Genomic DNA, 113,847 nt, shown 5'->3' on the forward strand with positions numbered 1-113,847 from the left:
GGAGGCCCGTTGCTGCCGGCCATGAGCACGCTGGTCATCGGCGCGGGCCGTAAGGACAAGGTCCGTCCGGGTGACATTCTCGGCGCACTGACCGGCGATGCCGGCATTCCCGGCGCTCAGGTCGGCAAGATCGCGATCTTCGATTTCCAGGCGTATGTGGCCGTGGAACGCGCAGTGGCCAAGCAGGCCGTGCAGCGCCTGAACGAAGGCAAAATCAAAGGCCGTTCGTTGCGCGTGCGTATCCTGTAAGGATCTTTGCCCCAGAGCAGATCCCCTGTGGGAGCGAGCTTGCTCGCGATGAGGCCGATACATTCAACATTGATGTTGTTTGACAGTCTGCCATCGCGAGCAAGCTCGCTCCCACATTGGTTTCCTGGTGGATTTAATATTTGTGTGAGGACACCGTTTTGCGCTCTACCGAAGTCGTGATCATTGGCGCTGGCGCCGCAGGGTTGATGTGTGCACTGACCGCCGCCGGGCGCGGGCGCAAGGTGATGCTGCTCGACCACGCGAACAAGGCCGGCAAGAAAATCCTGATGTCGGGCGGTGGCCGCTGTAATTTCACCAACATGTATGCCGAACCGGGCAATTTTCTCTCGCAGAACGAACACTTCTGCAAATCCGCACTGGCGCGCTACACCCAGTGGGATTTCATCGGCATGGTCGCCAAACATGGCGTGCCGTACCACGAGAAAAAACTCGGCCAGCTGTTCTGCGATAACAAATCCAGCGACATCCTCGAGATGCTGCTCAACGAGTGCGATCAGGTCGGCGTCAGCCTGCACCTGGACACCTCGATCCAGACCATCGAGAAACTCGAAAGCGGCTACCTGCTGGACACAACGCTGGACCAGATCACCTGTGAGTCCTTGGTGATCGCTACCGGCGGACTGTCGATTCCGACCCTGGGCGCCACTGGTTTCGGTTATCAGGTCGCCAGACAATTTGGTCACGAATTGCTGCCCACCCGCGCCGGACTGGTGCCGTTCACCATCACCGATCAGCTCAAAGAGCTTTGCACTGAGCTGTCCGGTACTTCGGTGGATTGCCAGGTCAGCTGCAACGATCAGAGTTTTCGCGAGAACATCCTGTTTACGCATCGCGGTCTCAGTGGCCCGGCGATTTTGCAGATTTCTTCGTTCTGGGAATCCGGCGACACGGTAGAAATCAACCTGATGCCGGACCACGACGTGCCGACCTGGCTGCAACAGCAACAGGCCGAACGCCCGAACAGCGAGTTGAAAACCCTGCTTGGCGAGATCTTCACCAAGAAAATGGCCAACCTGCTGGCGGACAACTGGTTCGTCTCCAAACCAATGAAGCAGTACACCCACGCGGAAGTTGCCGACATCGCCGAGAAGCTTGCGTGCTGGAAAGTTGTGCCGGCCGGCACCGAAGGTTATCGCACGGCTGAAGTGACGCTGGGTGGCGTCGATACCAATGAGGTGTCGTCAAAGACCATGGAGTCGCTGAAAAGCCCTGGCTTGTATTTCATCGGTGAAGTGCTCGACGTGACCGGTCACCTGGGTGGTTTCAATTTTCAATGGGCGTGGGCCTCCGGATACGCCGCAGCGCAGTACGTCTGATCCGCAGATATGGATGGGGCTTTTGTGGCGAGGGGATTTATCCCCGTTCGGCTGCGAAGCAGTCGTAAATCCGCGACAGAGGTCTACCTGACGTAATGCGTGTGCCAATCTGGGGCCGCTTCGCTGCCCGACGGGGATAAATCCCCTCGCCACAAGTCAATACAGACCTGACATGTTAATCAGCAAGGAACAGAATTTGCTGTCAGATGTGATCGGCGCCATTGCGTCGGCGTCATTACTGGCTCAATTTAGCGGCATCGCCTCGGAAGGCCCTCGCACTTCATGTCATCGACCTCGTTCAATCAGTCACTGCGGCGCCTCTGGGCGCTGGATAAATTCAGTTATAGCGTGCGGGTGTTCATCGCCCTGACCGGCACCATGGCGCTGTGTTGGTATCAGGATGAAATGGGGCTGCTGATCCCGTTGTTCCTCGGGATCATCGCCAGCGCCCTGGCCGAAACCGACGACAGTTGGCAGGGCCGCCTCAATTCGCTGGCCGTGACGCTGGTCTGCTTCCTGGTCGCCGCACTGTCGGTCGAACTGTTGTTCCCCTACCCCATCTTTTTCATCATCGCCTTCGCCCTCGCTGCCTTCTGCCTGACCATGCTCGGCGCCCTAGGCGAACGTTATGGCGCGATTGCCTCGGCGACGTTGATTCTGTCGGTCTACACCATGATCGGCGTGGACCAGCGCGGCGGCGCGGTGACCGATTTCTGGCACGAGCCGGTGCTGCTGGTGGCCGGCGCGGCGTGGTACGGCTTGCTCTCGGTGTTGTGGCAGGCGATGTTTTCCAATCAGCCGGTGCAGCAGAGCCTCGCACGGCTGTTCCGCGAACTGGGCTTTTACCTGAAGCTGAAATCGTCGCTGTTCGAGCCGATCCGGCAGATGGACGTGGAAGCGCGCCGACTGGAACTGGCCCAGCAGAACGGTCGGGTCGTAGCGGCACTGAACGCCGCCAAGGAAATCATTCTGCACCGGGTCGGCAATGGTCGACCAGGCTCGAAAGTCAGCCGCTACCTGAAACTCTACTTTCTCGCCCAGGACATTCACGAACGCGCCAGTTCCTCGCACTATCCGTATAACGCGCTGGCAGACACCTTCTTCCACAGCGACGTGCTGTTCCGCTGTCAGCGCCTGCTGCGCCAGCAAGGCAAAGCCTGCCGGGCGCTGGCGGAATCAATCCAGATGCGTCAGCCGTTCATTTACGACGCCAGCTTCACCGAAACCCTGAGCGACCTGCACGCTTCCCTCGAACACCTGCGCATCCAAAGCAACCCGGCCTGGCGCGGATTGCTGCGATCCTTGCGCGCGCTGGCAGCTAACCTCGGCACCCTCGACCGCTTGCTCAGTGATGCGAGCAACCCTGATGCCCTCGCAGACGCCACCGACAGCAGCCTGCTCGACCGCTCGCCGCGCAGCCTCAAGGATGTGTGGATTCGCTTGCGCACGCAGCTGACGCCGACCTCGCTGCTGTTCCGCCACGCCCTGCGTTTGCCCCTCGCGTTGAGCATCGGCTACGGCATGGTGCATCTGATTCACCCGTCGCAGGGTTACTGGATCATTCTTACCACGCTCTTCGTCTGCCAACCGAACTACGGCGCCACACGCCGCAAGCTTGGTCAGCGGATCATCGGCACCGCCATCGGCCTGACCGTGGCCTGGGCGTTGTTCGATCTGTTCCCGAATCCGCTGGTGCAGTCGTGCTTCGCGATCGCCGCTGGCGTGGTGTTCTTTATCAACCGCACCACCCGCTACACCCTGGCCACGGCCGCGATCACCCTGATGGTGCTGTTCTGCTTCAACCAGGTCGGCGACGGCTACGGCCTGTTCCTGCCGCGACTGTTCGATACCTTGCTCGGCAGCCTGATCGCCGGGCTCGCGGTGTTCCTGTTCCTGCCCGACTGGCAGGGCCGACGCCTGAACAAAGTGCTGGCCAACACCCTGACCTGCAACAGCATTTACCTGCGCCAGATCATGCAGCAATATGCCGCCGGCAAGAGCGATGACCTGGCTTACCGCCTGGCCCGGCGCAACGCGCACAACGCCGATGCGGCGCTGTCGACAACGCTGGCCAATATGCTGATGGAGCCGGGGCATTTCCGGAAGGAAGCGGATGTCGGGTTCCGCTTCCTGGTGCTGTCGCACACCCTGCTCAGCTATTTGTCAGGACTGGGCGCACACCGCGACGCCCAGCTACCGGCCGATGTACGCGAACAATTGATCGAAGGGGCCGGTGTGAAACTGGCGGCCAGCATTGATGAAATCGCCCAAGGGCTGGCAAGCAAACTGCCGATTGCGATTCAGAGTGATGAGGAAGAGGCGCTGGCCAATGAGCTGGAACAGATGCCGGATGAGATTGATGAAGGACAGCGATTGGTGCAGACGCAGTTGGCGTTGATCTGTCGGCAGTTGGGGCCGTTGCGGACGTTGGCGGCGCATTTGATCAAGGATTCAGGCGAGGATTGAGAGGTGGGGAGCTTTTGCCGGCCTCATCGCGAGCAAGCTCGCTCCCACAGTGGATCTTCGTCGCATCACATATCCTTGTGGGAGCGAGCTTGCTCGCGATGAGGCCATCAGCCACACCACAAAAAACTACATCCCGTGCAGCTTCATCAAACGCTCATAACTCCCATCCGCCTTCATCTCGGCAATCTCCCGATCAAAACCCGCCACGATCTGTTCATGCTGCGGATTTTTCAGGCTGACCAGAATGTGCAGGCTGTTCTCGCTCAATGGCTTGGGCAGGAACTCCACGGCATTGCGCACCTTGGCTGATTCCCGGGCCAGGTAGTAACGCGCAACGTATTCGTCCTCCAGCGTCAGTTTGACCCGGTCGGCCGCGACCATGCGGACGGCCATGGAAAAGCTGTGCACCGGGATTTTCTGCAGCGAGGCGTCTTCGTCGAACTCCGGTGAATAGGCGTAACCGCGCACCACGGCAATCGGGTACGTGTGCAATTGCTGCAAGTTGTTGAATTCGATCGGCGCGTCCTTGCGCTTGAGAAAGCGCACGCGGTTGAGCAGGTACTCGCCGGAAAACCGGCCGAGCTTGGTGCGCTCTTCGGTGTACCAAGCATTCACCAGGACGTCGTAACGTCCTTCCCCAACACCCAGAAGTGCGCGCGCCCAGGGCACCTGTTCAAAATCGCTGGCGTAGCCGGCGCGGGCCAGCGCGGTGCTGACGATGTCGGTGGCCAACCCGCCGTTGACCAGCGAGGAGTCGGTAAAGGGTGGCCATAAATCGGCGACAAGTCGCAGCTTTTCCGCTGGCGCGCTCTGAGTCAGCAACAGCAATCCGATCAAGGCCAAAGATCGATGCAATCGCGGCATGCTCGAAAATCCTTAGCGGGCGGGTTGCCCGACGTGTTTTCAGCCAAAACTCCAAGGCCCCGTACCGGCGAAACCCAGGTACTAACATTAGCTCATCGAAGCCACTGCACAGCGCTTGATCTCAGATTACACAAAGAAGACAACGCCGCGCGAAATGAATGATGGCATTTTGGCCTTTGTCACAGATTTCTCTGCCATACAGACAACTTTCGTCCGGGCGCCTAGTATCGGAGCGACTGGGTCGAGGAATGTGAAGATGACAATCGATTGGATCTGCAAACACCACAGCGATCTGGGCAAGGAGCAGCTGTACGCTGTTCTGCAGCTGCGCGCAGAGGTGTTCGTTGTAGAGCAGAAATGCGTTTATCAGGACGTGGATGGCCAGGATCTGGAGGGTGACACCTGCCATTTGATGGCCTGGGACGGGGATCGACTGGTCGCGTACTTGCGCTTGCTCGATCCTGAACTACAGGGCGGTGATGTGGTGATCGGGCGGGTGATTACCGCGCCAGAGGCCCGCGGCAAGGGCCTGGGTCATGAGCTGATCGCCCAGGCGTTGAAGCAGGCTGAAAAGCGCTGGCCTGATGTGCCGGTTTATCTGTCGGCGCAGGCGCATTTGCGGGGGTATTACGGGCGGTACGGGTTTGTCGTGGCGGGTGAGGAGTATGTTGAGGATGGTATTCCACACATTGGGATGCGTCGTTCCTGAGGGCCCCTTCGCGGGCAAGCCCGCTCCCACACTGGATCTTCTGTGAACTCACTATTTGTGAACAGCAGAGATCAACTGTGGGAGCTGGCTTGCTCGCGAAGACGTCAGCCGCAACACCCCCAATCACGGATATTCCAACACCGCTTTAATCTGCCGCAGATTACGCTCTATCCACCCCCGATCAATCGCCCCCCACTCGCGAATCCGATAACGCCCGGCGTGATTGCGCGCGCCCTCTTCCTGCTCGAACTCGCAAACGATGTCCAGATCCGCCAACGCCGCAATGGTGTCCTGGGCCGTGCGCCGGGGCATGCCGGTCACATCGGTCAGTGCCGGGACGCTGCTGGCCAGCCCGCTGTCGATCAGGTACGCCACGTACAAGCGGCGATAGAAGCTGCTCTTGGTCTTGCTTACGTCCATCCAGGCATTCCGTATTAATTAGAAGATCAAAAGATCGCAGCCTTCGGCAGCTCCTACGCGCCTGTGGGCGCTCGCATTTCCCGCCACGTCAGGTACACCCGCACGTCGAATTCGACCTGGTGATACCCCGGCAACATGTGTTCGCACAGCTTGTAGAACGCCTTGTTGTGATCCGACTCCTTGAAGTGCGCCAGCTCATGCACCACGATCATTTTCAGAAATTCGGCAGGGGCTTCCTTGAACAACGAAGCCACCCGGATTTCCTTCTTGGCCTTGAGTTTTCCGCCCTGCACCCGGGAGATTGTGGTGTGCAGGCCGAGGGCGCGGTGAGTGAGGTCCAGACGGTTGTCGAACAGCACCTTGTCGATGGCAGGGGCATTACGCAGGTATTCCTGTTTCAGGTCCAGCGCATAGGTGTACAACGCCTTGTCGCTCTGCACCTCATGCTTTTGCGGGTATCGCTGGCTCAGGTAATCGCCCAGCCGACCTTCGGAGATCAGTCGGCGCACCTGGTCCTGCAACGCGGCGGGATAGGCCTGGAGGAATTTCAAGGCAATCATCGGGGCGGCAACATCAATGATGAAAAGGTCGCCAGTGTAGCGAATTCAGCCGGTCAGCGCGCTCCAGTCGAAGGGCTGCACAAAGGCCAGGACTTCTTCGGCCTCCACCGGGTGCGCAACCAGGAAACCTTGCACATATTCGCAGCCATTGGCTTGCAGCCACTCATATTGCGCGACGGTTTCCACCCCTTCGGCGATCACCAGCGTTCCGTATTGCTTGCACAGATCGATGACGCTGCGCACCAGGGCCGCGTCCCGAGAGGAAGCTGGCAGCCGGGCGATCAAATGGCGGTCGAGCTTGAGCGTGTCCAGCTCCAGGTCGCGCAGATGGGACAGCGAGCACGGCCCCGAACCGAAGTCATCCAGCGCCACCCGCACGCCCAGGTTGCGCAGCAGGCGCAGCTGTTTGCGGGTCTCCTCAGGGTTGTGCATCAAGGCCTCTTCAGTGACCTCGACCTCCAGATGACGCGCCTGCAAGCCATGACGCTCCAGCGCCTGGCGCAACTCGGTGACCAGGTTGGTCATACCGAACTGCGTGCTGCTCAAACTGACGCCCAGCACCAGTTCCTCGGCAAACAAGGTTTCCCAGGCTTTGCGTTGCCCGGCACCGCGGTGGTAGATCCAGCTGCCCAGACGACTGATCAACCGCGCTTCTTCCAGCAACGGTAAAAACAGCCCGGGCGGCACGTCGCCGACACTCGGGTGTTGCCAGCGCAACAGCGCTTCGAACCCGCGAATCTGTCCACCATTGGTGGCCACCTGCGGCTGGTAGACCAGATTGAAGTCACGGTTTTCAATAGCGGTGCGCACACTTTCTTCGAGCATCAACCGTGAGCGCGCCCGGCCATTCATGTCATGGTCGTAGAAGCGGTACTGCTGACGACCCGCGCGCTTGGCCTCGTACATGGCGATGTCGGACGCTCGCAGCAAACCATCGAGATTGGCACCGCAGTCCGGGTAAGTGGCGATGCCGATGCTGGCGCCCAGCGCGATATCCAGACCATCGATCTGCTGACATATCGCCACGCGCTCGATAAGTTTCTCGGCAATCTTCGCCGCTTGCTCGGGGAACTCCAGGTCCAGCAGCGCCGTGAACTCATCGCCGCCCATGCGCGCCAGAATGTCGAACGGCCGCAAGCAAGCCTTCAACTGCTCGGAGACCCAGCGCAACACCCGGTCGCCGGCATCGTGGCCAAGGGAGTCGTTGACCCGCTTGAAACCGTCGAGGTCGAGGTACAGCAATACCCACGCGCTGTCGGAGCGTTCGCCGCGCAGCAGCAGGTTTTCCACCGTCTGATAAAACCCCCGGCGGTTGAGCAGCCCGGTCAACGGGTCGGTCACCGCCTGGAATTCCAGTTGCTGATGCAGGTGGCGCACCACCGACATGTCCAGCACCGTCACCACCATTGCATGTTGTTCGGTGGGCAGCGGCGCACAAGACAATGCCACTGGAACCTGCTGGCCCGGGGCCGTACGCAGCAACGCATCATGCAGGCGCAAAGTTTCACCGCGTTTGTAGCCGCAAAGCAGTTCGGAATCGGCCCAGATCGGGATATGCGGTTTTTGCAGGTAATCCAGAAATTCCTTGCCCTGCAAGTCTTGCACCGTGGCATTGAGCAGCCGCGACATCGCCGGGTTGGCAAAGCGAATCACACCGTCCTCGCCGACCACCAGGATGCCTTCGGCGGCGTTGTCCAGCACCGAGGCATTAAAGGCGCGCGCGACCTCCAGATCGTGGCTCAGGCGCTGCAACGCCCGGCGATTGCGCTGATGCTCGAGCAACGCCTGGACTTTAGGCTTGAGAATTTGCGGGTCGAACGGCTTGAACAAATAATCCACCGCACCGCTGGCATAGCCCTTGATCACGGCGTCCTGGGACTGTTCATTGGCGGTGAGGAAAATGATTGGCGTCAGGCGAGTTCGCTGGCTGCCCCGCATCAGACGCGCCACTTCAAAACCATCCATACCCGGCATCTGCACATCCAGCAGCACCAGGTCGATATCATGTTCGAGTAAAAGACCGAGGGCTTCGAAACCCGACGCGGCGGTCATGACCTGCCAATCCTGGCGCTGCAGTAATGCACGCATGCTGATCAGGTTTTCAGGGTAATCATCGACGATTAAAAGGGTTGAGCTGCCTTCGCTTGGCGGGGGTGGCGCGCATTCCATGCTGCTTCTCTTTTCGGGGCGTCAGGCCGGTTTCTCGTGAAAACCGGACACATACTAAGCCCTCACTCTAGACCGGGATCCGCTAAAGCAGTAGGTGTCAGTAAGCCATCATTTAACCAATGAGTTCATTTACCGACTAACGGTCGCCTCTACAGCCCTCTAAAACCGGGAAAGATGGCCTTTTAACAGGATTTTGACGTCATCCGTTTGTCAATTGCGCATTAACAAATTGAACTTCTACGACTATAAAGAACGCCCCCGATGCGCGTGCCAGAGCTTCTGGTACGTCCGTGCTGTAAAATCTGTGGACGTTTTTTATCTATGATTGATCTCGCAACCTGGAACCTCAGCGTTCCTGTCGGCAACCCGCCGTACACCGTTGAAACAAGCAAACTGGTGAAAGGCTTTAAGGATCAATACTTCCACTCCAACTCCGGGACGCTGTTTTTCTGGTCGCCGGTAACCGGCACCCGCACAGAAAACGCCAAGTATCCACGCACCGAACTGCGCGAAACCTACAGCAACGGCACACTCAAAAACTGGTACTACCCGGACGCCGACAATTCCCTGCATGCCACCCTGGCCGTGAACAAGGTGCCGAGCTCGGGCAAGATCGTCATCGGCCAGATCCACGCTTTTCAAAGCCAGAAGCCCATGGTGAAGGTCGAGTATCAGTACTCGACCACGAGCAAAACAGGCAACATCGTCGCGAAAGTGCGCATGCACCCCGATGACGGTGAAGGCCGGGTGATCACCATTGCCACTGGCGTGAAGCTGCAAAAGGAATTCTCCTACCTAATCCACCTAAGCCCTGGTGGTGCGCTGGGTATCAGTGCGGCGGGTTACCAGTGGGACACCAACATCAGCGCCAAGTGGCGCGTCAAACCGCTGTATTTCAAGGCTGGGGTTTATGTGCAGGACAACAGCGGGTACACGAGCGAAGGTGGGCAGGTGACGTTCAGCAAGCTGGATATTGATCACGATAAGTGACGGTAGAGCGTGATCTCCCTGTGGGAGCGGGCTTGCTCGCGAATGCGGTGTGTCATTCAACATTGATGTCGTGACACTACACGTTCGCGAGCAAGCCCGCTCCCACAGGGGAATGCGTCGACCAGGAATCATCGCCCATAAAAAACCCGCATCTCTGCGGGTTTTTTATGCGAATCAAACGCTGAGGCTTAGTTAACCTTGGCGTTCAACTCACCTTTCAGATAACGCTGGTACATCGCTTCCAGCGAGATCGGCTTGATCTTCGAAGCGTTGCCCGCAGTACCAAACGCTTCATAACGAGCAATGCACACATCACGCATCGCAGTAACGGTCGCACCAAAGAATTTACGCGGATCAAACTCGCTAGGATTAGTAGCCATCAAGCGACGCATCGCACCGGTAGACGCCAAACGCAGGTCGGTGTCGATGTTGACCTTGCGCACGCCGTGCTTGATGCCTTCGACGATTTCTTCAACCGGTACGCCGTAGGTTTCTTTGATGTCGCCGCCGTACTGGTTGATGATCGCCAGCCACTCTTGCGGAACCGAAGATGAGCCGTGCATCACCAGGTGGGTGTTCGGGATGCGTTTGTGGATTTCTTTGATGCGGTCGATGGCCAGTACGTCGCCGGTAGGCGGCTTGGTGAACTTGTACGCGCCGTGGCTGGTGCCGATGGCGATGGCCAGGGCGTCGACCTGAGTGCGCTTGACGAAGTCAGCGGCTTCTTCCGGGTCGGTCAGCATCTGGCTGTGATCCAGAACGCCTTCGGCGCCGATGCCGTCTTCTTCACCGGCCATGCCGGTTTCCAGCGACCCCAGGCAGCCGAGCTCGCCTTCTACCGAAACGCCGCAGGCGTGAGCCAGGGCCACGGTTTGTTGGGTGACGCGCACGTTGTAGTCGTAGTCGGTCGGGGTCTTGCCGTCTTCGCCCAGGGAACCGTCCATCATCACCGAGCTGAAGCCCAACTGGATGGAACGCTGGCAGACGTCAGGGCTGGTGCCGTGGTCCTGGTGCATGCACACCGGGATGTGCGGGAATTCTTCGATTGCCGCCAGGATCAGGTGACGCAGGAACGGTGCGCCGGCGTATTTGCGAGCACCGGCCGAAGCCTGGACGATCACCGGGGAGTCAGTCTTGTCAGCGGCTTCCATGATGGCGCGCATCTGCTCAAGGTTGTTGACGTTGAAGGCTGGAACGCCGTAGCCGAACTCGGCTGCGTGGTCCAGCATCTGGCGCATGCTGATAAGTGCCATTGTGTGTGTCTCTCCCGGTTTGGGTCGTTAATCGTGCCAGCCTGCCGGAGCGGCGGCGGCTATTCAAGTTTTTGCAGATCGGGGGTTGGCCCGGGCTGCGGATTCGGTGGTGCCAAAATCTCAAGTACTACACAGAACCACTGTGGGAGCGAGCTTGCTCGCGATGACGATCGTTCAGCCAAAATCGATGTTGAAAGTGATGGCCTCATCGCGAGCAAGCTCGCTCCCACATTTGAATCTCTGTGAATCAAATCCATCGTCTTATCCGGCTTTACAACCGCGACCGATCAAATCGTTGGTGGCGACCCAGTACACCAGGCCTTCCTCACCTTTTACGTGAAACGCCAACATGTCGTTGCTGTACAGCGAACCTTCCCCGCCCGGCTCAAGCTTCAGGCGGTAGACCTGATCGGCCCCGCCGAGGCGCACGTCGACGGCCTTGCGGCTGTCGTCAGTGTAGCGCCAGAGCACTTTGGCCTGGCTGTCGCACGTCCAGGTGGTCCAGCTGTCCGTCGATTCGGCAGGCTTGAACAGGTTGAAATTCGAGCAACCTGCCAGCAGTGCCAGCGCCGTAACGGCGATAAAACCTTTCATCCGTGTTCCTCGACTGACAGCGCACGCCGCCAGCCCTGAGTAAGGAGTCAGACCCATCAAGGGCAACCATGTTCCTTGGCGGGTGTCTGCGTTTCGTATTTGTCCAGGCCGTCCGGCCCGGAACGCTTGTTGATGACCGGGTTGGTTTCCGCTTGCCAGTCAGCCTGGTAGCAGCCTTTGTCCGCCGATTGCGGTGCAGGTTCCGGCTTGGCTTTCGGGTTACTCCCGCACGCCGCCAACGAACCCGCAACGATCAACAGCGCGAGCATCTTGACCATTTGAACACTCCCTTGCCTGGTCAAATCAACGACCTCAGGCCTTGGCCCGACTTTCCAGGACTTCCACCGCTGGCAGCACCTTGCCTTCGACGAATTCGAGGAACGCGCCGCCGCCGGTAGAAATGTAGGAGATCTGCTCGGCAACGCCATACTTGTCGATGGCCGCCAGCGTGTCGCCGCCGCCCGCGATGGAGAACGCCGAGCTGTCCGCGATGGCCTGGGCCAGTACTTTGGTGCCGTTACCGAACTGGTCGAATTCGAATACGCCGACCGGACCGTTCCACAGGATGGTCTTGGACGACTTCAGCAACCCGGCGAAATTCGCCGCGGTCTGTGGGCCGATGTCCAGAATCATGTCGTCGGCAGCCACATCGGCAATCAGCTTGACGGTGGCGGTAGCGCTTTCAGCGAATTCCTTGGCGACAACAACGTCGACCGGCAGCGGCACGCTGACTTTCGCGGCGATTTCCCGAGCAGTGTCAAGCAGGTCCGGTTCGTACAGCGATTTGCCGACCGGGTGACCGGCCGCAGCCAGGAAGGTGTTGGCAATACCGCCACCAACGATCAACTGGTTGCAGATCTGGCTCAGGCTGTTCAGCACGTCGAGTTTGGTCGAGACCTTGGAGCCGGCAACGATGGCCGCCATTGGCTGAGCCGGAGCACCCAGAGCTTTGCCCAGTGCGTCCAGTTCAGCGGCCAGCAACGGGCCAGCAGCGGCGACTTTGGCGAACTTGGCCACGCCATGGGTCGAACCCTCGGCGCGGTGAGCGGTGCCGAAGGCGTCCATCACGAAGACGTCGCACAGGGCGGCGTACTGTTGAGCCAGTTCGTCAGCGTTCTTTTTCTCGCCCTTGTTGAAGCGCACGTTTTCGAACAGGACGATGTCACCTGCCTTGACATCAACGCCGCCCAGGTAATCGGCGACCAGTGGCACTTCACGGCCCAGGGCCTTGCTCAGGTAGTCAGCGACTGGCTTGAGGCTGTTCTCGGCCGAGAACTCGCCTTCTGTCGGACGGCCAAGGTGCGAGCAGACCATCACGGCCGCGCCTTTTTCCAGGGCCAGCTTGATGGTCGGCAGCGAAGCCAGGATTCGCGCATCGCTGGTGACAACACCGTCCTTGACTGGGACGTTAAGGTCTTCGCGGATCAGTACGCGCTTACCTTGCAGATCGAGGTCGGTCATCTTCAACACGGTCATGGGTCGCATTTCCTACTGTTTTGGAGAGGCAGCTGTTTGCAGATAGTGTTCCGCAACATCCAGCATTCGGTTGGCAAAACCCCATTCGTTGTCGAACCAGGCCAGGATGTTTACCAGCCGAGGGCCGGAAACTCGAGTCTGACTGGCATCGACGATCGCCGAATGTGGGTCATGGTTGAAATCACAGCTTGCGTGAGGCAACTCGGTATAGGCCAGAAGGCCTTTGAGCGGGCCGCTGGTGGCAGCCTCGCGCAGAATCCGGTTGACCTCGGTGGCGTTGGTGTCGCTCACGGTCTGCATCGTAATGTCGAGGCAAGACACGTTCACCGTCGGCACCCGCACGGCTTTGGCCTGAATTCGCCCGGCAAGTTCCGGCAACAGGCGTTCGATGCCGCGCGCCAGACCAGTGGACACCGGAATCACCGACTGAAATGCCGAGCGGGTACGGCGCAGGTCTTCGTGATGATAGGCATCAATGACGGGCTGATCGTTCATCGCCGAGTGGATGGTGGTGATCGACACGTATTCCAGACCAATGGCCTGATCGAGCAGGCGCAACAGCGGCACGCCGCAGTTGGTGGTGCAGGACGCGTTGGACACCAGCAGTTCTTCGCCGGTCAGGCAATCCTGATTCACACCATAGACAATGGTGGCGTCGATATCCGCCTCGCTGGCCATCGGCTGGGAAAACAGCACGCGCGGAGCGCCGGCGTCGAGGAAACGCTGGCCATCTTCACGGGTGTGGTAAGCGCCGGAGCACTCCAGCACCAGATCGACGCCGAGCGACGCCCAATCGATGCCTTCGGGGGTAGCACTGCGCAGGACCTTCACGCAGTCGCCATTAATATGCAGACAGTCGCCGTCGACCTTCACCTCGCCGGGAAAACGCCCGTGCGTGGAGTCGAAGCGTGTCAGGTATTCGATGCTGGCCATGTCCGCCAGATCGTTGATCGCGACAATTTCAAACCCGGCAGTCGAACCTCGCTCGAACAACGCACGCAAGACGCAACGACCAATCCGGCCGTAGCCGTTGAGTGCAACTTTGTAGGGACGCGGTTGAGGCATGGGGTTCTCGATTACCGTGGTGAATCCGTCAATCCAGCATTGCCTGAGCCACCGCTATCGCGAGCAAGCTCGCTCCCACATGGACGGTGTACATCCTGTGGGAGCGAGCTTGCTCGCGATGGCGTCAGCCCGGACAACACAACTGTCGGACTTAGTCTTCCAGCAGCTCTTCAGCCTGACCCAGGATGTTTTCCAGGGTGAAGCCGAACTCTTCGAACAAGGCAGGCGCAGGCGCGGACTCGCCGAAGGTGGTCATGCCGATGACGCGGCCTTCCAGGCCGACGTATTTGTACCAGTAGTCCGCGTGAGCGGCTTCGATGGCGATACGGGCGCTGACCTGCAACGGCAGAACCGATTGCTTGTAGCCGGCGTCCTGGGCATCGAACACGCTGGTGCAAGGCATCGAAACAACGCGCACTTTGCGACCCTGCTCGGTCAGCTTGTCGTAAGCCTGAACCGCCAGGCCCACTTCGGAACCGGTGGCGATCAGGATCAGCTCAGGCTCGCCTGCGCAGTCCTTCAGTACGTAACCACCACGCGCGATCTCTTCGATCTGAATCGCGTTGCGGGTTTGGTGCTGCAGGTTCTGACGCGAGAAGATCAAGGCCGAAGGACCGTCGTTACGCTCCAGGGCGAACTTCCAGGCCACTGCCGACTCAACGGCGTCGGCTGGACGCCAGGTGTCGAGGTTCGGCGTGCCGCGCAGGCTGGCCAGTTGCTCGATCGGCTGGTGAGTCGGGCCGTCTTCGCCCAGACCGATGGAGTCGTGGGTGTAGACGAACAGCACGCGCTGCTTCATCAGCGAAGCCATGCGCACAGCGTTGCGGGCGTATTCCATGAACATCAGGAAGGTCGCGCCGTAAGGCACCAGGCCACCGTGCAGCGCTACGCCGTTCATGATCGCGCTCATGCCGAATTCGCGAACGCCGTAATACATGTAGTTGCCGCTGGCGTCTTCGGCGGTGACGCCTTTGCAGCCTTTCCACAGGGTCAGGTTGGAACCGGCCAGGTCGGCGGAACCGCCCAGCAATTCCGGCAGCATCGGCCCATAGGCGTTCAGGGCGTTCTGGCTGGCTTTACGGCTGGCGATGGTTTCGCCCTTGGCCGCGACATCAGCAATATAAGCCGAGGCTTTTTCAGCGAAGTCAGCCGGCAGCTCGCCGCTCAGACGACGGATCAGTTCATTGGCCAACTCAGGGAAAGCGGCGGAGTAGGCCGCGAAACGCTGATCCCACTCGGCTTCGACCGCGAGACCGGTTTCCTTGGCGTCCCACTCGGCATAGATATCAGCCGGAATTTCGAACGGGCCGTGGTTCCATTTCAGCGCTGCACGGGTCAGAGCAATTTCCGCGTCACCCAATGGGGCACCGTGGCAGTCTTCTTTACCTTGCTTGTTCGGCGAACCGAAGCCGATGGTGGTCTTGCAGCAGATCAGGGTCGGCTGCGCGCTTTTGCGTGCAGTCTCGATCGCAATCTTGATTTCTTCCGGGTCATGGCCATCGACGTTGCGGATCACTTGCCAGTTGTAGGCTTCGAAACGCTTCGGGGTGTCGTCGGTGAACCAGCCTTCGACTTCGCCGTCGATGGAGATGCCGTTGTCATCGTAGAAGGCGATCAGTTTGCCCAGGCCCAGCGTACCGGCCAGGGAGCCAACTTCGTGGGAAATGCCTTCCATCATGCAGCCATCACCCAGGAACACGTAGGTGTGGTGGTCGACGACGTTGTGGCCCGGACGGTTGAACTGCGCCGCCAGGACTTTTTCTGCCAGGGCGAAACCCACGGCATTGGCCAGGCCTTGGCCCAGTGGACCGGTGGTGGTTTCAACGCCCGGGGTATAGCCGAATTCCGGGTGACCCGGGGTGCGGCTGTGCAGCTGGCGGAAGTTTTTCAGGTCATCGATCGACAGGTCGTAGCCGGTCAGGTGCAGCAGCGAGTAGATCAGCATCGAACCGTGACCGTTGGACAGCACGAAGCGGTCACGGTCGGCGAACGATGGATTGCTCGGGTTGTGCTTCAGGTAGTCACGCCAAAGTACTTCGGCGATATCCGCCATACCCATCGGGGCACCGGGATGGCCGCTGTTGGCTTTTTGCACGGCATCCATGCTGAGGGCACGAATGGCGTTGGCACGCTCACGACGGCTGGGCATCGCTGTTCTCCTGAGGGTTCTGAATAAAGAATGAATAAAACGAATCGGAAAAAAGGCGAGCATTTTCCCTCACCCCCCGCCTCGGGGCAATGACAGATAGTCATCTGGAGGCGTTTTTCCAGTGGATAGATTCGCATTCGCCTGATGAAACCTTTCCGCTGACGATTTGTAGAGTGGCCCTTTCCCCGAGAAGTGCCATCTATCGAGCAATATCAAAACTTTTTGATATTGCTATTGCGGAGCTTTCTGAGCGTCACTAGACTGCTGGCCCTATGAATTTACGTGTGCCTTCCATTCAACATGACGAATGCGATGAGCTGGCGGCCCTGTGCAAGGCCGGCGGCGATCCTCTGCGACTGAATGTATTGCGCGCGCTGGCCAACGATTCGTTTGGCGTACTGGAACTGGCGCAGATCTTCGGCATAGGCCAGTCAGGCATGAGTCATCACCTCAAGGTGCTGGCCCAGGCCGATTTGGTGGCGACGCGTCGTGAGGGCAATGCGATTTTTTATCGTCGCGCCCTGCCTCACACCGATCTGTTGGGCGGCAAGCTGCACGCCTCACTGCTCGAAGAAGTGGACAACCTGACCCTGCCGGCGGATGTGCAGTCGCGGATCGGTCAGGTCCACGGGCAACGGGCGGCGGCCAGCCAGGACTTTTTCTCACGGGTCGCGGAGAAGTTTCGCGCCCAGCAGGACTTGATCGCCGGCCTGCCGCAGTACCGCGATAGCGTGGTGGCCTTGCTCGACAAGCTGAGCTTCGGCGAAGGCGCCACGGCCATTGAAGTCGGCCCTGGCGACGGCGCTTTTCTGCCGGAACTGGCGCGCCGCTTCACTCACGTAACAGCGCTGGACAACAGCCCGGCGATGCTCGAACTGGCGCGTCAAGTCTGCGAACGTGAAACGCTGGCTAACGTCAGCCTGCAACTGGCCGATGCATTGAATGGCGTGAGCCTCAAGGCCGATTGCGTTGTACTGAACATGGTGCTGCACCACTTTGCCGCGCCGGCCGAAGCGCTCAAGCACATGGCCGATTTGCTGCAACCGGGCGGTAGCCTGCTCGTGACAGAGTTATGTAGCCACAACCAGAGTTGGGCCAGGGAGGCCTGCGGTGATCTGTGGTTGGGGTTTGAACAGGACGATTTGGCCCGTTGGGCCACCGCTGCGGGACTCGTTCCCGGGGAAAGCCTCTATGTAGGCTTACGTAATGGTTTCCAGATTCAGGTCCGCCACTTTCAGCGGCCAACTGGCGACACTCACCATCGGTAAATTCAGGAAAAAATCGAGATGAGCGAATACTCCCTCTTCACCTCCGAGTCCGTGTCCGAAGGACATCCGGACAAAATCGCCGACCAGATTTCCGATGCGGTGCTGGACGCCATCATTGCTGAAGACAAGTTCGCCCGCGTAGCGTGCGAGACCTTGGTGAAAACCGGCGTGGCAATCATTGCGGGTGAAGTCACCACCTCGGCTTGGGTCGATCTGGAACAGATCGTTCGTGACGTCATCCTGGGCATTGGCTACAACAGCTCGGACGTCGGCTTCGACGGCGCTACTTGCGGCGTGATGAACATCATCGGCAAGCAGTCCCCTGACATCAACCAGGGTGTCGACCGTGCCAAGCCTGAAGATCAGGGCGCCGGCGACCAAGGCCTGATGTTCGGCTACGCCAGCAACGAAACCGACGTGCTGATGCCAGCGCCGATCACCTTCTCGCACCAACTGGTGCAGCGCCAGGCCGAAGCCCGTAAATCCGGTCTGCTGCCTTGGCTGCGCCCGGACGCCAAGTCGCAAGTGACTTGCCGTTACGAAGGCGGCAAGGTTGTCGGTATCGACGCCGTTGTACTGTCGACCCAACACAACCCTGACGTGTCGTACAAAGACCTGCGCGAAGGCGTGATGGAGCTGATCGTCAAGCACGTGCTGCCTGCCGAACTGCTGACCAAGGACACTCAGTTCCACATCAACCCGACCGGCCAGTTCATCATCGGCGGCCCGGTGGGTGACTGCGGTCTGACCGGTCGCAAGATCATCGTCGACAGTTACGGCGGCATGGCCCGTCACGGCGGCGGCGCGTTCTCCGGTAAAGATCCATCGAAGGTTGACCGTTCGGCTGCTTACGCTGGTCGTTACGTGGCCAAGAACATCGTGGCGGCCGGCCTGGCCGAACGTTGCGAGATTCAGGTTTCCTACGCGATTGGTGTTGCCCAGCCGACTTCGATCTCGTTGAACACCTTCGGCACCGGCAAAATCAGCGACGACAAAATCGTCAAACTGGTTCGCGAAGTGTTCGACCTGCGTCCATACGCAATCACCACCATGCTCGACCTGCTGCACCCGATGTACCAGGAAACTGCGGCGTACGGCCACTTCGGTCGCACCCCGGCCACCAAGACCGTGGGCGAAGACACCTTCACCACGTTCACCTGGGAAAAAACCGACCGCGCCGACGACCTCCGTTCGGCTGCCGGCCTGTAAGACCTCCCCGGCGGTACCAAAAGCCCCGCACGGTTCGCCGTGCGGGGCTTTTTGTTGCCTTGCGCTTGGGACCGAGCGGCCCCCTTCGCGAGCAAGCCTGCTCCCACAGTGGATCGCTGCCCACACAAAATTTGTGCTCACTGAAGTTCCAGTTTGGAAGCGGGCTTGCTCGCGAAGACGCCAGTACAGTCACTACCAGAAACACCAGGCAAAACACCCACCCTCCCCGCCAGAAAATACTGACTAGCCTTCAAGCATCCCCCCGAGCAAGGACGCTCCCGATGCGCCTGTTTTTTGTTTTTTTCCTGACCTTGGTCTGCTCGATCTCAAACGCTGCCGATTGTCCCGACTGGCCACCCGCCAGGGCTCTGGACGAAATCACAGCCCTGCAAAAACAAATCGACATTTGGGACGACAGTTATCACCGCCGTGGCCGTTCGTTGGTCGCCGACGAACTCTACGATCAGTCCCGTGCACGGCTGACCGAATGGCGTGAGTGTTTCGACTTGGGTCTGGCGCCTGAACCATTGCGCACGGCTGGCGGCAAGATTGCCCACCCCATCGCCCACACGGGCCTGGAAAAACTGCGTGATGGTCGCGCGGTCGAAACCTGGTTGCGCGATCGCGAAGACGTCTGGATACAACCGAAAGTCGACGGCGTGGCCGTGACGCTGATCTATCGCAACGGCGTGCTGCACCAGGCAATCAGTCGCGGTGACGGCATGAACGGACAGGACTGGACCGCCTCGGCGCGACTGATCCCCGTCATCCCCCGACAACTGGCGCAACCTGTGGATTTACTCGTGCAAGGCGAACTCTACTGGCGCCTGATCGACCATGTACAAGCCGAGGCCGGCAGCCTCAATGCCCGTTCTACGGTAGCTGGGCTGATGGCCCGCAAGGAACTCGCCCCTGAGCAGGCCGCCGGTATTGGACTGTTTATCTGGGACTGGCCGCAAGGCCCGTCCAGCCTGCCCGCCCGTGTCGCGGCGCTGGATAAACTGGGTTTTCCGGGAACGGCGCCTTACAGTCAGCCGATCCAGACGTTTGCCGATGCCGAACGCTGGCGCGATCACTGGTATCGCTCGCCATCGCCTTTTGCCAGTGACGGCGTCGTCCTGCGGCAGAGCCAGCGCCCCTCGGCCGAGCGCTGGCAGGCGAAAACACCTTACTGGACCGTCGCCTGGAAGTACCCTTTCGCCCAAGCGCTGGCCGAGGTGCGAAAAGTCGAGTTCAAGGTCGGTCGGACCGGACGGATCACACCGGTGCTGGAGCTGAAACCGGTGACGCTCGATGACCGGCAGATAAAACGCGTGAGCGTCAGCTCCCTGCGACGCTGGGAGGCACTGGATATCCGCCCCGGTGATCAGGTATCTATCAGCCTGGCGGGGCTGACCATTCCCAGACTTGACGGCGTCGTTCTTCGAGCCGCTGAACGCTCCGAATTAAACGTACCGTTGGCAGCCGACTTTCATCCTTTGAGTTGCTGGCAGCCGACTCCGGGTTGCGAAAGCCAATTCGTCGCGCGACTGACCTGGCTCAGTGGCAAGCAAGGGCTGGCCTTGCCTCATGTTGGTCCCGGCACCTGGGAGAAACTTCTCGAAACAGGCCGTCTGACCGGCCTGCTGGATTGGTTGACCCTCGATGCTCAAGAGCTTGCTAACATTGAAGGCTTCGGCGAGCGCAGTAGCACGCGTCTTTTAAACAGTTTCAACAGCGCGCGCCAACGCCCTTTTGTTCGCTGGCTCAAAGCACTGGGATTGCCGCCGACCGGCCAGGCGCAACTTGGCCACTCATGGCAGGAATTGGCACAACGAAACACCGAACAATGGCAGGCCGAAGCCGGCATCGGCCCGGGGCGCGCGGTGCAATTGAGCGCATTCTTCCGCGACCCGCAGGTCCTGGCCTTGAGTGACACATTACGTGCGGCGGGGATCGACGGTTTTTAGCAACCGCGATTGCTCGCCCACCTGGAAACCCAAAAGTGCCGACGGGCTCAAACGCCCATCGCCACAATTGCATTTGCACATGGAGCTTTTATGAAATTACTTTCACCACTCGCCCTGCTGGCCCTTTGCGGTGTGATGGCCGCTCCGCTGATGGCCGCCGAAGAAGCCCCGGGGCTGACCGGTTGCGCCGCCAAGAAGCAGGGCATCATCAACCAGATCGAACTGGCCAAGTCACGCGGCAACGCCGATCAGCAGGCGGGCCTGGAAACGGCCCTAAGTGAAGTTACCGCTCATTGCACCGATGCTTCGTTGAAGAAGGAGCGGGAAAACAAGGTCCTCGACGCCAAGCATGAAGTCAGCGAGCGTCAGGCCGACCTCGACAAAGCCATGAAGAAAGGCGATCCCGAGAGGATCAACAAGCGCAAAGACAAACTCGCCGACTCCCGCAAGGAATTGCAGGACGCGCTTGACGAGTTGGATAAGTAAGAAGAGGAAGAGTCAGAGATCTGTGGCGATCTTCAGGCAGCCTTCGTCGGCAAGCGCACCGCCAATCAATGATCCCGAAACTCTTTATGGCACGCACTGCAGGCATCTTCGACTTTCTGCACCGCCGGCCCAAGGTTACTGACCTTCAAAGGCTGAACCTTGCTGGCGACCACCAGTTCACCGGTGGCGGCCTCAAGGGTGCGGGCCATTTCCTGAAAGCGTGCCTGCTTCTGCCAGACATCGTCCTTGGCGCTGGTGTGATCTTCTTCGCGCACCTGCGGGAAATGTTTCCACGGTTCATGGGACAGCGCATCGAGCTTCACCGCGCCGTCAGCGAACTTCGCACCGTCGAACGGTATGCGCCCGCGCAACATGCCGCCCAGGTCTTCGCCGGTCTTGAGCATTTGCTTGAAAATCGCCTTGCGCTGACCCAGCGGCGAATTCGGATCGACACCGCCGCACGCGGACAACGTCAGGCAGGCCAGCAATACAACGGAAAGTCTTTTAAATGTCATGGTGGCTTCAGGTCACGGGAAACGGCGGCCAGTATCCTCGCGTCACCGACAAAGACCAATAGCCCTATTATCAATACGGGTTGTTCGAGTGCAGGGAGCACTCGGGCAACCGGCAAAGGAATTACTCCATGAACAGCCGTTTCAAGGCATGGCGTCATCGCCTCGCCTGGACCCTTCCGATAGTGGCCGTGCTCGCAGGCTGCACCGGTGGTGACAACAACAAACCGAAAACCCACGCGCTAGCGACTTATTCCAGCGCCACCTGGGAAGCACTGCCGGCAGTGTCCGATAACGATCTGGTCGCCGGGTTCGGTTCGTGGCGCAGCGCGTGCACCCGCCTCAAGGCTGATCCGGTCTGGGGCTCGACCTGCGCCGCTGCCGCCAATGTGCCGCAAACCGCCAACGACATTCGCGGCTTCCTCAAGCAGAACCTCGATGTCTACGGCCTGCGCGCCGCCAACGACAACCCCAACGGGTTGATCACCGGTTACTACGAACCGGTCTACCCCGGCAGCCTGACCCAAACCGCCGTGGCAAGTGTCCCGGTGTATGGCGTGCCCGAGGACATGATCATTGTCTCCCTGGACAGTATTTATCCTGAACTCAAAGGCAAGCGCCTTCGCGGACGGCTCGAAGGTCGCGTGCTCAAGCCTTACGACGATGCGGCAACCATAGAAACCAAAGGGGTCAAGGCGCCGGTCGTGGCATGGCTGACCGACCCGATGAACCTGCAATTCCTGCAAATTCAGGGCTCCGGTCGCATCCAGCTCAATGACGGCCGCCAGCTGCGCATCGCCTATGCCGACCAGAATGGTCATCCCTATCGGCCGATCGGCCGCTGGCTGGTGGAACAAGGCGAGCTGAAGAAAGAAGATGTGACGATGGGCGCGATCAGCAACTGGGCCAAGGCCAATCCGGCGCGCATTCCGGAGCTGCTCGGCAGCAACCCCAGCTATGTGTTCTTCACCCGCAACCCGGACAGCAACGAAGGCCCTCGTGGCTCGCTAAATGTTCCGTTGACCGCAGGTTATAGCGCCGCAGTGGACCGCAAAGTGATTCCGCTGGGCAGTCTGTTGTGGTTATCCACCACGCGGCCCGACGGCACGGCACTGGTTCGCCCGGTGGCAGCCCAGGACACCGGCGGCGCGATTGCCGGCGAAGTGCGGGCGGATCTGTTCTGGGGCACCGGCGAGGCCGCCGGGCAATTGGCCGGAGATATGAAACAGCAGGGTCAGATCTGGATGTTATGGCCCAAAGGCGCGGCGTTGCCGCAAGTGCCCCAGGTGGCCGACAAGCTCTAAAGTCAAAAAATCGCAGGCTGCGCCAGCTCCTACAACGATCGGTGTTCATCCGCAATATTGCGGCGAACGTAGGAGCTGGCGCAGCCTGCGATCTTTTTGATCTTGCTCTTAAACAGAAACCACAAAAAAACTGACAATCAACCCCAGCCCCACAAACCACACCAACGACCGCAAAATATGCCAGTCCGCCAGGTAGCAAATGATGTACAGCAACCGGCTGGTGATGAACAACACCGACAGCACATTGATGGTCACCAGCTCGGAATTGCCAGCCAGATGCGCCACGATCACCGCCGCAGCGAACGCCGGGGTTATTTCAAAACTGTTAAGTTGCGCCGCATGCGCGCGCCTGCCCAAACCTTCCAGCGAATCGAGAAAGTCGCGGGGATCATGGTTGTCTTTCAGCCCGTACCCGCCACTGATCTTGGCCACGACCGTGCCCAGATAAGGCAGGAAAATCGCAATCAAAATGCACCACAGAGCAACCGTCATAAAGCAATCCCTTCTTCAATTTTCAAGAGTCAAGTTACAGTCAAAACGTCATCACCAACATACCAATCAACACCAGACCACAGGCCAGGAGCCGTGGCCGGCCGAAAGGTTCTTTCAGGTAGCGCATGCCAAACAGCACCACCAGAATCACGCTGATCTCGCGCAAGGCCGCCGCTTCGGCAATCGAGCCCAACTGCATCGCCCACAGCACCAGAGCGTAGCTGAACAACACGTAAAACCCGACCGCTTACCCCAGCCGCTGATGGGTCAGCACTTCTCTGGCAAAGATCAGCGTCAGCGCCAGCACCACCAATGGCGACAAGCTCCGCATAAGCGGATAAACCAAGCCAAGATCGCCAACCCGATAGGCTTGAATCAGCAGATAGCGATAGAGCAACTCGAACACCGCCGACGCCAGGATCCACGGCCAGATTTCAATCGGCGGCAACGCCACGAAAGGCAGCATCAGTGCGACAAACAACATCGCCACACTGTCCAAGCAGGCCACGACCAACAACCGTTCAGCACTGAATTTAACAAGCGTATTCCACGCCGCGTGCAACAGCGCCGCCACCAACACCAATGCCGTCGGAAGCACGGCACGCTCCTTTTGTTCATCATCCTCACCCTGCAGGAGCATGGGTTGCCGGCGAAAGCGTTCTTGAAATCGCATCGCCGGCAAGCCGTGCTCTTACAGGGACGGGGCGGAGAATTGGGTTCCGCTGCGGCTTGGCCGGCTAATGCCTGCCGCTCCCCTGTCAGAAAACCATCCATAAGCGCAGGTCATTGGGGACGGACTTCGTGTGAAAAGACCCCAGAACGATTGATCAGTCACCCATCAGCAGCCGTAGAGGCTTATGCCAGAGCCCTTCGAGCCAAAAAAAGGCAGCGGCGTGCGGGTTCTTCGCTGTGTTCCAAATTGCGACACATCGGTTCTGCGCGCTCTCGATTCTTCTTATAGTGCGATTCCGACAATCCTCAAAGGAAGAGGTAAATATGATCACTTCAGCCGGAAGTCAAACACTCACCCTGCGCCCGTCCATCCCTGACAACGCCGTGCAACTCCCCCACACAACTCCAGACCAGTGTGAAAGGTTGGTGGAATCACGCACTGGGCGGGAACTGACGATTCGTCGCTATGACACCGGCGCCGTTGAAGTGGTTCTCAAACGCCCTGATATCGACCGATTGGTACTCAGCGGTGGAGGCGCCAAAGGTGTTGCCTATTCAGGGATGCTGAAAGCTTTGGAAGACCATCAAGTGCTGGCAGGCATCCGCAGTCTCTACGGCTCTTCGGCGGGCGCTATCACCGCGGCACTTCTGGCAAGCGGCATGGGCTACGCCGACTTTGATGAAATGTCGGACACGCTCAACCTCCTCACCCTGCTGGACAGTGAAAAAAAGACAGTAAGGGAGCTACAGCACCTCAGCAGTACCTTGGGCGAAAAAATAGCGAAGATACCGGGCAAGGCTGGCAACGTCGGCAAATTGCTGGCTGACCTGTTACCTCGCCTCGGTACCAAAGCCACGGGCTTGGAAACCCTGATCCGTGAAAAAACCGTCGCGTCCATCAGGGCGAAATACAACAAGGCCCTCGAGAAAGGGCCACTATGTGATGCAACCAAAAACAGAGTCACAGAAATAGAAACACGGGGGCACGTCACTTTTGCCGACCTGGCTACGTTGAGTAAAGTCATTCCTGAAATCAAGCAACTGCACATTACTGGCACAGCCATGTTCAAAGGACGCGCGCAACTGGTGGTGTTCAATGACAGCCTCACCCCAGACATGGATGTTGCCCGCGCGGCCCATATTTCAGGCTCGTTGCCCGTCGTGTTCCAAAGCCCGACGGAAAAGGGATTGCCCTTTCAAGACGAGCGCACTTCGTTTAAGGACGGAGGGATTATGCACAACACACCTGAGCCGGGTGTCTTCGAACCCGTATCCGGGGGAAGCACAATTCCCCAAAGCGAACCCCTGATTCTCAAGTTCCAGACCGCAAAAAGCGGTAATAAAAACGATCGGGGTACACTGCTTTCAGGGTTGACCGACAAACTTATTGGCGCGCCCCATGGCGCCCGGGACGCTCAGGAAACGGATCGCATCAAGGCATTTGAAAAGTACACCGTTATCGTGCCGCTCAAGACCGACCATGGCGATTTCACCGGCATGATCGATGGCACCGTCAATTTCAGCATGCCCATCCATCTCAAGAACCATCTGCAGAAAGAATTGGAAATTGAAATGGATATGTACTTGGCCAGTCGCAATCAGAGTACCGAAACCTATGATTTCAAATCTGTCGACGAAGCACTGCTAGCGCTTGACGATGAATCGTTCGATGAGGCGATTATTGCGCTGCAAAACGATCGAGCCTCCCAAGCCGTCATCCACTTTCGTAAGTTCGCTCAACTGGCGCTGGACGAGTTGAAGCAGGCGCTGCAGACCAAAGACACATTCCAGGGCAAGCTGGAACTCACCCCGGACATGCGCAATGTATTGGCGACTTTGGATGAGCTCGCTGACACGCCGCAGCGCAGCGAGTGGCTGGCGAAGAAGCTCAACCATGGGAACGTCCCGGATTACATGGAGCTACTTCAAGCCGTTAAACGCATGGATGCCGGAACAACAGCGCCAAAATCTGCCGTTATGACCAAAGCAATTGAAGAGATGGGTGTCCGCGACATCATCACCAAGAGCGAAAACTTCATTCGCGAAGTGATCTATCCCTCTCTGTATCGGGTTGGCCAGCCTGACTTGAACGTCACGCTGTTGACAGAGGTCACCATCGATCTGCGAGAAGCCAGGACTGCCGAGGCCTACAACAAAGCACTCACGCAAATTGTCGATAAGTACGTCTCACGCAACTCCCCATTTTCAAGCTTCGTCAACTCGACCACAGTCGAAGAAGCCAAGGACTGGCTGATCCCCAAGAGTTAACGGCACGGAACAGGGCAGGCCGAGCGAGCGTAACGCTCGCCCGGTCGCATCACCTAGCGTTCGTCAGCGGAGGGCCTGGCTTCATTACCCTGGTTTTTTGGCGGGCCAGACTCGCTGCGAATCTGCGCATGGCTGATCAACGCAAAGATAAAGCTGCCACCGATGATGTTGCCCACCAACGTGGGGCCGGCGAACACCAGCCAGAAATCCTTCCACGGCAGTTCCCCGGCAAACACCAGATACGAAACCTCGGCCGAGCCGACCACGATGTGAGTGAAATCCCCCAGCGCCATGAAGTAGGTGATGAGGATTATGATCCACATCTTGGCGCTCTCCATGGACGGGATCATCCAGACCATGGTGGCGATCATCCAGCCCGAGACGATGCCCTTGGCGAACATCTGGCCGGCATCGTTTTCCATGACCTTGCGGCCGATGTCGAGGAAGGCCAGGTCGGTCTTGCTGTCGAAAATCGGCAGATGCAGCATCACGTACGCCACCAGCAAGGTGCCGCAGAGGTTGCCCGCCAACACCACCGACCACAATCGCAGTAACCGGCCGAAGTTACCCAGTGTGGGCTTGCTCATGATGGGCAGCACGGCCGTCAGGGTGTTTTCTGTGAACAGTTGCTGGCGGGCGAGGATCACCGCAAGAAAACCCGCACAGTAGCCGAAACTGGCAATGACCTTGAAGCCTTCGGCGTCCGGCAGACGGGAATTGAGCAACCCCATGGCCATCAGCGAGAGCCCCATGGTCAGGCCGGCGGCCAACGCCGACCACCACAGCGCGGCGATGTTGCGTTCAAGTTCCTGATCACCCTGGGTGCGGATGATTTCGTGCAGCACCGCGGCGCGCGGAGGCTGGTTTTTGTCGACCTCGTGCTGCTCTTTCGCCGAGAGGTCCGGGGTCTTGCCTTCTTTGTGCGTGTCCATATAGCTCCTGAACCGGTGGCGTGTCATGTAGGTACGACACGTGGGGTTCGGAGCTGTTCACTGCACACTCAAACGAAACAGCCTCCTGTAAGAGCCGGCTTGCTGGCGATGGCCACCACTCGGTTTTCTGCGGTGACGCTGATGACGCCTTCGCCAGCAAGCCGGTCCTGCAGGGCTCGCACTAATCGTGAATACCATCATCCTGAAACTGGTCTTTGACGTACTTGATCTCAGTCCGGCCATGGGGCGCGGGCAAGCCGTCCTCACCCAGATTGACGAAGACCATTTTCTCCACCGTCAGGATGCTTTTGCGGGTGATTTTGTTACGCACTTCGCAGGTCAGCGTGATAGAGGTGCGACCGAACTCGGTGGCGGTGATACCCAGTTCGATGATGTCGCCCTGGCGCGAGGCGCTGACGAAGTTGATTTCGGAAATGTACTTGGTGACCACGCGCTGATTGCCCAACTGGACGATGGCGTAGATCGCCGCTTCTTCGTCGATCCAGCGCAACAGGCTGCCGCCGAACAGCGTGCCGTTAGGGTTGAGGTCTTCGGGTTTTACCCATTTGCGGGTATGGAAATTCATATTCACTCCTGACCGTCTTGCCGATGGATGCCGGCCATCATGGCAGAGCCCGGACTAGAGCTCTATTGAACATCGACTATGGTCTCGATTACCGTTCGGACATTAGCCAACAGAAACGCTTTGGAAGTATCGCTCACACGGCTATAATCGCCACCGTTTCAAAACGGTAACTTCAACTTGATACCGTTTTCCCGCCACCTGTCCGAGGGGCGCTGCAGCAGGTTCGACCTGTCAGGCTCGGATGGGGCGTTGTCAGGCCATGGCCGGACACTAAACGCACAACGGCGCCCATTCGCATACATTACGAATGGAGGCTCTTCATGAGCGCTGTTATCACGCCTGCAGATTTTAACGATTACAAAGTCGCCGACATGTCCCTGGCTGCCTGGGGCCGTCGCGAAACCATCATTGCCGAATCCGAAATGCCGGCCCTGATGGGTCTGCGCCGCAAGTATTCCGCCGAGCAACCGCTCAAAGGCGCGAAAATTCTCGGCTGCATCCACATGACCATTCAGACTGCCGTACTGATCGAAACCCTGGTTGCCCTGGGTGCCGAAGTACGCTGGTCGTCCTGCAACATTTTCTCGACTCAGGACCAGGCCGCTGCCGCCATCGCTGCTGCCGGTATCCCGGTTTTCGCCTGGAAAGGCGAGACTGAAGAAGAGTACGAGTGGTGCCTGGAGCAAACCATCCTGAAAGATGGCGCGCCTTGGGATGCCAACATGATCCTCGACGACGGCGGCGACCTGACTGAGCTGCTGCACAAGAAGTACCCGGCGATCCTGGACCGCGTCCACGGCGTCACCGAAGAAACCACCACCGGCGTTCACCGCCTGCTGGACATGCTGGCCAAGGGCGAGCTGAAAATCCCGGCCATCAACGTCAACGACTCGGTGACCAAGAGCAAGAACGACAACAAGTACGGCTGCCGTCACAGCCTGAACGATGCGATCAAGCGCGGCACCGATCACCTGTTGTCCGGCAAGCAAGCGCTGGTCATCGGTTACGGTGACGTGGGCAAGGGCTCGGCCCAGTCCCTGCGTCAGGAAGGCATGATCGTTAAAGTCTCCGAAGTCGACCCGATCTGCGCCATGCAAGCCTGCATGGACGGTTTCGAACTGGTTTCGCCGTTCATCGACGGTATCAACACCGGCACCGAAGAAAGCATCGACAAGGCACTGCTGGGCAAGATCGACCTGATCGTGACCACCACCGGCAACGTCAATGTTTGCGACGCCAACATGCTCAAAGCCCTGAAAAAGCGCGCGGTTGTCTGCAACATCGGTCACTTCGACAACGAAATCGACACCGCTTTCATGCGCAAGAACTGGGCATGGGAAGAAGTGAAGCCGCAGGTTCACAAGATCCACCGTACCGGTCCTGGCGCATTCGATGCCCAGAACGACGACTACCTGATCCTGCTGGCCGAAGGCCGTCTGGTTAACCTGGGTAACGCCACTGGCCACCCAAGCCGCATCATGGACGGTTCGTTCGCCAACCAGGTTCTGGCACAGATCTTCCTGTTCGGCCAGAAGTACGCCGACCTGTCGCCAGCCCAGAAAGCCGAGCGCCTGACCGTTGAAGTACTGCCGAAGAAACTCGACGAAGAAGTGGCCCTGGAAATGGTCCGCGGTTTCGGCGGCGTCGTGACTCAACTGACCAAGACCCAGGCCGACTACATCGGCGTGACCGTCGAAGGTCCGTTCAAGCCGCACGCTTACCGTTACTGATAGACCGGTTCTTTCCGTGTAGGAGCGAGCTTGCTCGCGATGGACGTTAACGATGACGCGTGCTGTCTGAATAAACGCGTTGTTCCCACGTTTTTCGCGAGCAAGCTTGCTCCTACAGGGGGCCGCCGCTCGCCCTACGCGTTTCCAAGGATATGACCATGTCCCAAGACCGTCGCTACAGCTTCGAGTTCTTCCCTACGAAGACCGACGCTGGGCATGAAAAGCTGATCGCCACTGCTCGTCAGCTGGCCACGTACAACCCCGATTTCTTCTCCTGCACCTATGGCGCTGGCGGTTCGACCCGTGATCGAACCCTTAACACCGTGTTGCAGCTCGAAAGCGAAGTCAAAGTCCCTGCCGCGCCGCATCTGTCTTGCGTGGGCGACAGCAAGGACGACCTGCGCGGCCTGTTGGCGCAATACAAGGCCGCCGGCATCAAGCGTATCGTTGCCCTGCGCGGTGACCTGCCTTCGGGCATGGGCATGGCCAGCGGTGAAATGCGCCACGCCAATGACCTGGTTGAATTCATTCGTGAAGAGACCGGCGATCATTTCCACATCGAAGTCGCCGCTTACCCGGAAATGCATCCGCAAGCGCGTAATTTCGAGGACGATCTGAACAACTTCGTGCGCAAGGCCAACGCTGGCGCCGACAGTGCGATCACTCAGTACTTCTTCAACGCCGACAGCTACTTCTACTTCGTCGAGCGTGTGCGGGCGATGGGCGTGGACATCCCGATCGTGCCGGGAATCATGCCAATCACCAACTACAGCAAGCTGGCGCGTTTCTCCGATGCCTGCGGTGCGGAAATCCCGCGCTGGATCCGCAAACAACTGGAAGCCTATGGCGACGACACCCAGAGCATTCAAGGCTTTGGTGAGCAAGTCATCACCCAGATGTGCGAACGCCTGCTGCAAGGTGGCGCTCCGGGTCTGCACTTCTACACACTGAACCAGGCTGAAGCGAGTCTGGCGGTGTGGAATAACCTGAAGCTGCCGCGCTAATCATCGTTACGAGCAATATCAAAAGATCGTCCGAAGGCTCGGGCCGCGTTCGGACGATCTTTTGCTTTCAACGCACAATATTTGTGAAGCAACACACGGAGATAGAGCTTCTGGATCGGGTTTCTGGCTCTTTCTCGTTTCTCGTCGTAATCTCAAGCCCATGCCTTTGATCCCGCAGTTAATCGCCGTGCTGGTTTTCACTTGCCTGAGCTTCGCCGCTCGGGGCGAGAAACTGCGCATTGTCACTGAACCATGGGCGCCCTACGTCTATGAGGAAAACGGAAAATCCCTAGGGCTGGATTACGAAACCACCGCCATCGTCTTCAAACGCCTGGGGATCGAAGTCGAGTGGCAGTTCCTGCCGTGGAAACGCTGCCTGTCAATGCTCGAAACCGGCCAGGCCGATGGCGCGCTGGACATTTTTCACAGCGAGGAGCGTGACGCCACCCTGCTCTACCCAAGCGAACCGCTCTCGGAAGTCCAGTTCGTGATGTTTTACGCCAACGAACGCCCGCATCCGTTTCGCACCCTCGACGATCTGAAAGGCCTGACGATCGGCACCTCGCCGGGTTACCTGTACAGCCCGGATTTCAGCGAATCGACCCGATTCACTCGCGAGCCGGCGCCCACCCATGAAGCCAACTTCGGCAAACTGGTGCGCGGGCGAATCGATCTGTTGATCACCGACCGCCGGGTGGGTCAGCATTTGCTCGACGAGCTGAACATCCGCGACAAGATCAGCGAAAACCCGAACATCATCAGCCAGCAGAGCCAATTCCTGGCGGTGCGCCGCAATGCGGGCATGGACTTGCTGGTGCAACGCTTCGGCGCCGAACTCAAACGTTTCAAGCGCGAGCCCGCCTACGCCGAACTGAGTGCCCGTTATGGCGCCGACCCGGCGGCCAACACGAAAGACGCGAGGGCCAACGCTGCCCAAGGAAAAACCGTTGAGCAGCAGGAAAGCGGCGCGCAGTGATTGCTCTGTTATACTCCGGCCTTCCCGCCAGGCTCACGCCCGGACGCTCGGACTTGTTCAAGGCATCTCGACCCGCTACAGCGCAGCTTTCCCGGCCCGCGCGAGCGCACCAGACGAGCTTTCAAGGCCCAGCAGGACCGGACGGGATTGCGTTCCTCTTAAACGCCATTCGCGCCAGGCAAGACTCCCATTGGGCCAAGCCCTAACTAAAACAGGATTACTCATGTCCTTTGCTTCCCTCGGTCTCTCCGAGGCTTTAGTCCGCGCCATCGAGGCAGCGGGCTATACCGAGCCTACTCCGGTGCAACAGCGGGCCATTCCCGCCGTGTTGCAAGGTCGCGACCTGATGGTTGCGGCTCAGACAGGTACTGGTAAAACCGGCGGCTTTGCCCTTCCGATTCTGGAGCGGTTGTTCCCCAACGGTCACCCGGACAAATCCCAGCGTCACGGCCCACGCCAACCGCGCGTGCTGGTCCTGACCCCAACCCGCGAACTCGCGGCTCAAGTCCACGAGAGCTTCAAGGTCTATGCCCGTGACCTGAAGTTCGTCAGCGCCTGCATCTTCGGCGGCGTCGGCATGAACCCGCAGGTTCAGGCCATGTCCCGCGGTGTTGACGTGCTGGTGGCCTGCCCTGGCCGCCTGCTCGACCTCGCCGGTCAAGGCAGCGTCGATTTGTCCCACGTGGAAATCCTCGTGCTGGACGAAGCCGACCGCATGCTCGACATGGGCTTTGTCCATGACGTGAAGAAGGTCCTGGCCCGCCTCCCGGCCAAGCGCCAGAACCTGCTGTTCTCGGCGACGTTCTCCAAGGACATCACCGACCTCGCCGGCAAGCTGCTGCACAACCCGGAACGCATCGAAGTCACGCCGCCGAACACCACGGTCGAGCGCATCGAACAGCGCGTATTCCGCCTGGCCGCGAGCCACAAGCGTTCGTTGCTGGCTCACCTGATCACTGCGGGCGCCTGGGAACAGGTGCTGGTGTTCACCCGCACCAAGCACGGCGCCAACCGCCTGGCCGAGTACCTGGACAAACACGGTCTGAGCGCCGTCGCGATCCACGGTAACAAGAGTCAGAACGCGCGCACCAAAGCGCTGGCCGATTTCAAGGCCGGTGAAGTGCGCATTCTGGTGGCTACCGACATCGCCGCGCGCGGTCTCGATATCGACCAGTTGCCACACGTGGTCAATTTCGAACTGCCGAACGTCGACGAAGATTACGTCCACCGCATCGGCCGTACTGGCCGTGCCGGGCGTTCGGGCGAAGCGATCTCTCTGGTCGCTCCGGACGAAGAAAAGCTGCTGAAAAGCATCGAACGCATGACCAGGCAGAAAATCGCCGACGGCGACCTGATGGGCTTCGATTCCAGCGCTGTGGAAGCCGAGAAGCCGGAAGTGCGCGAGCGTCCGGATGTGCGTAACCCGCGCAATCCGCGTGGCCCGCGCGGCGATGGTCCGAACGGCAGCGGCGGCGGTGGCGGTCGTAAAGACAAGGGCAAGGACAAAGGCGGCAAGGACAAACCGGCGGCCAGCGGCCGTGGCGAGCGCCCGGCACGTGAGCAGAAGCCACGCGAAGGCACACCGGCCCGCGAGCAACAGCGTCCGGCGCCACGCGCTGCCGCTGCTGACCGTGCACCGGACGAGTTCCTGGACGACGATGTCGATAACTTCGGTAACCGCGTCGATTACGTACCTCAAGCCAAACCGGCTCAGGGCCGTAGTCGGCGTCCGGGCGCTCCGGCACAAGGCTCGGCTACTGGCGCTGGCGCAGGTGCTCCGCGCACTGGCGGCAAGCCTCAGGGTCGTCAAAGCGGTCCGCGCAGCAGCGACGGCGCCACCACCGGCACGCCGCCGGCGAAGCGCAGCGGTCCACGCAACGGCGCTCCACGTGACGGCCAGGCCCGTCGCGAAGAAGGCCGCAACCGTCGCCCGGCGCGTGACGACCAGCCGCGTTCCGAACCCGCCGTGCAAAACCCGCGCGGTCCGGCACCGAAGATCATTCACAAGGAATCGAAAACCGATCGTTTCCCGACTCCCGAGCAACTTGATCAACTGCCAGGCCGTCCGCGTGGCGAGAAACCAGCGCTGCTGACTCGCAATCGCTGAGTTTTCCCCAGCCATAAAAAAATGCCCCGGATTTCACGATCCGGGGCATTTTTTTCGACCGCCGCAAAATCCTACTGTAGGAGCGAGCTTGCTCGCGAAAAACGTCAACGATAACGCGTGCTTTCTGGATTAACGCGTTGCCCTCACGTCTTTCGCGAGCAAGCTCGCTCCTACAGTGGGATTGCTGCGGTCATGCAGGTTTTGCCAGGCAATAAAAAACGCCCCCGATCGCGAGATCGGGGGCGTTTTTGTTCAAGCGGCGAAAGTTACTTCGCTTTAACACCTTCAAAGGTCACGTACAGTTCGACCGCATCGGACGCTGCGCCCAAGTCTTTCTGCTTGCCGAAATCGGAACGCTTGATGCTGGTGGTGCCTTCGAAGCCGGCACGGTAGCCGCCCCATGGATCCTTGCCTTCACCCAGGAAAGTGGCCTTGACCACGACTGGCTTGGTCACGCCTAGCAAAGTCAGGTCGCCGGTCACGTCAGCAGTGTCTTTACCCGCGGCGTTTTTGCCGGTGGATTTGACGCTGGTGGACACGAACGTCGCTTTGCCAAACTTGCTTACATTGAGGAAGTCACCGCTGGCGATGTGCTTGTCGCGCTCGGCATGGTTGGTGAACACGCTGGCGGTATTCACGTTGAACTCGATCTTGCTGGCTTCGGGCTTGGCAGCGTCGAAGCTGAATTTGCCGTCGATGTCCTTGAAGGTACCGGTGATGTAGCTGTAGCCCAGGTGGCTGATCTTGAAGTCGACGAAGGCATGCTGACCTTCCTTGTCGACGACATAGTCAGCGGCCATTACGTTACCGGCGGACAGCAGCGCGGAACCGATTGCCAGAGCGGCGAGGGTCTTTTTCAACATGCTTTCTATTCCTTTGGAGTCGAGGTTGAACATCAGGCTTTGCGCCCCAGCATTCGAGTCAGGGTCGCATCACGATCGATAAAGTGGTGCTTCAATGCTGCCAACGCATGGAGACCGGAAAAAATTACCAGCGCCCACGCCAGGTACAAATGAATCACACCGGCGGTGTCTGCCTGGTCCGGTAGTCCGGACACCAATGCAGGAACTTCAAACAGGCCAAACACCGGAATCCCGACACCGTCTGCGGTGGAAATCAGGTAACCGGCAATCATCACGGCAAACAAACCGAGGTACAGAAACGAATGGCCAAACTTCGCGCCCATGCGGGTCAGCCGGCCATAGCTTTCCAACGTTGGCGGTGGTGGGCTGATAAAGCGCCACAACACCCGAAGAACCATCACGGCCAACAACACCAGACCAATGCTCTTGTGCAGGTCCGGCGCGTCTTTGCGCCAAGAGCTGTAGTAGTCGAGACCGACCATCCACAAGCCCAATGCAAATAAACCGAAAACTGCCAGCGCTACACCCCAGTGCATGACGATGCTGACCCAACCGTAGCGGGAAGAAGAGTTACGTAGCTGCATGCCCAAATCCTGTGAGAACTGCGACCAAGACTATCGAGTTATCTATCGAATTAAAGCGGAAAATTTCGCTTTGAAATATCGAGAAATACGATCAAGAGTCTGAAATAGGTGAGTTAAGGAAAGATTAAAGAAGGATTTGTGGCGGGATGTTAGTGACAGGGAGGGAAATTTGTAGTGACTATCACGGCCTCTTCGCGAGCCCGCTCCCACCGTTGACCGAGTTGCATGAACGGGCGCGGCTTAATGTGGCAGCGGGCTTACTCCGGGCGGTGTTCCGACGAAGACAATCTGACAGGCAAAAAAAAGCGCGACCCTTAAGCCGCGCTTTTATTCACCGAAAAACCTTACTGCGCTTTAGGCTCGGTCTCAACAGCCTTGGCCGCTGGCTTCTTCACCGGCTCGGCTTTCTTCGCCACTGGCTTGGCCGGCGCCTTTTTGGTTTCAGTTTTCGCAGCAGGCTTCTTCACCGCAGGTTTGGCCGCAGCCTTCTTGGCAGGCTCGGCTTTCACCGGTGCCACAGTCTTCGGCGCTTCCACTGGCGCAGGGGCCGGGGCTGGCGCAGGAGCAGGCGCCGGTGCTGGCGGTGTTACCGACTCTGGTGCCTTGACCGGCTCCGGCTTCTTGTCCTCATCCGAGCCGCCAAACAGATTGCTGAAGAAATTGCCTTTCTTCGCCGCGACCGCGCCAGCCGCAACAGCAGTCGCTGCCGGAACAACCTTCACCGGCTCGAACGACTTGCCTGCCGCCAGGTCTTCAACCTGACTGGCCGCCCGCTGGCCAGTGCGCAAGGCGCCTTCCAACGTGCCTGGATACAAAGTGTCGGTGTGTTCGCCAGCGAACGCTACGCGCTGCAGCGGACGTTCCCACAGGCGCCAGTACTTGCTGATCTGGCCTGGACCGAAAGCCAGGTAAGCGCCGCCCATCGACGGATCGGTGCTGTAACGACGGATTTCGTAACCGGCAAACGAACCGCGTGCCTGTGGATAAAACGCATGCAGACGAATCAGCACCTGATCGGCCATCTGCTTGTCGCCGAAGGCCTGCATCACCCGCGCATTGTCGCCGGACAGGTTGATCACCACGTTGGCACCGCCCTTCAGGGCTGGCTCGACCCACAACATGCCCAGCCCGGTGTTGCTGTAGATCTCGCCGGACATGCGCGCTTTGCTTTCCCATACCGGCGTCTTGAACTTCAGCATGATCTGGTCGCGCCAACCGTAGTTGGTGCCTTTGATGGCGCCCATGTGCTGGGCATCCAGCGCCGGGGTCATCTGGATCTTGTTCAGGGCGCGCAATGGCACGGCGACCACGACGTAGTCAGCCTGATAGGCAACACTGCCGACTTTGACGGTCACGCCGTCCTTGTCCTGAGTAATGGCCGAGACGGGGGAACTGGTCTTGATGGTTTTCAGCTGTTTGACGAAGGCTTGTGCCAGCACCGGGCTACCGCCGAGCAGGCGCGCAGCGCGCAGGTCACGATCGGACACACCGCGGTAAACCCGGCTTTGTTGTGCGTAGTACAGCAGCGACAGGCGCGAAGGTTCGTCATAACGGGTACGAATTTGCTGATTGATCAATTGACGGGCCGTGGCTGGCAGCGACAGTCGATCCAGCCAGTTGGAGACGTTGATCTGATCCAGGGCATGCAGCGTGCTGTTCGCTGCAGGGTTCTGCGGGTCTTCGATCGAGCGCGCCAAATCGTCCAGGGTCTTCTCATAGCGTTTGAGCGCGTCAGCGGTGGCCGGCTCCTTAGTGGCCAGATCTGCGGTGGTGTAATACACGCCATCGATAAGGTAGCTCGGTGTGCGCACGAATTCAGGCGCCGGCGACGTGCTCAGCTTGAACGTCGAGATGTACTTGTTCAGCACCGGCTGGGTCTTGTCGTTGCCGATCCACTCGCTGGTGGCCATGCCGGAACGGCCGCCCAGGCCCGGCTTGGCTTCCAGCAGGGTAACCTGCCAGCCTTTGTTCTGCAGTTCGTACGCCGCCGTCAGGCCCGAGAGCCCGCCACCGATCACGATCGCCGTTTTATCCTTGGCCAGCGCAGACACGCTGAACAGCCCTAACATCACCAGCGCAAAGGCGCGCAGCCAACCAGCAGACATTCAGCGAACTCCGGAAATACACATAGGAAAAAACGGTTTTGCGAGTCAGACGACTCAAAGAACCGCGAAGAATACGTTAGCCATCAATAGGCCGCCAGCCACGTCTATCGCCCCTTACAAAGTAGCTCAATCGACAGAATGGGTTGTTACCGAGCGATGCATTGCATAGGCTTGCGCGATTGTGTGTCAGCGTTTGTCACGGAACGCATCGAGGAGACTGGACATGGGCCTGAATAATCAGTGGATGCAGCGCGATCTCGCGGTGTTGTGGCATCCCTGCACCCAGATGAAAGACCACGAACAGCTGCCGCTGATCCCGATCAAGCGCGGTGAAGGCGTGTGGCTGGAAGACTTCGAAGGCAAACGCTACCTCGATGCTGTCAGCTCCTGGTGGGTCAACGTGTTTGGCCACGCCAACCCGCGCATCAACCAGCGCATCAAGGACCAGGTCGATCAGCTGGAGCATGTGATTCTCGCCGGTTTCAGCCATCAGCCGGTCATCGAGTTGTCCGAGCGCCTGGTGAAGATGACGCCGGAAGGCCTGACCCGGTGCTTCTACGCCGATAACGGTTCGTCCTGCATCGAAGTCGCGCTGAAAATGAGCTTTCACTACTGGCTCAACCGCGGCCAGCCGAACAAGAAGCGCTTCGTCACGCTGACCAACAGCTACCACGGCGAAACCATGGCGGCGATGTCGGTGGGCGACGTGCCGCTTTTCACCGAGACCTACAAGGCGCTGCTGCTGGACACCATCAAGGTGCCGAGCCCCGATTGTTACCTGCGCCCTGAAGGCATGAGCTGGGAAGAGCATTCGCGGACTATGTTCGCCGCGATGGAGCAGACGCTGGCGCAGAACCACGACACCGTCGCGGCGGTTATCGTCGAGCCGCTGATTCAGGGCGCCGGCGGCATGCGCATGTATCACCCGGTGTACCTGAAATTGCTGCGTGAAGCCTGCGATCGCTACGGCGTGCACCTGATCCATGACGAAATCGCTGTCGGCTTCGGGCGCACCGGGACCATGTTTGCCTGCGAACAGGCCGGCATCCGTCCGGACTTCCTCTGTCTGTCCAAGGCCCTGACCGGCGGTTACCTGCCGCTGGCGGCGTGCATCACCACCGAAGACGTCTACAGCGCGTTCTACGATGACTACCCGACCCTGCGCGCGTTCCTGCATTCGCACAGCTACACCGGCAATCCGCTGGCGTGTGCCGCGGCACTAGCAACGCTGGATATCTTCGAAGAAGACAACGTGATCGAGAACAACAAGGCTTTGGCCCAGCGCATGGCCTCTTCCACGGCGCATCTTGTCGATCATCCAAACGTGTCGGAGGTTCGCCAGACCGGTATGGTGCTGGCCATCGAGATGGTCAAGGACAAGGCGACCAAGGAAGCCTGGCCGTGGCAGGAACGCCGTGGTTTGAAGGTGTTCCAGCATGCGTTGGAGCGCGGCGCCTTGCTTCGACCGTTGGGCAGCGTGGTGTATTTCCTGCCGCCCTATGTGATTACACCGGAGCAGATCGACTTTCTGGCGGAAGTGGCCAGTGAAGGGATCGACATTGCGACGCGCAATAGCGTGAGCGTGTCGGTGCCGAAAGACTTCCACCCCGGTTTCCGCGATCCGGGCTGACAGACACTGAGGAACCCTGTGGCGAGGGGATTTATCCCCGTTGGACTGCGCAGCAGTCCTATCTTTGGGGCCGCTTCGCAGCCCAACGGGGATAAATCCCCTCGCCACAAAGAGTCAGCAGCCACAAAAGCAACTCCGATCCAATTTTAAGAGACCCCGCATGAGACTGTCCCGCTTCTTTATCGATGCCCCTCTGAGCACTGGCGAACACGAGTTGCCCGAGGCCCAGGCCCATTACATCAGTCGCGTGCTGCGCATGGCCGAGGGTGATGCATTGCAATTGTTCGACGGCTCGGGCCTTGAGTTTCGCGCAACGCTGGCGGAGGTCGGCAAGAAGCGCGTCGTGGTGCAGATCGATGAAAGCTTCGCCGGTCAGGTCGAATCACCGCTGCAGATCCATCTCGGCCAGGGTTTGTCCCGTGGCGAGCGGATGGATTGGGCAATTCAGAAAGCCACTGAACTGGGCGTGACTGAAATAACCCCGATCTTCAGCGACCGGTGCGAAGTCCGGCTCAAGGACGAGCGCGCCGACAAACGCCTGATGCACTGGCGCCAAGTGGCAATCAGCGCCTGCGAGCAGTGCGGGCGTTCACGGGTGCCGGTGATTCACCCGCCGATGTTGTTGGCGGATTGGTTGAAGCAGACCGAGGCGGAGTTGAAGCTGGTGCTGCATCCGGTGGCGGAGCCGTTGGTGAGTCATGCGAAACCCGGGACGCTGGCATTCCTGATCGGACCTGAAGGCGGGTTGTCGGAGGCTGAGGTTGATCAGGCCAAAACTGCTGGTTTCCATGCTGCCCGCCTCGGTCCTCGGGTGCTGCGGACAGAGACCGCGCCGGTTGTGGCGTTGGCGGTCGCCCAACAGTTATGGGGTGACTTTTAGGGCCCTTTCGCGAGCAAGCCCGCTCCCACAGGGTACGCATTTCAATGTGGAAGCGGGCTTGCTCGCGAATGGTCGCGACGCGGTCTAGAGGACATAAAACATAATCGCCACAAAGTGCAGCAAACTCCCCGCAATCACGAACAAATGCCAAATCCCGTGCGCATGCCGCAACCGATGATCCAGGGCAAAGAAGATAATCCCCACGGTGTACAAAATCCCGCCCGACGCCAGCCAGGCGAACCCGGACGTGCCCAGCGCCGCCAGCAACGGCTTGACCGCCACCAGCACGATCCAGCCCATTACCGCATAAATCACGATCGACAGAATCCGCGCTTCCGAACGCGGTTTGATCTCCTGCAGGATGCCGATCAACGCCAGCCCCCAGACAATCCCGAACAACGTCCAGCCCCACGGCCCGCGCAGGGTCACCAGACAAAACGGCGTATAACTGCCGGCGATCAACAGATAGATCGAAAAGTGATCGACCTTCTGCATGATTGCTTTTTTGCGCCCGCGCACGCTGTGGTAAACGGTCGATGCGCTGTAGAGCACCATCAAGGTGAAACCGTAAATCGCCACGCTGACAATCTTCCACGGGCTGCCGTCCATGCCCGCGATCACCAGCATCCACACCGCCCCGACCGCCGCCGCCACCGCCCCGACCAAATGCGTCCAGGCGTTCAATCTTTCCCCGTGATACATGTATTGCTCACCTCGAATTCCAATACAACAGTGCGCAAAGCCCGCTCCCACATTGGATTTAGGCCGGACTCAAAACCGGAGTACGCCAATGAACCCATGTGGGAGCGGGCTTGTTCGCGAAGAGGCACGTCAGTTCAACCCGGCGCTCACCAACAACTCCTCCAGCGCCAGCAAATCCGGCACCTTCGCCACTTGTTCCCCGACCTGCACCGCCGCCTGTTCTAGCGCACACAACGGCACATCCACATAGCTCAGCTGGCTGTCGAGCTTGTACGACCGAGGAATCCCCTGCACCAGCAGCGCGATGAATTTCAGTTCAGGCCGCCCACCGAGCGCATTGAGAATGACAATCCGCGCCCGTTCGCCAATCACGATTTTGTTGCCACACGCCGACTCGAAACTCAGCAGTGGAATCTGCCGGTTCCGCCATGTAACCCGCCCGAGATACCACGGCGGGGTGTCGAGGTCGAAGGCACTGGATTGGTAATCAATGAGCTCCGCAACCGCCACGTTGGGCAAAATCAGGTTGCGGTCAGCCAGGGGCAGCAGCAGCCCGGTGAGGTTGCTGGTGCGATGTTCAAGCATGGGTTTTGCTCCACAGGGCGATGCTTTCGAGCAGCACGGATTCCTGGTACGGCTTGCCGAGGTAGTCATTGACGCCGATGGCCATGGCGCGGTCGCGGTGTTTCTGCCCGGTGCGTGAGGTGATCATGATGATCGGCAGATGCTGCAAACGCTCATCCGCGCGCACTTGGGTCGCCACTTCGAAACCGTCCATGCGCGGCATTTCGATGTCCAGCAGCATCAAGTCGGGCGTGTGCTCTTCGAGCAGCAACATGGCATCGACACCGTCCTTGGCGGTCAGCACGTTCATGCCGTGGCGTTCGAGTAAACGGCTGGTGACCTTGCGCACGGTGACCGAGTCGTCGACCACCAATACCAGCAACGGCTTGTGCGGCTCGGATTCTGCGTCCTGCACCAGCGGCCGTTGCGGCACCTGCGCCTGCATCGCGCGGATCGGCGCCAGCAAATCGACAATCAGCACCACCCGGCCATCGCCCAGAATCGTCGCCCCGGACAACCCCTGCACCGCTGCAAACTGCGGGCCGAGGCTTTTCACCACGATCTCTCGGGTCCCGGCCATGGCATCGACCTGCACCGCGATGTGCCGCTCGTTGCATTGCACCAGCAACACCGGCAGCGGCAGGCTCTGCCCCAGGAGTCTCGGGCGGGTGCTGGTTTTCAGCAGTTCGCCGAGGTAGCACAGTTCATAGGCCTGCCCGGCGTATTTGTAGGTCGGCGGATCGAGCCGGTAATGCCCTTCGAGTTCGTTGGGCAGCACACGCACAATACCGTCGATGGTGTTCAGCGGAATTGCATATTGATCATCAAAACACTGCACCATCAGCGCCCGGTTGACGGACACGGTGAACGGCAGGCGAATGCGGAAATGCACGCCCTGCCCCGGCACCGAGTCGATGCTCATCGTGCCGCCGAGTTGCCGGACTTCCTCATGAACCACGTCCATGCCCACACCGCGCCCGGAAATCTGGGTGATTTTTTCGGCAGTGGAGAACCCCGGCTGCAGGATGAATTGCAGCACGTCGCGATCGCTGATGTCGCTGTCCGGGGCCAGCAAGCCGCGCTTGATCGCCTTGCGCCGTACCGCGTCCAGCGGCACTCCGGCGCCGTCGTCGCGGATGTCGAAAATGATGTCGCCGCCCTCGCGAGACAAGTCGAGGGTGATCCGTCCTTGCGTCGGTTTACCGGCCGCGATGCGCACATCTGCGGATTCCAGACCGTGATCAACGGCGTTACGCAGCATGTGTTCCAGCGGCGCCGCCATGCGTTCGAGGACGTTGCGGTCCATCTCGCCTTCAGCGTTGCCGACCACAAATTCCACGTCCTTGCCCAGCTCACTGGAGACCTGACGAACGATGCGCTTCAAACGCGGCAGCATCCGCTCGAACGGCACCATGCGCGTACGCATCAGGCCCTCCTGCAATTCGGTGTTGATGCGGCCTTGCTGCTGCAACAGGTTTTCCGCGTCCTGGTTGCGCCGGTCGAGGGTTTCCTTGAGGTCGAGCAGGTCAGAGGCGGATTCGAACAACGCCCGTGACAGTTGCTGCAACTGCGAGTGGCGATCCATTTCCAGCGGGTCGAAGTCTTCGTAACCGGAGCGCTCGGCATCGATTTGCTGACGGCTGAGAATCCGCCCCTGAGTTTCGGTATCGAGGCGACGCAATTGATCACGCATGCGCTCGATGGTGGTTTCCATCTCGTTCAATGCCACGCGCGCATCGCTGACCTGTTGTTCGATGCGGCCACGGAAAATCGAGGTTTCTCCGGCCAGGTTGACCAGATCGTCGAGCAGTTCCGCCGAGACCTTGACCATGTCGGCACCGGCATCGACTTGTGGCGCGGGCGGCTCGACCTTGGGTGCAACCGGCGCGGCAGCCGGTGCTTCCAGCACTGGCGGATGGCTGAAATTCCTGATCGCGTCAATCATCCGATCGGCCGGCGGCAACGGTTGACCGGCGCGGGTGGCGTCGAGCATCTGTGCCAGTCGGTCATGGCTGCTCTGCAATAGCCCGAACAGCTCGGCCGTCGGTTTCAGCACGCCGGCGGACAAGCCTTCGTAAAGAAATTCCAGTTCATGGGCGAGGTCGCCGATCGGGCCGATTTCCACCATTCGCGCACCGCCCTTTAGGGTGTGCAGATCGCGCAGCAGGGTTTCCATTTCCTGACGACTGGAAGGTTCGGCCTGCCAGCGCATCAGCGCCGCGCCGGAACTTTCGATGATATCGAAACCTTCTTCGAGGAAGATTTCCAGCAGCTCCGGATCATGTTCCGGCGAATCCTCGGCCCGCGCAGACTCGACTGTTTCAGACGTGTTGGCGCTGCCTTGGCGGAACTCGCGAATAGCCTCGATCAGTTCACCCGGATCACCCAGCGGTTTCTGGTGCTGCAACTGCTCAAGCAGTTGAGCCAGTCGCTCATGACTCTGTTGCAGCAGGTGCACCAACACTTCGCTGTGGCTGTAACGGCGATCGACAAGACCTTCATAAAGACTTTCCAGCTCATGGGCGAGGTCACCGACCGGCTCGACCTCGGCCATCCGCGCACCACCCTTGAGCGTGTGCAAATCCCGCTGCAACGACAGCAGCGGCGCGGCGTTTTCCGGATCATTCAGCCAGCGCTGCAAGGCTTGGCCGGCGCTCTCAAGAATATCCACCGCCTCTTCGAGGAAGATCGATACGATTTCGTCGTCCAGCTCAACCACGCGGCCCCCTGTAGGAGACGAGCTCGCTCCTACAGGAGGCAGTGTGCGCTCAAGTTCGGCCGTGGCTTCGCTGAGGTCGCGAATGCTCAAGGTGCGGCTGCCGTCACTGCGAATCAGGCCCATGGCCGCCGGGTCTAGACTCTCGTCGAGCAAGCTGCGCAAGGCCCCGATGCGCTCCGGCTGCGGGCTGACTTCCTGACCGGCAGCCAGTTCGTCGAGCATGTTGATCAGCGCTTCGTGAGCACTTTGCGCCTCATGAAAAAAACGGTCGCTGACGGCGAGGCTGCTTTCTTCCACCGCGCCATAAAGATCCAGCAAGGCTTCGCAGAGTTCATCCACCGGATGCAGGTCCGCCAGGTGCGCACCTTCGCCGAGGGTGGTCAATTCGTCCAGCAGCGCACTGAGTTCCTGACGTTCGCCGGGATGCTGCTGCCAGCGCTGCAGCAGGCTTTCGGCATCCAGCAGGATGTCCATGCCCTGGGCCAGGAAGTTGTTGATCAATTGCGGATCGCGCTTGGTTCGAAGCGCTGTGCTCGGCGTATTCAACAGCGCTTCCAGACGCTCGGCCAGCAGCGCCCGCGTTCTCTCGATCAACGAACGGGCGCCGGGAATCTCGGCCAACGGATCGACCTTGAGCTGACGCAGCCCGAGACGGAACACGCCTTCGGCTTCCAGCAGCAGTTCGACTTCGTCCAGATCCAGGGCGATCAGGTGCGCCTTGTACTCACGAGCCAGGTGGTCCAGCGGTGTCGCCAGCTCAGCAATCGGCAAGACGCCGGCCATCGAGGCGCTGCCCTTGAGGGTATGCAAGGCTCGCTGCAACTCGTCGCTGGCCTGTAAGGGAACATGCTCGGCGGCCTGTTCGAGGAAGCGATTGAGGCTGGCCAGATGGGTTTCGGCTTCGTTGCGGAAAATCTCCAGCAACAACGGATCGAGGGCGGCAACGTCCTGCACGTCCTCATCGGACAACGGCTGGTCACCCTTGGCGAGGGTATGGGCGCGGGCGGCCAATTGGTCGACATCGTTGCGCTGACGCTGGGCATTGTCGGCAAATTCAGCCACTAGCTCCGGCAACAGGTTCAGCACGTCAGTGAGCAGTTGTTGCACGGCCGGGCCCGGCTCAATGCTGTGCTCCAGCACGCGGTTGAGCAGGTTTTCCACGGCCCACGCCAGTTCACCCAGTACCAGCGCGCGAACCATCCGGCCACTGCCTTTTAGCGTGTGGAAGGCCCGGCGCAACTCGGTCAAGGTAGCCTCGTTGTCGGGATAGGCCGTCCAGCGCGGCAGGTATTCCCGAAGGATGTCCAGGACCTCATCGGTTTCTTCGAGAAAGACTTCGCGCAGTTCGTCATCCACCGGCGCCTCGCCCACGGGCGGCGGCAACAGGCTGCCCGGGGTGTTCAGCGCTGGCGGATTAATGGCAGACACCGGATTGGCCAATACATCGGCCAGGGTCTGAACGACCTCCGGATCATCCAGTTCCTGCAGGTCCTGCATGTCCTGGGCTTCGCTCGGGCTGAGCACGTCCTCCAGCACCGGCACATTGTGCTCGCTGGGGAAAAAGCCGAGGGACGCCAGGCTGTTTTCCGCGACATCGAGCAACTGTTCGCCGGCCGCTTCAGGATCGTCGCTCAGGCGCTCAAGGTAATACTCGATGCTGGTGATGACGTCGGCCAGACTGTCCAGTTCTTCCCAGCCCGGCTGGTCCGGATCCAGTAGCAGTTGCTCGTGTATAAAGTGGTTGCAGGCGTCGATCAGGCTCGCTGCACGGTTCAGTGGAATCATCGCCAGCGCACCGCGCACCTGGGTCAGCAAGGCCGGCAGGGGTTGCAAGTGCTGACGGTCCCAATCAGCGTCGATGTAGTCGACGATCATGTCCTTGGCCTGTTGCAGGCAGATACGCGCTTCCTTGATCACGATCTGGTGGATCTGCGTCAGGTCGGTGGTCGGCAGACGGCTGTCCTCCGGCCTTTCCGGCTCCACGGTGCCGACCATGCCAGCAAGCGTCGCCTCGACGTAGAGCAAGGCTCCGGCGACGTCCATGAGGATTGCGTCGTTGGGTTCGCGCTGGCCCTGAGCGAGACTTAGCACCACCGCCAGTTGATCGATGATGACCTTGCGCGGCTGGCCGAAACCGAGCACTGCCAAGGTGTCGGCGATCTGTCGCAGCGGCGCGAGCAGGCTCTCGAGGTCCGAGGTGTGCTGACGGTCGCTGCGCACGAACAGGTCCAGGCGTTCTTTGACCCGCACCAGTTCTTCGCACAGCGCCGCCAGCACCGAGCGCATGGCATCGCGATCAGGACCGGCCAGCCGCGCCCGTTCTTCGTCGACCATCGCGCTGTCAGGCAGCGCGTCGTCCAATCCGTAGCGATCTTTCATGGTCAGCATCTGCCCGGTGGGGTGTTCGGCCTTGGCAATGTAGAACAGCAAACTCTTGAGCAACTCCGGCGGTGCCGGCTGATTGATCGCGGACATGCCCTGTTCGAGCAGGCGTTTGAGCTCTTTGTCGGCGTCCTTGAACAGGCTGCGCAGGGCCGGGTTGTTGGCGATCGAACCGTCGCGCATGCCTTCGACCAGCGCCGAAGCGACTTGCCACAACGGGCTCAGAGGCGCGTTGCCGCACAGCCCTTCGAGGCGTGAAAACACCTTGGTGAGATAACCGAGGTGGGTATCGTCATCCTGCTCGCGCAGCAACCCGACCAGGGCCATCTGCAACATCTGGCGCAATTTGCGCAGCACGTTTGGTAGATCAACCGGTTCCAGCAGCGCCAGTGATTCTTCATTCAGCGGTGGCAGGTCAGGCAATTGCGGGGAGAACAGGCTGGTTTCCGACAACAGGCTTTCGCCACGGGCGCTGCGCAGATCGTTGATCAGCGGCAACACCACCAGCGGCAGGTCGCGGCGTGCGCCTTGTACGCGGTCGAGGTAGTTCGGCAACTGGCCGATCGCTTGCAGCAACAGATGAATGGCCTCGTCGCGATGACTGACGCGGTTCTGCTGCAACGCAGCGGCCAGTTGCTCCATTTCTTCGGCGAGCAGGGCCGCGCCGTAGAACTCGACCATCTGCAAACTGCCGTGAACCTGATGGATGCACGCCAGGCATTCACTGAGGGCGTGCGTCGCCTGGGGGTCATCAAGCAAGGTTTCGATCGCCTGGTGAGCCACTTTCAGCGTTTCGGCAATCTCGCCTTTGACCCACTCGAGGGCCACATAGTCGTGCCGATCACCCATAACTGCTCCGTTCACTGCTCTACTCAAAAAAAACATACATCGACGGGCGTTTCACACTTTGTCCACAGTCTGCGCCTTGGCGGCCGGCAAGGTGAACCCGGACACCGAGCGCCGCAGCTGGCTGGCCATTTTCGCCAGGTTGCCAATGCTCTCGGCAGTGGCGGTGGAGCCGGACGAAGTCTGCGTGGTGATCTGCTGGATCACGTTCATCGTCAGGGAAATCTGACCAGCCGAAGACGTCTGTTGCTGCGCGGCGTTGGAAATGCTCTGGATCAATGCCGCGAGGGTCTTCGACACGCCTTCGATTTCTTCCAGGGCCACACCGGCATCCTGCGCCAGACGCGCGCCGCGCACCACTTCGGAGGTAGTCTGCTCCATGGAAATCACCGCTTCATTGGTGTCGGCCTGAATCGCCCGCACCAGGGTTTCGATCTGCCGGGTCGCAGCGGACGAACGTTCGGCCAGCCGCTGGACTTCGTCGGCCACCACCGCAAACCCGCGCCCGGCGTCACCGGCCATGGAGGCCTGGATCGCGGCGTTGAGCGCGAGGATGTTGGTCTGATCGGCAATGTCATCAATCAAACTGACAATGTCGCCGATTTCCTGTGAAGACTCGCCCAAGCGTTTGATGCGTTTGGCGGTGTCCTGAATCTGCTCGCGAATATTGTCCATGCCGTGGATGGTGTTGTGCACCACTTCGTTGCCCTTGTTGGCAATTTCCACGGAGCGCTCGGCGACTGCCGAAGATTCGGCGGCGTTGGCCGAGACCTGATCGATGGATTGCGCCATGTCGTTGATCGCGGTGGAGGCTTCACTGATCTGCTGGGCCTGATGCTCGGAGGCCTGCGCCAGGTGCATCGCGGTGGCCTGGGTTTCCTGCACGGCGGCGGCGACCTGGCCGGCGGTGAGGTTGATCGTTGCCACCAGATCGCGCAGCTGATCCACGGAATAGTTGATCGAATCGGCGATGGTCCCGGTGAAGTCTTCGGTCACCGACGCGGTAACGGTCAGGTCGCCATCGGCCAGGTCTTCGATTTCGTCGAGCAGGCGCATGATCGCGTTCTGGTTGCGCTCGTTCTTTTCGGCGGTCTCGCGCAACTGACGATTGGTTTCGCGCACCATCACCAGACCTATGAGGATGATCGACATCAGCGCCAGCAGGCCCAGCACGTAGCCGCCAATGGTGTCGGTGTTGCGGCCGTCGGCGAGATTTTCGAACCCGGTGGCCAAGTGTGAGGCTTCGTCGAGCAGGGTTTGTGACAGGCTGAAAATGTTGGTCGCCGATTCGCGGACCTTGAACAGCTCCGGCGAGGTTTCGAGGATTTCATCCACCGAACCCGAGACGAATTCAAACAGTTCGGAAATCTCGATCAACCGGGCGCGGGCATCGTGGTCTTCGACCTGGCTGACTTTCAGTGCCGGATTGCCCTGCAGCATGCCGGTCAGCACCTGACCGAAACGGGCGGCGTCGCGACCGAAAGCGTCGGCGGCCTGTTGCGAATTTTCGTCGCCGGACAGCACGGTATTCACCGCGCCGAGGATACGTTCGGCCAACAGCGACTGACGCTGGGCCATCGCAACCTGAGCGGCCGGCGCGCCACGTTGCAGGAGGATTTCGACGACTTTTTCGTATTCGACCTGCAATTGCGGCACGGTTTCGGCCAAGGTGGCGGCGACTTGATGCAGCGACAAAACCGTCTGTTCGCTGGAGAGGATGGCGTCGGTGTTTTTCAGCAGGCGTTCCCAGTCCATCTGCACGGCGCGCATTTCCGGGCGCACGGTGGCCGGGGCCGGTGGCAGGCCGGTGGAAGGATCGCCCTTCTTCAGATAACCCCAGCGCTGGGCGAAATCGTTGCGCGCATCGCTGAGCAACTTGAACGCGGCAGCCTTGCCGGCGGCAGCTTCGGTGGCATTTTTGGCGATGCGCTGAGAGAGCACGCGTAGCTCGCCGGCGTGGCCGATGTACTGTTTATCGTACGTAGCTTGAGTGTTGAGGTAAGCGAAGTTGGCGAACAGCAGCATGATGAAAACAATCAGCGCGATGAACAGCGCGATGATTTGCGACCGACTGCGCGACCCTTCTGGCTTGCCTGTTTTTGCTTTTATCATCGGTCCTCGCCTGTACTACCCAATTCCACGACGCCCTTGTAGGAGCGAGCTTGCTCGCGATGGACGTTAACGATGACGCGTGTTTTCTGAATAAGCACGCCGCCCTTGCGTCCATCGCGAGCAAGCTCGCTCCTACAGGGGGCCGCGTTTACACAGCGACGTGCATGAAGCTTTGTGACCGCGCCAATGCAAACGGGCTGAACACCTGCCAATTCTGCTCGCGCGGAAACCGGCCTTTTATGAACGGTGCAATCGGGCCATTCAACGCATCTACCGGCTCCAGACTGTCCTGGGCAAAGTGCTGAAGGCCGAAAACTTCATCGACCATCAACCCGGCAAACACGTCGTTATGCTCCACCACCAGCACCCGCCGCTGTTTGCGCACCGCCGACAATTCGTGCCCAAGCTCTTTATCTGAAAAGAAGGCACACAAATCCATCAGCGGCAGCAAGCGCCCGCGAAGGTTGGCCACGCCCTTGACCCAGGGTTTGACCCCCGGCAGTTGCGTGAACCGTGGTTCGTGCAGGACTTCGCTGACTTCGCCCATGGGCGCGACGTACCAGTGCTCGCCCAAGCGAAAACCGATACCGCTCCAGCTGTCCTGCCGGGTCGGCTGCGACGGCAGATACGCCGCCAGCAGACGACAGCGCTGGTCGATTTGCAGCAGCAGTTCGAAAGCCGTCAGCGACTCGTTCATGGCCGGACGATCAACCGGCCAGCACGTTGTTCAGGGTCTTGATCAGGGTCTCTTCGTCGACCGGTTTGGTCAGGTAATCCTTGGCACCCTGGCGCGTGCCCCAGACCTTGTCGGTTTCCTGGTCCTTGGTGGTGATGATGATCACCGGAATGTGCCCGGTGTCCGGGTCTTTGGTCAACTGACGGGTCGCCTGGAAACCGTTGAGGCCGGGCATGACGATGTCCATCAGCACGGCGTCGGGTTTTTCCTGACGGGCGAGCGCCACGCCGTCGGCGCCGTTTTCAGCTTTCAATACTTCATGACCGTGCTTTTCCAGCATGCCGGTCAGTTTGTACATTTCAGTCGGCGAATCATCGACGATCAGAATACGTGCCATGGTTTTCCCCATTCTTCTTGTCGACGCCGGGCCCGCTGGCCGAGCGTCACTGTGCGTGTCCTACTGCGGCAAAACGGCGGCGAAGCCCGGTACATGGGCCTGGATCGCGTTCAGCAGTTCTTCCTTGCTGAAAGGCTTGGTCAAAAACTGATCGGAACCGACGATGCGCCCCTTGGCCTTGTCGAACAGCCCGTCCTTGGACGACAGCATGATCACTGGCGTGGACTTGAACGCACTGTTGTTCTTGATCAAGGCGCAGGTCTGATAGCCATCCAGACGCGGCATCATGATGTCGACAAAGATGATGCCGGGGTGATTGTCGGCAATCTTGGCCAGGGCATCGAAACCGTCGATGGCCGTGATGACCTCACACCCCACATTTTTCAGCAGCGTTTCGGCGGTGCGGCGAATCGTCTTCGAATCGTCGATCACCATGACCTTCAAGGCGCTGGAATGCTGGTCCATAAATGCCCTACCGTCGCCTTTGCGAATCAATTTGTCCGTTTACGAATCTTCGGTGGCCTGGAAACCTTGATGCTCAAGGGCCAGCACGACATGGCAGCCTTTTTAGCACAGTCTCCAAATCCAATCTATCGGGCGACCTGTGCAGTCGTTTTTCCTTGACCGGGAACACACTGGGCGCCACTCTGACGCCACTTTTTCAAAGCCGTTCCGGCACCCAGATTCGAGGAAAAACCCATGAGCGTTCGCGTCGGGATTGTCATGGATCCTATTGCCAGCATCTCCTATAAAAAGGATAGCTCGCTGGCCATGCTGCTGGCCGCACAGAAGCGCGGCTGGGAACTGTTCTATATGGAACAGCGGGATTTGTACCAGGGCGAAGGTGAAGCCAGGGCACGGATGCGGCCACTGAAAGTCTTCGCCAACCCGGAAAAATGGTTCGAACTCGACACCGAGACCGACGCGCTGCTGAGCGATCTGGACGTGATCCTGATGCGCAAGGATCCGCCGTTCGACATGGAATTCGTCTACTCCACTTACCTGCTGGAGCAAGCCGAGCGCGCGGGTGTGCTGGTGGTCAACAAGCCGCAGAGCCTGCGTGACTGCAATGAAAAACTGTTAGCCACGCTGTTCCCGCAATGCACGCCGCCCACGGTGGTCAGCCGCCGCGCCGACGTGCTGCGTGAGTTCGCCGCCAAACATGGCGATGTGATCCTCAAGCCGCTGGACGGCATGGGCGGCACCTCGATTTTCCGTCACCGCGCGGGCGATCCGAACCTGTCGGTGATCCTTGAAACCCTGACTGCGCTGGGCACCCAGCAGATCATGGGCCAGGCGTACTTGCCGGCGATCAAGGACGGCGACAAGCGCATCCTGATGATCGACGGCGAGCCGGTGGATTATTGCCTGGCGCGGATTCCGGCGGCTGGCGAAACCCGTGGCAACCTCGCGGCTGGTGGTCGTGGCGAAGCCCGTCCGTTGAGCGACAAGGATCGCTGGATCGCCGCCCAGGTCGGCCCGACCCTGCGCGAGAAAGGCCTGCTGTTCGTGGGTCTGGACGTGATTGGCGAGCACCTGACCGAAATCAACGTGACCAGCCCGACCTGCATTCGCGAGATTGATAATGCATTCGGCACCGACATCGGCGGCCTGCTGATGGATGCCATCGATCAGAAGCTCAAGGCTCGTTGATATAGAACACCCAAGATGAAACCGACATTGCGTTATCATGCGCGGCCTGTGAAAAACGCGATGTTGGTTTTCTTGTCATGACACTTCCGTCCGATCTGCCCCCTGAACTCGCCCATCGTGGCGTGCGCCCGGCCGATCGCCTCGGATTTACCCTGTTTCTTGCGGCGTTGATTCATCTGGCCTTGCTGTTAGGCGTCGGGTTCACGATGGTTGAACCCAAGCAGATCAGCAAAACCCTGGAAATCACCCTCGCCACCTTCAAAAGCGAAAAGAAACCGACGAAAGCTGATTTCCTCGCCCAAGAAAATCAGGAAGGCAGCGGCACCCTGGATAAAAAGGCGATTCCCAAGACCACCGAGGTCGCGCCGTTCCAGGACAACAAGGTGCAGAAAGTCACGCCTCCGCCGGCCGCCAAGCCTGAAGTGCAGGAAGCGCCGCCCAAGGCTGCCGTGACCACCGTCGCACCGAAGCCGAAAAAAGCCGCGGCCAAGACCGAAGAACCCAAACCCGCCACCAAACCAGCCATTGCCGCGCCGACGTTCGACGTTGAACAGCTGTCCAGCGACATCGCCAGCCTGGAAGCGGAACTGGCCAACGAACAACAGTTGTACGCCAAGCGCCCGCGCATCCACCGCCTGAGCGCTGCCTCGACCATGCGTGACAAAGGTGCCTGGTATAAGGACGAATGGCGCAAGAAGGTCGAGCGCATCGGCAACCTCAATTACCCCGACGAAGCCCGACGCAAACAGATTTACGGCAACTTGCGCCTGATGGTCTCGATCAACCGCGACGGTTCGCTGTATGAAGTGCTCGTGCTTGAATCGTCCGGGCAACCGCTGCTGGATCAGGCGGCGCAGCGCATCGTCAGGCTCGCGGCGCCGTTTTCGCCGTTTACCGGGGATTTGGCGGATATCGACCGACTGGAAATCATTCGGACGTGGAAGTTTGCGCGCGGGGACAGACTTTCCAGCAATTGACCACCACTAATCTCCTGTAGGAGCGAGCTTGCTCGCGATGGTCGTCAACGATAACGCTGCATGCCTGACACCCCGTGGTGTCCTCAGGTTCATCGCGAGCAAGCTCGCTCCTACAGATTTGCGGCATTTCCAACACATCCCCGGCTTGTCAGTTCGCCCCTCCAACGCCACACTAGCGCACATGAAGAACGTCAGCCCCAGCTACCTCAAGCATCACTTCCTGATCGCCATGCCTCACATGGCCGACCCGAACTTTGCGCACACCTTGACCTACATCGTCGAGCACACGGCCAATGGTGCCATGGGGCTGGTGGTCAACCGTCCGCAAGACCTGAACCTGGCCGATATCCTCGAGCAACTGCGCCCCGATATCGAGCCGCCGATCCTCTGCCAACATGTACCGGTTTTCATCGGCGGCCCGGTGCAGACCGATCGCGGCTTTGTCTTGCACCCCTCGGGCAAGAAGTTTCAGGCGACCGTTGATCTGGAAGGCGATCTGTCACTGTCCACCTCCCAGGATGTGCTGTTCGCCATCGCCGATGGCGTCGGCCCGGCCAAGAGTGTGATCACCCTGGGTTATGCCGGCTGGGAAGCCGGGCAGCTTGAGGCAGAGCTGGCCCAGAACGCCTGGCTCACTTGCCCGTTCGACGCCGACATCCTGTTCAACACCAGCAGCGAACTGCGTCTCGAAGCGGCGGCCAAACACCTCGGCGTCAATCTCAGCCTGCTGACCAGCCAGGCGGGGCACGCCTAATGGCCCTGCGCCTGATCCTGGGGTTCGACTACGGCACTAAACAGATCGGCGTGGCGGTCGGCCAGGTGATTACCGGCCAGGCCCGCGAGCTGTGCACGCTGAAGGCACAGAACGGAGTGCCCGACTGGAATCAGGTCGAAGCACTGATTAAAGAGTGGAAACCCGACGCCGTGGTGGTCGGCCTGCCGTTGAACATGGACGGCACGCCGAGCGACATGTGCCTGCGGGCCGAAAAATTCGCCCGCCGCCTCAACGGCCGCTACAACCTGCCCTTCTATACCCACGATGAACGTCTGACCACCTTCGAAGCCAAAGGCGAACGGCGTGATCGTGGCGGGCAAAAAGGCAGTTACCGCGACAACCCGGTAGACGCCATCGCCGCCGCCCTGCTGCTGCAAGGCTGGCTCGACGAAAACACCGCACTGTTCGAATCCTGAAGAGCCGTGACAAGCGACTCTCTATAGCGACAACCCGAGCCACCCCACAAGCACCGCCCGGCCCGGGCCCAAGAAGGAGCAACCATGAGCCTGCCCAATCCCGCCGAACTGATCAGCCAGATGGCGATCCGTCTCAAGGCACATCTGGAACACCGCGGCATCAGCGAACCGCGTTACATCGGTATTCGTACCGGTGGCGTGTGGGTCGCCCAGGCGTTGCTCGAGGAACTGGGCAACGATTCGCCGCTCGGCACGCTGGACGTGTCCTTCTATCGCGACGATTTCAGCCAGAACGGCCTGCACCCGCAAGTGCGCCCCTCGGCACTGCCGTTCGAGATCGAAGGTCAGGACCTGGTGCTGATCGACGACGTGCTGATGAGCGGCCGCACCATCCGCGCCGCCCTGAACGAACTCTTCGACTACGGCCGCCCGGCCAGCGTGACGCTCGTGTGCCTGCTGGACCTGGACGCGGGTGAACTGCCGATCCGCCCGAATGTGGTGGGCGCGACCCTGTCGCTGGCGGCCCACGAGCGCGTGAAGCTGTCCGGCCCGGAGCTCAAGCTCGAACTGCAAGACCTCGCCCTTTAATTCGCCCTATTGAGAGTCCCCCTCGCGATGACGCCTCTAGAAACCAAGCGCCCGCTGCAGCTCAATGATCAGGGCCAGCTGCGCCACTTCCTCTCGCTCGACGGTTTGCGCCGCGAGCTGCTGACGGAAATCCTCGACACCGCCGACTCGTTCCTCGAAGTCGGCGCCCGGGCGGTCAAGAAAGTCCCGTTGCTGCGCGGCAAGACCGTGTGCAACGTGTTTTTCGAGAACTCCACCCGCACCCGCACCACCTTCGAACTGGCAGCCCAGCGGTTGTCGGCGGACGTGATCACTTTGAACGTGTCCACGTCGTCGGCAAGCAAGGGTGAAACCCTGCTCGACACCCTGCGCAACCTGGAAGCCATGGCCGCCGACATGTTTGTCGTGCGTCACGGTGATTCCGGCGCGGCACACTTCATCGCCGAACACGTGTGCCCGCAAGTGGCGATCATCAACGGCGGCGACGGCCGTCACGCCCACCCGACCCAAGGCATGCTCGACATGCTGACGATCCGTCGGCACAAGGGCGGTTTCGAGAACCTCTCGGTCGCCATTGTCGGCGACATCCTGCACTCTCGGGTTGCGCGCTCGAACATGCTGGCGCTGAAAACCCTCGGTTGCCCGGACATCCGCGTGATCGCACCGAAAACCCTGCTGCCGATCGGCATCGAGCAATACGGCGTGAAGGTCTACACCGACATGACCGAAGGCCTGAAAGACGTCGATGTGGTGATCATGCTGCGCCTGCAACGTGAACGCATGACCGGTGGCCTGCTACCAAGCGAAGGCGAGTTCTACCGCCTGTTCGGCCTGACCACCGCGCGCCTGGCCGGCGCCAAACCGGATTGCATCGTCATGCACCCGGGACCGATCAACCGTGGCGTGGAAATTGAGTCGGCGGTGGCCGACGGCCCGCATTCGGTGATTCTTAACCAAGTGACCTACGGCATCGCAATTCGTATGGCTGTGTTGTCCATGGCCATGAGCGGGCAGACTGCCCAGCGCCAATTCGAGCAGGAGAACGCCCAGTGAAGCTCAGCATTCTCGGCGCCCGTGTAATCGATCCAGCCAGCGGCCTGGATCAATTGACTGATATTCACATTGAAGCCTGCAAGATTGTCGCTATCGGCGCCGCGCCGGCCGGTTTCGTGGCCGTCGATACCCTCGACGCCCAAGGCCTTGTGGCTGCGCCGGGGCTGGTTGACCTGAACGTCGCCTTGCGCGAACCGGGTTACAGCCGCAAAGGCTCGATCATCAGCGAAACCCGCGCCGCCGCTGCCGGCGGCGTGACCAGCCTGTGCTGCCCGCCGAAAACCAAACCGGTGCTGGACACTTCGGCCGTAGCCGAACTGATCCTCGACCGCGCCCGCGAGGCCGGCAACACCAAGGTTTTCCCAATTGGCGCGCTGAGCAAAGGCCTGGAAGGAGAGCAACTTGCAGAGCTCGTTGCTTTGCGCGATGCCGGTTGCGTGGCCTTCGGCAACGGTCTTGAAAGCTTCCGCAACACCCGCACGCTGTGCCGTGCGCTGGAATACGCGGCGACCTTCGACCTGACGGTGATTTTCAACTCGCAGGACCATGATCTGGCCGAAGGTGGTTTGGCGCATGAAGGCCCGACCGCCAGTTTCCTCGGTTTGCCGGGCATTCCTGAATCCGCTGAAACCGTGGCTCTGGCGCGGGATCTGCTGCTGGTCGAGCAAAGCGGCGTGCGCGCACACTTCAGTCAACTGACCAGCGCTCGCGGCGTGGCCCTGATTGCTCAGGCTCAGGCCCGCGGTTTGCCGGTGACGGCCGATGTCGCGTTGTATCAGTTGATCCTGACCGATGAAGCGCTGATCGATTTCAGCAGCCTCTATCACGTCCAGCCGCCGCTGCGCACCCGTGTCGACCGCGACGGCCTGCGCGAGGCGGTGAAGTCGGGGGTGGTTTCGGCCATCTCCAGCCATCACCAGCCACACGAACGGGATGCCAAACTGGCGCCGTTCGGTGCGACTGAGCCGGGGATCAGCAGTGTCGAACTGTTGCTGCCGTTGGCGATGACGTTGGTGGAAGATGGTTTGCTGGACCTGCCGACGCTGCTGGCGCGCCTGAGCGCCGGGCCAGCCGAAGCGTTGCGCTTGCCGGCGGGCAAGTTAGCCGTCGGCGGGCCGGCGGATATTGTGTTGTTTGATCCGGCGGCATCGACCGTGGCCGGAGAAACCTGGCTGTCCAAGGGTGAGAACTGCCCATTCATTGGGCATAGCTTGCCGGGTGTAGTGCGTTACACCCTGGTGGATGGGCGCATCAGTCACCAGGCGTAATACTGTGGCGAGGGGATTTATCCCCGTTGGGCTGCGAAGCGGCCCCAAGCAAAGCAGCCATGTTCTTTCAGAAAGAACTCGATTGCTGATTTGCGACTGCTACGCAGTCGAACGGGGATAAATCTCCTCGCCACAATTGATCAACGGCGCTGCGCGTTGCGCACGGACACCTGATCATTCAGCGTCCAGAAGTCATACAAAACCCCCAGAAAGAACAACCCACCCGTCACCAGGTACAGCAAGCCGCTGATCCACTTTCCCTGATACATCCGGTGAACGCCGAACACCCCGAGAAACGTCAGCAAAATCCACGCGACGTTGTATTCCACCGGTCCGGCGGTAAAACGCAGGTCCGCTTCACGGTCCATGGACGGGATCAGGAAGAGGTCGATCAGCCAGCCAATGCCCAGCAAACCGAAAGTGAAAAACCAGATCGTCCCGGTCACCGGCTTGCCGTAATAGAAGCGGTGCGCGCCGGTAAAACCGAAAATCCACAGCAGGTAACCGATCATCTTGCTGTGGGTGTCTTGATGCGGAACGGGGTGTTGATAGGTGTTCATGAAGGACCTCGAATCACACGATAGATAAATATTCTTGAATTCTTTGTGACTTTTTTACAGGTGGCCGACGTATGGCAAATGTTACCTTGTCTCCCGTCAAAGCCTTATAGCACCTGACTTCTGTCCGACAATTGCGTCCATTTGCCGCGCATTTGGTTCCGTTGGCCGCCATGTTGAATCGACCAACGGCCTCGGAATGACAAAAAAAGCTGTTATAAAGTTTCGCGCTAACCTACATGAGCCCTGCCTAATGCGTCCATTTTTCAAGACATGGCTAACCATTTGCCTTTTGATGCCACTGGCCGCCCACGCCACCAATCGTGAGCAACGTCTTCCTAACGTTAATGGTTACACCCCCAAATCCCATGTTTCTGCTCCGTCGAGCAAAAACAAGCAAATCGCCAAGCAATCGACTTCGCTGAGCAAAGCCAACAGCAAGCTTGTCCCGCCAATGGCGAACAAGGAAAGCAGCAACGTGTTGAGCCGCGCCGTAAACGTCCTTGGTACGCCCTACCGTTGGGGCGGCAGCAGCCCAAGTAAAGGGTTTGATTGCAGCGGCCTGGTGAAATACGCGTTCAACGACGACACGTTCGACCTGCCTCGCACCTCCAATGCCATGGCCAGCGGTCATGGCGAGAAAGTCGATCGTAAGGATCTGAAACCCGGCGACCTGATTTTCTTTAACATCAAGAGCCGCCGCGTCAATCACGTTGCCATCTACCTGGGCAACGACCGCTTTATCCACGCACCGCGCCGTGGCAAGTCGGTGACCATCGATACGCTGAAGAAACCGTACTGGGAAAGCCACTACGTGGTTGCCAAGCGGGTTATGCCGAAAGAGAAGAACACCTTGCAGGTCGTTCAGCGCTGATTTAAAGCAAGATCAAAAGATCGCAGCCTTCGGCAGCTCCTACAGGGAACCGCGAACCCCTGCGTAGGAGCTGCCAAAGGCTGCGATCTTTTGCTTTAAAGTGCTCAAAAACTATCCGGCGACCGCGCCTTCTCCCGCGCATGCTCGCGACTGATCAGGCCTTTGGTCACCAATTCCTTCAAGCACATATCCAGCGTCTGCATCCCCAGATTCCCGCCGGTCTGAATCGACGAGTACATCTGCGCGACTTTGTCTTCACGGATCAGGTTACGGATCGCCGACGTCCCCAGCATGATCTCGTGCGCCGCGATGCGCCCGCCGCCGATCTTCTTCACCAGCGTTTGCGACACCACGGCCAGCAATGATTCGGACAGCATCGAACGCACCATCGACTTTTCATCCCCCGGAAATACATCCACAACCCGGTCTATGGTTTTCGCCGCCGACGTGGTGTGCAGCGTGCCGAACACCAGGTGACCCGTCTCGGCAGCGGTCAGCGCCAAACGAATGGTCTCCAGATCCCGCATCTCCCCCACCAGGATCACATCCGGGTCTTCCCGCAGCGCCGAGCGCAGGGCGGTGGCGAAGCTGCGGGTATCGCGATGGACTTCACGCTGGTTGATCAGGCATTTGCGCGATTCATGGACGAATTCGATCGGGTCTTCGATGGTCAGGATATGGTGATGGCGATTGCTATTCAGGTAATCGATCATCGCCGCCAGGGTGGTGGACTTTCCGGAACCGGTTGGGCCGGTCACCAGCACCAGGCCGCGAGGCGCTTCGGTAATCTTGCGAAACACTTCCCCCATGCCCAGGTCGTCCATGGTCAGGACCTTGGACGGAATGGTCCGGAATACGGCGCCGGCCCCCCGATTCTGGTTGAAGGCGTTCACCCGAAAACGCGCCACGCCCGGTACTTCGAAGGAAAAGTCGGTTTCGAGATGCTTCTCGAAGTCCACCCGCTGGACGTCGTTCATGATGTCGTAGATCAACTCATGCACTTCCTTGTGATCCAGGGCCGGCAGGTTGATGCGCCGCACATCGCCGTCGACGCGAATCATCGGTGGCAGGCCCGCCGACAGGTGCAAGTCGGACGCGCCTTGTTTGGCGCTGAACGCCAGCAGTTCAGTGATATCCATAGCACTCCTCAATTCCAGTAGAATGCCGCCAACCTCAGACCCGCTGGCGCCTCTTGAATGTCCACGATAGCAGACAACATTGCACTGGTTAGTTCACGCATCCGAGCTGCCGCCCTTGCCGCCCACCGTGACGAACACAGCGTCCAGCTATTGGCCGTGAGCAAGACCAAGCCCGCTGACGCCGTGCGTGCAGCCCACGCCGCCGGCCTGCGCGACTTTGGCGAGAATTACCTGCAGGAAGCCTTGGGCAAACAGCTCGAATTGGCCGACCTGCCCTTGATCTGGCACTTCATCGGCCCCATTCAATCGAACAAGACTCGCGCCATCGCCGAGCACTTCGCCTGGGTGCATTCCGTGGATCGTCTGAAAATCGCACAACGCCTGTCCGAACAACGTCCTGCCGATCTGCCGCCACTGAACATCTGCATCCAGGTCAACGTCAGCGGTGAAGCCAGCAAGTCCGGCTGCACCCCGGCCGACGTGCCCGCCCTGGCCCACGCCATCAACGAACTGCCGCGCCTCAAGCTGCGCGGGTTGATGGCGATCCCCGAGCCGACGGAAGATCGCGCCGCTCAGGATGCCGCTTTTGCTGCCGTACAAAGCCTGCAAGCCAGCCTGAACCTGCCGCTCGACACACTTTCCATGGGCATGAGCCACGATCTTGAATCGGCCATCGCCATGGGCGCCACCTGGGTCCGTATCGGAACGGCCCTGTTTGGCGCCCGCGACTACGGTCAACCATGAACAATGGCTGACTCTTCTCTTTATAAGGACCTGACATGAGCAAGACTCGTATTGCCTTTATCGGTGCCGGCAACATGGCCGCCAGCCTGATCGGCGGCCTGCGCGCCAAAGGTCTGGACGCCGCGCAGATCCGCGCCAGCGACCCGGGCGTTGAAACCCGCGCCAAAGTGAACGCTGAACACGGCATCGAAGTATTCGCCGACAACGCCGAGGCCATTCAAGGCGCGGACGTGGTCGTGCTGGCGGTCAAACCCCAGGCGATGAAAGCCGTGTGCGAAGCGATTCGCCCGAGCCTCAAGCCCAATCAGCTGGTGGTCTCGATTGCTGCCGGCATCACCTGCGCCAGCATGAACAACTGGCTCGGCGCGCAACCGATCGTGCGCTGCATGCCCAACACCCCGGCGCTGCTGCGCCAGGGCGTGAGCGGTTTGTTCGCCACCGCCGAGGTGAGCGCTGAGCAACGCCAACAGGCTGAAGAATTGCTGTCGGCCGTGGGCATCGCCTTGTGGTTGAACGAAGAACAGCAACTGGACGCCGTCACCGCCGTTTCCGGTTCGGGCCCCGCGTACTTCTTCCTGCTGATCGAAGCCATGACCGCCGCGGGCGTGAAGCTTGGTCTGCCGGCAGACATTGCCGCCCAACTGACCCTGCAAACCGCGCTGGGCGCCGCGCACATGGCGGTTTCCAGCGATGTCGACGCCGCTGAACTGCGTCGCCGCGTGACCTCGCCGGCGGGCACTACAGAAGCTGCAATCAAATCGTTCCAGGCTGGCGGCTTCGAAGCGCTGGTAGAAAAAGCACTTGGCGCCGCTGCGCACCGCTCGGCCGAGATGGCCGAACAATTGGGTCAATAAGGAGCCTTACATGATTGGATTGAACACTGCAGCGGTTTACGTGCTGCAAACCCTCGGCAGCCTCTACCTGCTGATCGTGCTGCTGCGCTTTGTGTTGCAACTGGTGCGCGCGAACTTCTACAACCCGCTGTGCCAGTTCGCCGTCAAGGCTACTCAGCCGCTGCTCAAGCCGCTGCGCCGGATCATCCCGAGCATGTTTGGTCTGGACATGTCCTCACTGGTGCTGGCGATCCTCGTGCAACTGGCGTTGATGGCCCTGACGCTGCTGCTGACCTATGGCACCACCGGCAACCCGCTGCAATTGCTGATCTGGTCGCTGATCGGCGTGACCGCACTGTTCCTGAAGATTTTCTTCTTTGCCCTGATCATCAGCGTGATTCTGTCCTGGGTCGCCCCGGGCAGCCACAACCCGGGCGCCGAGCTGGTGAACCAGATCTGCGAGCCGGCACTGGCGCCGTTTCGCAAGATAGTGCCCAACCTCGGTGGTCTGGATATCTCGCCAATCCTCGCGTTCCTGGTGCTCAAGCTGATCGACATGCTGGTGATCAACAACCTCGCCGCGATGACGATGATGCCGGAAATCCTGCGCCTGCTGATTTGACCCGATCTTCAGCGCACGGGAGGCTGACCGTGTCATCGTTCATCGCGAGCAAGCTCGCTCCCACAAGGGAATGCATTCCAATGTGGGAGCGAGCTTGCTCGCAATGAATGCACCTAGGTCCAACTGAAGAAAATCAGCTCGGGCCTTTGCTTGCCGCTGACCCCACCGGTCTTTAGACTTACGCCTCATTTCAACGAGAGCAGGGTCGATGCCAACTGCCTTTCCCCCCGATTCTGTTGGTCTGGTGACGCCGCAAATGGCGCACTTCAGCGAACCCCTGGCCCTGGCCTGCGGCCGTTCGCTCCCGGCGTACGACCTGATTTACGAAACCTACGGCACGCTGAACGCCACGGCGAGTAACGCCGTGCTGATCTGCCACGCCTTGTCCGGTCACCACCACGCTGCCGGCTTCCACAGCCCCGACGACCGCAAACCCGGTTGGTGGGACAGCTGCATCGGCCCCGGCAAGCCGATCGACACCACTAAATTCTTCGTCGTCAGCCTGAACAACCTCGGCGGTTGCAACGGTTCCACCGGCCCGAGCAGCGTCAACCCGGAAACCGGCAAGCCCTTCGGCGCCGACTTCCCGGTGCTGACCGTGGAAGACTGGGTGCACAGTCAGGCGCGCTTGTCCGACCTGCTCGGCATCAGCCAATGGGCGGCCGTGATTGGCGGCAGCCTCGGCGGCATGCAGGCGTTGCAGTGGACCATCACCTACCCGGATCGCGTGCGGCACTGCCTGGCCATCGCCTCGGCACCCAAGCTTTCGGCACAGAACATCGCCTTCAACGAAGTCGCACGCCAGGCAATCCTCACCGACCCTGAGTTCCACGGCGGTTCGTTCCAGGAAGCGGGCGTGATCCCCAAGCGCGGCTTGATGCTGGCACGGATGGTCGGGCACATCACTTACCTGTCCGACGATTCCATGGGTGAGAAATTCGGCCGTGGCCTCAAGAGCGAAAAGCTCAACTACGACTTCCACAGTGTCGAGTTCCAGGTTGAAAGCTACCTGCGTTATCAGGGCGAGGAATTCTCCGGACGCTTCGACGCCAACACCTACCTGCTGATGACCAAGGCGCTGGACTACTTCGACCCGGCGGCAAACTTCGACGATGACCTGGCGAAAACCTTCGCCAGCGCCTCGGCCAAGTTCTGCGTGATGTCTTTCACCACCGACTGGCGCTTCTCCCCTGCCCGCTCGCGGGAACTGGTGGACGCGCTGATGGCGGCCAGGAAAGACGTCTGCTACCTCGAGATCGACGCTCCGCAAGGCCACGACGCCTTCCTGATTCCGATCCCGCGTTACTTGCAGGCGTTCAGCAATTACATGAACCGAATTACGTTGTGAGAACGCCATGAGAGCTGATCTGGAAATCATCCAGGAATGGATCCCCGCCGGCAGCCGCGTGCTTGACCTCGGCTGCGGTGACGGCGAGCTGCTGACGTGGCTGCGCGACAACAAGCAAGTTACCGGTTACGGCCTGGAAAACGACCCGGACAACATCGCCGAGTGCGTGGCCAAAGGCATCAACGTCATCGAGCAGGACCTGGACAAGGGCTTGGGCAACTTTGCCAGCAACAGCTTCGACATCGTGGTCATGACCCAGGCGTTGCAAGCCGTACACTACCCGGACAAAATCCTCGACGAAATGCTGCGGGTCGGTCGCCAGTGCATCATCACCTTTCCCAACTTCGGTCACTGGCGCTGCCGCTGGTACCTGGCGAGCAAGGGCCGGATGCCGGTATCGGAGTTTCTGCCGTACACCTGGTACAACACGCCGAACATCCACTTCTGCACCTTCGAAGACTTTGAAGCCCTTTGCCGCGGACGTGAAGCCAAGGTCATTGATCGGCTTGCCGTGGATCAACAGCATCGGCACGGGTGGGCCAGTAAGCTATGGCCTAATCTGTTAGGTGAGATCGGTATCTACCGCGTCAGCAGCCCGGGGCTGCAAGACCACAAGGTCGCGGTCTGAACCACGACATTCCAAGGAGAACGATCATGGGTCGTCTAGCATTGTTTTTACTCTCTGCCTGCCTAAGCGTCACCGCCATGGCCGCCGAAGTCATCAAGGGCGAGCGCCAGGAAACCTTTGGCGACGTGACGGTGCACTACAACACGTTCAATTCCACTTTCCTGACGCCGGACATCGCCAAATCGGCCGAGCTGAATCGCAGCAAGAACCAGGGCGTGATCAACGTCTCGGTGATCAAGGATGGCAAACCGCTGGTCTCCAACGTCAGCGGCTCGGTCAAAGACCTGACCAGCCAGACCGTGCCACTGAAATTCAAACAGATCACCGAACAAGGCGCGATCTACTACATCGCCCAGTTCCCGGTCGACCAGCAGGAAATCCGCACCTTCGAGATCAAGGTGCAGAACGGTGACAAAATCAACACCATCAATTTCAACCAAGAGCTTTTCCCCGGCGAATGATGAACTTCACGCAACTCGTACTGGCCAGCCACAACGCCGGCAAACTCAAGGAACTCCAGGCCATGCTCGGCGACTCGGTGCAACTGCGCTCGATCGGCGAGTTCAGCAGCGTCGAGCCTGAAGAAACCGGTTTGTCGTTCGTCGAGAACGCCATCCTCAAGGCCCGTAACGCTGCGCGCATTTCCGGGCTGCCGGCGCTGGCCGACGATTCGGGGCTGGCGGTGGATTTCCTCGGCGGCGCGCCGGGGATCTACTCGGCTCGTTATGCCGATGGCCAAGGCGATGCGGCGAACAACGCCAAACTGCTCGATGCCTTGAAAAACGTGCCGCAAGCCGAGCGCGGCGCGCAGTTTGTCTGCGTTCTGGCGCTGGTGCGTCATGCCGACGATCCATTGCCGATCCTCTGCGAAGGTCTGTGGCACGGCCGCATCCTGACTCAAGCCAGCGGTGAACACGGTTTTGGTTACGATCCGCTGTTCTGGGTGCCCGAGCGCGATTGCTCCAGCGCCGAACTGAGCCCGAGCGACAAGAACCTCATCAGTCACCGCGCCCGTGCAATGGATCTGCTGCGCCAGCGTCTGGGCCTGAAATGACCCGCGACTCATCCGCGTCACCGCTGATTTTCGGCGGTGCCGCACAATCGCCTCGGGCCGCATTGCCAACGCTGCCGCCCCTGGCGCTGTACATCCACATCCCGTGGTGTGTGCGCAAATGCCCTTATTGCGACTTCAACTCCCACACCGCCAGCCCGGTGCTGCCGGAGCAGGAATACGTCGACGCGTTGCTGGCCGATCTCGATCAGGACCTGCACGCGGTTTACGGCCGTGAACTGAGCTCGATCTTCTTTGGTGGCGGTACGCCGAGTCTGTTCAGCGCCGAAGCCTTGGGCCGCTTGCTCAAAGGCGTCGAGCAACGGATACCGTTTGCCAGCGACATTGAAATCACCCTGGAGGCCAATCCGGGCACGTTCGAACAAGAGAAGTTCGTCGCTTACCGCGCATTGGGCATCAATCGGCTGTCGATCGGCATCCAGAGCTTTCAGGAAGAGAAACTCAAGGCGCTGGGCCGGATTCACAATGGCGATGAAGCGGCGCGAGCCGCTGGCATGGCGCGTCAGGCCGGGTTCGATAACTTCAACCTGGACCTGATGCACGGTTTGCCCGGTCAGTCGTTGGACGATGCCCTGAGCGATTTACGCCAGGCCATCGCCTTGAAGCCGACGCACTTGTCCTGGTATCAGCTGACGCTGGAGCCGAACACGGTGTTCTGGAACCAGCCGCCGACGCTGCCGGAAGACGACACGTTGTGGGACATTCAGGAAGCGGGTCAGGCGCTGTTGGCTGAGCACGGTTACGCGCAATACGAAGTCTCTGCCTATGCCCAGCCCGGTCGCCCGGCGCGGCATAACCTCAATTACTGGAGTTTTGGCGACTTCATCGGCATCGGTGCCGGCGCCCACGGCAAGCTTAGCCATCCGGACGGACGCATCGTGCGCACCTGGAAGACGCGCCTGCCGAAGGACTACCTGAACCCGGCGAAAAGCTTCACGGCCGGCGAAAAAGCCCTGACCAACGATGAACTACCGTTCGAGTTCCTGATGAATGCCTTGCGCCTGACCGAGGGCGTCGAATCGCGGCTGTACCCGGAGCGCACCGGGCTGAGCCTGGAAAGCCTGGCCGAAGGCCGCCTCGACGCCGAACAAAGCGGCCTGTTGCAGGTCGAACCGTCACGTCTGGCGGCCACCGGGCGCGGTCAACTGTTCCTCAATGACTTGCTGCAAAAATTTCTGAGCTGATTTCAGCCTTAAGGGAAAACGAATGGATTTGATACTCGACCTGCTCGCCACCGTCTCCCGTTGGAGCCGCAGCAACCTGTCGGAAATCTCGCTGGCGTTGGTGGGCTGTTTGCTGGTGTTGTTCGGCGCGGACATCAAAGGCTGGGTCGACCAACGCCTGGGCAGCATCGCCGGCGCCTTGCGCGTACCGCTGATGGCCCTGTTGTGCATGGTCGGCAGCGGGCTCGCGCTGATCTACGCCACGCCGTGGATCATCCGCGGCTTGAGCCAGTTCAACAACTACAGCCTGGCGCCGGTGTTGTTGGTGGTGCTGGTGCTCATCGGCGTTGTGGCCGACCGCCGCTGACTTCAGCTACAACCGGAAACAACTGTGGGAGCGAGCTTGCTCGCGATGAGGCCATAACATTCAACATCTCAGTTGACTGTCAGGCCGCCATCGCGAGCAAGCTCGCTCCCACAGTTTTTACTGCGTTACGACTTAGGACTGCTTTTCGAACTTCAGATCCCACACGCCATGCCCAAGACGTTCGCCACGGCGCTCGAACTTGGTGATCGGGCGTTCAGCCGGGCGCGGCACGCACTTGCCGTCCTCGGCCAGGTTGCGATAACCCGGCGCAACGTTCATCACTTCCAGCATGTACTCGGCGTACGGTTCCCAGTCAGTGGCCATGTGCAGCACACCGCCGACCTTCAACTTGCTGCGCACCAGTTCAGCGAACGACGCCTGAACGATACGACGCTTGTGGTGGCGGCTCTTGTGCCACGGATCCGGGAAAAACAGCATCAGGCGGTCGAGGCTGTTGTCGGCGATGCAACGGTTGAGCACTTCGATCGCGTCGCAATCGTAGACACGCAGGTTGGTCAGGCCTTGAGTCAGCACGCCATTGAGCAGCGCGCCAACACCCGGACGGTGCACTTCCACGCCAATGAAATCCTGTTCCGGCGAGGCGGCAGCCATTTCCAGCAGCGAATGGCCCATGCCGAAACCGATTTCCAGCGAGCGCGGTGCCGAGCGACCGAATACCTGGTCGAAGTCCACCGGTGCATCCGCCAATGGCAGCACAAACAGCGGTGTGCCTTGGTCCAGGCCGCGTTGCTGGCCTTCGGTCATGCGCCCGGCGCGCATCACGAAACTCTTGATGCGGCGGTGTTGGCGCTCGTCGCCTTCTTCCGTCTGGATAGGCGTGTCGTTTGATTCAGTCATCAATGGCTCTTACTTGATCAGACCATCCAGCGGCGAGGAGGCGCTGGCATAGAGTTTTTTCGGCATGCGGCCGGCGAGGTAGGCCAGGCGGCCTGCGACGATGGCGTGTTTCATGGCTTCAGCCATCATGATGGGCTGCTGGGCGTTGGCGATGGCCGAGTTCATCAGCACCGCTTCGCAGCCCAGCTCCATGGCGATGGTGGCATCAGAGGCAGTACCAACCCCGGCGTCCACCAGCACAGGTATTTTCGCCTCTTCCAGGATGATCTGCAGGTTGTACGGGTTGCAAATCCCCAGGCCCGTGCCAATCAGACCGGCCAGCGGCATGACCGCGATACAGCCGATTTCCGCCAGTTGACGGGCAATGATCGGATCATCGCTGGTGTACACCATTACATCGAAGCCTTCCTTGACCAGCACTTCGGCGGCCTTGAGGGTTTCGATGACGTTGGGAAACAGGGTTTTCTGGTCCGCCAGCACCTCCAGCTTCACCAGGTTGTGGCCGTCGAGCAGCTCACGGGCCAGGCGGCAGGTGCGCACGGCTTCGATGGCGTCGTAGCAACCGGCGGTGTTCGGCAGGATGGTGTATCGATCCGGCGGCAGGATATCGAGCAGGTTCGGTTCGCCCGGGTTTTGGCCGATGTTGGTCCGGCGCACGGCGACGGTGACGATCTCGGCGCCCGAGGCCTCGATGGCCAGGCGGGTTTCTTCCATGTCGCGGTACTTGCCGGTGCCTACCAGCAAGCGCGACTGGTAAGTACGACCGGCCAGGACGAAAGGCTTGTCGCTACGAACGATGCTCATGGGAAATCCTCTGTAGGGGTGAGGTTCTTGCAGAATTCTGGTGCCCTTGCGGGCCAGGCGACTAGCCGCCACCGATAGCGTGAACCACTTCGACGCAATCGCCGTCGTTCAATGTGGTTTCCCCATGCTGGCTGCGCGGGACGATATCCAGATTGAGTTCGACCGCCACCCGTCGTCCGGTCAGTTCCAGACGGGCCAGCAGGGCCGCAACGGTTTCACCGTCGGGCAGTTCAAGGGATTCGCCGTTCAACTGAATGCGCATGCCGAATGCCGCCATCATTTTTAGGGGCTGGCATTCTAGCCCGTTCATGACCTAAAGGTCAGCAACAAGCGTCAAGCGGTCAGCGGCAAGCGCCAAGCGGCGAGGCCCAGGCAGAACCAGCCAGTCAGGAAGGCCAGGCCACCGAACGGTGTGATGATCCCGAGCTTGCTGACGCCCGTCAGGGTCAACAGGTACAGGCTGCCGGAAAACAGCAGGATGCCGATGGCAAACGAGGCGCCGGCCCAGGTGATCAGCCGACCCGGAATCTGTGTGGCCAGTAGCGCTACACCCAATAAGGCAAGTGTGTGCACCAATTGGTAGGTGACGCCGGTGTGGAAGATCGCCAGGTATTCAGGGGTCAGCCGGTTTTTCAAGCCGTGGGCGGCAAATGCGCCAAGGGCGACGCCGGTGAAGCCGAAGAAAGCGGACAGGATCAGAAAGCCACGCAGCATGAAGAACTCCAGTCAGACTCGATCAACAGGGTCTGTATAATGGCCCGCTCAACGGGTTCGGCCAAGCCATCTCTATGCTGCGTTTATTTTTGCGACGATTCACGAAGGCCCTGCTCTGGTTCGCGGGTGGCAGCGTATTGCTGGTGCTGATTTTTCGCGTGGTACCACCACCGGGCACGGCGCTGATGGTCGAGCGCAAGATCGAATCCTGGATCGACGGCGAGCCCATCGACCTGCAACGTACCTGGAAGCCTTGGGATGAGATTTCCGACGATCTGAAAGTCGCAGTGATTGCCGGTGAAGATCAGAAATTCCCGGAGCATTGGGGCTTTGACCTGGGTGCCATCCGCGCCGCACTGGCTCACAACGAGCTGGGCGGTTCGGTTCGCGGCGCCAGTACATTGAGCCAGCAAGTCTCGAAGAACCTGTTCTTGTGGTCTGGGCGCAGCTGGTTGCGCAAAGGGCTGGAAGCCTGGTTTACCGGGTGGATCGAGGTCCTCTGGCCCAAGCAGCGGATTCTTGAGGTTTACTTGAACAGTGTCGAGTGGGATGACGGCGTGTTTGGCGCGGAAGCAGCGGCTCGGCATCACTTTGGTGTCGGTGCGCGTTCGCTGTCGCGCCAGCAAGCGAGTTTGCTGGCGGCCGTTCTGCCCAATCCACGGGTTTGGAGTGCGAGTCACCCGACCAACTATGTCGCACGGCGGGCCGGGTGGATTCGGCAGCAGATGAGTCAGTTGGGCGGTGACAGCTATCTGTTGAGCCTCAACGATTCGCGTCGCGCGCCTTGGGCCCAGTAGCCCAACCCATAGACACCGAAAATCCCCTGTGGGAGCGAGCTTGCTCGCGATTGCATCAGGTCAGTCGACATTCATGTTGAATGTACCGGCCCAATCGCGAGCAAGCTCGCTCCCACAGGGGCTATGTTAAGCAGTGGGCACACACAAAAACGCCCCGATCAATGATCGGGGCGTTTTTTATTGCCGGGTGCGCAGGTTAGGCGGCGATCGACAACTTGAGCTTGTTCATCGCGCTCTTTTCGAGCTGACGAATTCGCTCGGCCGACACGTTGTACTTCTGCGCCAGGTCGTGCAGCGTGGCTTTCTCTTCAGCCAACCAGCGCTGATAAAGGATGTCACGGCTGCGGTCGTCCAGCACTTCCAGCGCTTCGTGCAGGTTGTGGTTGGAATTGTCGCTCCAGTCCGCATCTTCCAGTTGACGGGCCGGGTCGTACCGGTGGTCTTCCAGATAGTTGGCCGGCGATTGGAAAGCACTGTCGTCGTCCGCTTCCGCGGCCGGATCGAAGGCCATGTCATGACCAGTCAGGCGGCTTTCCATCTCGCGCACTTCCCGCGGCTCTACACCGAGGCTCTCCGCCACGCGGTGGACTTCCTCGTTGTTCAGCCACGCCAGACGTTTCTTCTGGCTGCGCAGGTTGAAGAACAGCTTGCGCTGAGCCTTGGTGGTCGCGACTTTCACGATCCGCCAGTTGCGCAGGATGAACTCGTGGATTTCCGCCTTGATCCAGTGCACAGCGAACGAAACCAGACGCACACCCATTTCCGGGTTGAAGCGCTTAACTGCCTTCATCAGGCCAACGTTGCCTTCCTGGATCAGGTCAGCCTGAGCCAGACCGTAGCCGGAATAGCTACGGGCGATATGTACGACAAAACGCAGGTGGGCGAGCACCATCTGCCGAGCCGCCCCCAAATCCTGCTCATAATAGAGACTCTCGGCCAGTTCACGCTCCTGCTCCGGCGTCAGCAAAGGAATGCTGTTGACGGTGTGCACATAGGCCTCCAGGTTAGCACCCGGGACCAGAGCATATGCAGGTTGCAAAGAATTGGTCATACGAAAAAACCTCCGACTTACATAACTCGTGCAGTTCAGCACTGCGAAAATTGACCGGAAACCAAAAGACAAGTTCCCATAAACGCTGAAAGGTCAATACGAGCAAAATGATATTACTTAGGCGCAAGCTCCCTCAGGTGGCGTGCGACTGCTATCCATGCACCGATATACCCCAACAGCACCGCGCCAAGCAAGAGAGACAGACCGTCGGCTGCCGGTACACCGGCCAATGCGAAATCACTGCCGTACAAACCGGCCAGCCCAACCACCGCGTCGTTCAGCCAGTCCAGGCCGAACGCCAAAACGCCCCAGGAAAGTATCCCCGCACCGAAGCCATACAGCGCGCCCATGTACAGAAAGGGCCTGCGCACATAACTGTCAGTGCCGCCGACGAGTTTAATCACTTCTATCTCTGTGCGGCGGTTTTCAATATGAAGACGAATGGTATTGCCTATCACCAAAAGTAATGCAGAAACCAGAAGCACGGTCAGACCGAAGACAAAACGGTCACCCAGCTTGAGAATCGCTGCTAGACGCTCGACCCAGACTAGATCAAGTTGTGCCTGTTGTACCTTCGGAAGCTCGGAAAGTTTTTGTCGTAATGCTTCAAGCGCAGGCTTGTCGACTTCGTTCGGGGTCACCAGCACCACGCCTGGCAGCGGATTTTCCGGCAGTTCCTTCAACGCCTCGCCCAGACCGGACTGCTGCTGAAACTCTTCCAGCGCCTGATCACGGCCGACATATTCAGCATCGGCTACGCCAGGAATGCTTTTGATCTGGTCGCGCAACGACTCGCCTTCAGTCGGGCTGGCCTCGAGTTGCAAGTACAGGGAAATCTGCGCCGCACGCTGCCAGGAGCCGCCGAGACGCTCGACGTTACTTAGCAAAAGTGACAGGCCCATCGGCAAACTCAGCGCAACGGCCATCACCATGCAGGTGAAGAAGCTGCCGATGGGCTGCTTGCCCAGGCGACGCAAACTGTCCAGCAGACTGGCGCGATGGCTTTCAACCCAGGCACGGAACAGCGTGGCGAAGTCCGGGCCGTCATCATCGTCGTGTTTTTTCTTCTGCGGTTGCGGATCGGCGGCTTTTGGCGCCACGCGTTCGGAAACCTTGGGGCTGCGTGTCGCACTCATACGCCCGCCTCCCCGTCGCCGATCAGTCGGCCGCGTTGCAGGGTCAGCATGCGATGACGCATTCGGGCGATCAGGGCCAGGTCGTGACTGGCGATCAGCACACTGGTGCCCAAACGGTTGATGTCTTCGAACACGCCCATGATCTCGGCCGCTAGACGCGGGTCGAGGTTACCGGTCGGCTCGTCCGCCAGCAGCAACGCCGGACGGTGAACGATGGCGCGGGCAATGCCGACGCGCTGTTGCTGACCGGTGGACAGGTCGCCGGGGTACAGATCGGTCTTGTCCGATAACGCGACGCGCTCAAGGGCCGAATCCACGCGTTTGGCGATCTCGGCCTTGGAAAGACCGAGGATCTGCAGTGGCAGCGCGACGTTATTGAACACCGTACGATCGAACAGCAACTGGTGGTTCTGGAACACCACGCCGATTTGTCGACGCAGGAATGGAATTTGCGCATTGCTGATGGTGCCGAGGTCCTGGCCGGCCAGCAGCAATTTGCCGGTGGTCGGACGCTCCATCGCCAGCAGCAGCCGCAACAAAGTGCTTTTACCGGCGCCAGAGTGGCCGGTCACAAACAAGAATTCGCCCCGACGGACTCGAAAGCTCAGCTCATGCAAGCCGACGTGACCGTTCGGGTAGCGTTTACCGACCTGTTCGAAACGAATCATGAACGCTCCCGCTCGGCAAACAGTGCCTGGACAAAGGGTTCTGCTTCAAAAGTACGCAAGTCATCGATGCCTTCCCCGACGCCAATGTAGCGAATCGGCAAGCCAAACTGCTTGGCCAGGGCGAAAATCACCCCGCCTTTGGCGGTGCCGTCGAGCTTGGTCAGCGCCAGGCCCGTCAGTTCGACAGTCTGGTTGAATTGCTTGGCCTGGTTGATAGCGTTCTGGCCCGTGCCGGCATCAAGCACCAGCAACACTTCATGCGGTGCGTCGGCGTCGAGCTTGCTGATCACCCGGCGAACCTTCTTCAACTCTTCCATCAAGTTGTCTTTGGTGTGCAGGCGACCTGCTGTGTCGGCGATCAGCACATCGATGCCACGGGCCTTGGCGGCCTGCACGGCGTCGAAGATCACCGACGCCGAGTCGGCGCCGGTGTGCTGGGCGATGACCGGAATCTTGTTGCGCTCGCCCCAGACCTGCAATTGCTCGACCGCCGCGGCACGGAAGGTATCGCCCGCCGCGAGCATGACTTTCTTGCCTTCAAGTTGCAGTTTCTTCGCCAGTTTGCCGATGGTGGTGGTCTTGCCGGCACCGTTGACGCCGACGACCAGAATCACGAACGGCTTGTTTTGCGAGTTGATTTTCAGTGGCTGCTCAACCGGTTTGAGCATGGCAGCCAGTTCAGCCTGCAGGGATTTGTAGAGCGCGTCGGCATCAGCCAGCTCTTTGCGGGCGACCTTTTGGGTCAGGTGCTGGATGATCACCGAAGTCGCTTCGACGCCAACGTCGGCCGTCAGCAAACGGGTTTCGATGTCTTCGAGCAGCTCGTCGTCGATGATCTTCTTGCCGAGGAACAGGCTGGCCATGCCTTCGCCGATGCTGGCGCTGGTCTTGGACAAGCCTTGCTTGAGGCGGGCGAAGAAACCGGCCTTGGTTTCTTCGGTGCGCGCAGGCTCGGCGTGGGTTTCGACCGGCACGACGGGCGCGGCGGCAACGGATGCGACGACCCGTTCAGGTTCTGGCGCTTGAACAACCGGAGCGGCCGGAGCAACGGATGCAGGAATCACTGGTTCTGGAACAGCCGGCGCAGGCTCGGCCACCACGACTGGCTCAATCAGTGGCACCTGAACAGGTTCAGGAGAAAACGCCGTCGGTGCCGGAATCGGCGGCGTCACATGCGGCACCAATTCATCTTCAACCAATGCCACCGGCTCTTCCGCCACTGGCAACGTCAGCCACGGCGTGGCGGCTGTGGTCAGCGGCTGCTCAACCACGACTTCAGGCTCCGCCTCGACCACCGATTGCAGCACTGGCTCGGCGATCGGCAATACGACCGGCGCCGGCTCCTCACCTGTTACCGGTGCGGGTATTGGTTCAGGAATGGCTTGTGGCTGTTCGACGACGGTTTCCTGCGGCTTTTTGCGCAGCCATCCGAACAGGCTTTTCTTCTCGCCAGCCTCAGCTGGGGCTTTCTTGTCGTCGTTGGAACCAAACATGGAGGACGGCTATCTCACGGTAGCGACGCGCCAAAGGGCGCCCCGGCAAATAAATATTCGATGCAGAACAGACTGCGATTGACCCAGCTTGTTCACGCGCAACATTTTGTGGAGGTGCAAACGGCACCTGACAAAAACGATTTCACGAAGGACTGAAGCGGCAAAATCGGCGAAAAAGCAGAGTTTAGTCGATAAACCACAACCTTCAGCCGCAAACCCATTCAACCTGATCAAACGCAAAGGCCTGATAGGCGTGGCCGCCAGTAAAACGGATCAGTATCCTAGCACCCTCTCGCCCGCCGACGCTAAGACCAAGCGGGCAGCCCCAAAGGTTTAAAAAACGAATGAATGCTCTAGCCCGCCGCGCTGCAGGCCTGCTGCTCAGCACAGTTTGTCTGCCACTTTCAGCCTTCGCTGCCGATCCGCAACCCACCCACGAATTCACCCTCGACAACGGCCTGAAGGTCGTCGTGCGCGAAGACCATCGTGCGCCAGTGGTGGTTTCGCAGGTCTGGTACAAGGTCGGTTCAAGCTATGAGACGCCAGGACAGACCGGTTTGTCCCACGCGCTGGAACACATGATGTTCAAAGGCAGCGAGAAAGTCGGCCCCGGCGAAGCCTCGCTGATCCTGCGCGACCTCGGCGCCGAAGAGAACGCTTTCACCAGCGATGACTTCACCGCTTATTACCAAGTGCTGGCCCGCGATCGTCTGGGCGTGGCCTTCGAACTGGAAGCGGACCGCATGGCCAGCCTGCGCCTGCCGGCCGATGAGTTCGCCCGCGAGATCGAAGTCATTAAAGAAGAGCGTCGTTTGCGCACTGACGACAAACCGATGTCCAAGGCCTACGAGCGCTACAAGGCCATGGCCTACCCCGCCAGCGGTTACCACACGCCGACCATCGGCTGGATGGCTGACCTGGACCGCATGAAAGTTGAAGAACTGCGCCACTGGTACCAATCCTGGTACGCGCCGAACAACGCCACGCTGGTGGTGGTCGGCGACGTAACGCCGGACGAGGTCAAAACCCTGGCCCAGCGCTACTTCGGCCCGATCGCCAAACGCGACGTGCCACCGGCAAAAAAACCGATCGAACTGGCCGAGCCCGGAGAGCGCCAGATCACGCTGCACGTGCAGACCCAACTGCCGAGCCTGATGCTGGGCTTCAACGTGCCGAGCATCGCCACTGCTGAAGACAAGCGTTCGGTCAACGCCTTGCGCCTGATCTCGGCCCTGCTCGACGGCGGCTACAGCGGGCGCATCCCGACACAACTGGAACGCGGTGAAGAACTGGTGTCCGGCGGTTCGTCGAGCTACGACGCCTACACCCGCGGCGACAGCCTGTTCACCCTGTCGGCAACGCCGAACACCCAGAAAAACAAAACCATCGCCCAGGCCGAAGCCGGCTTGTGGAAGCTGCTCGAACAGCTGAAAACCACTGCGCCATCCGCTGAAGAGCTGGAGCGCGTTCGGGCTCAAGTGATTGCCGGCCTGGTTTACGAGCGTGACTCGATCACCAGCCAGGCCACCGCTATCGGCCAATTGGAAACCGTCGGCCTGTCCTGGAAACTGATGGACACCGAGCTGGCCGAGCTGGAAAGCGTCACGCCAGAAGACATCCAGAAAGCCGCCAAGCTGTATTTCACCCGCGAACGTCTCAGCGTCGCCCATGTCCTGCCACTGGAGACGACTCATGAGTGAGCGTAAAAAACCACGCCTGGCCTTGATTGGCCTGATCGCTGTCGCATTGATCGGCTCCGCTGCGTTCTATTTCTTGAAGACCGATGAGTCCAACGCCAGCGAAGCCTTCGACAAGGCCAAATCCAGCCAGAAGCTGCAATCGCTGGCCGAACTCGACGGCAAGGCACCGAGTCGCCGCAGCCTGGACGTGCAGACCTGGAACACGGCCGAGGGCGCTAAGGTGCTGTTCGTCGAAGCCCGTGAGCTGCCGATGTTCGACATGCGCCTGATCTTCGCCGCAGGCAGCAGCCAGGACGGCGAGGCGCCGGGCCTGGCTGTGCTGACCAACGCGATGCTCAACGAAGGCGTGGCCGGCAAAGATGTTGGCGCCATCGCCCAAGGCTTCGAAGGCCTGGGCGCTGACTTTGGCAATGGCGCGTTCAAGGACATGGCACTGGCTTCTCTGCGTAGCCTCAGTGCCTTGGACAAACGCGAGCCCGCGCTGAAGCTGTTCTCCGAAGTCGTCGGCAAACCGACCTTCCCCGCCGATTCGTTTGCGCGCATCAAGAACCAGATGCTGGCTGGCTTCGAATATCAGAAACAGAACCCCGGCAAACTCGCCAGCATCGAACTGATGAACCGCCTGTACGGCGATCACCCGTATGCGCATTCCAGCGATGGCACGGCGACAACCATTCCGGCTATCACCCTGGCGCAATTGAAGGCATTCCATGAGAGAGCCTACGCCGCCGGCAACGTCGTGATTGCGCTGGTAGGCGACCTTTCTCGCGCCGACGCCGAAGCCATTGCCTCACAAGTGTCCAGCGCGCTGCCAAAAGGCCCCGCATTGGCGAAACTGCCGCAACCGGCCGAGCCGAAAGCCAGCATTGGCCACATCGAGTTCCCATCCAAGCAGACCAACCTGATGCTCGCGCAACTGGGCATCGACCGGGACGATCCGGATTACGCGGCCTTGTCGATGGGCAATCAGATCCTCGGCGGCGGTGGCTTTGGCACCCGCCTGATGAGCGAAGTGCGCGAGAAACGTGGCCTGACGTATGGCGTGTATTCGGGCTTCACCCCGATGCAGGCGCGCGGCCCGTTCATGATCAACCTGCAAACCCGCGCCGAAATGAGCGAAGGCACGCTGAAACTGGTGCAGGACGTGCTCGCCGACTACCTTAAAACCGGCCCGACCGAGAAAGAACTCGAGGACGCCAAGCGTGAACTGGCCGGCAGCTTCCCGCTGTCCACCGCCAGCAACGCGGATATCGTCGGCCAGCTCGGCGCGATGGGTTTCTACAACCTGCCGTTGAGCTACCTGGAGGACTTCATGCAGCAGTCCCAGAGCCTGACCGTCGAGCAAGTCAAAGCCGCACTGAACAAACACCTGAGCACGGACAAAATGGTCATCGTCAGCGCTGGCCCGACCGTGCCGCAAAAGCCGTTACCGGCCCCTACTGATAAACCTGCCGAGCAGCCGCTCGGGGTTCCGGAGCATTAATGGCCACTTCCCGTCCAAAAAAACCTGTTCACAACGTGCATAACGGCGTGAACCAACTGCGCATCATCGGCGGCGAATGGCGCAGCCGTAAACTGAGTTTCCCTGATGCGCCGGGCCTGCGCCCAACCCCGGACCGGGTGCGCGAAACCCTGTTCAACTGGCTCGCGCCGTATGTGGCCGGGGCCAAGGTGCTCGATCCGTTCGCCGGTAGCGGCGCGCTGTTTCTCGAAGCCTTGTCCCGTGGCGCGGCCATGGGTCAGGCGCTGGACGCGAGCAACATCGCGGTGTCCAGCCTGAAGGAACATCTGGGCACGCTGCGCTGCACCACCGGCCAGGTTCAAACGGCCGACGCACTGCGTTATCTGGAAACCCAGCCAGCGGTCGCCTACGACCTGGTTTTCCTCGATCCGCCGTTCAACCAGAACCTGTTGCCGACCGTGTGCACCCTGCTTGAAGAGCGCCAATGGCTGGCGGACGACGCCTGGGTGTACACCGAAAGTGAAACCGCACCGTCAACGCTCGGCTTACCGGCGAACTGGCGTCTGCACCGCGAGCAGAAATCCGGGCGCGTCTACTACTCGTTGTGGCAACGTATGGCAGAGATCGCCAGTTAATCGACTGGCCTGACAAGGTGCGCACAGGTTGCGCACCGCTGCATCGAGAGAAATCGTGCCCCTTGCGTCAGAACGTTTCACCCCCGCCTTCGGCCTTGGCAACCCGCACTTGCAGACCTTGTGGGGACCGCTGTGGCGCAAAACCACCCCCATCGAGCGCGAGCGCGAACGCTTGTGGCTCGAAGATGGCGACTTTCTTGACCTGGACTGGCACGGTCCGCACTGCGCCGATACGCCGCTGGTGCTGGTGTTGCACGGCCTGACCGGTTCTTCCAGTTCGCCTTATGTGGCCGGCGTGCAAAAGGCGCTGGGTGCCCAGGGCTGGGCCAGCGTCGCGCTGAACTGGCGCGGCTGTTCCGGCGAACCGAATCTCTTGCCGCGCAGCTACCACTCCGGCGCCAGTGAAGACCTGGCGGAAGCCATCAAACATCTGCGGGCCAAACGACCGCTCGCACCGCTGTACGCGGTCGGTTATTCCCTCGGCGGCAACGTTTTGCTCAAACACTTGGGCGAGAGCGGCAGCGACAGTGGCGTGCTCGGCGCGGTGGCGGTATCGGTGCCGTTTCGACTTGATCAGTGCGCCGACCGTATCGGCCAGGGTTTCTCGAAGGTGTATCAGGCGCACTTCATGCGCGAAATGGTCGCCTACATCAAGAACAAGCAACGGCAATTCCAACATGACGGGCGTGAGGATAGCCTGGCAAAACTGGCCGCCCTCGGCTCGCTGGAAAACATGCGCACCTTCTGGGATTTCGATGGCAGGGTCACCGCGCCGCTGCATGGCTTCAGCGACGCACAGGATTACTATCGCCGCGCCTCGAGCCGCTATTTCCTTGGCGAAATTCGCACACCGACGCTGATCATTCAGGCGGCCGACGACCCGTTTGTGTTTCCTCACAGCCTGCCGGCAGCCGAGGAATTGTCCGCCTGCACTCAATTCGAGCTGCAAGCCAAGGGTGGGCATGTCGGCTTCGTCGATGGCACGTTCCGGCAACCGGGTTACTACCTGGAACGGCGCATCCCGCAGTGGCTGGCCACCATTCCTTGTAGGAGCAGCCGGTCGACGCTCGATTGATCGCGAAGCACGTCAACGATAACGCGCGCTGCCTGAATGAACGCGTCTGCTGAACGTTTTTCGCGAGCAAGCTCGCTCCTACAGGGGGGGGTTGGGGTTTATTCGCCGGTAGCGACGCCCCGCGCAGGATCGTTGATCCACTCGCTCCACGACCCGGCGTACAGCGAACCCAACGGATAACCGGCCAGGCACAAAGCAAACAGGTTATGGCACGCCGTCACACCGGAGCCGCAGTACGCCACCAGATCAGTCGGCGAGCGATTACCCAGTTTCTCCGCAAACCGCTGCTTGAGCTGATCGGCCGACAAGAAACGCCCGTCACTGCCCAGATTGTCGGTGAACGCCGCGCATTGAGCACCGGGAATGTGTCCGGCAATCGGGTCGATCGGTTCCACTTCACCCTTGAAGCGCGGCAAGGCACGAGCATCGAGCAACGTCAGCGCGGGTTGGCCGAGACGTTGCTGAAGCTGTTCGGCGCTCAGGATCAGCACATTGTCCGGCGTCCCGGTAAAGGTGCCACGTTCAACACCGGGAGCATCGAGACTCAAGGGCAAACCCGCTCCGTGCCAGGCCTTGAGCCCACCATTGAGGATGAACACGCCATCGCGCTTGCCCAGCCAGGCCAGCAACCACCAGGCCCGCGCTGCGTAGGCACCGGGACCGTCGTCATACAAAACCACTTCGCTGTCGGCATTGATGCCCCAGGTCTGCAAACGCTCGATCAAGCCTTCAGGTTCGGGCAACGGATGACGCCCGGTCACGCCCTTGACCACTGCCCCGCTCAAATCACGCTCAAGATCGGCAAAACTCGATCCGGCGATATGCCCGTCGGCATAGCTGCGCTGGCCGTAATCCGGGTCTTCGAGGGCAAAACGACAATCCAGAATCACCAGCCCCGGCTGCTCCTTTTTCAGGTCCAGTGCTTGCGGGTTGATCAGTTGCGCAATGGGCATGACAGACTCCTGTAATGACGTGGTAGATCCTACTGCACTTCTTCCAACGCTTGAGCCAGCGGCACGTAAAACTCCTCGAACAACGCGTTGACCGCGTCGCGGGACTGATCCGTGACAAACCCCGCCTCCAGCACCAGCACCTGGTAAACCCCACGTTTGATCGCCTGTTCGCTCAGGTGTTTGGAGTTTTCCCGCGTGGTGCAGAGGAAACGCACCCAGGACGTCAGGATGATCCAGGCGTTGAGCGTCAGGGATTCGATCTGCACCCGGTCCATCTTCAAGATGCCGGCCTCGACGAACCCTCTGTAGATCGCTGTGCCCTGGATCACGCAGCGTTGGGAAAAACGCCGGTAGCGGGCAGCCAGTTCCGGATCGCTGTCGAGCAAGTGTTCGAGGTCACGGTGCAAAAACCGGTAGCGCCACATGGCCGCCAGCAACTCCTGGAGGTAGTAACGCTTGTCCTCAACCGTCGCGGCGCGCCCTTGGGGGGGGCGCAGGAAGCTGTCCACCAGGCTTTCGTACTCACTGAACAATACGGCGATGATCGCCTGCTTGTTGGGGAAGTGGTAGTACAGGTTGCCCGGGGAAATTTCCATGTGGGCAGCAATGTGGTTGGTGCTGATGCTGCGCTCACCCTGCTGATTGAACAGCTCCAGGCTGTTCTGCACGATGCGCTCGCTGGTTTTGATCCGTGGGGCCATGGCTTGAGCTTTAATTCAGAGTGCGTTGACGGGCATCTTACGACCTATCCGCCGACGGAGAAAACAATGCTGCGCCAGGATGTCATTTGACTTTCTAGAGCATAGACTCTAAAAAGCTCTTCATTACAATAAGTCCGGAGATGACCATGACTGCTGAAATTGCCTACCTTCAGAACCTGCAGCAGCCACTGGAAGAACTCCAAACCCTGTTCAACGCCCAGCGCGCAGCCTATGCCGCCAACCCGATGCCGCCCGCGGCGCAGCGCCAGCAATGGCTCAAAGCCCTGCGTGATCTTTTGAGCACTGAGCGCCAGGCGCTGATCGACGCCATCAGTCAGGACTTCAGCCACCGCAGCGCCGATGAAACCCTGCTCGCCGAACTGATGCCTAGCCTGCACGGCATTCACTACGCCAGTCAGCACCTCAAAGGCTGGATGAAGCCTTCACGGCGCAAAGTCGGCGTTGCCTTTCAGCCCGCTTCGGCCAAAGTCGTTTATCAGCCGCTGGGCGTGGTCGGGGTGATCGTGCCCTGGAACTATCCACTGTATCTGGCCATCGGCCCATTGGTGGGCGCCTTGTCGGCGGGCAACCGGGTGATGCTCAAACTCAGTGAGTCGACGCCCGCCACCGGCTTGCTGCTCAAGGAACTGCTGGGCCGGATCTTTCCCGAAGACCTGGTGTGCGTGGTGCTCGGCGAGGCCGATATCGGCGTGGCGTTTTCCCGCCTGCGTTTCGATCACCTGCTGTTCACCGGCGCCACCAGCATCGGCAAACATGTGATGCGCGCGGCAGCCGAGAACCTGACTCCGGTGACGCTGGAACTGGGCGGCAAATCCCCGGCCATCGTTTCCCGCGATGTGCCGTTGAAGGACGCCGCCGAACGCATCGCGTTCGGAAAGACGCTCAACGCCGGACAAACCTGCGTGGCCCCGGACTACGTGCTGGTGCCGGAAGACCGCGTAGGCTCGTTCATCGAAGCCTACCGTCTGGCGGTTCGCGGATTTTATCCGACCCTGGCTGACAACCCGGACTACACCGCGATCATCAATGACCGACAACTCGCCCGGCTCAACGGCTACATCAGCGATGCCACCAGCAAAGGCGCGCTGCTGATCCCGTTGTTCGACCAAGGTCAGGGGCGCCGCATGAGCCACAGCCTGCTGCTCAACGTCACTGACGACATGATGGTGATGCAGGACGAAATCTTCGGCCCTCTGCTGCCGATCGTTCCGTACACGGATCTGGATGAAGCGTTTGCCTACATCAGCCAGCGACCTAGGCCGCTGGCGCTGTATTACTTCGGCTACGACAAGCGCGAACAAAACCGCGTCCTGCACGAGACACATTCCGGCGGCGTGTGCCTGAACGACACGCTGCTGCACGTCGCTCAGGACGACATGCCGTTCGGCGGCATCGGCGCCTCGGGCATGGGCCATTATCACGGCCATGAAGGCTTCCTGACCTTCAGCAAGGCCAAAGGCGTGCTGATCAAACAGCGTTTCAACGCGGCGAAGCTGATCTACCCGCCATACGGCAAATCCATTCAGAAACTGATCCAGAAGCTGTTTATCCGCTAACGATCTTCCTTTTCGGGTAATAACAATAATGAGCCCAGGCCTGTCCGATACACCCGCGCTGTCACGGCGCGGCTTGCTTAAATTCAGCCTCGGTGCGAGTGCTTTCCTGGCCACAGCCGGACTGGGTGCGAGCCTCAGCGGCTGCTCCTCGAACATCCCGGCCAACGGTTTCGCGATATTGCGCAGCGGCGATCTGCTGTTTTTGCGAGCGCTGATCCCGGTGATGCTCGACGGTGCCGTGGCGGTCGAGAACCTGCCAACGGCCGTGGATGGCACCCTGAAAACACTGGATAACGGGCTTGATCATCTGTCGCCGGAAATGCTCAAGCTGACCCGGCAACTGTTCGATGTGTTGGGGATGGCCGTGACTCGCGGGCCATTGACCGGGATCTGGGGCAGTTGGGAAAACGCCAGCGCCGATGAGATCCGACACTTTCTTGATCGCTGGGAAAACAGCTCGTTGAGCCTGCTGCGCATGGGGCACAGCTCGTTGCAGCAACTGGTGATGATGGCGTGGTACAGCCGCCGGGAATCGTGGGCGCATTGCGGGTATCCCGGGCCGCCGACCGTCTGAGATCGAATCGCCCCTTCGCGGGCAAGCCCGCTCCCACAGGGTTCTATGAACGCTGAAGATCCAATGTGGGAGCGGGCTTGCTCCGGGCGGCGTTCCGACGAAGACGTCAGCCGCATCACCCCGAATAAACAATAATAAGAGAACTTAAAGATGCCCGTACCCGACCCGTTCCGCGAAGGCATGGCCCGCGGCTGGAAAACCTACAACGGCTCGCAACTGACCGAGGACCTGACCCTCGAAGCGGATGTGGCGATCATTGGCAGCGGCGCGGGCGGCGGCACCACCGCCGAAATCCTCAGCGCCGCTGGCTACAAGGTGTTGCTGATCGAAGAAGGCCCACTTAAGACCAGCAGTGACTTCAAGCTGCTCGAAGACGAGGCCTACACCAGCCTCTATCAGGAAGGCATCGGCCGCATGAGCAAGGACGGCGCGATCACTATCCTTCAAGGTCGAGCGGTGGGCGGCACCACGCTGATCAACTGGACATCGAGCTTTCGTACCCCGGACCCGACACTCGAACACTGGGCCAGGGAGCACAACGTCAAAGGCCACAGCCCCGCCGAGATGGCGCCGTGGTTCGAGTCAATGGAGCAACGTCTGGGCGTTGCGCCCTGGATGATCCCGCCGAACGCCAACAACGACGTGATCCGCAAGGGCTGCGAAAAGCTCGGCTACAGCTGGCACGTGATCCCGCGCAACGTGCGCGGCTGCTGGAACATCGGTTATTGCGGCATGGGTTGTCCGACCAACGCCAAGCAATCGATGTTGGTGACGACGATTCCGGCGACCCTGGAAAAGGGCGGCGAACTGATTTACCTGGCCCGCGCTGAAAAATTAGTGATCAAGGACGGCAAGGTCACAGGCCTGCAGTGCGTGGCGATGGACGATCGCTGCGTCACCCCCACCGGCAAGACGATCACGGTCAAGGCGCGGCATTACGTGCTGGCCGGCGGTGGAATCAACAGCCCCGCGCTGCTGTTGCGATCAGAGGCGCCAGACCCGCACAAGCGGCTGGGCAAACGGACCTTTCTGCATCTGGTAAACATGTCCGCCGGGCTGTTTGACGAGGTGATCAACCCGTTCTACGGCGCTCCGCAGTCGATCTACTCTGATCACTTCCAATGGCAGGACGGCGCGACCGGCAAGATGGCCTACAAACTCGAAGTGCCACCGCTGCACCCGGCGCTGGCGGCCACCCTGCTCGGCGGCTTCGGCAAGGAAAACGCGCAGCACATGGAAAACCTGCCCCACACCCACGCCATGCTCGCGCTGCTGCGCGATGGTTTTCACCCGGACAGCCCCGGCGGCAGCGTTGAGCTGCGCAGTGACAACACGCCGGTGCTCGACTATCAGGTTTCAGCCTACGCCTGGGACGGTTTACGCCGCGCCTTCCACAGCATGGCCGAGATCCAGTTCGCCGGGGGCGCCAAAGCGGTCATGCCAATGCACGCCGACGCGCGTTACGTGAAAACCCTGGCCGAAGCGCGCACGCTGATCGACGGGTTGAGTCTTGAGCTGTATCGCACACGCTTGGGCAGTGCCCATGTGATGGGCGGTTGCGCCATGGGTGAGGACCCGAAAAACGCAGTGACCGATAGCCTTGGCCGGCATCATCAACTCAGCAACCTGTCGATCCACGACGGCTCCCTGTTCCCCACCAGCATTGGCGCGAACCCGCAGTTGTCGGTCTACGGGCTGACCGCGCAATTGGCGACTTCGCTCGCCGAACGTTTGAAAAATCCATGAAAAGAGCGAATATTCCCATCGTCTATAGTGCTTTCTTACCCAACAGGCGACTTGGCCGACCGGGACGGCTGCGATACCATCCGACTCCCCAACGGACTCCCGCCAGGACGACGCGATGAACCGAGTGTTGTACCCAGGAACCTTCGACCCTATTACCAAGGGCCATGGCGACTTGGTCGAACGCGCCTCGCGCCTGTTCGATCACGTGATCATCGCTGTCGCTGCCAGCCCGAAGAAAAACCCGTTGTTTCCCCTGGAACAGCGTGTGGAACTGGCCCGCGAGGTCACTAAACATCTACCGAACGTTGAAGTCGTCGGTTTCTCGACGCTGTTGGCGCACTTCGCCAAAGAGAAGAATGCCAACGTGTTCCTGCGTGGTTTGCGCGCGGTGTCGGACTTCGAATACGAATTTCAACTGGCCAACATGAACCGTCAGCTGGCGCCGGACGTGGAAAGCCTGTTTCTGACGCCGTCCGAGCGTTACTCGTTCATTTCCTCGACACTGGTCCGGGAAATCGCGGCTTTGGGCGGCGATATCACCAAATTCGTTCACCCTGTGGTGGCGGACGCCCTCACCGAACGCTTCAAGAAATAACGCCAACCGTTGTAGGAGTCGGCAAGCCGACTCCTACAGTACGTCGCACCCGCGTGCACTGCGGGCTCCAATGCGGCACAATTGCGCATTGGTTTTTAGCGCCCGGGCCTCGCGCCCCGGCTGGAGTTAGCATGTCCCTGATCATCACCGACGATTGCATCAATTGCGACGTCTGCGAACCCGAGTGCCCGAACGCCGCCATTTCCCAGGGCGAGGAGATCTACGTGATCGACCCGAACCTGTGCACACAATGTGTCGGCCACTACGACGAACCTCAGTGCCAGCAGGTGTGCCCGGTGGATTGCATTCCGCTGGATGAGGCGCATCCGGAGACTGAAGAGCAATTGATGGCGAAGTATCGGATTATTACCGGTAAGGCTTGAATTTGCGGTGCCTGTCCTGACGCCATCGCGAGCAAGCTCGCTCCCACAGGGGATTTACGTTGTGACATACACCGAAGATCTACTGTGGGAGCGAGCTTGCTCGCGATAAGGCCATCAGCCACACCGAAGACTTGACTGACTTCACTCCCGCTGCTCAAACCCCTCCCCGATGCACCCCAGACACCGCACGAACGCCGCTTTCGCCGGATCAACCACTAGCGCCTGCCCTGCATCGCCGACATTGCCGCCCAGCGCGGTAAACGGCAACGACACCACAAATGCGCCCGCGCCGATGACTGTTGCCGCGACCAGCAAGGGTCGGGCAATCAGCAAATCGCCAAGCATGGCGTAGGCCGGCGGATTCTGAATGGTGTAGCGCGGATCACCGCTGCCGGTGTTTGCCGCCAGCACTGGCGTACCGACGCTCAGCAGCACAACGACGGCAGCGGTTCGAAGCAGATTCATGGCACGGTCCTGTAACAGTGAGAACACTGACTATAGACCGTAGGAGATATCAGCTCTGACAGCGAGGGCAAAAGACGCTGGCGCGCTGCCCGAGTCTGACTTCCCGCAGCTGCGTTCCACAGACCTTGCACGGCTCGGCACCGCGGCCATACACGAACAATTCCTGCTGGAAATAACCCGGCTGACCGTCGCCGCCGATAAAGTCGCGCAAGGTGGTGCCACCGCGCTCGATAGCGGCGGCCAGAATGCGTTTGATCTCAATGGCCAGCTTCAAATAGCGCGCCCGGGAAACGCTTTTGGCCTCACGACGCGGGTCGATACCGGCCGCAAACAGCGCTTCAGTCGCGTAGATATTGCCGACGCCGACCACCACCGCGTTGTCCATGATGAACGGCTTGACCGCCATCGAACGCCCGCGGGACTGCTGGAACAGGCGCTCACCGTCGAACAGGTCGGTCAACGGCTCCGGCCCCAGGCGAATCAGCAATTCGTGGTTGAGCGGGTCGAGGCTCCAGAGCATCGCGCCGAAGCGTCGTGGGTCGGTGTAGCGCAGGGCCAGGCCCGATTCCAGTTCGATATCCACATGCTCATGCTTGGCGGCCGGCATGCCGACTTCCACCAGACGCAGATTGCCTGACATCCCCAAATGGCTAATCAATGTGCCGACTTCGGCATTGATCAGCAGGTACTTGGCGCGCCGTTCCACCAGCACGATGCGCTGGCCGGAGAGCCGCACATCCAGGTCTTCAGGGATCGGCCAGCGCAGGCGGCGATCACGCACAATCACCCGGCTGACGCGCTGGCCTTCCAGGTGAGGCGCAATGCCGCGGCGGGTGGTTTCGACTTCTGGCAGTTCAGGCATGGCGCTCTCGAATCAGGCTCTCACCACACTCAGCGGTGAGTGCCGAGGTCTCGAATCGTTTGTTTGAGGGTTTCGAAGTCGTAGTCCGAGAGCCCTACGTAATCGAGCACCAACGGCGCGATGCTGATCCATTCGTGGTCCTCGGTCTGGTTGCCCAGGACTCGGTAGGACGCGCAAATGTGCTCGGCCATTTTCAGGATCGCCAGCAGGTTTTTCAGCTGACTGTTGCGCGAAGACTCATCGCTGAAAATCGCCAGCGCATTGTGGTGATTGGCGATCGCGGTGCTCACGTGCTCCGGCAGGCGCCAGGATTTTGCCGTGTAGTAACCGACTACCGCGTGGTTGGTATTGAACACCCGGTTTTCGGTGTCCACGATGCGGCATTCTGCACTCGCGCTGGCGTAGGCCTCTTCCAGGACAGTCATGTAGTTGGGGAAGCGCTGCAGCATCAGCGGCACACCGCAGTCGTGGAACAGACCCAACGCATACGCTTCATCACCCGCCTGGACGCCAATGCGCTTGGCCAGGGTCAGACAGGTCATGGCCACGTCCTGAGCGGTGTCCCAGAAACGGTTCAGGGTGACGATGGTGTCATCGTTCATTTCACCCTTGATCGACTGCGCATTGATCAGGTTGATGATCGAACGGCTGCCCAACAGATTTACCGCACGCTGGATCGAAGCGATCTTGTTGCTCAAGCCGTAATACGGCGAGTTGACGATCTTCAGCAATGCGCCAGAGAGGCCCGGGTCCTGGGAGATCAACTTGGCGATGACCTCCAGATCCGGATCGGGCATGTACTGCTCCATCTGCAGGTCAACCATGATCTGCGGTTGGGCCGGCACGCTGATGCCTTGCAAGGACTGCTGAATCTGTTCGGTGGTCAGTTCCTGGGACATAAGTACACACTCTGGGACAGGTGGCGATTCTAACCTTTATAAAGTTGGATCCGACATACCGGTGGGCAAATAGCAGGAACTTTCATTCAAGCCCAGGCTTCGGATTTTGTAATGCCCATGGGTAAATCCTCATTCAAAGTCAGGAGCTGCATTCATGTCCAATTCCCTGAACGGCAAGCGCGTCGCGATTCTGGTGACCGATGGTTTCGAGCAGGTTGAGCTGACCGGGCCGAAACAGGCGCTGGAACAGGCCGGCGCCGAAGTCGACATCCTTTCGGACGAAGAAGGTCAGGTCAAAGGCTGGAATCACGACCAACCGGCGGATGATTTCAACGTCGACAAAACCTTTAAATCCGCCAGCATCGAACAATACGACGCCATCGTCCTGCCAGGCGGCGTGCAGAACTCGGACACCATTCGAATCGACCTTGATGCCCAGCACCTGGTCAAGACTGGCGTCTCGGCCGGCAAACCGATCGCCGTGATCTGCCATGGCGGATGGCTGCTGGTGTCGGCCGGACTCGTCAGGGGAAAAACCATGACCAGCTACAAAACCCTCAAGGATGACCTGGTGAATGCCGGCGTCAATTGGGTGGACAAGGAAGTGGTCACGGATGGGAATTTGATCAGCAGCCGTCAGCCGGATGATATTGCGGCGTTTAATCGGGAGTTGATTGGCGCTCTTTCTGCGTAGCATTGGAAACTGCTTTCGTCGGAACGCCGCCCGGGGCAAGCCACGCTGCAACAGGACCGAGTTGAAACACAAACGTGTGAACGACACAGATCCTGTGGGAGCGTGGCTTGCCAGCGAAGGCGTCATCAGCGTTTCATCGCCCACTCAGCCCGCCCCGAACCTCAACACGCTATACTCCCGCTCTTTTTTCCGGAGCGACGTCATGTCCCTGCCTAGCCTGCGCCTCAAAGCCAACGCCGACCGTCGCCTGCGAAACGGCCACTTGTGGGTCTACAGCAACGAAATCGATGTAGCCGCCACCCCGTTGCACGGCTTCAAGGCCGGCGACCAGGCGATCCTCGAAGCGGCCGGTGGCAAGCCGCTAGGCATCGTCGCCATGAGCCCGAACAACCTGATCTGCGCACGCCTGCTGTCGCGCGACATCAAGTTGCCGCTGGACAAATCGCTGCTGGTGCATCGCCTGAACGTCGCCCTGTCCCTGCGCGATCGCCTGTTCGACAAGCCGTTCTATCGCCTGGTCTACGGCGACTCCGACCTGCTGCCAGGTCTGGTGGTCGACCGTTTCGGCGACATTCTGGTGGTGCAGATCGCTTCGGCGACCATGGAAGCCCATAAAGACGACGTGATCGCGGCCCTGACCCAAGTGCTCAAGCCAAGCGGCATTCTGTTCAAGAACGACTCCGCGGCGCGTGATGCCGAAGGCCTCAACCGCTACGTCGAAACCGTGTTCGGCCTGGTGCCGGAGTGGGTGGCGCTGGAAGAGAACGGCGTAAAGTTCGAAGCGCCGGTCATTCAAGGCCAAAAAACCGGCTGGTTCTACGACCACCGCATGAACCGCGCACGCCTGGCCCCTTACGCCAAAGGCAAGCGCGTACTCGATCTCTACAGCTACATCGGTGGCTGGGGCGTGCAAGCGGCCGCGTTCGGTGCCACTGAAGTATTCTGCGTCGACGCATCGGCCTTCGCCCTCGACGGCGTCGAGCGCAACGCCGCGCTGAACGGTGTCGCCGAAAAAATGACTTGCATCGAAGGCGACGTCTTCGAAGCTCTCAAAGAGCTGAAAGCCAGCGAAGAACGTTTCGACGTGATCGTGGCCGACCCGCCGGCGTTCATCAAACGCAAAAAAGACATGAAGAACGGTGAAGGCGCCTACCGTCGCCTGAACGAGCAAGCCATGCGCCTGCTGAGCAAGGACGGCATCCTCGTCAGCGCTTCGTGCTCGATGCACCTGCCGGAAGATGACCTGCAGAACATCCTGCTCAACAGCGCCCGCCACCTGGATCGCAATATCCAGATGCTGGAACGCGGCGGTCAGGGACCGGATCATCCGGTACACCCGGCCATCGCTGAAACTCGCTACATCAAGAGCATTACTTGTCGGTTGCTGCCAAACAGTTAACCGCTCCCCCTGTAGGAGCGAGCTCGCTCGCGAAGAACGTCAACGATAACGCGGGGTGCCTGACACCCCGCAGCGATCTCAGGTTTCTGGCGAGCGAGCTCGCTCCTACAAGATTTCAGGAACAGTCCCACACCCGCGTCATTGACTTATCCCCTCATCAAATCAACCCTCGAATCACCCTCACGGACCGAGAGCGTTGTTTGATGCCTCACGTCACACACTCCAAAGAACAGTCGTCGATCATCCTGCTGCTGATGACCGTGACGCTGTTGAGCGTCTTCCCTCTCGACGTTGTCCTGCCCTCCTTCCCTGCCCTGTCCGGGCACTTCCATATCCCCCCGCCAGACGTTGCCCTGTCCGTCAGCCTGTTCGCCGTCAGCCTGGCGTTTTCCATCTTGCTGGTCGGGCCGTTGTCGGACAGGTGGGGCAGGAAGAAGCTGCTGTTGGGGGGTATTGCCGTCGCGACAATAGGTGCAGCAGGTTGCGCGATCGCCAGCGACTACGGTTGGTTTCTGGTTTTTCGAATGGTCCAGGCGGTGGGTTGCGGCTCGTTTTCGCTTTCACAGGCACTTGTACAGGATGTCTTCATCGGCAGTGAGCGGGAGCGAGTCAGGATCTGGCTGGTGACGGGGAGCGGCGTGTTCATTTCGATCTCGCCGTTGTTGGGGACCTGGCTGCAATCGAATCTTGGCTGGCAGGGCAGCTTTTACGTCTTTATCACACTGGCAACTGTTGTCTGGTTCAACGCTTACAGGCTGCTCAAGGAAATCCCGCCTGATCGAGCGTCAACGAAAAGGGGGTTTTTCAACACCTATTGGGGGCTATGTTCAGATTTACGATTCATGGGGTATTGGCTGATTTCGGCTTTGGCCTTCGCGTGTCACTTCTCGTTCATAGTGACTTCTCCCATTCTTTTCATGGAGCGTCTCGCGCTCTCGCCGTACCAATATGCCTGGGCGTTATTGCTGTACGGTGTGGCGTATGTATTCGGTGGAATGTTGGCCAGCGTGCTGTATCGACTACTTCCAGCCAACACCCAGATCATCCTCGGTTTGAGCTTGATCGCTGTTTCTGGAGTGGTCATGCTGTGGCTGACTTACCAGTTCGGTCTTGCCGTGGAGACGGTACTGGTCTCGATGCTGATTTGTACCGTCGGAACAACGATAGTCAGGCCCGTCGTCAATTCCAAAGCCATGAATCTCTTTCCGAATAATGCCGGCGCGTCGACGTCGGTGGGTGCGATGTTGATCTTCATGTTTGGCGGTGTGGTCAGCGCGGTGGTCAATCTGGTGCCGGAGGACATAACCACTACTCTGGCGCTTGGCTTCCTGGTGATGAGCGTTGCAGGTCTTGGTTTGAATGCACTGATTTCCCGTCAAACAATCCGTAGGAGCGAGCATGCTCGCGAAGAACGTCAACGATAACGCTGGGGGCCTGACACCCCGCGGCGGTCTCAGGTTTTTCACGAGCAAGCTCGCTCCTACAGTTTTCCGACATATCCAGAACTACTGTCACAACGACGACTGTCTGTCCCGCATCTACCGTTTCTCTTCACATCCCAGGAGAGGACAACGGAATGTCCGGCACACAAAAAGCACATCGTTTACGTACGGGCCGTCATTCGGAATCCGGCCGTGTTTATCTACTCACCGCAGTCACCCATGAACGGCAACCGATCTTCAAAGATTGGCGCGTGGGCCGTTTGGTCGTGCATGAGTTCAGAAGAACTCAGGAAGCTGGTGATACCACCTCAGTTGCCTGGGTGGTCATGCCGGATCACATTCACTGGTTGGTTGAATTGCAAAACGGTGATTTGCCAAAACTGATGCGGGTAACCAAATCCCGCAGTGCCCGACTTATCAATCAGGCCAGAGGCTTCTCAGCTCCTGTATGGCAAAAGGGCTACTTCGACCGAGCCCTTCGTCGAGAGGACGATTTGAAAGCGATGGCGCGCTACATCATCGCCAATCCAATGCGCGCAGGACTGGTGAATCGCATCGGTGATTACCCGCTGTGGGACGCCATCTGGCTCTAAACGCTCCCTCACTGTAGGAGCGAGCTTGCTCGCGAAGAACGTCAACGATAACGCTGGGCGCCTGACATCCCGCGGCGCGCTCAGGTTTTTTCGCGAGCAAGCTCGCTCCTACGGTGCGGCATCCACCTGTCTGTTGAGTGCAGCGACCATTCCCTCCCGCCACCAGCCGTGTAGAATCGCGACATTCATCGCCAGTCATCCCCCGGCGGGTTTATGAGCTCAAGCTGAAGCGCGCGGCGATCCCGCAAAGTTATCGGCAACTTCCGGACACACGGCCATTTCTGAGTGTTCCAGACGTCAACAGAAGCTCACTTCCCTTTTGATACCTGATTAGCCGCCCGGAGTGCTTCATGCCTGATTACCGCTCGAAAACATCCACCCACGGCCGCAACATGGCCGGCGCCCGCGCACTGTGGCGCGCCACAGGGATGAAGGATGACGACTTCAAAAAGCCGATCATCGCCATAGCCAACTCCTTCACCCAGTTCGTACCGGGCCATGTCCACCTCAAGGACCTGGGGCAACTGGTCGCCCGCGAAATCGAACGCGCTGGCGGTGTAGCCAAAGAATTCAACACCATTGCCGTGGACGACGGCATCGCCATGGGCCACGACGGCATGCTGTATTCGCTGCCGAGCCGCGAGATCATCGCCGACTCCGTCGAGTACATGGTCAACGCCCACTGCGCCGATGCGATCGTCTGCATCTCCAACTGCGACAAGATCACCCCCGGCATGCTGATGGCGTCCCTGCGCCTGAATATCCCGGTGATCTTCGTCTCCGGCGGTCCGATGGAAGCCGGCAAGACCAAACTCGCCTCCCACGGCCTCGACCTGGTCGACGCCATGGTGATCGCCGCCGACGCCAGCGCTTCTGACGAGAAAGTCGCCGAGTACGAGCGCAGCGCCTGCCCGACGTGCGGTTCGTGCTCCGGCATGTTCACCGCCAACTCGATGAACTGCCTGGTTGAAGCACTGGGTCTGGCCTTGCCGGGCAACGGTTCGACGTTGGCTACCCACAGCGACCGCGAACAGCTGTTCCTGCAGGCCGGCCGCACCATCGTCGAGCTGTGCAAGCGTTACTACGGCGAGAACGACGAGTCGGTGTTGCCGCGCAACATCGCCAACTTCAAGGCGTTCGAAAACGCCATGACCCTGGACATCGCCATGGGCGGTTCCACCAACACCATCCTGCACTTGCTGGCCGCCGCCCAGGAAGCCGAGATCGATTTCGACCTGCGTGACATCGACCGTCTCTCCCGTCATGTGCCGCAACTGTGCAAAGTCGCGCCGAACATCCAGAAGTACCACATGGAAGATGTGCACCGTGCCGGCGGGATCTTCAGCATCCTCGGCTCGCTGGCCCGCGGTGGCCTGCTGCACACCGAACTGCCGACCGTGCACAGCAAGACCCTGGCCGAAGGCATCGCCAAGTGGGACATCACCCAGACCGACGACGAAGCGGTGCATCACTTTTTCAAGGCCGGTCCTGCTGGCATTCCGACGCAAACAGCGTTCAGCCAGTCGACACGCTGGGAAACCCTGGATGACGATCGTGAAAACGGCTGCATCCGCAGTGTCGAACATGCCTACTCGAAAGAAGGCGGCCTAGCCGTTCTCTACGGCAACATCGCGCTGGACGGTTGCGTGGTTAAAACCGCTGGTGTCGACGAGTCGATCCACGTGTTTGAAGGCAACGCGAAGATCTTCGAAAGCCAGGACAGCGCCGTACGCGGCATCCTCGCGGACGAAGTGAAGGCCGGCGACATCGTGATCATCCGTTACGAAGGCCCGAAAGGCGGCCCGGGCATGCAGGAAATGCTGTACCCGACGTCGTACCTGAAATCCAAAGGTCTGGGCAAAGCCTGCGCCCTGCTGACCGACGGCCGTTTCTCCGGCGGCACCTCGGGCCTGTCCATCGGTCACGCATCGCCAGAAGCGGCAGCGGGTGGCGCGATTGGTCTGGTGCAGGACGGCGACAAAGTGCTGATCGACATTCCGAACCGCTCGATCAACCTGTTGATCAGCGATGAAGAAATGGCCGGGCGACGTGCCGAGCAGGACCAGAAAGGCTGGAAGCCTGTGGAAAAACGTCCACGCAAAGTGACCACCGCACTGAAGGCCTACGCCCTGCTGGCGACCAGCGCCGACAAGGGTGCTGTGCGTAACAAGGCGATGCTGGACGGGTTGTAAGGCTTAACCGTCGAACAAAAAAAATACCCCGCCAAGCGCGGGGTATTTTTTTGCACACAACTCGATCAACTGTAGGAGCGAGCTTGCTCGCGATGGGCGCAAGGACACCGCGTTAAATCAGAAAGTACGCGTCATCGTTAACGACCATCGCGAGCAAGCTCGCTCCTACAGTGAATCTAAAGCCCGTCTTACTGGATTTCTGCCGGCGTCACGACTACCCAATTCTTGTCCGCCGTCACCGGCAACCCTTCTTTGGCCTGAGCCGCGGCGTGCTTGGCCATCATGCCGTTAATCTGGGTCATGTATTTGTCTTTGCGGTTGACCCAAAGGTGGATGCCGCCCTTGGCCACGTCGACGCTGTGGAACAACATGAACCCATCGCTGGTGGGTGTATCGCCACCGACCAGGACCGGTTTTTTCCACTCGTCGATATACGTCAGAATTGCTGCCTGCTTACCGGCCATCCAGGTCGCCGGGGTCCAAAGGTATGGGGTCAGCTCGAGGCCGAGGTTGGCCTTCTCGTCATACTTGCCCGCGGTGATCTGCTTGCGCGCCGTGGTCAGCTCACCGGACTTTTGATCCTTGAGAAGCAGGCTCACGCCGATCACGTTCTGCGGTTTGACGTTGTAGCCGTACTTGGGATCGGCGGCGACCATACGCACCAGTTCTTCGGAAGCGGCGGTCATCACGTAGACCTCGATGCCGTTCTCCATCAGCTTGTTGTAGAGCTCTTGCTGGCCGGTGAAGATTTTCGGCGGATTGACCTCGAGGTTCTTGACCACGTCGCCTTCGTAGTAAGTGGCCGGCACCGGTTTTCCGGAGGCCATCAACTCGTCGACATAGCCCTTGAGTTCCTGGAGCGTGAAACCGGAGAACACCTGGGCGACCCATGGATAGCAAACCATGTCGTCAAGTTCGCAGAGGCGGTAGTAGTAGCTGAACAGGCTTTCCTTGTGGTCGGCGGTGTCCTTGAACGGCATCAGTTTCAGGGAGGGATCGAGTTTCTCGCGGGTGATCAGACCCTTGTTCTCCATGAACGGCAGCAACGACTCTTCGAGGTCGTAACGGTAACTGGTGTTGTCCATGTCGAACACCGCATAGTTACCTTTGTTGGCGTTGGCCGCGATCATCGCGTCCAGCGCCTTGGCCTGATCGGCTGGCCAGTGCTTCAAATCCGTGGCGACGGCCTGACCGGCAAGGCCTATGCAGAGTGCAGCGAGCAAAAATTTCGGTGCGAACTTCATCGGCAATTCTCCCTGAATGAAAGACACCGACGCTAACAAATACCTGTGACAGTCCTCGTCCGTCAGCGACAGCCAACAAACCCATCGCGCCAGCTGCATCCCTGTGAGCGACACGTGCTTATTCCAGAAACGACAGTTATCAGACTTTTTTGGTATTAATTCATTTGAAATCAAGCTGTTAGGCTTGCCGGTTCGCAGCTGCCCCGGAAGGCAGCTGGCACATGTCTAATGGGAGTTCCAATGAATCTGCCGCTGATTCTCAATCTGCTGGTGTTCCTCGCCCTGCTGTTCGGCCTGGCGCAAACCCGTCACACCACGTGGAGCCTGGCGAAAAAAGTCCTGCTCGCACTGGTGTTGGGCGTGGTGTTCGGTGTCGCTTTGCACTCGATTTACGGTGCCGGCAACCCGGTGCTGAAAGCCTCGATCGGCTGGTTCGATCTGGTGGGTAACGGTTATGTGCAGCTGCTGCAAATGATCGTGATCCCGCTGGTGTTCGCCTCGATCCTCAGCGCCGTGGCGCGCCTGCACAACGCTTCGTCGCTGGGCAAGATCAGTTTCCTGACCATCGGTACGCTGCTGTTCACCACGGCCATCGCGGCGCTGATCGGTATCTGTCTGACCAACCTGTTCGGCCTGACCGCTGAAGGCCTGGTTGCCGGCACGCAGGAAATGGCCCGCTTACACACCATCCAGACCGACTACGCGGGCAAGGTCGCGGACCTGAATGTGCCGCAGTTGCTGCTGTCGTTCATCCCCCAGAACCCGTTCGCCGATCTGGCTCGCGCCAAGCCGACGTCGATCATCAGCGTGGTGATTTTCGCGGCATTCCTCGGGATCGCCGCGCTCCAGTTGCTGAAGGATGACGTCGAGAAAGGTCAGAAAGTGATCAACGCCATCGACACCCTGCAAGCCTGGGTCATGCGTCTGGTGCGTCTGGTGATGAAGCTGACCCCGTATGGCGTACTGGCGCTGATGACCAAAGTGGTCGCCGGTTCCAACTTGCAAGACATCATCAAGCTCGGCAGTTTTGTGGTGGTGTCCTACCTCGGCCTGGGCCTGATGTTTGTAGTCCACGGCGTGTTGGTGTCGGCGGCCGGAATCAACCCGCTGCGCTTCTTCCGCAAGATCTGGCCGGTGCTGACGTTTGCCTTCACCAGCCGCTCGAGCGCGGCGACGATCCCGCTGAGCATCGAAGCGCAGACCAGCCGCTTGGGCATTCCGCAGTCAATCGCCAGCTTCGCCGCTTCGTTCGGCGCGACCATTGGCCAGAACGGCTGTGCCGGCCTGTACCCGGCGATGTTGGCGGTGATGGTGGCACCGACCGTGGGCATCAATCCGCTGGACCCGTTGTGGATCGCAACGCTGGTGGCGATTGTGACCTTGAGTTCGGCCGGTGTGGCGGGCGTGGGCGGTGGCGCGACGTTCGCGGCGCTGATCGTGTTGCCGGCGATGGGCTTGCCAGTGTCACTGGTGGCGTTGCTGATTTCGGTTGAGCCGCTGATTGACATGGGTCGCACGGCGTTGAACGTGAGTGGTTCGATCACGGCCGGGGCGATTACCAGCCAGATGATGCAGCAGACGGATAACGAGCTGCTGGATGCGGATGAGCATTCGGAGTTGGCTCACGCTTAAGTCTTTATCGACAGGACAGGCCTCATCGCGAGCAAGCTCGCTCCCACAGGGATCGCAGGTGTTCACACGATTTGTGTTTCACCTCGGCCACTGTGGGAGCGAGCTTGCTCGCGATGCTTTTAAGCTCTTTCCCAGACTTCGAAGTTGTAGGCAGGCTTATCCGCTTCGGCCGGATTCGGGGTGTTGGACACCAACTTCCACTGGTTCAAATCAAACTCCGGAAACCACGCATCCCCTTCCGGGCTCAACGCCACGCGCGTCAGATACATCCGGTCCGCCTGCGCCAACCCTTGCGCATACAACTGCGCCCCACCAATCAGCATCAACTCAGCGACGCCTTGCTCCTTCGCCCACGCTTCAGCGCGAACCACCGCAGCCTCCAGCGACGGATAAACCTCCGCGCCTTCCAGCACCAGATCCGCCTGACGGCTGACTACGATGTTCAACCGGCCCGGCAGTGGACGACCCAGGGAATCCCAGGTCTTGCGCCCCATGATGATCGGCTTGCCCAGAGTGTTGGCCTTGAAGTATTTGAAGTCCCCCGGCAAGTGCCAGGGCATGCTGTTGTCGACGCCGATCACGCGGTTTTCACCGAGGGCTGCGATCAGGCTGAGGGGGAGTGATTTAGTCATGCCGGCGAGGATACCAGAGCCTCCCTTCCCCCGATAAGCGCCACAGCGGTTATGCTCACAGCTCAATTGAGCGACGGGATGCCGCGTGACTGAACTGAATAACCTCTGGCTGACGGAAACCATCCGCCTGCGTGAAGAACACGCCGGCCCTCTGGATGACCTGGAAGCCAACCGAATGGCCCGCACCGCGGGTGGCGACCTGCCGACACGGATTCAACGTCGAGCCTTGTGGCTCGCTGAACGCGACGGTTTGACCGAAGCCCTCAGACATTGGCTGCAAGGCGCGCGACTGGCGCTGATCGTGATGGCGGTGCTCGCGGTGGTCAGCGGCGCCGGGCTGGCGTTTGCCGCGCTTGGCGATGGGCAAAACCCAGTGAATGTGTTCTGGGCACTGGGCAGTCTACTCGGGCTGAACCTGATTCTCTTGCTGAGCTGGGCGCTGGGCCTGATGTTCGCTGGCGAACACGGCGCAACGCTGGGACGTTTGTGGCTGTGGCTCAGCGAAAAACTCGCCCGCGACGCCAAAGCCGTGCAACTGGCACCAGCGCTGCTGTTGTTGTTGCAACGCCGGAAACTCAATCGCTGGGCGCTCGGCATGCTGATCAATGGCATGTGGTTGCTGGCGATGCTCAGCGCGTTGGTCATCCTGCTGATGCTGATGGCGACCCGGCGCTACGGTTTCGTCTGGGAAACCACCCTGCTCAGTGCCGATACGTTTGTGGCCATGACTCAAGGGCTTGGCGCCCTTCCCGCCCTGCTTGGGTTCAGTGTGCCCACGGTGGACATGATCCGCGCCAGCGGCGATGCCGCGCTGAACATCGAAAGCGCCCGTCAGGCCTGGGCTGCATGGCTGGTCGGCGTGCTGGTGATTTACGGCATTGTGCCGCGCCTGCTTCTGGCGCTGTTCTGCCTGTGGCGCTGGAAAAGTGGCCGGGGCACTTTGCATCTGGACCTGAGCCTGCCCGGTTACGCCCAACTGCGCGAACGCTTGATGCCCACCAGCGAACGCCTGGGCATCAGCGATGCCGCGCCCGAGCATCTACATCGCGTCGAAAGCGGTGTCAGTGAATTGCAAAGCGACGGCGCGCTGCTGGTCGCCATCGAGCTCGACAACCAACGTCCATGGCCGCCGCCCTTGCCGAAAACCGTGAGCGATGCGGGCGTCCTCGACAGCCGCGAATCGCGCAACAAACTCCTCGAACAGCTCAGCCGTTTCCCTCCCGCCCGCCTGGCCATCGCCTGCGACCCACGGCGTTCGCCGGATCGCGGCAGCCTCGCGCTGATCGCCGAACTGGCCCGCAGCGCCAGCGCCACCCGCGTCTGGCTGCTGCAAGCGCCGCCCGGCGAAGCGCTGGACGCCGAACGCCTCGGCGACTGGCACGTGGCGCTGCAACAGCTTGAACTGCCGTTCGCCGACAGCGCGCCGTTGAACTGGCTGGAGACCGGTCATGACTAATCCGTGGAAAGCGCCGTTGAAGCTCGCCGTGGTTGGCCACACTAATGTCGGCAAAACCTCGCTGCTACGCACGCTGACACGGGATGTCGGTTTCGGCGAAGTCTCCCATCGCCCAAGCACCACGCGTCACGTCGAAGGCGCGCGGTTGTCGGTGGACGGCGAGCCGTTGCTCGACCTGTTTGACACTCCGGGGCTCGAAGACGCCATCGCCCTGCTCGACTATCTCGAACGCCTGGAGCGTCCCGGCGAACGCCTCGACGGTCCGGCGCGACTGGCGCGATTCCTTGAAGGCAGCGAAGCCCGGCAGCGGTTCGAACAGGAAGCCAAGGTGCTGCGGCAACTGCTCACCTGCGACGCCGGCCTCTATGTGATCGACGCTCGCGAACCGGTGCTCTCCAAGTATCGCGACGAACTTGAAGTGCTGGCCAGCTGCGGCAAACCGCTGCTGCCGGTGCTGAATTTCGTCAGCAGCGCCAACCACCGCGAGCCGGATTGGCGCGAAGCGCTGGCACGCTTGGGCTTGCACGCTCTGGTGCGTTTCGACAGCGTTGCGCCGCCAGAAGATGGCGAACGGCGACTCTACGAAAGCCTCGCGCTGCTGCTGGAAAACTCTCGTCCGCAACTTGAGCGTCTGATCGCTGATCAACAGGCCCAGCGTCTGGCCCGGCAACAAAGTGCGGCGCGGCTGATTGCCGAATTGTTGATCGATTGCGCGGCGTGCCGGCGTAGCGTGGTCAGCGACGCCGAGCAAGAACAGCAAGCCATCAGCGAACTGCGCAAAGCGGTTCGACAACGTGAACAACGCTGCGTCGAAGCCCTGCTCAAGCTCTACGCCTTCCGCCCACAGGACGCGGCGGCCAGTGATCTGCCGCTGCTCGATGGCCGTTGGCGCGATGATCTGTTCAACCCGGAAACCCTCAAGCAATTGGGCGTGCGCGTCGGCGGCGGCATCGCGGCCGGCGCGGTGGCCGGGGCGGGAGTGGATCTGCTGGTCGGCGGTCTGACCCTCGGCGCGGCGGCACTGGCCGGCGCGATTGCCGGCGGCGCCCTGCAAACCGCGCGCAGTTATGGCAGCCGGTTGCTGGGCAAGATCAAGGGGCAGCGAGAATTGACGGTCGATGACAGCGTGTTGCGATTGTTGGCGTTGCGCCAGCGACAGTTGCTGCGGGCGCTGAATGCGCGCGGTCATGCGGCAATGGACAGCATCCAGGTCGCCACGCCCCAGGACAAGACCTGGCGCGAAGGCAAACTGCCCGAAGCCCTGAACAAGGCTCGGGCGCATCCGCAGTGGTCGTCGCTGAATCCGCATTCGAAGTTGAGTCAGGCAGAGCGGCAGGAGCAGGTTGAGGTGTTGGCGCAGCAGCTTTGAATTTGCGGTGTCGGCTCTGGCCCTATCGCGAGCAAGCTCGCTCCCACAGGGTCCAGGGCGCTCACAAAACCTGTGGGAGCGAGCTTGCTCGCGATGGCCGTAACGCTGTTTCGCGGTCAAACGCTGATCTTCAAGAACTCCCGCACCAGCGACCTGACACGACTTCGATCCGTACGATCCGCTCGCCCATCATTATCCACATCCGAGCTCAATATCAGCTCGAACTCGCCATCGTTATCCAGATCACGGGCCGCTGCTTTATAGGCAATCACCGGCCCTTCATGAAAATGCAGCCGCACCGTTTCCGGCGAACCGTCAGCCGAGGGATTCTGCGAGAAGATGCGCAGGTGCCGCTCCTCGCCCTCACCGCGATTGAACCAGGCGCATTTCAAATAATTAGTGCTGAAAGATTTGAGCCGCTTGAGATCCGCATTCGTTGCCTTGCGCTGCAACTGGTCATCTTCATAAAACTCAAAATGAAGAGCATCTGCCACACCCTTCCCGCTTCGATCCTGTGCAATCACTTTCAAATAACGCATCCGTGCGCTTCCTTGGGAAAAGCCCAGACTGACCCGTCGCCGCAAGGCCAACTATCCACCGTTTCGCTATTGCCTGTGAGACAACTCAACGCGCCTCGCCAGACAAGACGCTCGCGGCTTTACGCTTCAACACGTCGAGATCCATCACCGGCACCCACATCTCCTTGGCCAGCTCATCCCACTGCCGCATGCGCAGACTGACGGCGCACAAAGGGTCTTGCTCGAAGGCCAGCGCTTCAGCCTCGGTCATCACGCCGCCCTGATATTCAAGGGTTCGGCGGCTGGCCTCGCTCAAACGCTCGTAGTACCCGGGCTCTTTGAGCGTCAGATAACGCTTGGCTTGGACGTGGTATTCCACCAGCCGCGCCACGCGCTCGCTGAAACCTGCCCGGCGCAAATAATCAGCGCCCAGCCGCTCGTGGCTGACCACGCCGAAACCGCCCATGGTCTCGGCGCTCTCGGCGCAGATGTGCCCGATGTCGTGGAAGAACGCGGCGAGCACCACCTCGTCATCGAAACCTTCCGCCATGGCCAGTTGTGCGGCCTGGGACATGTGCTCGATTTGCGACACCGGCTCGCCGATGTAATCACTGTCGCCAAAACGTTCGTACAGCGCGAATACCTCGTCGATCACTTGCGCAGTGCGGTCCATCAAAGCTCTCCCAATACCGTCGCGACATTACGTTCTGCCATGGCCGGCCCGACACTCATGCCGACGCCGGTGTGCATCAGTGCCACGCTCACGCCCGGCATCGGCCGCAGGAACGAAAACGGTCCTGGCCCCCGGGAACCATAGACACCCTGCCAGCGCTCGACCACTTGCACCTTGCAGCCCAACGTCTGCTCGGACAGTTCGATCATCCAGTCGTCCACTTGCTCGGCATTGAATGGCGAGGGGTCGCTGCCATAGTGATGGGAGTCGCCGATGATCAGTTCACCGTACGGCGTCGGGCTGATCAGCAGGTGAATGCCGTTTTCGTGCAGGTGCGGTTCTTCACGCAGGATTTGCGCCTGCACCGCCGCCGCTTCTGGCAGGTCCGCGAATGCACCGTAATGCACGCAACTCAAACCGGTGAGCAGCGCGTGTTGCAGGTTGAGGTTGATCTGCGGGCGGGCGCGGAGCATTTGCAGGCGGCAGATTTGCGGGTCAAGCGCGGCGATCGGCTCGGCGAGCAAGGTCTGATAATCGTGTCCCGAACAGACGATGATCTGCTCGGCGCTGAAGGTGCCGGCGGTGCTGTGCAAGCGGCCGGGCTCGATGTCGCGAACGAGAGTGGAGAAGTAAAACTCGACGTTCATTTCGCGGCGCAGGTAATCGATCAATGCCGGAATTGCTTCACGGGAATACAGTTGTTGATCGTCCATGCCGTGCAGCGCGGCGCGGTGATGGCTGAATTGGCCGCCGTATAAATCGCGCAATGCGGCGCCGCGCAGCAGTTCGACACGATAACCGTGTTCCACGGCTCGTCCCGCGCAAAAAGCTTCCAGCAGGTATTCTTCGGCTTCGGTGCGGGCGAACAGGTATGAGCCGTTGCGCTTGAGTTGCAGGCCGGCCAGTTGTGCCCATTGACCCCAAATCTCGCGGCTGGCTTTGGCCAGCTCCAGCATCGGGCCTGGCGGCTGACCGGTGACGAGGGCCTGGCCGAAGTTGCGCACCGAGGCACCGAGCGGCGTTTCGCTGCGTTCGAAAACCGTAACCTTCAGACCGCGTCTGGCGGCGGAGTAGGCGTGAGACAGGCCGAGGATGCCGGCGCCTACGATCAGCATGTCGTTGTGGTGTGTCATGGGTTTTTGTCCTGAATGACAGACCGCAATCGCGAGCAAGCTCGCTCCCACAGGTTCCGTGGCGACCACACAACCTGTGTCCACCCTAAATCCCTGTGGGAGCGAGCTTGCTCGCGATGGGGCCTGTCAGCCTACGAAGATTTACTTGGCAACCACTTTCTCGGATTTGCCGTCATAGCGCTTGCGCCACTCGGTCAGGATTTCATCGCGATTCTTCGACGCCCAGGCAAAGTCGTTCTTGATCAGGCGCTGCTCGTAATCCGCCGGCAATTCAGTCTGCGGCTTGGCAATCCCCGGCTGAGCAAGCACCGCGAAGTTCTCTTTATACAGCTCCATCGCCGCCGGACTTGCCGAGAAGTCAGCCAGTTTCTTGGCGGCCTCTTCATGTGGCGTGCCTTTGATCACGGCAGTCGCTTCGATCTCCCAACCCAGGCCTTCTTTCGGCAGGATGATGTCCAGCGGTGCACCTTTACGCTTCAACTGAACGGCCGGGTATTCGAAGGAAATGCCAATCGGGAATTCACCCGCAGCCGCCAGTTTGCAAGGCTTCGAACCGGAGTGAACGTACTGCCCGATGTTCTGGTGCAGGTCGTCCATGTACTGCCAGCCCTGCTTCTCGCCGAATGTTTGCAGCCAGGCGCTGACATCGAGGAAACCGGTGCCGGACGAGGCCGGGTTCGGCATTACAATTTTGCCTTTGTACTCAGGCTTGGTCAGGTCCTGCCAGCTCACGGGTTTGGTCAAACCCTGCTTCTCGGCTTCGACGGTGTTGAAGCAAATGGTCGCAGCCCACACGTCCATGCCGACCCAGGCGGGCGGGTTGGCGGCGTCGCGGTAGTTGCCGCCGATTTTGCCCAGGTCTTTCGGCGCGTAGCTTTGCAGCATGCCTTGCTGATCGAGAATCGCCAGGCTGGAAGCGGCCAGGCCCCAGACAGCATCAGCCTGCGGGCGGGCTTTTTCGGCCAGCAGCTTGGCGGTGATGATGCCGGTGGAGTCGCGTACCCACTTGATCTCGACATCCGGGTTGGCTTTTTCGAAGGCTTCTTTGTAGGTCTTCAGCTGTTCGGCTTCGAGGGCGGTGTACACCGTCAACTCAGTGGTCGCCGCGAAGGCGTTCAGGCTGAAAGCGGTGAGGACAGCAGCGGCCAGGGCCAGGGGCTTGAACATGATCTTTTCCTGTTTTGAGTTGAGGTGACGGGATCGCAAATCAGTGACCGGGCGCGGTCTGCCGCCAGGCCTGGGAGCGGCGCAGCAAACCGCGCGAAGCCCAGGCCAGCAGCAGCGAAACGCCCGCCGAGGTGAATAGAATCAACGTGGACATCGCCGCCGCGCCGCCGACGTTGCCGGCGTCGTCCATGTTCAGCACCGCCACCGCCGCGAGGATGGTGTCGGGGCTGTAGAGGAAGATCGCCGCCGAGACGGTGGTCATGGCCGAGACGAACAGATAGCGCACGATGTCCAGTAGCGCCGGCAGGCAGATCGGCACGGTGACCCGCAGGTAATGCCGATACAGCGGCGCCTTGAGCGACAGCGCGGCGGCTTCGAACTCGGCGTCGAGTTGGCGCAGTGCGGTGGTGGCGGTCATTTGCGCGGTGGTTAAATAGTGCGCAATGGTGCAGACCACCAGCAGGGTCATGGTCCCGTAGAGCACATGCAACGGGTTGTCGGTGAGGTTGAAGAAGAAGACGTAACCCAAACCGAGCACCAGACCCGGCACCGCCATCGGTACGAAACTGAGCATGCGCAGCGTCAGATTCAGTCCCGGCTGGCTCTTGGTTTTTTCCATCAGGTACGCGCCGGTGAAGATCAGCACGCTGCCGATCAACGCTGTGCATACAGCCATCTTCACGCTGTTGCCGTAGGCCAGCCAGCCACCGCCGGCGGTGTCATTGAACTGGTAATGGTTGAGCGACAGCGACAGGTTGTAGGGCCAGAACTTCACCAGCGACGAGAACACCGCCATGCCGAACACCAGCAATAACACCGCGCAGATCAGCAGCACGATGGCCAGGTAGCAGCCGTCGCGAAGTTTCGACGGCGCCGGTTGAAAGACCTGCGCGCGGCCGCTCATGGAGTCGCCGTGACGCCGACGCAACCAGGCATCCACCGCGAAGCTGAACAGCGCCGGCAGCAGCAGAACCATGCCGATCAACGCACCGCGTCCGAACTGTTGCTGGCCGACCACGGCTTTGTAGGCTTCCAGCGCCAGCACCTGATAGTCGCCGCCGACCACCACGGGCACGCCGAAGTCAGTGATGGTCAACGTGAAGACCAAACAGAACGCGGCGAACACCGCCTGACGGGTTGCTGGCCAGGTGATGCTGCGAAAGGCTTTGGCCGGACTGGCGCCCATGCTGGAGGCGGCATCGAAGAGTCGCGCATCCGCCAGAGACAGGGCTGACAGCAAAATCATCAGCGCATGTGGGAAGGTGTAGATGACCTCACCCAGAACGATGCCCCAGAAACCGTAAATATTGTCCGAGAGCAAACCGCGCAACATGCCCTGATTGCCGAACAGGTAAACCAGCGCGATACCGGGCAACATCGACGGCGCCATCAGCGGCAGCAGCGACATCCCGCGCCAGAGGCCTTTGCCCGGAATCAAGGTGCGTTGCAGCGCGTAGGCAAACAGATAAGCCAGTGGTACGACGATGGCCGCGACGCTGAGGGAGACTTTCAGACTATTGCCGAGCAGCCAGTGGAAATTCGCACTGCTGACCAGCTCACGGGCAGCCACCAGACCACCGCCCTGCCCGGCTTCCGAACTGAAGCCGCGCCAGAAGATCGCCAGCAACGGCATCAACACGGCGACGCCCAGCAACACCAGCAGCAGGACTTTGCCACCGACCACAAACACCCGGTCGCCGATCTCGGCACGGGAGGTCTGCCGAACCTGCTTGCGCGGTATCGGCAGCGCGATGTTCGCGCTCATCAGGCAAACACCTGCAGGCTGCGCGGCGGCAAGGCGACCATGATTTGCTGAGCACCGAGGCGCGGCATGGCTTCCGGTGCCAGTTCTGCCAGCAACGCATGGCCCGGCAGTTGATCGAGTTCGAAGCTCATGCGGCAACGGTTGCCGAGGAAGGTGATTTCGCGAACCTTGGCCGGGAACAGGTTTTCCTCATGCACCAGCGGGTTGACGTTGATCGCCTCGGGACGGCAGAACAACCGGCCTGACGCAGTTTTTACGCTGCCATCGGCCAGACGCATGTTCATCCCGCCGACCCGGGCGTGGCTGTCGCTGCTGCGGTGGAAGGGCAGCCAATTGCCCTGACCGACAAACTCCGCCACGAACGGCGTGGCCGGGCGGTCATAGATTTCCTGCGGCGTGGCGTACTGCTCGACCTTGCCATTGTTCATCACGGCGATGCGGTCGGCCATCAGCATGGCTTCGTCCTGATTGTGGGTGACCATCAGGGTGGTGATGCCGAGGCTGCGTTGAAGTTGACGCAGTTCGGTGCACAGGTGCTCACGGACCCGTGCGTCGAGCGCCGACATCGGTTCGTCCAGCAGCAACAAGGATGGCGCCGGTGCCAAGGCGCGGGCCAGTGCGACACGTTGCTGTTGGCCACCGGACAATTGGCCGGGGTACTTTTTCTCACTACCGGTCAGGCCGACCAGTTCCAGCATCTGACCGACACGTGTGCGCACTTCATCACGACCGCTACCGGCGAGGCCGTAGGCAATGTTCGCCTCGACGGTGAGATTGGGGAACAGCGCGTAGGACTGAAACAGAATACCGTAGTCGCGGGCCTGAGGTGCCAGGTGAGAAACGTTGCGATCGCCGAGGTACAACTCGCCGCTGTCCTGCTTCTCCAGACCGGCGATGCAGCGCAGCAAGGTGGTTTTGCCACAGCCCGACGGGCCCAGCAGACACACCAGTTCACCGGCCGCCACGTCCAGGGAAACGTTATCCAGCGCAGTGAAGGCGCCGAAGCGTTTCTGCACGCCGCGCACCCTCATCGGGGCGCCGGGGTTGGTCAGGGCAGTTGCAATCGAGTGGTTCATGGACGGGCCTCATCAAGCAGATGAAGCTCATCCTAGGGATGTAATGCGTCCGTCATGTGGCAGTGAGGCCAAAACGGCTGATAGTGGTATTCGGGGATTTGGGTTGAGGTTTTGTGGTGCCTGATCTGCCGCCATCGCGAGCAAGCTCGCTCCCACAGGGGGAACGCAGTCAACTAATGTGGGAGCGAGCTTGGTCGCGAAGAGGCCCGAACAGGCAATGGAGATCTCAGGCGGGGGCCATTTCCTGCGCCAACCCGAGAAACGCCGCCGGTAGCCGTGCACCTTTTCGCTCCTTGAGGCAATACAAATACTCGGGAATCTGCGGTGCATTCTCGATGGTCAGCACGCGCAGTTGCGGATCATGCGGCACTTCCTGCCGGGCAATGATGCTGATCCCGATGTTGCGCAGCACCGCCTCGCGAATCGACTCTCGACTGCCAATCTCCAGCAACGGCCCGAAACTTACCCCGGCGCTGGCCAGCAATTCCTCGGTCAACCGCCGAGTGGTCGAGCCCGATTCCCGCATCAACAACGTATGCCCGGCCAACGCGCTGAGCGGCACATGTTCGTGCACCGCCAGCGGATGACTGCGATGCACCGCCAACACCAGCGGATCGCTGCCGAGCACCCGGCGAATCAGTCGCGCGTCGTCGAGCAGTTGCGAGGAAGCGGCGACGTCGACCCGGTAATCCTCCAGCGCCTCCAGCACCTGCTGCGAGTTGCCGATTTCCACCGACACTTCCACCTGAGGCAAGCGCTCGCGAAAGGTTTTCACCAGATCGAGGATGTAATACGGCGCCGTGGCGGCGATGCGCAACGTACCCTCGACCTGGCCGCTGTTGCGCAGAAAGAACTCGATGTCGGCTTCCTGCTGCAACAACGCCTTGACCATCGGCAACAAACGCGCACCGTCATCGCTGACGCTGAGGCGGCGCCCGCCCCGGTAGAACAGTTCAACCGAGTACTGGCTTTCCAGGTTGCGGATTTGCGTCGTCACCGTGGGCTGGCTCAGGCCGAGCTTTTTCGCTGCCAGTGTAATACTGCCCAGGCGGGCCACCATGTAAAACGCCTTCAGCTCGGCACTCAGCACACCCGCTCCTCATCGATTATTTGCGTAACAGGCGTAACCCGTTGAACACCACCAGCAGGCTCACACCCATGTCGGCGAACACCGCCATCCACATGGTGGCGATCCCGGCGAAGGTTACCCCAAGAAAGATAGCCTTGATGACCAATGCGAGCGCGATGTTCTGTTTAAGGATGCTCGACGTCTGCCGCGACAAACGGATGAATGCGGGTATTTTGCGCAGGTCGTCGTCCATCAGGGCGACATCCGCAGTCTCGATGGCAGTATCGGTACCCGCGGCGGCCATCGCAAAACCAATCTCGGCACGTGCCAGCGCCGGAGCATCGTTGATCCCGTCGCCGACCATACCGACGTGGTGGCCCTGTGCATAAAGTGCTTCGATGGCTTGCAGTTTGTCGGTCGGCAGCAGATCGCCCTTGGCTTCGTCGATGCCGACGTGCGCGGCAATCGCCTGAGCGGTGTGGACGTTGTCGCCGGTCAGCATCAGGGTTTTGATGCCCAGATCGTGCAGTTGCTGGATCGCTTCGCGGCTGGATTCCTTCACCGTATCGGCCACGGCGAACAACGCCAAGGGTCCGGATTGGTCGAGCAACAGCACTACGGACTTGCCCTGTTTCTCCAGCGCAAACAGCTTTTCTTCCAGCGTCGGCGAACACAGGTTCAGCTCTTCGACCAGGCGATGGTTGCCCAAGTGGTAAGTATGACCGTTGATCTCACCACGAACACCTCGACCGGCCAGGGCTTCGAAGTTATCCACAACGAGCGGCGCGAAGGGTTTATCTACAGCGGCGTTGGCGATGGCCAGCGACACCGGGTGGTCCGAACGCCCCGCCAACGCTGCGGCAATCGCCGGCGCCGAGGCATCGGCCGTGGGATCAAGCGACAGATAATCGGTCTGCACCGGCTTGCCGTGGGTGATCGTGCCGGTCTTGTCCAACGCCAGGTAGTCGAGTTTGTAACCACCTTCCAGATAAACGCCGCCCTTGACCAGAATCCCTTTGCGCGCCGCCGCCGCGAGGCCGCTGACGATGGTCACCGGGGTGGAAATCACCAATGCGCAGGGGCACGCGACCACCAGCAACACCAGCGCGCGATAGATCCAGTCGAACCATAGCGCGCCCATGAACAGCGGCGGAATCACCGCCACCGCAAGTGCGAAGATAAACACGGCGGGGGTATAGATTTTCGAAAACCGGTCAACGAAGCGCTGAGTCGGTGCCCGCGCGCCTTGAGCCTGTTCGACGGCGTGAATGATCCGCGCCAAGGTCGAATTGTTGGCCTCGGCGGTCACGGAATACTCCAGAGAACCCGCCTGGTTGATGGTGCCGGCAAACACCTTGTCGCCGACGGTTTTCTCTACGGGCAGGCTTTCGCCGGTGATCGGCGCCTGATCGATGGTTGAACTGCCCAATACGACTTCACCGTCCAGGCCAATCCGCTCACCGGGCCGAACGCGTACCCGTGCACCCAGCTCGATGATTTTGACGTCCTGCACAACCCAGCTGCCGTCGGCCTGAAGTACCGTGGCTTGCTCCGGCGTCATCTGCATCAGACCACCGATGGCGTTGCGCGCCCGGTCCAGGGATTTGGCTTCGATTAACTCGGCCACAGCGAACAGGAACATCACCATCGCCGCTTCCGGCCACTGCCCGATCAGGATCGCGCCGGTCACGGCGATGCTCATCAGCGCATTGATGTTCAGGTTGAGGTTTTTCAGGGCGATCCAGCCCTTTTTATACGTGCTGAGTCCGCCGCTGAGGATCGAGATCAGCGCGATGATGGCCACGACCCAGTTGGGCGCAGCATTGGTGAAGTGGATCACTTCGGCGGCCAGCGCGGTCACGCCGGACAGCGCCAATGGCCACCACGACTTTTTCTCGGGCGCCGTAGCTGGCGCTTCGACACCCTGCTCCAGCGGCTCGGCCTGCATGCCGAGGGACTTGATCGCGTCGATGATTGGCGCGGTGCTCGGCAGGTCGTGAGTGACGCCCAACACGCGGTTGATCAGGTTGAATTCCAGCTGCTGCACGCCCTCGAGTTTGCCCAGTTTGTTCTGGATCAGCGTCTGCTCGGTCGGGCAGTCCATTGCATCAATGCGGAAGCTGCTCAACCGCGCGTTGGCGGTTGGTGCTTCGCTGAGTTTGATCAGCGATGGCGCAGCCGCTTTGGAAGAACAGCAGGAATCCCCGTGGCCGCCATGGTCATGTTTTTGCACAGGCTGCAGCTTATGGCTGTGATCGTGAACAGCCTCGGGTGTGTGGGTGTGTTGGGAATCGCTCATTGGGTCGCGTCCATGAAGGTGCCTGTTGCCAAGTAAAGACCCTGTAGCCACTATAGGGTCAAGCCCCTTTTGGAGATTGCCGCCATGAAGATCGGAGAACTGGCCAGACTCACCGACTGCGCCGTGGAAACCATCCGCTATTACGAGCGCGAAAATCTGCTTCCCGAACCGGCCCGCAGCGACGGCAACTACCGCGTCTACACCCAGGCCCACGCCGAACGCCTGACCTTCATCCGCAATTGCCGGACCCTCGACATGACGCTCGAGGAAATCCGCAGCCTGCTGGCCTTGCGTGATAGTCCGCAGGATCAATGCGAAAGCGTGAATACGCTGATCGATGAACACATCCATCACGTGAAAGCACGGATCGACGGGTTGCTGGCGTTACAGGCGCAACTGCTCGACCTGCGCCAACGCTGCGGCGAAGGGCAGGATATTGATCAGTGCGGGATTTTGCAGCGGTTGGAGGTGAGCGGCGGGGTGGTGGCGACGGAGGTTGAGCATTCTCATGTGGGCCGCAGCCACGGCCACTAAGACCAGCGCATAACCCAATGTGGGAGCAAGCCCGCTCCCACATTGGTCCGGTGTTGAGTTTTAGACCGCCATCGGCGCCGTCATCGGTGCATGGTGCTCGTAGCCTTCCAGCGAGAAATCACTCGGCTCGATCAACTCCAGCCACTCCGGCTGATAAACACCCGTCTTGGCAAACTCCGGCACACGATCACTGATTACCAGTTTCGGCATCGGGAACGGCTCGCGCTTGAGCTGTTCATTCAGCATGTCCAAATGGTTTTCGTAGACGTGGGCATCACCGATGAAATAGGTGAACCAGCGCGGCGTATAACCGGTCAGGCGACCGATCAGGCTCAGCAGCGCGGCGCCTTCGGTGAGGTTGAACGGCGTGCCCAGGCCAAGATCGTTCGAGCGGATGTAGAGGGTCAAAGAGATCTCTTTGGTCTCGACATTCGGGTGGAACTGGTACAGCAAGTGGCACGGCGGCAGGGCCATTTCATCGAGCTGTGCGACGTTCCAGCCGTGGAACAGAATGCGGCGGCTGCCCGGGTCCTTGATGATGGTGTCGACGCACTGGCGAATCTGGTCGATCGCCTTGTACAGCACCACGTAAGCCTGACCGTCTTCTTCGCCTTCAGCGATCTGACGGTAGCCTTGGTTCAACGTCTGTTCGATGGCCGCTTTGTTGCTGACCGGGATCTGCTTGTACGCCGGCCATTTGCGCCATTGCACGCCGTAGATCTCTCCGAGGTCGTCTTCACCCTGACGGAACGGGTTGGCCAGCCATTGCGCATTTTCGTTGGCATTCTGGTCCCAGACCTTGCAGCCCAGGGCGCGGAACTCAGCGGCGTTGTTCACACCACGCAGAAAACCGCACATCTCGCCGATGGCCGACTTGAAGGCCATCTTGCGCGTGGTGATTGCCGGGAAACCTTCTTGCAGGTCATAACGCAGCATCGCGCCCGGGAAGCTGATGGTGTTCACGCCGGTGCGGTTGGCCTGTTTAGTGCCGTTCTTGATGACGTGGGCGACCAGTTCGAGATATTGCTTCATGAGTTACCTGTGTCCTTGAACCCGGGACCGTCGCCCCGGGGTTCGAATTTATACAGCCGCCGCTGGCGTCGCCGGTGCGCGGTGATACGCCAGCCAGATCAGGAACAGCCCACCGGCGATCATCGGTACGCACAGTACCTGACCCATGGTCAGCCAGTTCCAGGCCAGATAGCCCAGTTGCGCGTCCGGGACGCGGACGAATTCGACGATGAATCGGAAGATGCCATAGAACAGCGCGAACATCCCGGACACCGCCATGGTCGGCCGCGGCTTGCGCGAGAACAACCAGAGGATCAGGAACAGCGCGACGCCTTCCAGGGCGAACTGATACAGCTGCGAGGGGTGACGAGCCAGTTGCGCCGGATCGGTCGGGAAGACCATCGCCCACGGCACGTCGGTCGCCTTGCCCCACAATTCGGCGTTGATGAAGTTGCCGATACGCCCGGCGCCCAGACCGATCGGCACCATCGGCGCGACGAAGTCCATGAGCTGGAAGAACGACTTGTTGTTTTTTTTCCCAAACCACAATGCCGCCAGCATCACGCCGATGAAGCCGCCGTGGAACGACATACCACCCTTCCACACTTCGAAAATCAGTGTCGGATTGGCCAGATAAGCACTCAGATCGTAGAACAGCACATAGCCCAGGCGACCGCCGACGATAACGCCCATCGACATCCAGAAAACCATGTCGGAGAGCTTCTCCTTGCTCCAGGTCGGGTCAAAGCGGTTGAGCCGGCGCGACGCAAGCAGCCAGGCACCGCCGATGCCGATCAGGTACATCAGACCGTACCAGTGGATTTTCAGCGGACCGATGGCCAGGGCCACCGGGTCGATCTGCGGGTAAGGCAGCATTGCGACTCCTCGTTAGAGTTGAAACCAGAATTCCCGGGCGACGCTGCCACCTCAGGATTAAGCCAGGATTGTGCTGTGCATCAGATCAGAAAACTCAAACCCACGCAGAACAGCAAAACGGCGAACAGTCTTTTCAGCAACTTCGGCGACAGCTTGTGGGCCAGTCGCGCACCGAAACGGGCGAAAACCATGCTGGTCAGGGCGATCCCCAGCAGCGCCGGCAAATAGATAAAACCGAGACTATGGGCCGGCAGCAACGGATCGTGCCAGCCCAGAATCATGAAACTTGATGCACTGGCCAAGGCGATCGGCAAACCGCAGGCCGACGAGGTCGCCACGGCTTGCTGCATCGGCACGCTGCGCCAGGTCAGGAACGGCACGGTCAGCGAACCGCCGCCAATCCCGAAAATCGCCGAGGCCCAGCCAATCACACTGCCGGCCAGGGTCAGACCGACTTTCCCCGGCACCGTTCGGCTGGCCTTGGGTTTTACATCCAGCATAAGCTGCACGGCAATGACCAAGGCGAACACACCGATGATCTTCTGCAGGTTGGGCCCGGAGATCGCTTCGGCGGTCAGCGCACCGAAACCGGCACCGAGCAGAATGCCGACGGTCATCCAGGCAAAAATCGGCCAACGCACGGCGCCGCGTCGATGGTGCTCGCGCACCGCATTGACCGAGGTGAAGATAATCGTCGCCAGAGAAGTGCCGACCGCCAGGTGAGTCAGGATCGACGCATCGAAGCCCTGCAGGGTGAAACTGAACACCAGCACCGGGACGATGATGATCCCTCCGCCCACCCCAAACAGCCCTGCCAGCCCGCCTGCGCAGGCGCCGAGCGCCAGATAGAGCAGAAATTCCATGTTCATCCCTATTGATCGCCGAAATCGGAGCGGCATGGTAACGGATGCATGGCCTTCGGCTCCACTGGATGGCGATGGATACCTGCACAATGACTGCGTAGAGTGGGCAAAAAAACATACAGGACCACCTTATGTGCCTGATTGTCTTTGCCTGGCGCCCGGGTCACGCCCAACCGCTGATCGTGGCGGCTAACCGCGACGAATTTTATGCCCGCCCCAGCCTGCCGCTGGCACAGTGGCCCGAAGCGCCGCACGTCTATGCCGGTCGCGACCTGGAGGCCGGCGGCACTTGGCTCGGTGTCGGCGCCAACGGGCGCTTCGCCGCCCTGACCAATATCCGCGACCCCCACCAACCGCCCGCCCGAAAATCCCGCGGTGAACTGGTTGCGCGATTTCTCAATGGCGAAATACCGATCGATGATTACTTGGGCGACGTTGTCGGACGTTCGCTGGAATATGCCGGGTTTAATCTGCTGATCGGCAATGCCAATGAGTTGTGGCATTACAACGCGCGGGCGACTGAGGCGGTCATGCTGCCGTCAGGGGTTTACGGATTATCGAATGCGGGGCTGGATACGCCGTGGCCGAAGCTGCTCAAGGCGCGGGCGGCGCTGGAGACCGTTCTGGAAGATCCGCAGCCTGAAGCGTTACTGGCGTTGCTCAGTGATGCGCAGACAGCGCCGTTTGCAGAGTTACCGGATACAGGCGTGGGTTTGGCGACCGAGACGTTGCTATCGAGTGTGTTTATTG

At 60.0% G+C, this 113,847-nt stretch carries 106 protein-coding genes, 1 pseudogene and 1 riboswitch (2 of these 108 cut by a window edge); of the genes and pseudogenes, 54 read left to right on the forward strand and 53 right to left on the reverse strand.

Annotated features, from left to right (window positions below; translation table 11 throughout):
* The 3 genes from dbpA to yccS all read left to right on the forward strand — a co-directional run.
* Nucleotides 1-249, forward strand: the end of a protein-coding gene (gene dbpA, locus ACYZT9_RS24820) for an ATP-dependent RNA helicase DbpA (protein ID WP_462010284.1). It extends 1,089 nt beyond the left edge of the window; only the last 249 of its 1,338 coding nucleotides appear in the window; the start codon falls outside the window, past its left edge; it ends in the stop codon at nt 247-249.
* Nucleotides 250-407: 158 nt separating this feature from the next.
* Complete coding sequence (locus ACYZT9_RS24825; protein WP_462007820.1) at nt 408-1,586, forward strand: BaiN/RdsA family NAD(P)/FAD-dependent oxidoreductase; 1,179 nt, start codon at nt 408-410, stop codon at nt 1,584-1,586.
* Between the two features lie 282 nt (nt 1,587-1,868).
* Nucleotides 1,869-4,052: a YccS family putative transporter gene (yccS, locus tag ACYZT9_RS24830; RefSeq protein ID WP_462007821.1), complete on the forward strand. Its 2,184-nt coding sequence runs from the start codon at nt 1,869-1,871 to the stop codon at nt 4,050-4,052.
* Between the two features lie 126 nt (nt 4,053-4,178).
* On the opposite strand, the gene ACYZT9_RS24835 is transcribed toward yccS, so the two are convergent.
* A complete protein-coding gene (locus tag ACYZT9_RS24835; protein WP_462007822.1) occupies nt 4,179-4,916 on the reverse strand; it encodes a substrate-binding periplasmic protein in 738 nt (245 codons plus the stop codon).
* A 256-nt stretch (nt 4,917-5,172) separates the two neighbouring features.
* Here ACYZT9_RS24835 and ACYZT9_RS24840 point away from each other — a divergent pair, with 256 nt between their 5' ends.
* Entirely contained in the window at nt 5,173-5,625 is a 453-nt protein-coding gene (locus tag ACYZT9_RS24840) for a GNAT family N-acetyltransferase (RefSeq protein WP_462007823.1), read from the forward strand.
* A gap of 123 nt (nt 5,626-5,748) precedes the next feature.
* Here the strand turns inward: ACYZT9_RS24840 and ACYZT9_RS24845 are convergent, their stop codons facing one another.
* From ACYZT9_RS24845 to ACYZT9_RS24855, 3 genes are read right to left on the reverse strand one after another with little or no spacing between them, the layout of a single operon-like run.
* A complete protein-coding gene (locus ACYZT9_RS24845; RefSeq protein ID WP_008033286.1) occupies nt 5,749-6,045 on the reverse strand; it encodes a winged helix-turn-helix domain-containing protein in 297 nt (98 codons plus the stop codon).
* Nucleotides 6,046-6,098: 53 nt separating this feature from the next.
* On the reverse strand, nt 6,099-6,605 hold the full coding sequence (locus ACYZT9_RS24850) for a M48 metallopeptidase family protein (RefSeq protein ID WP_462007824.1): 507 nt from the start codon (nt 6,603-6,605) through the stop codon (nt 6,099-6,101).
* Nucleotides 6,606-6,650: 45 nt separating this feature from the next.
* Nucleotides 6,651-8,774, reverse strand: a complete 2,124-nt coding sequence (locus tag ACYZT9_RS24855; protein ID WP_462007825.1) for a putative bifunctional diguanylate cyclase/phosphodiesterase — start codon at nt 8,772-8,774, stop codon at nt 6,651-6,653.
* Between the two features lie 321 nt (nt 8,775-9,095).
* Between ACYZT9_RS24855 and ACYZT9_RS24860 the strand changes: the two genes are divergently transcribed.
* Nucleotides 9,096-9,764 (forward strand): polysaccharide lyase family 7 protein, encoded by a 669-nt coding sequence (locus ACYZT9_RS24860; protein ID WP_462007826.1) that lies wholly within the window; start codon nt 9,096-9,098, stop codon nt 9,762-9,764.
* A gap of 188 nt (nt 9,765-9,952) precedes the next feature.
* Here the strand turns inward: ACYZT9_RS24860 and fba are convergent, their stop codons facing one another.
* The 6 genes from fba to tkt all read right to left on the reverse strand — a co-directional run bounded on the left by fba (nt 9,953) and on the right by tkt (nt 16,301).
* On the reverse strand, nt 9,953-11,017 hold the full coding sequence (gene fba / locus ACYZT9_RS24865; RefSeq protein WP_027617054.1) for a class II fructose-bisphosphate aldolase: 1,065 nt from the start codon (nt 11,015-11,017) through the stop codon (nt 9,953-9,955).
* A gap of 261 nt (nt 11,018-11,278) precedes the next feature.
* The gene (locus tag ACYZT9_RS24870; protein WP_462007827.1) at nt 11,279-11,611 is read right to left on the reverse strand and encodes an MliC family protein; all 333 of its coding nucleotides are present in this window, start codon (nt 11,609-11,611) and stop codon (nt 11,279-11,281) included.
* 56 nt (nt 11,612-11,667) lie between these two features.
* The gene (locus ACYZT9_RS24875; protein ID WP_462007828.1) at nt 11,668-11,889 is read right to left on the reverse strand and encodes a hypothetical protein; all 222 of its coding nucleotides are present in this window, start codon (nt 11,887-11,889) and stop codon (nt 11,668-11,670) included.
* Nucleotides 11,890-11,923: 34 nt separating this feature from the next.
* On the reverse strand, nt 11,924-13,087 hold the full coding sequence (locus ACYZT9_RS24880) for a phosphoglycerate kinase (RefSeq protein WP_462007829.1): 1,164 nt from the start codon (nt 13,085-13,087) through the stop codon (nt 11,924-11,926).
* A gap of 12 nt (nt 13,088-13,099) precedes the next feature.
* Nucleotides 13,100-14,152, reverse strand: a complete 1,053-nt coding sequence (gene epd / locus ACYZT9_RS24885) for an erythrose-4-phosphate dehydrogenase (protein ID WP_462007830.1) — start codon at nt 14,150-14,152, stop codon at nt 13,100-13,102.
* Nucleotides 14,153-14,303: 151 nt separating this feature from the next.
* Nucleotides 14,304-16,301, reverse strand: coding sequence for a transketolase (tkt, locus tag ACYZT9_RS24890; RefSeq protein WP_462007831.1), 1,998 nt, complete (start codon nt 16,299-16,301; stop codon nt 14,304-14,306).
* A gap of 272 nt (nt 16,302-16,573) precedes the next feature.
* Here tkt and ACYZT9_RS24895 point away from each other — a divergent pair, with 272 nt between their 5' ends.
* The 4 genes from ACYZT9_RS24895 (at nt 16,574) to ACYZT9_RS24910 (ending at nt 21,213) form a co-directional block, all read left to right on the forward strand.
* Nucleotides 16,574-17,569, forward strand: coding sequence for an ArsR/SmtB family transcription factor (locus tag ACYZT9_RS24895; RefSeq protein ID WP_462007832.1), 996 nt, complete (start codon nt 16,574-16,576; stop codon nt 17,567-17,569).
* Nucleotides 17,570-17,587: 18 nt separating this feature from the next.
* On the forward strand, nt 17,588-18,778 hold the full coding sequence (gene metK, locus ACYZT9_RS24900) for a methionine adenosyltransferase (protein WP_462007833.1): 1,191 nt from the start codon (nt 17,588-17,590) through the stop codon (nt 18,776-18,778).
* A 281-nt stretch (nt 18,779-19,059) separates the two neighbouring features.
* The gene (gene ligB, locus ACYZT9_RS24905) at nt 19,060-20,727 is read left to right on the forward strand and encodes an NAD-dependent DNA ligase LigB (protein WP_462007834.1); all 1,668 of its coding nucleotides are present in this window, start codon (nt 19,060-19,062) and stop codon (nt 20,725-20,727) included.
* Nucleotides 20,728-20,817: 90 nt separating this feature from the next.
* Nucleotides 20,818-21,213 carry a DUF1090 domain-containing protein gene (locus ACYZT9_RS24910; protein WP_462007835.1) on the forward strand — a complete coding sequence of 132 codons (396 nt, stop codon included), beginning with the start codon at nt 20,818-20,820 and terminating at the stop codon, nt 21,211-21,213.
* Between the two features lie 65 nt (nt 21,214-21,278).
* On the opposite strand, the gene ACYZT9_RS24915 is transcribed toward ACYZT9_RS24910, so the two are convergent.
* Nucleotides 21,279-21,728 carry a c-type cytochrome gene (locus tag ACYZT9_RS24915; protein WP_462007836.1) on the reverse strand — a complete coding sequence of 150 codons (450 nt, stop codon included), beginning with the start codon at nt 21,726-21,728 and terminating at the stop codon, nt 21,279-21,281.
* A gap of 128 nt (nt 21,729-21,856) precedes the next feature.
* Here ACYZT9_RS24915 and mltA point away from each other — a divergent pair, with 128 nt between their 5' ends.
* Entirely contained in the window at nt 21,857-23,029 is a 1,173-nt protein-coding gene (mltA, locus tag ACYZT9_RS24920; RefSeq protein ID WP_462007837.1) for a murein transglycosylase A, read from the forward strand.
* Between the two features lie 108 nt (nt 23,030-23,137).
* Here the strand turns inward: mltA and ACYZT9_RS24925 are convergent, their stop codons facing one another.
* Nucleotides 23,138-23,521 (reverse strand): MAPEG family protein, encoded by a 384-nt coding sequence (locus ACYZT9_RS24925; protein ID WP_462007838.1) that lies wholly within the window; start codon nt 23,519-23,521, stop codon nt 23,138-23,140.
* A 40-nt stretch (nt 23,522-23,561) separates the two neighbouring features.
* A pseudogene (locus ACYZT9_RS24930) lies at nt 23,562-24,119 on the reverse strand (EamA family transporter).
* A gap of 398 nt (nt 24,120-24,517) precedes the next feature.
* Between ACYZT9_RS24930 and ACYZT9_RS24935 the strand changes: the two are divergent.
* A complete protein-coding gene (locus ACYZT9_RS24935; RefSeq protein WP_462007839.1) occupies nt 24,518-26,461 on the forward strand; it encodes a patatin-like phospholipase family protein in 1,944 nt (647 codons plus the stop codon).
* A 53-nt stretch (nt 26,462-26,514) separates the two neighbouring features.
* On the opposite strand, the gene ACYZT9_RS24940 is transcribed toward ACYZT9_RS24935, so the two are convergent.
* Both ACYZT9_RS24940 and ACYZT9_RS24945 read right to left on the reverse strand, forming a co-directional pair.
* Entirely contained in the window at nt 26,515-27,393 is an 879-nt protein-coding gene (locus ACYZT9_RS24940; RefSeq protein WP_462007840.1) for a formate/nitrite transporter family protein, read from the reverse strand.
* Between the two features lie 181 nt (nt 27,394-27,574).
* A complete protein-coding gene (locus ACYZT9_RS24945) occupies nt 27,575-27,979 on the reverse strand; it encodes an acyl-CoA thioesterase (protein ID WP_462007841.1) in 405 nt (134 codons plus the stop codon).
* A 198-nt stretch (nt 27,980-28,177) separates the two neighbouring features.
* A riboswitch (S-adenosyl-L-homocysteine riboswitch) is annotated at nt 28,178-28,276 on the forward strand.
* A gap of 23 nt (nt 28,277-28,299) precedes the next feature.
* Here ACYZT9_RS24945 and ahcY point away from each other — a divergent pair.
* The 4 genes from ahcY to ACYZT9_RS24965 all read left to right on the forward strand — a co-directional run bounded on the left by ahcY (nt 28,300) and on the right by ACYZT9_RS24965 (nt 33,796).
* Nucleotides 28,300-29,709: an adenosylhomocysteinase gene (ahcY, locus tag ACYZT9_RS24950; RefSeq protein WP_462007842.1), complete on the forward strand. Its 1,410-nt coding sequence runs from the start codon at nt 28,300-28,302 to the stop codon at nt 29,707-29,709.
* A 158-nt stretch (nt 29,710-29,867) separates the two neighbouring features.
* Entirely contained in the window at nt 29,868-30,713 is an 846-nt protein-coding gene (gene metF / locus ACYZT9_RS24955; protein WP_462007843.1) for a methylenetetrahydrofolate reductase [NAD(P)H], read from the forward strand.
* Between the two features lie 160 nt (nt 30,714-30,873).
* Entirely contained in the window at nt 30,874-31,689 is an 816-nt protein-coding gene (locus ACYZT9_RS24960) for a substrate-binding periplasmic protein (protein WP_462007844.1), read from the forward strand.
* A gap of 223 nt (nt 31,690-31,912) precedes the next feature.
* Entirely contained in the window at nt 31,913-33,796 is a 1,884-nt protein-coding gene (locus ACYZT9_RS24965) for a DEAD/DEAH box helicase (RefSeq protein WP_462007845.1), read from the forward strand.
* Nucleotides 33,797-34,062: 266 nt separating this feature from the next.
* On the opposite strand, the gene ACYZT9_RS24970 is transcribed toward ACYZT9_RS24965, so the two are convergent.
* From ACYZT9_RS24970 to ACYZT9_RS24980, 3 genes are all read right to left on the reverse strand, one after another.
* Nucleotides 34,063-34,659 (reverse strand): YceI family protein, encoded by a 597-nt coding sequence (locus ACYZT9_RS24970; protein ID WP_462007846.1) that lies wholly within the window; start codon nt 34,657-34,659, stop codon nt 34,063-34,065.
* Between the two features lie 32 nt (nt 34,660-34,691).
* The gene (locus ACYZT9_RS24975) at nt 34,692-35,243 is read right to left on the reverse strand and encodes a cytochrome b (protein ID WP_462007847.1); all 552 of its coding nucleotides are present in this window, start codon (nt 35,241-35,243) and stop codon (nt 34,692-34,694) included.
* A 344-nt stretch (nt 35,244-35,587) separates the two neighbouring features.
* A complete protein-coding gene (locus ACYZT9_RS24980; RefSeq protein WP_462007848.1) occupies nt 35,588-37,348 on the reverse strand; it encodes a flavin monoamine oxidase family protein in 1,761 nt (586 codons plus the stop codon).
* 223 nt (nt 37,349-37,571) lie between these two features.
* Here ACYZT9_RS24980 and ACYZT9_RS24985 point away from each other — a divergent pair, with 223 nt between their 5' ends.
* A complete protein-coding gene (locus ACYZT9_RS24985) occupies nt 37,572-38,978 on the forward strand; it encodes an adenosylmethionine--8-amino-7-oxononanoate transaminase (RefSeq protein WP_462007849.1) in 1,407 nt (468 codons plus the stop codon).
* Nucleotides 38,979-39,138: 160 nt separating this feature from the next.
* Nucleotides 39,139-39,858, forward strand: a complete 720-nt coding sequence (locus tag ACYZT9_RS24990; protein WP_462007850.1) for a 16S rRNA (uracil(1498)-N(3))-methyltransferase — start codon at nt 39,139-39,141, stop codon at nt 39,856-39,858.
* Nucleotides 39,859-39,942: 84 nt separating this feature from the next.
* On the opposite strand, the gene trhA is transcribed toward ACYZT9_RS24990, so the two are convergent.
* The 7 genes from trhA to pilG form a co-directional block, all read right to left on the reverse strand.
* Complete coding sequence (gene trhA / locus ACYZT9_RS24995; protein WP_462007851.1) at nt 39,943-40,560, reverse strand: PAQR family membrane homeostasis protein TrhA; 618 nt, start codon at nt 40,558-40,560, stop codon at nt 39,943-39,945.
* A gap of 129 nt (nt 40,561-40,689) precedes the next feature.
* Entirely contained in the window at nt 40,690-41,145 is a 456-nt protein-coding gene (locus ACYZT9_RS25000) for a chemotaxis protein CheW (RefSeq protein WP_462007852.1), read from the reverse strand.
* On the reverse strand, nt 41,138-47,074 hold the full coding sequence (locus tag ACYZT9_RS25005; protein WP_462007853.1) for an Hpt domain-containing protein: 5,937 nt from the start codon (nt 47,072-47,074) through the stop codon (nt 41,138-41,140). Before ACYZT9_RS25005 ends, ACYZT9_RS25000 begins: the two co-directional genes overlap by 8 nt.
* 51 nt (nt 47,075-47,125) lie before the next feature.
* A complete protein-coding gene (locus tag ACYZT9_RS25010) occupies nt 47,126-49,183 on the reverse strand; it encodes a methyl-accepting chemotaxis protein (RefSeq protein ID WP_462007854.1) in 2,058 nt (685 codons plus the stop codon).
* A 148-nt stretch (nt 49,184-49,331) separates the two neighbouring features.
* Nucleotides 49,332-49,880: a chemotaxis protein CheW gene (locus ACYZT9_RS25015; protein WP_462007855.1), complete on the reverse strand. Its 549-nt coding sequence runs from the start codon at nt 49,878-49,880 to the stop codon at nt 49,332-49,334.
* Between the two features lie 10 nt (nt 49,881-49,890).
* Nucleotides 49,891-50,256 (reverse strand): twitching motility response regulator PilH, encoded by a 366-nt coding sequence (gene pilH / locus ACYZT9_RS25020; RefSeq protein WP_027926574.1) that lies wholly within the window; start codon nt 50,254-50,256, stop codon nt 49,891-49,893.
* A gap of 60 nt (nt 50,257-50,316) precedes the next feature.
* Nucleotides 50,317-50,721: a twitching motility response regulator PilG gene (gene pilG, locus ACYZT9_RS25025; protein WP_027926573.1), complete on the reverse strand. Its 405-nt coding sequence runs from the start codon at nt 50,719-50,721 to the stop codon at nt 50,317-50,319.
* Nucleotides 50,722-50,955: 234 nt separating this feature from the next.
* On the opposite strand from pilG, the gene gshB reads away from it, so the two are divergent.
* From gshB to ACYZT9_RS25060, 7 genes are all read left to right on the forward strand, one after another.
* Nucleotides 50,956-51,909: a glutathione synthase gene (gene gshB, locus ACYZT9_RS25030; RefSeq protein WP_462007856.1), complete on the forward strand. Its 954-nt coding sequence runs from the start codon at nt 50,956-50,958 to the stop codon at nt 51,907-51,909.
* Nucleotides 51,910-51,986: 77 nt separating this feature from the next.
* Nucleotides 51,987-52,886 (forward strand): TonB family protein, encoded by a 900-nt coding sequence (locus ACYZT9_RS25035; protein WP_462007857.1) that lies wholly within the window; start codon nt 51,987-51,989, stop codon nt 52,884-52,886.
* A 181-nt stretch (nt 52,887-53,067) separates the two neighbouring features.
* Complete coding sequence (locus ACYZT9_RS25040) at nt 53,068-53,640, forward strand: YqgE/AlgH family protein (protein ID WP_462010285.1); 573 nt, start codon at nt 53,068-53,070, stop codon at nt 53,638-53,640.
* A complete protein-coding gene (gene ruvX / locus ACYZT9_RS25045) occupies nt 53,640-54,077 on the forward strand; it encodes a Holliday junction resolvase RuvX (RefSeq protein WP_003195067.1) in 438 nt (145 codons plus the stop codon). The genes ACYZT9_RS25040 and ruvX overlap by 1 nt, the downstream gene beginning before the upstream one ends.
* A gap of 84 nt (nt 54,078-54,161) precedes the next feature.
* Nucleotides 54,162-54,665 (forward strand): bifunctional pyr operon transcriptional regulator/uracil phosphoribosyltransferase PyrR, encoded by a 504-nt coding sequence (gene pyrR / locus ACYZT9_RS25050; protein ID WP_462007858.1) that lies wholly within the window; start codon nt 54,162-54,164, stop codon nt 54,663-54,665.
* Between the two features lie 27 nt (nt 54,666-54,692).
* Nucleotides 54,693-55,697, forward strand: a complete 1,005-nt coding sequence (locus ACYZT9_RS25055; RefSeq protein ID WP_007897943.1) for an aspartate carbamoyltransferase catalytic subunit — start codon at nt 54,693-54,695, stop codon at nt 55,695-55,697.
* Nucleotides 55,694-56,965: a dihydroorotase gene (locus tag ACYZT9_RS25060; protein WP_462007859.1), complete on the forward strand. Its 1,272-nt coding sequence runs from the start codon at nt 55,694-55,696 to the stop codon at nt 56,963-56,965. Before ACYZT9_RS25055 ends, ACYZT9_RS25060 begins: the two co-directional genes overlap by 4 nt.
* 140 nt (nt 56,966-57,105) lie before the next feature.
* On the opposite strand, the gene ACYZT9_RS25065 is transcribed toward ACYZT9_RS25060, so the two are convergent.
* Nucleotides 57,106-57,525, reverse strand: a complete 420-nt coding sequence (locus ACYZT9_RS25065) for an NINE protein (protein ID WP_462007860.1) — start codon at nt 57,523-57,525, stop codon at nt 57,106-57,108.
* 250 nt (nt 57,526-57,775) lie between these two features.
* Between ACYZT9_RS25065 and ACYZT9_RS25070 the strand changes: the two genes are divergently transcribed.
* Nucleotides 57,776-58,396 (forward strand): C40 family peptidase, encoded by a 621-nt coding sequence (locus tag ACYZT9_RS25070; RefSeq protein WP_462007861.1) that lies wholly within the window; start codon nt 57,776-57,778, stop codon nt 58,394-58,396.
* Between the two features lie 104 nt (nt 58,397-58,500).
* On the opposite strand, the gene ACYZT9_RS25075 is transcribed toward ACYZT9_RS25070, so the two are convergent.
* Entirely contained in the window at nt 58,501-59,535 is a 1,035-nt protein-coding gene (locus tag ACYZT9_RS25075; RefSeq protein ID WP_462007862.1) for a type IV pilus twitching motility protein PilT, read from the reverse strand.
* Between the two features lie 57 nt (nt 59,536-59,592).
* Between ACYZT9_RS25075 and ACYZT9_RS25080 the strand changes: the two genes are divergently transcribed.
* From ACYZT9_RS25080 to ACYZT9_RS25120, 9 genes are all read left to right on the forward strand, one after another.
* The gene (locus tag ACYZT9_RS25080; protein ID WP_462007863.1) at nt 59,593-60,279 is read left to right on the forward strand and encodes a YggS family pyridoxal phosphate-dependent enzyme; all 687 of its coding nucleotides are present in this window, start codon (nt 59,593-59,595) and stop codon (nt 60,277-60,279) included.
* A 35-nt stretch (nt 60,280-60,314) separates the two neighbouring features.
* Nucleotides 60,315-61,133, forward strand: a complete 819-nt coding sequence (proC, locus tag ACYZT9_RS25085; protein ID WP_462007864.1) for a pyrroline-5-carboxylate reductase — start codon at nt 60,315-60,317, stop codon at nt 61,131-61,133.
* A 10-nt stretch (nt 61,134-61,143) separates the two neighbouring features.
* Nucleotides 61,144-61,734 (forward strand): YggT family protein, encoded by a 591-nt coding sequence (locus tag ACYZT9_RS25090; RefSeq protein WP_462007865.1) that lies wholly within the window; start codon nt 61,144-61,146, stop codon nt 61,732-61,734.
* 208 nt (nt 61,735-61,942) lie between these two features.
* Nucleotides 61,943-63,082: a homoserine O-succinyltransferase MetX gene (metX, locus tag ACYZT9_RS25095; protein WP_462007866.1), complete on the forward strand. Its 1,140-nt coding sequence runs from the start codon at nt 61,943-61,945 to the stop codon at nt 63,080-63,082.
* A gap of 7 nt (nt 63,083-63,089) precedes the next feature.
* Nucleotides 63,090-63,710, forward strand: a complete 621-nt coding sequence (metW, locus tag ACYZT9_RS25100; protein ID WP_462007867.1) for a methionine biosynthesis protein MetW — start codon at nt 63,090-63,092, stop codon at nt 63,708-63,710.
* A 26-nt stretch (nt 63,711-63,736) separates the two neighbouring features.
* Nucleotides 63,737-64,171, forward strand: coding sequence for a DUF4426 domain-containing protein (locus ACYZT9_RS25105; protein ID WP_462007868.1), 435 nt, complete (start codon nt 63,737-63,739; stop codon nt 64,169-64,171).
* Complete coding sequence (gene rdgB / locus ACYZT9_RS25110) at nt 64,168-64,764, forward strand: RdgB/HAM1 family non-canonical purine NTP pyrophosphatase (protein ID WP_462007869.1); 597 nt, start codon at nt 64,168-64,170, stop codon at nt 64,762-64,764. The genes ACYZT9_RS25105 and rdgB overlap by 4 nt, the downstream gene beginning before the upstream one ends.
* On the forward strand, nt 64,761-65,966 hold the full coding sequence (gene hemW / locus ACYZT9_RS25115; protein ID WP_462007870.1) for a radical SAM family heme chaperone HemW: 1,206 nt from the start codon (nt 64,761-64,763) through the stop codon (nt 65,964-65,966). Before rdgB ends, hemW begins: the two co-directional genes overlap by 4 nt.
* A 22-nt stretch (nt 65,967-65,988) precedes the next feature.
* Nucleotides 65,989-66,312 carry a DUF3392 domain-containing protein gene (locus ACYZT9_RS25120; RefSeq protein ID WP_462007871.1) on the forward strand — a complete coding sequence of 108 codons (324 nt, stop codon included), beginning with the start codon at nt 65,989-65,991 and terminating at the stop codon, nt 66,310-66,312.
* A gap of 132 nt (nt 66,313-66,444) precedes the next feature.
* On the opposite strand, the gene trmB is transcribed toward ACYZT9_RS25120, so the two are convergent.
* The 4 genes from trmB to ACYZT9_RS25140 all read right to left on the reverse strand — a co-directional run bounded on the left by trmB (nt 66,445) and on the right by ACYZT9_RS25140 (nt 68,688).
* Nucleotides 66,445-67,170 (reverse strand): tRNA (guanosine(46)-N7)-methyltransferase TrmB, encoded by a 726-nt coding sequence (trmB, locus tag ACYZT9_RS25125; RefSeq protein WP_084322431.1) that lies wholly within the window; start codon nt 67,168-67,170, stop codon nt 66,445-66,447.
* 9 nt (nt 67,171-67,179) lie between these two features.
* The gene (locus ACYZT9_RS25130) at nt 67,180-67,974 is read right to left on the reverse strand and encodes a thiazole synthase (RefSeq protein WP_052964984.1); all 795 of its coding nucleotides are present in this window, start codon (nt 67,972-67,974) and stop codon (nt 67,180-67,182) included.
* A gap of 61 nt (nt 67,975-68,035) precedes the next feature.
* Nucleotides 68,036-68,236, reverse strand: a complete 201-nt coding sequence (gene thiS / locus ACYZT9_RS25135) for a sulfur carrier protein ThiS (protein WP_462007872.1) — start codon at nt 68,234-68,236, stop codon at nt 68,036-68,038.
* Between the two features lie 71 nt (nt 68,237-68,307).
* A complete protein-coding gene (locus tag ACYZT9_RS25140; protein ID WP_462007873.1) occupies nt 68,308-68,688 on the reverse strand; it encodes a DUF423 domain-containing protein in 381 nt (126 codons plus the stop codon).
* Between the two features lie 74 nt (nt 68,689-68,762).
* Here ACYZT9_RS25140 and mtgA point away from each other — a divergent pair, with 74 nt between their 5' ends.
* A complete protein-coding gene (gene mtgA, locus ACYZT9_RS25145) occupies nt 68,763-69,485 on the forward strand; it encodes a monofunctional biosynthetic peptidoglycan transglycosylase (protein WP_462007874.1) in 723 nt (240 codons plus the stop codon).
* A gap of 196 nt (nt 69,486-69,681) precedes the next feature.
* Here mtgA and rpoH read toward each other — a convergent pair whose 3' ends face one another.
* From rpoH to ftsY, 4 genes are all read right to left on the reverse strand, one after another.
* Entirely contained in the window at nt 69,682-70,536 is an 855-nt protein-coding gene (rpoH, locus tag ACYZT9_RS25150) for an RNA polymerase sigma factor RpoH (protein WP_007897890.1), read from the reverse strand.
* Between the two features lie 113 nt (nt 70,537-70,649).
* A complete protein-coding gene (gene ftsX / locus ACYZT9_RS25155) occupies nt 70,650-71,672 on the reverse strand; it encodes a permease-like cell division protein FtsX (protein ID WP_462007875.1) in 1,023 nt (340 codons plus the stop codon).
* Nucleotides 71,669-72,340 (reverse strand): cell division ATP-binding protein FtsE, encoded by a 672-nt coding sequence (ftsE, locus tag ACYZT9_RS25160; protein ID WP_017341290.1) that lies wholly within the window; start codon nt 72,338-72,340, stop codon nt 71,669-71,671. Before ftsE ends, ftsX begins: the two co-directional genes overlap by 4 nt.
* Complete coding sequence (ftsY, locus tag ACYZT9_RS25165) at nt 72,337-73,833, reverse strand: signal recognition particle-docking protein FtsY (RefSeq protein WP_462007876.1); 1,497 nt, start codon at nt 73,831-73,833, stop codon at nt 72,337-72,339. The genes ftsE and ftsY overlap by 4 nt, the downstream gene beginning before the upstream one ends.
* A gap of 344 nt (nt 73,834-74,177) precedes the next feature.
* Here ftsY and ACYZT9_RS25170 point away from each other — a divergent pair, with 344 nt between their 5' ends.
* The 4 genes from ACYZT9_RS25170 to ACYZT9_RS25185 are packed head-to-tail and all read left to right on the forward strand — an operon-like array spanning nt 74,178 to nt 78,705.
* Nucleotides 74,178-75,533: a M16 family metallopeptidase gene (locus ACYZT9_RS25170; protein ID WP_462007877.1), complete on the forward strand. Its 1,356-nt coding sequence runs from the start codon at nt 74,178-74,180 to the stop codon at nt 75,531-75,533.
* Nucleotides 75,526-77,016, forward strand: a complete 1,491-nt coding sequence (locus tag ACYZT9_RS25175) for a M16 family metallopeptidase (protein ID WP_462007878.1) — start codon at nt 75,526-75,528, stop codon at nt 77,014-77,016. The genes ACYZT9_RS25170 and ACYZT9_RS25175 overlap by 8 nt, the downstream gene beginning before the upstream one ends.
* Nucleotides 77,016-77,630 (forward strand): 16S rRNA (guanine(966)-N(2))-methyltransferase RsmD, encoded by a 615-nt coding sequence (gene rsmD, locus ACYZT9_RS25180; protein ID WP_462007879.1) that lies wholly within the window; start codon nt 77,016-77,018, stop codon nt 77,628-77,630. The genes ACYZT9_RS25175 and rsmD overlap by 1 nt, the downstream gene beginning before the upstream one ends.
* A gap of 55 nt (nt 77,631-77,685) precedes the next feature.
* On the forward strand, nt 77,686-78,705 hold the full coding sequence (locus tag ACYZT9_RS25185) for a hydrolase (protein WP_462007880.1): 1,020 nt from the start codon (nt 77,686-77,688) through the stop codon (nt 78,703-78,705).
* A gap of 98 nt (nt 78,706-78,803) precedes the next feature.
* Here ACYZT9_RS25185 and ACYZT9_RS25190 read toward each other — a convergent pair whose 3' ends face one another.
* A complete protein-coding gene (locus ACYZT9_RS25190; protein WP_462007881.1) occupies nt 78,804-79,658 on the reverse strand; it encodes a sulfurtransferase in 855 nt (284 codons plus the stop codon).
* Between the two features lie 29 nt (nt 79,659-79,687).
* Nucleotides 79,688-80,359, reverse strand: a complete 672-nt coding sequence (locus ACYZT9_RS25195) for a TetR/AcrR family transcriptional regulator (protein ID WP_462007882.1) — start codon at nt 80,357-80,359, stop codon at nt 79,688-79,690.
* A gap of 146 nt (nt 80,360-80,505) precedes the next feature.
* Here ACYZT9_RS25195 and ACYZT9_RS25200 point away from each other — a divergent pair, with 146 nt between their 5' ends.
* From ACYZT9_RS25200 to ACYZT9_RS25220, 5 genes are all read left to right on the forward strand, one after another.
* Nucleotides 80,506-81,936: a coniferyl aldehyde dehydrogenase gene (locus ACYZT9_RS25200; protein ID WP_462007883.1), complete on the forward strand. Its 1,431-nt coding sequence runs from the start codon at nt 80,506-80,508 to the stop codon at nt 81,934-81,936.
* A gap of 28 nt (nt 81,937-81,964) precedes the next feature.
* Nucleotides 81,965-82,510, forward strand: a complete 546-nt coding sequence (locus ACYZT9_RS25205) for a twin-arginine translocation pathway signal protein (protein ID WP_462007884.1) — start codon at nt 81,965-81,967, stop codon at nt 82,508-82,510.
* A gap of 150 nt (nt 82,511-82,660) precedes the next feature.
* Nucleotides 82,661-84,256 (forward strand): GMC family oxidoreductase, encoded by a 1,596-nt coding sequence (locus ACYZT9_RS25210; protein WP_462007885.1) that lies wholly within the window; start codon nt 82,661-82,663, stop codon nt 84,254-84,256.
* A gap of 115 nt (nt 84,257-84,371) precedes the next feature.
* A complete protein-coding gene (gene coaD, locus ACYZT9_RS25215) occupies nt 84,372-84,851 on the forward strand; it encodes a pantetheine-phosphate adenylyltransferase (RefSeq protein ID WP_046039203.1) in 480 nt (159 codons plus the stop codon).
* A gap of 131 nt (nt 84,852-84,982) precedes the next feature.
* Nucleotides 84,983-85,234: a YfhL family 4Fe-4S dicluster ferredoxin gene (locus ACYZT9_RS25220; RefSeq protein WP_010466792.1), complete on the forward strand. Its 252-nt coding sequence runs from the start codon at nt 84,983-84,985 to the stop codon at nt 85,232-85,234.
* A gap of 141 nt (nt 85,235-85,375) precedes the next feature.
* Here the strand turns inward: ACYZT9_RS25220 and ACYZT9_RS25225 are convergent, their stop codons facing one another.
* The 3 genes from ACYZT9_RS25225 to ACYZT9_RS25235 are packed head-to-tail and all read right to left on the reverse strand — an operon-like array spanning nt 85,376 to nt 87,406.
* Nucleotides 85,376-85,699 (reverse strand): hypothetical protein, encoded by a 324-nt coding sequence (locus ACYZT9_RS25225; protein WP_017341302.1) that lies wholly within the window; start codon nt 85,697-85,699, stop codon nt 85,376-85,378.
* Between the two features lie 49 nt (nt 85,700-85,748).
* Nucleotides 85,749-86,561, reverse strand: a complete 813-nt coding sequence (gene mutM, locus ACYZT9_RS25230; protein ID WP_462007886.1) for a bifunctional DNA-formamidopyrimidine glycosylase/DNA-(apurinic or apyrimidinic site) lyase — start codon at nt 86,559-86,561, stop codon at nt 85,749-85,751.
* A gap of 29 nt (nt 86,562-86,590) precedes the next feature.
* Nucleotides 86,591-87,406, reverse strand: coding sequence for an HDOD domain-containing protein (locus ACYZT9_RS25235; protein ID WP_462010286.1), 816 nt, complete (start codon nt 87,404-87,406; stop codon nt 86,591-86,593).
* A 208-nt stretch (nt 87,407-87,614) separates the two neighbouring features.
* Here ACYZT9_RS25235 and ACYZT9_RS25240 point away from each other — a divergent pair, with 208 nt between their 5' ends.
* The 5 genes from ACYZT9_RS25240 to ilvD all read left to right on the forward strand — a co-directional run bounded on the left by ACYZT9_RS25240 (nt 87,615) and on the right by ilvD (nt 93,780).
* Nucleotides 87,615-88,154 carry a type 1 glutamine amidotransferase domain-containing protein gene (locus ACYZT9_RS25240; protein ID WP_462007887.1) on the forward strand — a complete coding sequence of 180 codons (540 nt, stop codon included), beginning with the start codon at nt 87,615-87,617 and terminating at the stop codon, nt 88,152-88,154.
* 202 nt (nt 88,155-88,356) lie between these two features.
* Nucleotides 88,357-89,553: a class I SAM-dependent rRNA methyltransferase gene (locus tag ACYZT9_RS25245; protein ID WP_462007888.1), complete on the forward strand. Its 1,197-nt coding sequence runs from the start codon at nt 88,357-88,359 to the stop codon at nt 89,551-89,553.
* 203 nt (nt 89,554-89,756) lie between these two features.
* On the forward strand, nt 89,757-90,977 hold the full coding sequence (locus ACYZT9_RS25250; RefSeq protein WP_462007889.1) for an MFS transporter: 1,221 nt from the start codon (nt 89,757-89,759) through the stop codon (nt 90,975-90,977).
* Between the two features lie 152 nt (nt 90,978-91,129).
* Entirely contained in the window at nt 91,130-91,588 is a 459-nt protein-coding gene (locus ACYZT9_RS25255) for an REP-associated tyrosine transposase (protein WP_462007890.1), read from the forward strand.
* A gap of 350 nt (nt 91,589-91,938) precedes the next feature.
* Complete coding sequence (gene ilvD, locus ACYZT9_RS25260) at nt 91,939-93,780, forward strand: dihydroxy-acid dehydratase (protein WP_462007891.1); 1,842 nt, start codon at nt 91,939-91,941, stop codon at nt 93,778-93,780.
* A 188-nt stretch (nt 93,781-93,968) separates the two neighbouring features.
* On the opposite strand, the gene ACYZT9_RS25265 is transcribed toward ilvD, so the two are convergent.
* Nucleotides 93,969-95,024 carry an HAD family hydrolase gene (locus ACYZT9_RS25265; protein ID WP_462007892.1) on the reverse strand — a complete coding sequence of 352 codons (1,056 nt, stop codon included), beginning with the start codon at nt 95,022-95,024 and terminating at the stop codon, nt 93,969-93,971.
* 240 nt (nt 95,025-95,264) lie between these two features.
* Between ACYZT9_RS25265 and ACYZT9_RS25270 the strand changes: the two genes are divergently transcribed.
* Nucleotides 95,265-96,656, forward strand: coding sequence for an L-cystine transporter (locus tag ACYZT9_RS25270; protein WP_462007893.1), 1,392 nt, complete (start codon nt 95,265-95,267; stop codon nt 96,654-96,656).
* Nucleotides 96,657-96,775: 119 nt separating this feature from the next.
* Here ACYZT9_RS25270 and ACYZT9_RS25275 read toward each other — a convergent pair whose 3' ends face one another.
* Nucleotides 96,776-97,288, reverse strand: a complete 513-nt coding sequence (locus ACYZT9_RS25275; protein WP_462007894.1) for a dihydrofolate reductase — start codon at nt 97,286-97,288, stop codon at nt 96,776-96,778.
* A gap of 85 nt (nt 97,289-97,373) precedes the next feature.
* Between ACYZT9_RS25275 and ACYZT9_RS25280 the strand changes: the two genes are divergently transcribed.
* Nucleotides 97,374-98,744: a DUF2868 domain-containing protein gene (locus ACYZT9_RS25280; protein WP_462007895.1), complete on the forward strand. Its 1,371-nt coding sequence runs from the start codon at nt 97,374-97,376 to the stop codon at nt 98,742-98,744.
* Nucleotides 98,737-100,113: a GTPase/DUF3482 domain-containing protein gene (locus ACYZT9_RS25285; protein WP_462007896.1), complete on the forward strand. Its 1,377-nt coding sequence runs from the start codon at nt 98,737-98,739 to the stop codon at nt 100,111-100,113. Before ACYZT9_RS25280 ends, ACYZT9_RS25285 begins: the two co-directional genes overlap by 8 nt.
* Nucleotides 100,114-100,229: 116 nt before the next feature.
* On the opposite strand, the gene ACYZT9_RS25290 is transcribed toward ACYZT9_RS25285, so the two are convergent.
* The 8 genes from ACYZT9_RS25290 to ACYZT9_RS25325 all read right to left on the reverse strand — a co-directional run bounded on the left by ACYZT9_RS25290 (nt 100,230) and on the right by ACYZT9_RS25325 (nt 109,813).
* Nucleotides 100,230-100,652 carry a hypothetical protein gene (locus ACYZT9_RS25290; RefSeq protein ID WP_462007897.1) on the reverse strand — a complete coding sequence of 141 codons (423 nt, stop codon included), beginning with the start codon at nt 100,650-100,652 and terminating at the stop codon, nt 100,230-100,232.
* Nucleotides 100,653-100,737: 85 nt separating this feature from the next.
* Nucleotides 100,738-101,304, reverse strand: coding sequence for a phosphonate degradation HD-domain oxygenase (locus ACYZT9_RS25295; RefSeq protein ID WP_462007898.1), 567 nt, complete (start codon nt 101,302-101,304; stop codon nt 100,738-100,740).
* On the reverse strand, nt 101,304-102,437 hold the full coding sequence (locus ACYZT9_RS25300) for a TIGR03364 family FAD-dependent oxidoreductase (protein WP_462007899.1): 1,134 nt from the start codon (nt 102,435-102,437) through the stop codon (nt 101,304-101,306). The genes ACYZT9_RS25295 and ACYZT9_RS25300 overlap by 1 nt, the downstream gene beginning before the upstream one ends.
* Nucleotides 102,438-102,578: 141 nt before the next feature.
* A complete protein-coding gene (locus ACYZT9_RS25305) occupies nt 102,579-103,604 on the reverse strand; it encodes a putative 2-aminoethylphosphonate ABC transporter substrate-binding protein (RefSeq protein ID WP_462007900.1) in 1,026 nt (341 codons plus the stop codon).
* 40 nt (nt 103,605-103,644) lie between these two features.
* Complete coding sequence (locus tag ACYZT9_RS25310) at nt 103,645-105,369, reverse strand: putative 2-aminoethylphosphonate ABC transporter permease subunit (protein WP_462007901.1); 1,725 nt, start codon at nt 105,367-105,369, stop codon at nt 103,645-103,647.
* Entirely contained in the window at nt 105,369-106,445 is a 1,077-nt protein-coding gene (locus tag ACYZT9_RS25315) for a putative 2-aminoethylphosphonate ABC transporter ATP-binding protein (protein WP_462007902.1), read from the reverse strand. Before ACYZT9_RS25315 ends, ACYZT9_RS25310 begins: the two co-directional genes overlap by 1 nt.
* Nucleotides 106,446-106,671: 226 nt before the next feature.
* Nucleotides 106,672-107,535, reverse strand: coding sequence for a LysR family transcriptional regulator (locus ACYZT9_RS25320; protein WP_462007903.1), 864 nt, complete (start codon nt 107,533-107,535; stop codon nt 106,672-106,674).
* 16 nt (nt 107,536-107,551) lie between these two features.
* Nucleotides 107,552-109,813, reverse strand: coding sequence for a heavy metal translocating P-type ATPase (locus tag ACYZT9_RS25325; RefSeq protein WP_462007904.1), 2,262 nt, complete (start codon nt 109,811-109,813; stop codon nt 107,552-107,554).
* A gap of 84 nt (nt 109,814-109,897) precedes the next feature.
* Between ACYZT9_RS25325 and cadR the strand changes: the two genes are divergently transcribed.
* Nucleotides 109,898-110,347, forward strand: coding sequence for a Cd(II)/Pb(II)-responsive transcriptional regulator (gene cadR, locus ACYZT9_RS25330; RefSeq protein WP_462007905.1), 450 nt, complete (start codon nt 109,898-109,900; stop codon nt 110,345-110,347).
* Between the two features lie 60 nt (nt 110,348-110,407).
* Here cadR and ACYZT9_RS25335 read toward each other — a convergent pair whose 3' ends face one another.
* The 3 genes from ACYZT9_RS25335 to ACYZT9_RS25345 form a co-directional block, all read right to left on the reverse strand.
* A complete protein-coding gene (locus ACYZT9_RS25335) occupies nt 110,408-111,379 on the reverse strand; it encodes a thymidylate synthase (protein ID WP_462007906.1) in 972 nt (323 codons plus the stop codon).
* Between the two features lie 48 nt (nt 111,380-111,427).
* Entirely contained in the window at nt 111,428-112,234 is an 807-nt protein-coding gene (lgt, locus tag ACYZT9_RS25340) for a prolipoprotein diacylglyceryl transferase (RefSeq protein WP_462007907.1), read from the reverse strand.
* Between the two features lie 80 nt (nt 112,235-112,314).
* On the reverse strand, nt 112,315-113,097 hold the full coding sequence (locus tag ACYZT9_RS25345) for a sulfite exporter TauE/SafE family protein (protein ID WP_462007908.1): 783 nt from the start codon (nt 113,095-113,097) through the stop codon (nt 112,315-112,317).
* A gap of 131 nt (nt 113,098-113,228) precedes the next feature.
* Between ACYZT9_RS25345 and ACYZT9_RS25350 the strand changes: the two genes are divergently transcribed.
* Nucleotides 113,229-113,847: the 5' portion of an NRDE family protein gene (locus ACYZT9_RS25350; RefSeq protein ID WP_462007909.1), read on the forward strand. The gene runs 128 nt beyond the window's last position; only the first 619 of its 747 coding nucleotides appear in the window; its start codon is at nt 113,229-113,231; its stop codon lies beyond the right edge, outside the window.

The organism is Pseudomonas sp. ZT5P21 (assembly GCF_054897785.1).

Coding starts and splice junctions, on each gene's coding strand:
- yccS (WP_462007821.1), top strand. CDS start 1,869: ATGTCATCGACCTCGTTCAATCAGTCACTGCGGCGCCTCTGGGCGCTG.
- ACYZT9_RS24835 (WP_462007822.1), bottom strand. CDS start 4,916: ATGCCGCGATTGCATCGATCTTTGGCCTTGATCGGATTGCTGTTGCTG.
- ACYZT9_RS24840 (WP_462007823.1), top strand. CDS start 5,173: ATGACAATCGATTGGATCTGCAAACACCACAGCGATCTGGGCAAGGAG.
- ACYZT9_RS24845 (WP_008033286.1), bottom strand. CDS start 6,045: ATGGACGTAAGCAAGACCAAGAGCAGCTTCTATCGCCGCTTGTACGTG.
- ACYZT9_RS24850 (WP_462007824.1), bottom strand. CDS start 6,605: ATGATTGCCTTGAAATTCCTCCAGGCCTATCCCGCCGCGTTGCAGGAC.
- ACYZT9_RS24855 (WP_462007825.1), bottom strand. CDS start 8,774: ATGGAATGCGCGCCACCCCCGCCAAGCGAAGGCAGCTCAACCCTTTTA.
- ACYZT9_RS24860 (WP_462007826.1), top strand. CDS start 9,096: ATGATTGATCTCGCAACCTGGAACCTCAGCGTTCCTGTCGGCAACCCG.
- fba (WP_027617054.1), bottom strand. CDS start 11,017: ATGGCACTTATCAGCATGCGCCAGATGCTGGACCACGCAGCCGAGTTC.
- ACYZT9_RS24870 (WP_462007827.1), bottom strand. CDS start 11,611: ATGAAAGGTTTTATCGCCGTTACGGCGCTGGCACTGCTGGCAGGTTGC.
- ACYZT9_RS24875 (WP_462007828.1), bottom strand. CDS start 11,889: ATGGTCAAGATGCTCGCGCTGTTGATCGTTGCGGGTTCGTTGGCGGCG.
- ACYZT9_RS24880 (WP_462007829.1), bottom strand. CDS start 13,087: ATGACCGTGTTGAAGATGACCGACCTCGATCTGCAAGGTAAGCGCGTA.
- epd (WP_462007830.1), bottom strand. CDS start 14,152: ATGCCTCAACCGCGTCCCTACAAAGTTGCACTCAACGGCTACGGCCGG.
- tkt (WP_462007831.1), bottom strand. CDS start 16,301: ATGCCCAGCCGTCGTGAGCGTGCCAACGCCATTCGTGCCCTCAGCATG.
- ACYZT9_RS24895 (WP_462007832.1), top strand. CDS start 16,574: ATGAATTTACGTGTGCCTTCCATTCAACATGACGAATGCGATGAGCTG.
- metK (WP_462007833.1), top strand. CDS start 17,588: ATGAGCGAATACTCCCTCTTCACCTCCGAGTCCGTGTCCGAAGGACAT.
- ligB (WP_462007834.1), top strand. CDS start 19,060: ATGCGCCTGTTTTTTGTTTTTTTCCTGACCTTGGTCTGCTCGATCTCA.
- ACYZT9_RS24910 (WP_462007835.1), top strand. CDS start 20,818: ATGAAATTACTTTCACCACTCGCCCTGCTGGCCCTTTGCGGTGTGATG.
- ACYZT9_RS24915 (WP_462007836.1), bottom strand. CDS start 21,728: ATGACATTTAAAAGACTTTCCGTTGTATTGCTGGCCTGCCTGACGTTG.
- mltA (WP_462007837.1), top strand. CDS start 21,857: ATGAACAGCCGTTTCAAGGCATGGCGTCATCGCCTCGCCTGGACCCTT.
- ACYZT9_RS24925 (WP_462007838.1), bottom strand. CDS start 23,521: ATGACGGTTGCTCTGTGGTGCATTTTGATTGCGATTTTCCTGCCTTAT.
- ACYZT9_RS24935 (WP_462007839.1), top strand. CDS start 24,518: ATGATCACTTCAGCCGGAAGTCAAACACTCACCCTGCGCCCGTCCATC.
- ACYZT9_RS24940 (WP_462007840.1), bottom strand. CDS start 27,393: ATGGACACGCACAAAGAAGGCAAGACCCCGGACCTCTCGGCGAAAGAG.
- ACYZT9_RS24945 (WP_462007841.1), bottom strand. CDS start 27,979: ATGAATTTCCATACCCGCAAATGGGTAAAACCCGAAGACCTCAACCCT.
- ahcY (WP_462007842.1), top strand. CDS start 28,300: ATGAGCGCTGTTATCACGCCTGCAGATTTTAACGATTACAAAGTCGCC.
- metF (WP_462007843.1), top strand. CDS start 29,868: ATGTCCCAAGACCGTCGCTACAGCTTCGAGTTCTTCCCTACGAAGACC.
- ACYZT9_RS24960 (WP_462007844.1), top strand. CDS start 30,874: ATGCCTTTGATCCCGCAGTTAATCGCCGTGCTGGTTTTCACTTGCCTG.
- ACYZT9_RS24965 (WP_462007845.1), top strand. CDS start 31,913: ATGTCCTTTGCTTCCCTCGGTCTCTCCGAGGCTTTAGTCCGCGCCATC.
- ACYZT9_RS24970 (WP_462007846.1), bottom strand. CDS start 34,659: ATGTTGAAAAAGACCCTCGCCGCTCTGGCAATCGGTTCCGCGCTGCTG.
- ACYZT9_RS24975 (WP_462007847.1), bottom strand. CDS start 35,243: ATGCAGCTACGTAACTCTTCTTCCCGCTACGGTTGGGTCAGCATCGTC.
- ACYZT9_RS24980 (WP_462007848.1), bottom strand. CDS start 37,348: ATGTCTGCTGGTTGGCTGCGCGCCTTTGCGCTGGTGATGTTAGGGCTG.
- ACYZT9_RS24985 (WP_462007849.1), top strand. CDS start 37,572: ATGGGCCTGAATAATCAGTGGATGCAGCGCGATCTCGCGGTGTTGTGG.
- ACYZT9_RS24990 (WP_462007850.1), top strand. CDS start 39,139: ATGAGACTGTCCCGCTTCTTTATCGATGCCCCTCTGAGCACTGGCGAA.
- trhA (WP_462007851.1), bottom strand. CDS start 40,560: ATGTATCACGGGGAAAGATTGAACGCCTGGACGCATTTGGTCGGGGCG.
- ACYZT9_RS25000 (WP_462007852.1), bottom strand. CDS start 41,145: ATGCTTGAACATCGCACCAGCAACCTCACCGGGCTGCTGCTGCCCCTG.
- ACYZT9_RS25005 (WP_462007853.1), bottom strand. CDS start 47,074: ATGGGTGATCGGCACGACTATGTGGCCCTCGAGTGGGTCAAAGGCGAG.
- ACYZT9_RS25010 (WP_462007854.1), bottom strand. CDS start 49,183: ATGATAAAAGCAAAAACAGGCAAGCCAGAAGGGTCGCGCAGTCGGTCG.
- ACYZT9_RS25015 (WP_462007855.1), bottom strand. CDS start 49,880: ATGAACGAGTCGCTGACGGCTTTCGAACTGCTGCTGCAAATCGACCAG.
- pilH (WP_027926574.1), bottom strand. CDS start 50,256: ATGGCACGTATTCTGATCGTCGATGATTCGCCGACTGAAATGTACAAA.
- pilG (WP_027926573.1), bottom strand. CDS start 50,721: ATGGACCAGCATTCCAGCGCCTTGAAGGTCATGGTGATCGACGATTCG.
- gshB (WP_462007856.1), top strand. CDS start 50,956: ATGAGCGTTCGCGTCGGGATTGTCATGGATCCTATTGCCAGCATCTCC.
- ACYZT9_RS25035 (WP_462007857.1), top strand. CDS start 51,987: ATGACACTTCCGTCCGATCTGCCCCCTGAACTCGCCCATCGTGGCGTG.
- ACYZT9_RS25040 (WP_462010285.1), top strand. CDS start 53,068: ATGAAGAACGTCAGCCCCAGCTACCTCAAGCATCACTTCCTGATCGCC.
- ruvX (WP_003195067.1), top strand. CDS start 53,640: ATGGCCCTGCGCCTGATCCTGGGGTTCGACTACGGCACTAAACAGATC.
- pyrR (WP_462007858.1), top strand. CDS start 54,162: ATGAGCCTGCCCAATCCCGCCGAACTGATCAGCCAGATGGCGATCCGT.
- ACYZT9_RS25055 (WP_007897943.1), top strand. CDS start 54,693: ATGACGCCTCTAGAAACCAAGCGCCCGCTGCAGCTCAATGATCAGGGC.
- ACYZT9_RS25065 (WP_462007860.1), bottom strand. CDS start 57,525: ATGAACACCTATCAACACCCCGTTCCGCATCAAGACACCCACAGCAAG.
- ACYZT9_RS25070 (WP_462007861.1), top strand. CDS start 57,776: ATGCGTCCATTTTTCAAGACATGGCTAACCATTTGCCTTTTGATGCCA.
- ACYZT9_RS25075 (WP_462007862.1), bottom strand. CDS start 59,535: ATGGATATCACTGAACTGCTGGCGTTCAGCGCCAAACAAGGCGCGTCC.
- ACYZT9_RS25080 (WP_462007863.1), top strand. CDS start 59,593: ATGTCCACGATAGCAGACAACATTGCACTGGTTAGTTCACGCATCCGA.
- proC (WP_462007864.1), top strand. CDS start 60,315: ATGAGCAAGACTCGTATTGCCTTTATCGGTGCCGGCAACATGGCCGCC.
- ACYZT9_RS25090 (WP_462007865.1), top strand. CDS start 61,144: ATGATTGGATTGAACACTGCAGCGGTTTACGTGCTGCAAACCCTCGGC.
- metX (WP_462007866.1), top strand. CDS start 61,943: ATGCCAACTGCCTTTCCCCCCGATTCTGTTGGTCTGGTGACGCCGCAA.
- metW (WP_462007867.1), top strand. CDS start 63,090: ATGAGAGCTGATCTGGAAATCATCCAGGAATGGATCCCCGCCGGCAGC.
- ACYZT9_RS25105 (WP_462007868.1), top strand. CDS start 63,737: ATGGGTCGTCTAGCATTGTTTTTACTCTCTGCCTGCCTAAGCGTCACC.
- rdgB (WP_462007869.1), top strand. CDS start 64,168: ATGATGAACTTCACGCAACTCGTACTGGCCAGCCACAACGCCGGCAAA.
- hemW (WP_462007870.1), top strand. CDS start 64,761: ATGACCCGCGACTCATCCGCGTCACCGCTGATTTTCGGCGGTGCCGCA.
- ACYZT9_RS25120 (WP_462007871.1), top strand. CDS start 65,989: ATGGATTTGATACTCGACCTGCTCGCCACCGTCTCCCGTTGGAGCCGC.
- trmB (WP_084322431.1), bottom strand. CDS start 67,170: ATGACTGAATCAAACGACACGCCTATCCAGACGGAAGAAGGCGACGAG.
- ACYZT9_RS25130 (WP_052964984.1), bottom strand. CDS start 67,974: ATGAGCATCGTTCGTAGCGACAAGCCTTTCGTCCTGGCCGGTCGTACT.
- thiS (WP_462007872.1), bottom strand. CDS start 68,236: ATGCGCATTCAGTTGAACGGCGAATCCCTTGAACTGCCCGACGGTGAA.
- ACYZT9_RS25140 (WP_462007873.1), bottom strand. CDS start 68,688: ATGCTGCGTGGCTTTCTGATCCTGTCCGCTTTCTTCGGCTTCACCGGC.
- mtgA (WP_462007874.1), top strand. CDS start 68,763: ATGCTGCGTTTATTTTTGCGACGATTCACGAAGGCCCTGCTCTGGTTC.
- rpoH (WP_007897890.1), bottom strand. CDS start 70,536: ATGACCAATTCTTTGCAACCTGCATATGCTCTGGTCCCGGGTGCTAAC.
- ftsX (WP_462007875.1), bottom strand. CDS start 71,672: ATGAGTGCGACACGCAGCCCCAAGGTTTCCGAACGCGTGGCGCCAAAA.
- ftsE (WP_017341290.1), bottom strand. CDS start 72,340: ATGATTCGTTTCGAACAGGTCGGTAAACGCTACCCGAACGGTCACGTC.
- ftsY (WP_462007876.1), bottom strand. CDS start 73,833: ATGTTTGGTTCCAACGACGACAAGAAAGCCCCAGCTGAGGCTGGCGAG.
- ACYZT9_RS25170 (WP_462007877.1), top strand. CDS start 74,178: ATGAATGCTCTAGCCCGCCGCGCTGCAGGCCTGCTGCTCAGCACAGTT.
- ACYZT9_RS25175 (WP_462007878.1), top strand. CDS start 75,526: ATGAGTGAGCGTAAAAAACCACGCCTGGCCTTGATTGGCCTGATCGCT.
- rsmD (WP_462007879.1), top strand. CDS start 77,016: ATGGCCACTTCCCGTCCAAAAAAACCTGTTCACAACGTGCATAACGGC.
- ACYZT9_RS25190 (WP_462007881.1), bottom strand. CDS start 79,658: ATGCCCATTGCGCAACTGATCAACCCGCAAGCACTGGACCTGAAAAAG.
- ACYZT9_RS25195 (WP_462007882.1), bottom strand. CDS start 80,359: ATGGCCCCACGGATCAAAACCAGCGAGCGCATCGTGCAGAACAGCCTG.
- ACYZT9_RS25200 (WP_462007883.1), top strand. CDS start 80,506: ATGACTGCTGAAATTGCCTACCTTCAGAACCTGCAGCAGCCACTGGAA.
- ACYZT9_RS25205 (WP_462007884.1), top strand. CDS start 81,965: ATGAGCCCAGGCCTGTCCGATACACCCGCGCTGTCACGGCGCGGCTTG.
- ACYZT9_RS25210 (WP_462007885.1), top strand. CDS start 82,661: ATGCCCGTACCCGACCCGTTCCGCGAAGGCATGGCCCGCGGCTGGAAA.
- coaD (WP_046039203.1), top strand. CDS start 84,372: ATGAACCGAGTGTTGTACCCAGGAACCTTCGACCCTATTACCAAGGGC.
- ACYZT9_RS25220 (WP_010466792.1), top strand. CDS start 84,983: ATGTCCCTGATCATCACCGACGATTGCATCAATTGCGACGTCTGCGAA.
- ACYZT9_RS25225 (WP_017341302.1), bottom strand. CDS start 85,699: ATGAATCTGCTTCGAACCGCTGCCGTCGTTGTGCTGCTGAGCGTCGGT.
- mutM (WP_462007886.1), bottom strand. CDS start 86,561: ATGCCTGAACTGCCAGAAGTCGAAACCACCCGCCGCGGCATTGCGCCT.
- ACYZT9_RS25240 (WP_462007887.1), top strand. CDS start 87,615: ATGTCCAATTCCCTGAACGGCAAGCGCGTCGCGATTCTGGTGACCGAT.
- ACYZT9_RS25245 (WP_462007888.1), top strand. CDS start 88,357: ATGTCCCTGCCTAGCCTGCGCCTCAAAGCCAACGCCGACCGTCGCCTG.
- ACYZT9_RS25250 (WP_462007889.1), top strand. CDS start 89,757: ATGCCTCACGTCACACACTCCAAAGAACAGTCGTCGATCATCCTGCTG.
- ACYZT9_RS25255 (WP_462007890.1), top strand. CDS start 91,130: ATGTCCGGCACACAAAAAGCACATCGTTTACGTACGGGCCGTCATTCG.
- ilvD (WP_462007891.1), top strand. CDS start 91,939: ATGCCTGATTACCGCTCGAAAACATCCACCCACGGCCGCAACATGGCC.
- ACYZT9_RS25265 (WP_462007892.1), bottom strand. CDS start 95,024: ATGAAGTTCGCACCGAAATTTTTGCTCGCTGCACTCTGCATAGGCCTT.
- ACYZT9_RS25270 (WP_462007893.1), top strand. CDS start 95,265: ATGAATCTGCCGCTGATTCTCAATCTGCTGGTGTTCCTCGCCCTGCTG.
- ACYZT9_RS25275 (WP_462007894.1), bottom strand. CDS start 97,288: ATGACTAAATCACTCCCCCTCAGCCTGATCGCAGCCCTCGGTGAAAAC.
- ACYZT9_RS25285 (WP_462007896.1), top strand. CDS start 98,737: ATGACTAATCCGTGGAAAGCGCCGTTGAAGCTCGCCGTGGTTGGCCAC.
- ACYZT9_RS25290 (WP_462007897.1), bottom strand. CDS start 100,652: ATGCGTTATTTGAAAGTGATTGCACAGGATCGAAGCGGGAAGGGTGTG.
- ACYZT9_RS25295 (WP_462007898.1), bottom strand. CDS start 101,304: ATGGACCGCACTGCGCAAGTGATCGACGAGGTATTCGCGCTGTACGAA.
- ACYZT9_RS25300 (WP_462007899.1), bottom strand. CDS start 102,437: ATGACACACCACAACGACATGCTGATCGTAGGCGCCGGCATCCTCGGC.
- ACYZT9_RS25305 (WP_462007900.1), bottom strand. CDS start 103,604: ATGTTCAAGCCCCTGGCCCTGGCCGCTGCTGTCCTCACCGCTTTCAGC.
- ACYZT9_RS25310 (WP_462007901.1), bottom strand. CDS start 105,369: ATGAGCGCGAACATCGCGCTGCCGATACCGCGCAAGCAGGTTCGGCAG.
- ACYZT9_RS25315 (WP_462007902.1), bottom strand. CDS start 106,445: ATGAACCACTCGATTGCAACTGCCCTGACCAACCCCGGCGCCCCGATG.
- ACYZT9_RS25325 (WP_462007904.1), bottom strand. CDS start 109,813: ATGAGCGATTCCCAACACACCCACACACCCGAGGCTGTTCACGATCAC.
- cadR (WP_462007905.1), top strand. CDS start 109,898: ATGAAGATCGGAGAACTGGCCAGACTCACCGACTGCGCCGTGGAAACC.
- ACYZT9_RS25335 (WP_462007906.1), bottom strand. CDS start 111,379: ATGAAGCAATATCTCGAACTGGTCGCCCACGTCATCAAGAACGGCACT.
- lgt (WP_462007907.1), bottom strand. CDS start 112,234: ATGCTGCCTTACCCGCAGATCGACCCGGTGGCCCTGGCCATCGGTCCG.
- ACYZT9_RS25345 (WP_462007908.1), bottom strand. CDS start 113,097: ATGGAATTTCTGCTCTATCTGGCGCTCGGCGCCTGCGCAGGCGGGCTG.